At 46.1% G+C, this 88,342-nt stretch carries 77 protein-coding genes, 1 tRNA gene and 1 pseudogene (1 of these 79 running past the window's edge); 40 read left to right on the forward strand and 39 right to left on the reverse strand.

What is annotated here, in order from left to right:
- The 3 genes and pseudogenes from QT979_RS08215 to QT979_RS08225 form a co-directional block, all read left to right on the forward strand.
- Positions 1 to 131, forward strand: the 3' portion of a protein-coding gene (locus QT979_RS08215) for a HepT-like ribonuclease domain-containing protein (RefSeq protein ID WP_333210672.1). 226 nt of this gene lie to the left of the window's left edge; the window shows 131 of its 357 coding nt (coding positions 227–357); the start codon falls outside the window, past its left edge; its stop codon occupies positions 129 to 131.
- 159 nt (positions 132 to 290) lie between these two features.
- Positions 291 to 1,657, forward strand: a pseudogene (locus QT979_RS28995) (IS4 family transposase).
- Positions 1,658 to 1,979: 322 nt separating this feature from the next.
- Positions 1,980 to 2,426 (forward strand): hypothetical protein, encoded by a 447-nt coding sequence (locus QT979_RS08225; RefSeq protein ID WP_333080986.1) that lies wholly within the window; start codon positions 1,980 to 1,982, stop codon positions 2,424 to 2,426.
- A 228-nt stretch (positions 2,427 to 2,654) separates the two neighbouring features.
- Here QT979_RS08225 and QT979_RS08230 read toward each other — a convergent pair whose 3' ends face one another.
- Both QT979_RS08230 and QT979_RS08235 read right to left on the reverse strand, forming a co-directional pair.
- On the reverse strand, positions 2,655 to 3,209 hold the full coding sequence (locus tag QT979_RS08230; protein WP_333210668.1) for a cyclic nucleotide-binding domain-containing protein: 555 nt from the start codon (positions 3,207 to 3,209) through the stop codon (positions 2,655 to 2,657).
- A gap of 334 nt (positions 3,210 to 3,543) precedes the next feature.
- Positions 3,544 to 4,527: a DUF1517 domain-containing protein gene (locus QT979_RS08235; protein ID WP_333229451.1), complete on the reverse strand. Its 984-nt coding sequence runs from the start codon at positions 4,525 to 4,527 to the stop codon at positions 3,544 to 3,546.
- A gap of 300 nt (positions 4,528 to 4,827) precedes the next feature.
- On the opposite strand from QT979_RS08235, the gene hemB reads away from it, so the two are divergent.
- Entirely contained in the window at positions 4,828 to 5,811 is a 984-nt protein-coding gene (gene hemB, locus QT979_RS08240; RefSeq protein WP_333309158.1) for a porphobilinogen synthase, read from the forward strand.
- A 634-nt stretch (positions 5,812 to 6,445) separates the two neighbouring features.
- A complete protein-coding gene (locus tag QT979_RS08245; RefSeq protein WP_333053288.1) occupies positions 6,446 to 6,934 on the forward strand; it encodes a GNAT family N-acetyltransferase in 489 nt (162 codons plus the stop codon).
- Positions 6,935 to 7,127: 193 nt separating this feature from the next.
- Here the strand turns inward: QT979_RS08245 and QT979_RS08250 are convergent, their stop codons facing one another.
- The 6 genes from QT979_RS08250 to QT979_RS08275 form a co-directional block, all read right to left on the reverse strand.
- The gene (locus QT979_RS08250; RefSeq protein WP_333309159.1) at positions 7,128 to 8,063 is read right to left on the reverse strand and encodes a HAMP domain-containing sensor histidine kinase; all 936 of its coding nucleotides are present in this window, start codon (positions 8,061 to 8,063) and stop codon (positions 7,128 to 7,130) included.
- A 25-nt stretch (positions 8,064 to 8,088) separates the two neighbouring features.
- The gene (locus tag QT979_RS08255) at positions 8,089 to 8,682 is read right to left on the reverse strand and encodes an L-threonylcarbamoyladenylate synthase (RefSeq protein WP_333210661.1); all 594 of its coding nucleotides are present in this window, start codon (positions 8,680 to 8,682) and stop codon (positions 8,089 to 8,091) included.
- Positions 8,683 to 8,735: 53 nt separating this feature from the next.
- Positions 8,736 to 9,716, reverse strand: a complete 981-nt coding sequence (locus QT979_RS08260) for a HemK/PrmC family methyltransferase (RefSeq protein WP_333210659.1) — start codon at positions 9,714 to 9,716, stop codon at positions 8,736 to 8,738.
- 140 nt (positions 9,717 to 9,856) lie between these two features.
- On the reverse strand, positions 9,857 to 10,690 hold the full coding sequence (locus tag QT979_RS08265) for a Tic22 family protein (RefSeq protein WP_333309161.1): 834 nt from the start codon (positions 10,688 to 10,690) through the stop codon (positions 9,857 to 9,859).
- Positions 10,691 to 10,842: 152 nt separating this feature from the next.
- A tRNA-Pro gene (locus QT979_RS08270) sits at positions 10,843 to 10,916 on the reverse strand.
- A 326-nt stretch (positions 10,917 to 11,242) separates the two neighbouring features.
- Positions 11,243 to 11,794, reverse strand: coding sequence for a GNAT family N-acetyltransferase (locus QT979_RS08275; RefSeq protein ID WP_172187348.1), 552 nt, complete (start codon positions 11,792 to 11,794; stop codon positions 11,243 to 11,245).
- A gap of 243 nt (positions 11,795 to 12,037) precedes the next feature.
- Between QT979_RS08275 and QT979_RS08280 the strand changes: the two genes are divergently transcribed.
- The 11 genes from QT979_RS08280 to QT979_RS08330 all read left to right on the forward strand — a co-directional run bounded on the left by QT979_RS08280 (position 12,038) and on the right by QT979_RS08330 (position 26,247).
- Complete coding sequence (locus tag QT979_RS08280; RefSeq protein WP_333309163.1) at positions 12,038 to 12,217, forward strand: hypothetical protein; 180 nt, start codon at positions 12,038 to 12,040, stop codon at positions 12,215 to 12,217.
- A gap of 85 nt (positions 12,218 to 12,302) precedes the next feature.
- Positions 12,303 to 13,028 carry a hypothetical protein gene (locus tag QT979_RS08285; RefSeq protein ID WP_006631881.1) on the forward strand — a complete coding sequence of 242 codons (726 nt, stop codon included), beginning with the start codon at positions 12,303 to 12,305 and terminating at the stop codon, positions 13,026 to 13,028.
- A gap of 128 nt (positions 13,029 to 13,156) precedes the next feature.
- Positions 13,157 to 14,026 carry an alpha/beta hydrolase gene (locus QT979_RS08290; RefSeq protein ID WP_333309165.1) on the forward strand — a complete coding sequence of 290 codons (870 nt, stop codon included), beginning with the start codon at positions 13,157 to 13,159 and terminating at the stop codon, positions 14,024 to 14,026.
- A gap of 196 nt (positions 14,027 to 14,222) precedes the next feature.
- Positions 14,223 to 15,365, forward strand: a complete 1,143-nt coding sequence (gene hrcA, locus QT979_RS08295; protein ID WP_445304765.1) for a heat-inducible transcriptional repressor HrcA — start codon at positions 14,223 to 14,225, stop codon at positions 15,363 to 15,365.
- 420 nt (positions 15,366 to 15,785) lie between these two features.
- Positions 15,786 to 15,920, forward strand: a complete 135-nt coding sequence (locus QT979_RS08300) for a hypothetical protein (protein ID WP_333210650.1) — start codon at positions 15,786 to 15,788, stop codon at positions 15,918 to 15,920.
- A 280-nt stretch (positions 15,921 to 16,200) separates the two neighbouring features.
- The gene (metG, locus tag QT979_RS08305; RefSeq protein ID WP_333210648.1) at positions 16,201 to 17,793 is read left to right on the forward strand and encodes a methionine--tRNA ligase; all 1,593 of its coding nucleotides are present in this window, start codon (positions 16,201 to 16,203) and stop codon (positions 17,791 to 17,793) included.
- 105 nt (positions 17,794 to 17,898) lie between these two features.
- Entirely contained in the window at positions 17,899 to 18,504 is a 606-nt protein-coding gene (locus tag QT979_RS08310; RefSeq protein ID WP_006631885.1) for a LabA-like NYN domain-containing protein, read from the forward strand.
- A gap of 176 nt (positions 18,505 to 18,680) precedes the next feature.
- The gene (gene lptC / locus QT979_RS08315) at positions 18,681 to 19,877 is read left to right on the forward strand and encodes an LPS export ABC transporter periplasmic protein LptC (protein WP_333210646.1); all 1,197 of its coding nucleotides are present in this window, start codon (positions 18,681 to 18,683) and stop codon (positions 19,875 to 19,877) included.
- Positions 19,878 to 19,962: 85 nt separating this feature from the next.
- Positions 19,963 to 20,547: a Uma2 family endonuclease gene (locus QT979_RS08320; protein WP_333309167.1), complete on the forward strand. Its 585-nt coding sequence runs from the start codon at positions 19,963 to 19,965 to the stop codon at positions 20,545 to 20,547.
- 1,007 nt (positions 20,548 to 21,554) lie between these two features.
- Complete coding sequence (locus QT979_RS08325; protein ID WP_333309169.1) at positions 21,555 to 24,350, forward strand: ATP-binding protein; 2,796 nt, start codon at positions 21,555 to 21,557, stop codon at positions 24,348 to 24,350.
- A 4-nt stretch (positions 24,351 to 24,354) separates the two neighbouring features.
- Positions 24,355 to 26,247: an EAL domain-containing protein gene (locus QT979_RS08330; protein ID WP_333309171.1), complete on the forward strand. Its 1,893-nt coding sequence runs from the start codon at positions 24,355 to 24,357 to the stop codon at positions 26,245 to 26,247.
- Positions 26,248 to 26,317: 70 nt separating this feature from the next.
- Here QT979_RS08330 and QT979_RS08335 read toward each other — a convergent pair whose 3' ends face one another.
- Entirely contained in the window at positions 26,318 to 26,452 is a 135-nt protein-coding gene (locus QT979_RS08335; RefSeq protein ID WP_333210638.1) for a hypothetical protein, read from the reverse strand.
- A gap of 168 nt (positions 26,453 to 26,620) precedes the next feature.
- Positions 26,621 to 28,069, reverse strand: a complete 1,449-nt coding sequence (ffh, locus tag QT979_RS08340; RefSeq protein ID WP_333309173.1) for a signal recognition particle protein — start codon at positions 28,067 to 28,069, stop codon at positions 26,621 to 26,623.
- Positions 28,070 to 28,385: 316 nt separating this feature from the next.
- On the opposite strand from ffh, the gene QT979_RS08345 reads away from it, so the two are divergent.
- Together QT979_RS08345 and QT979_RS08350 are read left to right on the forward strand one after the other, a co-directional pair.
- Complete coding sequence (locus QT979_RS08345) at positions 28,386 to 28,520, forward strand: hypothetical protein (RefSeq protein WP_333309175.1); 135 nt, start codon at positions 28,386 to 28,388, stop codon at positions 28,518 to 28,520.
- Positions 28,517 to 28,744, forward strand: coding sequence for a type II toxin-antitoxin system HicB family antitoxin (locus tag QT979_RS08350; RefSeq protein WP_333309177.1), 228 nt, complete (start codon positions 28,517 to 28,519; stop codon positions 28,742 to 28,744). Before QT979_RS08345 ends, QT979_RS08350 begins: the two co-directional genes overlap by 4 nt.
- 522 nt (positions 28,745 to 29,266) lie before the next feature.
- Here QT979_RS08350 and QT979_RS08355 read toward each other — a convergent pair.
- Positions 29,267 to 30,049: a calcium-binding protein gene (locus QT979_RS08355; RefSeq protein WP_333309179.1), complete on the reverse strand. Its 783-nt coding sequence runs from the start codon at positions 30,047 to 30,049 to the stop codon at positions 29,267 to 29,269.
- A gap of 538 nt (positions 30,050 to 30,587) precedes the next feature.
- Between QT979_RS08355 and QT979_RS08360 the strand changes: the two genes are divergently transcribed.
- From QT979_RS08360 to QT979_RS08370, 3 genes are all read left to right on the forward strand, one after another.
- On the forward strand, positions 30,588 to 32,972 hold the full coding sequence (locus QT979_RS08360; protein ID WP_333309181.1) for a GAF domain-containing protein: 2,385 nt from the start codon (positions 30,588 to 30,590) through the stop codon (positions 32,970 to 32,972).
- A 302-nt stretch (positions 32,973 to 33,274) separates the two neighbouring features.
- Positions 33,275 to 38,734 (forward strand): AAA family ATPase, encoded by a 5,460-nt coding sequence (locus QT979_RS08365; protein WP_333309182.1) that lies wholly within the window; start codon positions 33,275 to 33,277, stop codon positions 38,732 to 38,734.
- Positions 38,735 to 39,000: 266 nt separating this feature from the next.
- Positions 39,001 to 39,417 (forward strand): hypothetical protein, encoded by a 417-nt coding sequence (locus tag QT979_RS08370; protein ID WP_333210628.1) that lies wholly within the window; start codon positions 39,001 to 39,003, stop codon positions 39,415 to 39,417.
- Positions 39,418 to 39,467: 50 nt separating this feature from the next.
- On the opposite strand, the gene QT979_RS08375 is transcribed toward QT979_RS08370, so the two are convergent.
- Together QT979_RS08375 and QT979_RS08380 are read right to left on the reverse strand one after the other, a co-directional pair.
- The gene (locus QT979_RS08375; protein WP_333210626.1) at positions 39,468 to 39,893 is read right to left on the reverse strand and encodes a DCC1-like thiol-disulfide oxidoreductase family protein; all 426 of its coding nucleotides are present in this window, start codon (positions 39,891 to 39,893) and stop codon (positions 39,468 to 39,470) included.
- Between the two features lie 70 nt (positions 39,894 to 39,963).
- On the reverse strand, positions 39,964 to 43,035 hold the full coding sequence (locus QT979_RS08380) for a PAS domain S-box protein (RefSeq protein WP_333210625.1): 3,072 nt from the start codon (positions 43,033 to 43,035) through the stop codon (positions 39,964 to 39,966).
- Between the two features lie 540 nt (positions 43,036 to 43,575).
- Between QT979_RS08380 and QT979_RS08385 the strand changes: the two genes are divergently transcribed.
- The 7 genes from QT979_RS08385 (at position 43,576) to QT979_RS08415 (ending at position 53,292) form a co-directional block, all read left to right on the forward strand.
- Positions 43,576 to 44,769: an NAD(P)/FAD-dependent oxidoreductase gene (locus QT979_RS08385; protein ID WP_333309185.1), complete on the forward strand. Its 1,194-nt coding sequence runs from the start codon at positions 43,576 to 43,578 to the stop codon at positions 44,767 to 44,769.
- A 178-nt stretch (positions 44,770 to 44,947) separates the two neighbouring features.
- On the forward strand, positions 44,948 to 46,861 hold the full coding sequence (locus QT979_RS08390; RefSeq protein ID WP_333309186.1) for a S9 family peptidase: 1,914 nt from the start codon (positions 44,948 to 44,950) through the stop codon (positions 46,859 to 46,861).
- A gap of 163 nt (positions 46,862 to 47,024) precedes the next feature.
- Positions 47,025 to 47,744: an HAD-IA family hydrolase gene (locus QT979_RS08395; RefSeq protein ID WP_333210620.1), complete on the forward strand. Its 720-nt coding sequence runs from the start codon at positions 47,025 to 47,027 to the stop codon at positions 47,742 to 47,744.
- A 275-nt stretch (positions 47,745 to 48,019) separates the two neighbouring features.
- On the forward strand, positions 48,020 to 48,640 hold the full coding sequence (locus tag QT979_RS08400; RefSeq protein WP_333309189.1) for a DUF3859 domain-containing protein: 621 nt from the start codon (positions 48,020 to 48,022) through the stop codon (positions 48,638 to 48,640).
- Entirely contained in the window at positions 48,641 to 50,407 is a 1,767-nt protein-coding gene (locus QT979_RS08405; protein ID WP_333309191.1) for an asparagine synthetase B family protein, read from the forward strand. It begins immediately after the preceding gene.
- A gap of 109 nt (positions 50,408 to 50,516) precedes the next feature.
- Entirely contained in the window at positions 50,517 to 51,737 is a 1,221-nt protein-coding gene (locus tag QT979_RS08410; protein WP_333210615.1) for a decarboxylase, read from the forward strand.
- 241 nt (positions 51,738 to 51,978) lie between these two features.
- Positions 51,979 to 53,292 carry a hypothetical protein gene (locus QT979_RS08415; protein ID WP_333309193.1) on the forward strand — a complete coding sequence of 438 codons (1,314 nt, stop codon included), beginning with the start codon at positions 51,979 to 51,981 and terminating at the stop codon, positions 53,290 to 53,292.
- A gap of 318 nt (positions 53,293 to 53,610) precedes the next feature.
- Here QT979_RS08415 and argJ read toward each other — a convergent pair whose 3' ends face one another.
- The 3 genes from argJ to QT979_RS08430 all read right to left on the reverse strand — a co-directional run bounded on the left by argJ (position 53,611) and on the right by QT979_RS08430 (position 55,576).
- Positions 53,611 to 54,852 (reverse strand): bifunctional ornithine acetyltransferase/N-acetylglutamate synthase, encoded by a 1,242-nt coding sequence (argJ, locus tag QT979_RS08420; protein ID WP_333309258.1) that lies wholly within the window; start codon positions 54,850 to 54,852, stop codon positions 53,611 to 53,613.
- A gap of 327 nt (positions 54,853 to 55,179) precedes the next feature.
- Positions 55,180 to 55,320 carry a hypothetical protein gene (locus QT979_RS08425; protein ID WP_015176121.1) on the reverse strand — a complete coding sequence of 47 codons (141 nt, stop codon included), beginning with the start codon at positions 55,318 to 55,320 and terminating at the stop codon, positions 55,180 to 55,182.
- 61 nt (positions 55,321 to 55,381) lie between these two features.
- The gene (locus QT979_RS08430) at positions 55,382 to 55,576 is read right to left on the reverse strand and encodes a hypothetical protein (protein ID WP_006631905.1); all 195 of its coding nucleotides are present in this window, start codon (positions 55,574 to 55,576) and stop codon (positions 55,382 to 55,384) included.
- A 101-nt stretch (positions 55,577 to 55,677) separates the two neighbouring features.
- Between QT979_RS08430 and QT979_RS08435 the strand changes: the two genes are divergently transcribed.
- Positions 55,678 to 55,800 (forward strand): hypothetical protein, encoded by a 123-nt coding sequence (locus QT979_RS08435; RefSeq protein ID WP_333309194.1) that lies wholly within the window; start codon positions 55,678 to 55,680, stop codon positions 55,798 to 55,800.
- A gap of 601 nt (positions 55,801 to 56,401) precedes the next feature.
- Here QT979_RS08435 and rpsF read toward each other — a convergent pair.
- Complete coding sequence (rpsF, locus tag QT979_RS08440; protein WP_015176119.1) at positions 56,402 to 56,737, reverse strand: 30S ribosomal protein S6; 336 nt, start codon at positions 56,735 to 56,737, stop codon at positions 56,402 to 56,404.
- 15 nt (positions 56,738 to 56,752) lie between these two features.
- Between rpsF and QT979_RS08445 the strand changes: the two genes are divergently transcribed.
- Positions 56,753 to 57,670, forward strand: coding sequence for a carbohydrate ABC transporter permease (locus QT979_RS08445; RefSeq protein ID WP_333309197.1), 918 nt, complete (start codon positions 56,753 to 56,755; stop codon positions 57,668 to 57,670).
- A 118-nt stretch (positions 57,671 to 57,788) separates the two neighbouring features.
- Positions 57,789 to 57,941: a hypothetical protein gene (locus QT979_RS08450; protein WP_333210606.1), complete on the forward strand. Its 153-nt coding sequence runs from the start codon at positions 57,789 to 57,791 to the stop codon at positions 57,939 to 57,941.
- Between the two features lie 129 nt (positions 57,942 to 58,070).
- Here the strand turns inward: QT979_RS08450 and QT979_RS08455 are convergent, their stop codons facing one another.
- From QT979_RS08455 to glyA, 7 genes are all read right to left on the reverse strand, one after another.
- Positions 58,071 to 60,626, reverse strand: a complete 2,556-nt coding sequence (locus QT979_RS08455; protein ID WP_333309199.1) for an HDIG domain-containing metalloprotein — start codon at positions 60,624 to 60,626, stop codon at positions 58,071 to 58,073.
- A 432-nt stretch (positions 60,627 to 61,058) separates the two neighbouring features.
- Positions 61,059 to 62,207, reverse strand: coding sequence for an ADP-ribosylglycohydrolase family protein (locus QT979_RS08460; protein WP_333210602.1), 1,149 nt, complete (start codon positions 62,205 to 62,207; stop codon positions 61,059 to 61,061).
- A 174-nt stretch (positions 62,208 to 62,381) separates the two neighbouring features.
- Positions 62,382 to 62,822, reverse strand: a complete 441-nt coding sequence (aroQ, locus tag QT979_RS08465) for a type II 3-dehydroquinate dehydratase (protein WP_138920973.1) — start codon at positions 62,820 to 62,822, stop codon at positions 62,382 to 62,384.
- Positions 62,823 to 62,934: 112 nt separating this feature from the next.
- The gene (locus tag QT979_RS08470; RefSeq protein ID WP_333081027.1) at positions 62,935 to 63,072 is read right to left on the reverse strand and encodes a hypothetical protein; all 138 of its coding nucleotides are present in this window, start codon (positions 63,070 to 63,072) and stop codon (positions 62,935 to 62,937) included.
- A gap of 299 nt (positions 63,073 to 63,371) precedes the next feature.
- Complete coding sequence (locus QT979_RS08475; protein WP_333309201.1) at positions 63,372 to 64,628, reverse strand: competence/damage-inducible protein A; 1,257 nt, start codon at positions 64,626 to 64,628, stop codon at positions 63,372 to 63,374.
- A gap of 221 nt (positions 64,629 to 64,849) precedes the next feature.
- Entirely contained in the window at positions 64,850 to 65,905 is a 1,056-nt protein-coding gene (locus QT979_RS08480; protein ID WP_333210598.1) for an MraY family glycosyltransferase, read from the reverse strand.
- Between the two features lie 454 nt (positions 65,906 to 66,359).
- Positions 66,360 to 67,643 carry a serine hydroxymethyltransferase gene (gene glyA, locus QT979_RS08485; RefSeq protein ID WP_333081031.1) on the reverse strand — a complete coding sequence of 428 codons (1,284 nt, stop codon included), beginning with the start codon at positions 67,641 to 67,643 and terminating at the stop codon, positions 66,360 to 66,362.
- Between the two features lie 168 nt (positions 67,644 to 67,811).
- Between glyA and QT979_RS08490 the strand changes: the two genes are divergently transcribed.
- Both QT979_RS08490 and QT979_RS08495 read left to right on the forward strand, forming a co-directional pair.
- Positions 67,812 to 68,009: a hypothetical protein gene (locus QT979_RS08490; RefSeq protein WP_006631916.1), complete on the forward strand. Its 198-nt coding sequence runs from the start codon at positions 67,812 to 67,814 to the stop codon at positions 68,007 to 68,009.
- A gap of 142 nt (positions 68,010 to 68,151) precedes the next feature.
- Positions 68,152 to 68,625: a Tic20 family protein gene (locus QT979_RS08495; protein ID WP_333077581.1), complete on the forward strand. Its 474-nt coding sequence runs from the start codon at positions 68,152 to 68,154 to the stop codon at positions 68,623 to 68,625.
- A gap of 52 nt (positions 68,626 to 68,677) precedes the next feature.
- On the opposite strand, the gene QT979_RS08500 is transcribed toward QT979_RS08495, so the two are convergent.
- From QT979_RS08500 to QT979_RS08510, 3 genes are all read right to left on the reverse strand, one after another.
- The gene (locus tag QT979_RS08500) at positions 68,678 to 69,457 is read right to left on the reverse strand and encodes a fumarylacetoacetate hydrolase family protein (RefSeq protein ID WP_333309204.1); all 780 of its coding nucleotides are present in this window, start codon (positions 69,455 to 69,457) and stop codon (positions 68,678 to 68,680) included.
- A gap of 101 nt (positions 69,458 to 69,558) precedes the next feature.
- Positions 69,559 to 70,158: a 5-formyltetrahydrofolate cyclo-ligase gene (locus tag QT979_RS08505; RefSeq protein ID WP_333210594.1), complete on the reverse strand. Its 600-nt coding sequence runs from the start codon at positions 70,156 to 70,158 to the stop codon at positions 69,559 to 69,561.
- 60 nt (positions 70,159 to 70,218) lie between these two features.
- Entirely contained in the window at positions 70,219 to 71,646 is a 1,428-nt protein-coding gene (locus tag QT979_RS08510; RefSeq protein WP_333309206.1) for an NB-ARC domain-containing protein, read from the reverse strand.
- Between the two features lie 202 nt (positions 71,647 to 71,848).
- Between QT979_RS08510 and QT979_RS08515 the strand changes: the two genes are divergently transcribed.
- The gene (locus tag QT979_RS08515) at positions 71,849 to 74,098 is read left to right on the forward strand and encodes a dynamin family protein (protein WP_333309207.1); all 2,250 of its coding nucleotides are present in this window, start codon (positions 71,849 to 71,851) and stop codon (positions 74,096 to 74,098) included.
- Between the two features lie 142 nt (positions 74,099 to 74,240).
- Here the strand turns inward: QT979_RS08515 and QT979_RS08520 are convergent, their stop codons facing one another.
- From QT979_RS08520 to QT979_RS08570, 11 genes are all read right to left on the reverse strand, one after another.
- Positions 74,241 to 74,852: a Uma2 family endonuclease gene (locus tag QT979_RS08520; protein WP_333309209.1), complete on the reverse strand. Its 612-nt coding sequence runs from the start codon at positions 74,850 to 74,852 to the stop codon at positions 74,241 to 74,243.
- Between the two features lie 284 nt (positions 74,853 to 75,136).
- Positions 75,137 to 76,081 (reverse strand): GDP-L-fucose synthase, encoded by a 945-nt coding sequence (locus tag QT979_RS08525; protein ID WP_333213174.1) that lies wholly within the window; start codon positions 76,079 to 76,081, stop codon positions 75,137 to 75,139.
- Between the two features lie 399 nt (positions 76,082 to 76,480).
- On the reverse strand, positions 76,481 to 77,512 hold the full coding sequence (gene gmd, locus QT979_RS08530; RefSeq protein WP_333309211.1) for a GDP-mannose 4,6-dehydratase: 1,032 nt from the start codon (positions 77,510 to 77,512) through the stop codon (positions 76,481 to 76,483).
- Between the two features lie 441 nt (positions 77,513 to 77,953).
- Positions 77,954 to 78,685 (reverse strand): sugar transferase, encoded by a 732-nt coding sequence (locus QT979_RS08535; protein ID WP_333213176.1) that lies wholly within the window; start codon positions 78,683 to 78,685, stop codon positions 77,954 to 77,956.
- A 243-nt stretch (positions 78,686 to 78,928) separates the two neighbouring features.
- A complete protein-coding gene (locus QT979_RS08540; RefSeq protein ID WP_333213177.1) occupies positions 78,929 to 80,095 on the reverse strand; it encodes a glycosyltransferase in 1,167 nt (388 codons plus the stop codon).
- Positions 80,096 to 80,276: 181 nt separating this feature from the next.
- The gene (locus QT979_RS08545) at positions 80,277 to 81,515 is read right to left on the reverse strand and encodes an IS110 family transposase (protein WP_333309213.1); all 1,239 of its coding nucleotides are present in this window, start codon (positions 81,513 to 81,515) and stop codon (positions 80,277 to 80,279) included.
- 242 nt (positions 81,516 to 81,757) lie between these two features.
- The gene (locus QT979_RS08550) at positions 81,758 to 82,057 is read right to left on the reverse strand and encodes a hypothetical protein (protein WP_333309215.1); all 300 of its coding nucleotides are present in this window, start codon (positions 82,055 to 82,057) and stop codon (positions 81,758 to 81,760) included.
- An 84-nt stretch (positions 82,058 to 82,141) separates the two neighbouring features.
- Complete coding sequence (locus QT979_RS08555; RefSeq protein ID WP_333309217.1) at positions 82,142 to 82,645, reverse strand: hypothetical protein; 504 nt, start codon at positions 82,643 to 82,645, stop codon at positions 82,142 to 82,144.
- A 12-nt stretch (positions 82,646 to 82,657) separates the two neighbouring features.
- Positions 82,658 to 83,461 carry a hypothetical protein gene (locus QT979_RS08560; RefSeq protein ID WP_333309218.1) on the reverse strand — a complete coding sequence of 268 codons (804 nt, stop codon included), beginning with the start codon at positions 83,459 to 83,461 and terminating at the stop codon, positions 82,658 to 82,660.
- 2 nt (positions 83,462 to 83,463) lie between these two features.
- Positions 83,464 to 83,865: a hypothetical protein gene (locus QT979_RS08565; RefSeq protein ID WP_333309220.1), complete on the reverse strand. Its 402-nt coding sequence runs from the start codon at positions 83,863 to 83,865 to the stop codon at positions 83,464 to 83,466.
- Positions 83,866 to 83,978: 113 nt separating this feature from the next.
- On the reverse strand, positions 83,979 to 85,361 hold the full coding sequence (locus tag QT979_RS08570; protein ID WP_333309222.1) for a hypothetical protein: 1,383 nt from the start codon (positions 85,359 to 85,361) through the stop codon (positions 83,979 to 83,981).
- A gap of 160 nt (positions 85,362 to 85,521) precedes the next feature.
- On the opposite strand from QT979_RS08570, the gene QT979_RS29000 reads away from it, so the two are divergent.
- The 6 genes from QT979_RS29000 to QT979_RS08595 all read left to right on the forward strand — a co-directional run bounded on the left by QT979_RS29000 (position 85,522) and on the right by QT979_RS08595 (position 87,826).
- The gene (locus QT979_RS29000) at positions 85,522 to 85,719 is read left to right on the forward strand and encodes a ribbon-helix-helix protein, CopG family (RefSeq protein WP_445304763.1); all 198 of its coding nucleotides are present in this window, start codon (positions 85,522 to 85,524) and stop codon (positions 85,717 to 85,719) included.
- Positions 85,713 to 85,886: a hypothetical protein gene (locus QT979_RS29005; protein WP_445304764.1), complete on the forward strand. Its 174-nt coding sequence runs from the start codon at positions 85,713 to 85,715 to the stop codon at positions 85,884 to 85,886. The genes QT979_RS29000 and QT979_RS29005 overlap by 7 nt, the downstream gene beginning before the upstream one ends.
- A gap of 92 nt (positions 85,887 to 85,978) precedes the next feature.
- Positions 85,979 to 86,260 carry an HU family DNA-binding protein gene (locus QT979_RS08580; protein WP_333309226.1) on the forward strand — a complete coding sequence of 94 codons (282 nt, stop codon included), beginning with the start codon at positions 85,979 to 85,981 and terminating at the stop codon, positions 86,258 to 86,260.
- Between the two features lie 72 nt (positions 86,261 to 86,332).
- The gene (locus QT979_RS08585; protein WP_333309227.1) at positions 86,333 to 86,812 is read left to right on the forward strand and encodes a hypothetical protein; all 480 of its coding nucleotides are present in this window, start codon (positions 86,333 to 86,335) and stop codon (positions 86,810 to 86,812) included.
- Positions 86,813 to 86,883: 71 nt separating this feature from the next.
- Positions 86,884 to 87,246 carry a hypothetical protein gene (locus tag QT979_RS08590; RefSeq protein ID WP_333309229.1) on the forward strand — a complete coding sequence of 121 codons (363 nt, stop codon included), beginning with the start codon at positions 86,884 to 86,886 and terminating at the stop codon, positions 87,244 to 87,246.
- The gene (locus tag QT979_RS08595; protein WP_333309230.1) at positions 87,239 to 87,826 is read left to right on the forward strand and encodes a hypothetical protein; all 588 of its coding nucleotides are present in this window, start codon (positions 87,239 to 87,241) and stop codon (positions 87,824 to 87,826) included. The genes QT979_RS08590 and QT979_RS08595 overlap by 8 nt, the downstream gene beginning before the upstream one ends.
- Here the strand turns inward: QT979_RS08595 and QT979_RS08600 are convergent.
- On the reverse strand, positions 87,816 to 88,342 hold a 527-nt coding region (locus QT979_RS08600; RefSeq protein WP_333309232.1), incomplete at its 5' end, for a hypothetical protein. The genes QT979_RS08595 and QT979_RS08600 overlap by 11 nt on opposite strands.

An 88,342-nucleotide genomic window follows, 5' to 3' on the forward strand; every position in this document is an offset into this window, starting at 1 on the left:
TACGCAATATTTTAGTTCACCGTTATGACCAAGCGAGACCAGAAGTTATTTGGAATCTTGTTACAAGTGTTTTGCCTGGTTTACTGGTGCAATTAGAGGCATTACTGCCACCGTTACCTGATGATACTTGATATCATGCCCGGTCAAATTCCTCCGCTTAGCGCTTGAGGACGATCGATCCGGTTCGTAGTGAGGACTTTAGCCCAATGGCACTGAAAAAGTGAACCCCAAAAAATCTGTAAGGCAATATCTACATAATTGCCCGACCAACCAAAATATCTCTCTCCATTATGCCAAATCGTGCGTGCATTCTTAAACAACAATTTTTGCCGAGCGTTGCCTCACCTTGGGAGAAGCTGCTGCCAGATTCGTTAGTCCAAGAGCTTCTAGCGAATGAGAAAATCACCTACGACCAAAGCATCTACACACCGATAGTCACATTGTGGGCGATGATATCCCAGGTACTCGCTCCCGACAAAAGTTTGAGTGGGGCCGTGAAGCGGATGAGTACGTGGCTCAGTGCCGCCGGAGTCCAGCCTCCTTCTTCTGATACCGGGGCATACAGTAAAGCTCGTCAGCGACTACCAGATCAACTCGTTCAACAGTTAGTACCCATAGTCGCAGAGGAAGAGAGAAAAGCAAGTTCCCATAGAACAACAATGGTGTGGACGACGGGTGCGGGTACTAGATGGGACAACAGTGTTGATGAATCATACTGCTGCTAATCAAGCCGAGTATCCGCAACACAGCAATCAAAAAGCTGGGTGTGGATGAACCATCGCTAAAATAGTGGTACTCTTTTGATTGCTCACGCTTGGCTGTGGTATCCGCTGGCATAGCTAACGCAGGCGAGCAGTGAGATTGTGCTCAGCCTTTTAATTTATGCAAATTTAGTCCCCGACGATGTGATATTGCCATAGCAAGCTTATGATAATTATGTCGATTTATTTGTGGTGAAACAGCCAGGAGCAGATGCTGTTTTCCGTAAAAATCATTTCCGTAAAACTGACTTAAGGGCGGGGAAAAAAGTTGGGAATTGGCGCTCAAAAAGTCGTCGGGAATCAGCCCCAACATTGTCCCAACCCACATGACTTTGGAGGAACTCGAGGCATGGCCGTCTAGTTTCATCGTCCGGAAAGTATGGCGAATTAAGCGCCGTGGCTTTAGAGCTGAGCGTATCATTGTAGTGACAATATTGGTGGATACAAAACGGTACACTGTTAAAAAGTTGACTTGTTTATATGGGTTTCGTTGGTCGGCAGCAGTTAATTGACGCTATCTCAAAACCACGTTAAAAATGGAGATATTAACAGCTAAAACTCCGGTGATGGTGAGAAAAGAAATCTGGACATACTGATTAGCTTACACTTGATTACGTACCATTATGTGGCAGGCTGTATCTTTGTCAGAAAATACAGTTTTTCAACTCTCATTCCAATCAACCAGGCAGCAGTTGAATCTGTTATTGATGCTGTTGGCAACTACAGGAAAATGCCAACAGCGACAATGGCGTCAATTACTTTTGGAACAGGTGGCAACTAATTTACTTACGATTCGACCTGAGCGTTCTGAATCTAGTGTTTGGAAACCCAGGCAGAAACCGTATGCTCGAATGCAGGAACCTCGCTCTGTCTTGAAAGCTAAACGGAGGGAGTGATTAAGCCTTTTTCTGTGCCATTGGACTTTAGTCATGATAAAAATCTGAAGACCAAAGTCCTCACTACAAACCCCTTGATTAGAGGTAATTGACCTGAAAGGATATTATCTGTCTTTAGATAGATGTCAAAGAGTATAAAAATGTGAAAATTTTAATAAAAATAAAAATTTATCAGTCTTGAGGAAGACTCACTAAATGTATGGGAGATTGCAGCAATTTCTCGCAAACTATAACCAAAGATAGTTTGTTAATGAGTTAGCTTACACTTATTATTTAAACATAAGCCAAAGACCTTTTTGAAAAGATAACTCAGGAATAAATCATGACTAATCGCCAACCAATACCCCCCAAAAAAGAAGTTAGCAAATCAACACCGGCCGACGAACAAATCGAAGCCAATATGGAAGCCCCCCACTATGACAGGGGCATTACTCCTGCTGAGACAGCAGCGCGGCAAGAACGGGAAGGGGCTAACTTCATGCACACAACCACCGAAGGCAAGCAGAAAAGTGCAAAAACCGATGACCAAACCGATGACGAAAGCATTCACACTACAGATGGTTATACAGTAGACAAAGAAGGTCTGGTTAACAATTACGCGGTCGAACCGGAAATGTACATCAACGAACCGGGCGATTTGAGAGCAAAAGAAGAAGCCGAAGCTGCAGAACGCGCTCGAATTCTCGCAGAAATCAAAGATAAAAAAGGCGAAGAAGGAAAACTGACAATGGATGCAGACACCCGCGGCAAAGGGCCGGGCATTATCTAGATTGTCTAGTTGGTAGTTGCATTTGGGCGCGCGAGGTTGCAACGGCAAAGCACAGGGGCGGGTTTTTATAGTTTCGGCAATTATAGATGATCGATATTTCCGGTACGACCCGCCCCTATTTCGTTCTGCACATCTGTTTTTTGAGTTGAGAAGTTACATCGTACATCTCTCAATGACCGTATCAATCGGCAAGTTTTCAGACCCAGCTTAAAAACGCCTTAAAATTCCTTAAGGTTTAAGATTTTCCCTCAGCCAATTAAACTTAGCCTCAGCTAGCGCCAAATTTTCCAGGACGTTAGGATTGATATCCTCTCGTTCAAATTCTGGTTGATCTAATTCAATATTGCGACCGTATTCTATATGTCGGATCGTACCGCGCATTCTGTCTGCCAGACACAGTGAAATTCCATAATAAAACCGGGATGCAAAGCCCATATCGTTTTGAAGTTTGATGACTAACTGCCGCCTAGGAATTGCTAGCAAGTGAGTTTCTTCGATCGCCTTTACCGTTGCCAAAGGAGGGCGAGCATCAATGAAAGATACTTCTCCCACCAGTTCTCCGCTGGCTATTTTAGCGAGTTCTCTAGTCCGCTCAGCCTCGATTAAAACGCTCAAACTCCCATTCAAAACAATGTAGAGCGCATCTATCTGTCTCCCTTCATAGATCAAAATCCCGCCCGGATCTAGAACTTCCTTTTTACCTTTTTGGACGATCCAGTTGATATCGTCATTATTTAACTGGCTCAAAATAAAAAGTGCTTTTTTTCTGCTGCTGTCGGCCATAAGTTTTAGCTCTCGATCGCTGCTTGCTTATTTATATAAAATTTAGATGACGCGCGATCGCAACTTCTTCCGAAGCAGCCCTCGCTTAATACATTTTTTTTTATCCTGCCTAACTTCTTCGCAAAACCCATATCGGGCAGGCTTAGCCCATAGCAGATGAATCACGCTGAAACATAATCTCTCAATACTAGCATTTGTTAAACAATCTTTTTTAACTCGATCGACCTCCCCAACCTCCCGCGAAATTCCTGTCTCAAAAGCAATGGGGCTCACCCGCCCAGCTTGGCTGCAGGATGGGGCGCGGCAGATAATGCTCCGCGCCCAGTCTTGCTCACTAAATCGAGCGCAAATCAGGATAGCCCGCCAACATATCGTCAGCAGTCAGAGTGTCCCCGTTCGCTTGAGGAGTCCACAGCACCTCAACCGCCAGCAACTGCTCGCTCGATACTCCCCCAATCTGACGCAAAGCTTGGCGCAAATCTTCAGAGTTTTTCACTGCTGGCAATTGCAATTTGCCTTGAGTACCGACAATCACCGTCACCACAATAAATTCCCCAGGATCTGAATTCAAATCAGAAGCAACCAGCGCCCCATTTTCCTGCAAACCTGGCAGGATATTGCTGCTCCCTGCTTGCCGGAGCTGATTGTTATAATTGGAAAGCGTTTCTTCAGTAAATTTGCTGCGTTCTGCCAAAGAAAGTTGATTAAACTTAGCTTCGGCTGCCTCCAAGCGAGTTTGCACAGATTCAGCGCCCGCGTAAACCCAGTATTCAGGATGTCGCAGCAGCGCCAGAGTAGATTCTTGCAGCACTTGAGCACGACCTGCCGCTGTATCGGTATCCGCTTTTTGCGCTAAGGAGTCGAGTTCGGCTTGCAAACCGCGGGCCTCTGCTAGCAAACCAACTTGTAAGCGGGCGACAGATACGGTGGTAGTGGCGGCGCTGTTGCCGAGTTCGTCAGTTCCGCCCCCGGCGCGGCGGAAGCTTTGGACGAGGAAATTAGCGATCGAAATAAAAATCAAAATCGAGAACAGGCCACCAAACCCGCCCCCAAAGCCAAAAAACGGCAGCAAGAACGGGAAACCAAAGCCACCTCCGAAGCCGCCGCCCGGATAGTAGCCTCCTCCCGACGGTGCGTAAGTGCGACTAGGAGACGAGTAACTGCGCGCCGGAGCTCTAAAAGATCCGCCCCCGATGCGTCCTCCGCTGCGGGCAGCCAGAGCTCCATCAGCGTTACCGAGGGCTAGCGTCAGTACCAGACCGATCGCAAATAGTGATTTCAAAAGCGGTTTGATCTTTGAAATTAGTTGCTTGTACATAAGACCGTTACTATTCGATACATTTATAATTTACAGTCTATCCTCGCTTCTGGGCAGCCTGGTTATAGGTATGAAGCCAGCGAGATATCCGTACCAACCGATCCAACCACAGTTAGGCCTGAGTCTGCAAACGAGAAAAGCTAGAAAGGACTTGCATTCCTGACTACGAACAATGGACACCGCGGGTTTTACAGAAGTTTACTTATCTAAAGGGCGATCGGCCAACAATAAGCTCTAGACTTTTAAAGAAACGCCGCGAGTCCTCAAAAACAGGGCTTTATCTACCGTAAAAAAAACATTATGTTTCCAACTCACCGCCCCCGCCGCCTCCGCAACCATCCCCAACTCCGCCGGATGGTACGCGAAAATATCTTGACAACCAGCGATTTAATTTACCCCCTATTTGCTGTACCGGGGGAAGCTTTTGCTAAAGAAGTCACATCGATGCCGGGAGTTTACCAGCTATCGATAGACAAAATAGTAGAAGAAGCAAAAGAAGTCTACGACCTCGGCATTCCCGCGATTATTTTATTCGGCATTCCCGCAGATAAAGATACAGACGCAACAGGTGCTTGGCACGATTGTGGCATCGTCCAAAAAGCGACGGAAGCAGTTAAAAAAGCCGTACCAGATTTAATCGTCATGGTCGATACTTGTCTGTGCGAATATACCAGTCACGGTCACTGCGGCTATTTGGAAGTCGGAGATTTAAGCGGCCGCGTCTTGAACGATCCCACACTAGAATTGCTGAAGAAAACCGCCGTTGCTCAAGCTAAAGCCGGTGCAGATATTATCGCCCCTTCGGGAATGATGGACGGTTTTGTCGGAGCAATTCGCGAAGGATTGGACTCTGCTGGATTTGAAGATATTCCCATCATGTCTTACGCGGCCAAATACGCCTCAGCTTATTATGGCCCATTCCGGGATGCTGCCGATTCTGCTCCGCAATTTGGCGATCGGCGCACCTATCAAATGGACCCCGGAAACGGCCGCGAAGCTCTGAAAGAAATTGCTCTCGACATTGCCGAAGGCGCAGATATGCTCATGGTTAAACCCGCTTTAGCTTACATGGACATCATCTGGCGCGTGAAGGAAGCAACTAACCTGCCAGTTGCTGCTTACAACGTTTCTGGGGAATATGCGATGGTGAAAGCCGCCGCCCTTAACGGTTGGATAGATGAAGAAAGAGTAGTGATGGAAACTTTGACAGGATTCAAGCGTGCTGGTTGTGATTTGATTTTGACTTATCACGCCAAAGACGCCGCCCGCTGGCTGCAAAACTGATTCACTCGATTTTAGATTAGAGATTTGACTCCACAGCACCATCTTCGGGTGTTCTTGTGGAGTCAACACCTCTCTCGATAGATGATTTTTGAACAATTAGGCAAGACACTAGCTATAGCTTACGCTTACCGATAAACGACGCCTCGAAACCAGGTTTTTACAGTTTCGGTGGGCTGTAACTGATATATTGCACCATTCTCAAGAACAGGTTTTTCGGCCTGTTCCACAAAGAGTGAATTTTCTTGTGGAACAGGCCGAAAAGCCTGTTCACAAAAAGCTTATTGAGAATGGTGCAACATTTCCGTTGTAACGAAGTATTGCTATAAAAAAACCAGGTTTCTCTGTAGACAAACTCCAAACCCTAAAAAATTAGTCATTCCCCATCTAAAATCTGAAATCTAAAATCTCAAATGGTATGAGTTATAAGTTGGGAATTTTGACTCAAAGACTTTTTTACAAAATTTACCCCAAAAAGTATTAATAATCACCGAAATTAGTTAAAAAATATGTATGAATAAAAATAGTTGTGTAAATGGGAATTCAACCATTGATCGTTCCCAAGCAAAATCAACTTTCACTCCTGTAAAACAGTAAAAGTAACACAGTTTAGATACAACTTGAAGGCAGATTGAGCATGACATCAACGACTAGGGATTCCAGTCACATTCAATTTTGTATAGGTCGCGATCGCGCAGACATCGTACAGATCCAAGAACTATTTAAAGCCGCCGCCTTTTGGGCGAGGGAACGCAAGATAGAAGATTGGGAAATTGCTATTGCCAACAGCGAACCAGTTGTTACAGTTTGGGACGGCTCACGGGCGATCGGCTTTGCCAGAGCCACCTCAGATGGCATCTATCGAGCCACCATCTGGGATGTCGCCATTCACCCGGATTACCAAGGTGCAGGACTCGGCCGTAAATTAGTGCAAACCGTCTTGAGTCACCCTCGGATGTGCCGAGTAGAGCGAGTTTACCTGATGACAACTTACAAACAAAGCTTCTACGAGCGCATCGGTTTTCAGCAAAACGCTAGCACCACCATGGTACTTGAAAATCAGCTTCTAGAAGAGAATCTCGAATTAGAAATTAGCAACGGCGAATTGCTAACTGCTAATTGTTAAATAATCACAAGATTGGCACCAAAATCTATAATTATGTAGGGTGCGTCAGGGCGCACCTTACTCCCTATAAATAATTTCCTTGTTTCATCTTCCCTTTTCCATCTTCCCGCCCTCCCTTAAATCTGTTAATTTTTTTGCCATCTTCCCCACCTCCGTTAGATCCCGTACATTGCGCGTGACCGAACTTCCTTCATCACAAAGTTGCCAAAGGAATAGAACACTGAGTCCGGTTAAAATTGCACTCTTCGGACTCAGAAGGCACAGCCAGAACCTCCAACTTTCCGCTCATCAAACTTAAAAGAGTCTGATTCATCAATAACCTCATTCCAGAAGACACCTGAGAATTATCGCTGCTCTTAGTAACATCACACTCCAAATCGTGCTTCAGCAAGTCCCAAGACTCGCTCCAAGCACTCACGGAACGCTGATCATCCACCCAAATGTGAACGTATCCAGATTCCGGCGAAGCATGGGCAGACACAGAAATACTCCCCTCCTCCATCTGAGCCACAGCAGTATCTACCAAATGGACTAAAACTTGCCTAAACCTCGGCAAATCTGCCAAGACATAAATCTCCGGATCAGGCGGCAATATCTCCAAACGAATGCCGCGATTAGCAGCTTGCAAGTAAGTTAAATCATCAACCTCGTCAAAAACCTTAGCTAACTGAATCGGCTCAATATCCATCCTGTCAGTGCCGTGTTCAGTTTTAGCAACAGAGATAATTTCATCTATCAATTTTACCAGCTTGAGTGCCGCGACGTGAGCTTGCTCGACAAACTCTCGTTCCTCAGCAGGATCGTCGCACAAATCCGAGAGAATTAATTGCAGCGTACCAATCATAGTGCTCAGGGGCGATCGCAACTCGTGAGAAGTCCGAGCCAAAAAACCCGCCTTAAATTGGCTCATCTCCGATGCCATTTGATAAGCCAATTGAGTTTGCTTAAGTTGGTCGGAAAGAGCATCAAACTTCTCTAACTGAATTTCTTGAGGAGGTGGCGGCACTTTGGGTGCAGGTTCGGGCTGTTGCGAGCTTTTTTGCCGCCGGCGCCAAATCAAACTGCTTCCCAAACCCAGCCCCAGTCCCATACCTAAATATATAAAGTTGCTCCAGCCGATCGGCGCCATATTGCTTTGCCTTGGAGTTTAGCTTTTAGCATTCTAACTCGATCGCGCCTTGTCGCAATATTTCCCACTCACTGCCCGTCCATTTAGCCACAGTCGAAGGCAAACTCGAAGCTGTTGTCGCTGTTGCTAATTCCGAAGGAACTAATGTCAAGACTTCAGGAAACTGAGCCTCAATTTCTGCCACCGATTCCAAAGGTGGCTGGCCGGATAAATTAGCGCTGGTAGTAGCCAAAGGGCCTGTCTGCTCTAGAATCTTGAGGGCAAGGGGAAAGTCAGGCACTCGTACTCCGATTGTAGTTCGATCAATGGGATTGAGAGCCGCCGGGACTTTGGCTGAAGCCGGCAGCACCAAAGTTAACGCCCCCGGCCAATAGGATTCGGCTACTTGCTGCCACAAGTTTAACTCTGCTGGACTTCCCTGCACGTAAGGCCACAAAGCCCTCGCCGATGCTGCCATCAAAATCAGCGGTTTGTCTTGACTGCGACGTTTAGCTGCAAAAATCAACTCCGAGCGATCGGGACGCGCAGCCAAAGCGGGTACAGTATCTGTAGGAAAACTGACGATATGATTGCCAGAAATTGCCCCCTGAACTAGGGCATCGATCGAAACTTGTGTCATGCCATTTTAGATTTTAGATTTTAGATTTTTGAAGTACGACATATTCTTGAAACCTAACGTCGATACGCTAAGGCAAACCGATCGATTCCTGCTAAATCCGAAAATATCTGAACTTCACCGTAACTCCCGTGACTTTGCAGCATATCAGCTACCGCCTCAGCCTGTCCCGACATCATCTCCACCAACCAAACTCCCCCGGATTCTAAATAATCGGGAGCCGTTTCTACCAAATGCCGGATGCAATCTAACCCGTCCAAACCGCCGTCTAAGGCCAGATGAGGTTCGTGCCTCAAAACTTCCGGTTGTAGAGTCAGAACCGTGCTGCTGGGGATGTAAGGCGGGTTAGAAACCATGCCGCTAACGCGACCTTTGAGAAATTCTAGCGGTTCCCACCACGAACCTTGATAAAAATTAACTCGCGATTCAAAGCCCAAATTCTCAGCATTCAGTCGAGCAACTGCCAAAGCTTCCGAACTGCAATCTACCGCATAAACCCTAGCATTTGTCAACGCAGAAGCCAAGCCGATCGCGATCGCCCCGCTGCCCGTCCCCAAATCCACCCAATGCGATTTGGCAAATTCTCCCCCCCGAAGCTGGGAGAAGTTTAAATCTTCTCCCCCCCTTACTAAGGGGGGGTTGGGGGGGGTAGATTTTTGATTGATATTTTCTGCTTCTAAACGGCTTTTCACAGCTTCCACAGCCAAATCGATCAGCAATTCCGTTTCAGGACGCGGAATTAGCACCGCCGGCGTTACTTTGAGCGAAAAATGTCGCCAATGTGCAACTCCCGTTAAATACTGCACCGGCACCCGTTCCTGTAAGCGCCGCTGCCACAATTGAGCAAGTTCAGATAAAGACAACTTTAATTCAATTTTTGGCAAATCTTTAAACGACTCCAAACGCAGAGCCAACCTATCCAAACCAGCCAGCTCTTGCAGCAGCCAGTCGATTTCTGCTAGGGGAATGTCATGGGCGATCGCCTCTGTTTTAGCTTGATTCACCCACTGCCAAAGCTCTAAACCAGAAACAAACATAATACTTTTTTGGAAGGGGTAATTGTTAATTGCTAACTGGTAATTAGTAATTAGTAAATAGTAGGTTGAGTCGAGAAACCCAACCTACTATTTCATGAGTAATAACTGATGACTGATGACTAATGACTGCTGACTAACTATTAGCGAGCCGGTCGAGCTGGAGCCGGGGCTGGAGCCGGCCGAGCTGGAGCCGGAGCCACCTGTGGATTTTGGCCCGCACCAGCAGGTTGGAGCGATCGCACAAATTCCAGCGACTCCCGCGACGGAATCAAAATCATTTGGGTCAAAAACGGGTCGTTCTCAGTACGCAAAGCTTCCAAAACGCTCTCCAAGTTCACCACCTCAATCTTAATTGTGGCAGTCACGTTCGGCTGCTGCTGCTTAAAACGATCGACCATGCCCTGTAAATCCTCCTTGTTAAAAAACAAGGGAATCACCTCTTGCTGGCCTCGCTGAATCGTCAAATAACCATTTTCTGCGCCACCTCTAGCCAAAAACAGAGGTACACCGTTGAACTCATTAACTTGTTGACCAGTCTGCTGAAGTACAGTTTTAGCCGACTGCACCTGCTGCGGAGCCGGAACGAAAGCAAATTGTACTTCCTCCGGCTTGCCTTTATTTGCTTGAGTGATCTGATAAATTTCCCCCAGCGACACCGGCATCACGCGCACCGTGGCCGCCAACTGAGGATTTCTGGTTTTCAGTTGATCGACAAAAGCTTGAGCATCTTTCTGGCTGATGAAAATTCCCGCCACGGAAGCATTACCAGTTTGACCCTGACCCTGCTTGGGAACAGAAGCGACGAGGGGCGCACCCTGAGCGTCTGTAATCGTAAATACCGGCACTGATCGCAATTTTTCCAAAATTTGCGGCTCCGGCAGTGCCAGTGCAGACATCTTGCCAATTGGGGAGGGGCCCAGCAGAGTGCAGCCGACAATTCCCAATATTGCGCCCAAACGAACTAATGATTTCATGTTTTTTCCATCAGGAGCGATCCTGAAACACATTAACGCAAAGACTGGCGACTTAACACGATCGGCAAAAACTGCCTCAATTTGTTTTCATTTTGACGAAATGTAAACATCAGAGACAGTTCTGCTTCAATCTATTATTTAACATTGTGCGATCGGGATGACAGGATTTGAACCTGCGACATCCTGCTCCCAAAGCAGGCGCGCTACCAAGCTGCGCTACATCCCGGTGTTATAGTTAGCTAACCTCTAACAATTAACGCACAAAACCGCTTGCTTGTCAAGCTTTATTAAATATTTAGTTCTCGATGCAGCTAAGGCGAAGTTTTTTTTAGGTTGTGCGGTTTGCTCCCACCCAAAAACCCATACCACCCCCTAGCTCCTATCGTGCTCTGCTCAAATCGACTGACAATACTTGCACAGCTTCATAACGGCCCTGATGCCGAGATACATCCACGTCTCACTGACCGCACCGCACAGGTGCATTCGGTGTTGGCAGCGTCAATATTGTATTGTATATCCTCAACAAATCAACGCCGACCTGCACCTTGCTTGCTAATCTGGATACCAAAACATACCTTTAATCCCCTCTGGATCGGACATAAAGCCCAAATTGCGGTAAAAATCCACCACTTGAGGGTCAGCAAATAAGGTAATGTTGCTGATATCTTCACTGCGGAGTTTTTTAATGATGTATTTCATCAGCGCCTTGCCCATGCCTTTGCCCTGGTAGTCAGGATGAACTACCACATCCCAAAGCGTGGCATTAAAAGCATGGTCTGAAGTCGCTCTGGCGAAACCCACCAGCCGTCGCTGGCTGCCCCGCATCTCCCACATAGAGACGACTAGGAAGCTGTGCTGAATAGCTTTTTTGACTTTACGCAGGGGACGGCGGGACCAACCCACTGCATTACAAAGTTCTTCGAGTTCGTAGAGGTCAATGTCCCGATCGCAACTGAAAAAGATGCGAGCGTTGCCGCTGGCGGGTTTGCGAAACGTTGGGGAAAGCGGATCGCCTAACCCAACAGCCACATCTTCCTCAAAATCCGCTGTTTGGGGTACAGAGGCAGACTCAGAACTACTAAATAAGTTTTTCCAAAAACCCATGCAGGCGCGGTTAAGGTAGTAGAAGTTGGACGACGAGAAAGAGAACCAGACAGATAAACCCACTCCAATCGGCGTAGGATCAATTGCCGGTAGCCTCTTGAGGAACAGTTTACGGTACACTCATCTTACGCCGAAAACAGGGATTTGTCGTCCAACATTGAGTCTGCGCTTTTTTGATTCTGTCAAGTTTGGTAGAACTGTTCTGCTAGCCAGTGCCCGGACAACCCGCTTTTAAGGTAAAATTTGTTGCCGAACCAGGACAGAGGCATTTTGGGAAATGCTTCTTTTGAGTGCCGCCGATCGCGCCGGAACTTATACCCTTGGTGGGAAATACCACTGGAATGGCGCAACGGTGACATTCTCGTGATAAGTTCTCTGACAGATTTGACTTTTGCTTTTAGTGAGGAGACGGGCACAATTTAAGTCGAATCGTCGAATCGAAAATCCCATTGCCATAAGGCATGGAAGAGTCCATACCTATTATATTTCCCGCACCTTCTCCTCAATTATGGCTTCGGGTTTAAAACCATCTACACTAGAACTTCTCAAGCGCTTTAACCGAGCGTTTCCGCAGTTTTATGAGCAATTTGTCAGCAGTGAAATCCAACTGCAAAACCTCAAATTAGCTTACCAACTTTACAAAACTCGGCAAGCAGTCATCGAAATCCGAGCCGAAGGTAATAAAAGTGCGCTGCATTTTGCTTACCGGAACCAGTCTTTTCTACTGAGCGATATTTTTGGAGTGCTCGCGGCCTACGGACTGACAATTCACAGTCTGAGTTTGTACGGTCAAATTTACCCGCCCATGCTGGTATTTATCAAATTGGTAGTATCTCGCGGTGGCAAGGTACTGGCAGATAAAACAGCAGAAAATGTCTGTAGAGCCGTTCGAGAGGCATTGGCGGGACATTTTGAGGTTGAAGAGATGTTGGCGGTGGAATTTAATTTAGACGCGGGTTTGGAAGATGTGGCAACTGAATTCTACGTCGATCCGGTTTTCCACTTGCCAGCTTTGCTGATTGAAGCAGATAATCAACCTGGACTTTTTTACAAAGTTATGTATGCCATATGGCAAGAGGATTTGTTGGTAGTAAATGCTAATTTGTTGGTTTGGCGGGGGCGAACTCGCCTGATTCTCTACTTGTTGGGACCCAATGAAAGTTTAATTCCTGAGTATCTGGGGCAGAAAATCGCTGAGGGGGTGCGACAAAGATTGCTAGGCGAGCGATTTTAGGGATACCACTGACTAGGCGTGAACACCTGGTTTTTGGTCAAAACCTTAGTGTGGAGAAAGTTAAACCAAGCCGATCGCCCGATCGAACTACTGATACCTCTGTGTTGATTTCGGGATAGGATAAAATTATGGCAACCATCGACATCCTAGGGGTTCGGCACGCTTACGATTTGACGGCTCCGACTGCAACTTCCCCGGTTCTGGTATTTGTCCACGGCTGGCTGTTAAGCCGTCGCTACTGGCAACCTTTGACCGATCGCTTGGCACCAAACTATCAGTGCCTTACCTACGATTTGCGGGGGTTTGGCGACTCTCAATCGGACTCCGGCGACGCTCGCCCATGTTCCGAACCGCTAAATTCCTGCTACACTCCCGTAGCTTACGCTCGCGATTTGGAAATTTTACTCGAAAAACTCGATATATCTTCTGCTTGGCTGGTGGGACACTCTCTGGGCGGTACGATCGCTCTATGGGGAGCCAGCAAATTCTCCGAGCGCGTTAAAGGCGTTGTCTGCATCAATGCAGGGGGCGGCATCTATCTTAAGGAAGAATTCGAGCGGTTTCGAGCGGTCGGCAAGCAGCTAGTGACAATGCGTCCCGGCTGGCTACCTCGCTTGCCCTTAGCAGATTACGTATTTGCCCGCGATTCTGTAGCCCGCTCGATCGGCAGATCCTGGGGACGGCAGCGCTTAATAGATTTCGTGGCAGCTCATCCAGAGGCAGCTTTGGGGGCTTTGTTGGATTCCACCACAGAAGCGGAGATTCACCTATTGCCACAAATTGTCTCCCAACTCAAACAACCTGTTTATTTTATTGCCGGTACTAAAGACAAAATTATGGAACCAAAATACGTGCTGCATTTGGCTAGCTTTCACTGGATGTTCCAAGGTTGTGGCGAGAATGTCCTTCAGCTTGCAGATTGTGGCCATTTGGCAATGGTGGAACAGCCGGATGCAGTGGCTAGTTATCTGCAAAATATTCTGAAAGAACATGATTAGATGGCATGGGGCATGGGGCATGGGGCATTAAAACTTACAAATAACCAATAACCAATAACCAATAACCAATAACAACTGACTTCTTCCTTAATCTAAAATCTGTTATGTTAAATAGATAAGTCTGCCCGATCGCCCTCTTCGGACAGACGTTTCAATTAAATAGTGGCTTTCAACTCTAAATTCTAATTCTGCTTAAATATCTGTGCGCGTTAACCTCACCGATCGGCAACAATACATCCTTTGGGCAACGGTTCGCCACTACATAGCTACAGCGGAACCCGTTGGCTCAAAAGCTTTGGCTGACGAATTCAACCTCAGCGTCAGCCCAGCTACCATTCGCAATGCGATGGGGACTCTTGAAAAAGCTGGACTGCTTTATCAGCCCCACACTTCGGCAGGACGAGTCCCCTCTGACTCCGGCTACCGAATTTACGTAGACCAGTTGATTCAGCCGTCTGATACGCTGGCCCGCAAGGTGGAACAGGTACTAGACCAACTCAATTGGTCGGATGGTCGCATGGACGCGGCACTCCGTGGCGCTGCTCAAATCCTGGCAACTATCAGCGGTTACATAGCAATGATCACCATACCGCAAACCAATATGGCTTGCTTGCGCCACTTGCAACTGGTGCAGCTAGAGCCGGGAAAGGTGATGCTGATCGTGGTGACGGATGCCTACGAAACTCAGTCGGTTTTGGTGCAGTTGCCGAGGGACGCAGAAGGTAACACGCCTGATGTCGAAATCGTCGATCGCGAATTGCAGATTTTGTCAAATTTTTTGAACACCAAGTTGCGGGGACGATCGCTCTCGGAACTCTCGGCTGTAGACTGGAGCGAGTTAGACCGGGAATTTGAGCTGTACGCTGAGTGGATGGGAACCATGCTGACTGCTTTGAGCAGCCGCCAAAGCCATCCAACCTACACGCGGATTCTGATCGGCGGTCTGGCAGAAGCGCTGCGCTTGCCTGAGTTTTCGCAGTTGCAGCAAGTTCAAACCCTGGTGCAATTGCTCGAACAAGAGCAGGAACTGCTGTGGCCTTTGATTTTTGAATCGCCGGAGTTGGACACGCCAGGGAAGCGGGTAACGGTGCGTATTGGCTCGGAAAATTCCTTGGAACCAATTCGTGGCTGTACTCTGATTTCTTCGACTTACCGCCGGGGATCAGTGCCGGTGGGTAGTGTTGGGGTTTTGGGGCCGACGCGGATGGTTTACGAAAATGCGATCGCGGTGGTGGAAGCTGCGGCCGATTATTTGTCCGAAGCTATTGGCGGAAATCGAGTTAGTTTTCCTGATGGCGATCGAGGGCGCTCGGATCATCCCTTGTTAGATGCACCCTAATTTGATAGCCCTAAGCTTAACTGGCTTGGGGTTTTATTGTCTGTAAATGTACTCACAACCTTTAAAAACAGGGTTTGGTGACAAAAAACCTAGGCTTTTATCCTACATTCCACACCCTGGGGTCTTATAAGCATAATTACGCAGAAAACTATATCTTCAGAGTAACAAATTATGCCTTTAAAAAGTGATTTATCCGTCAATATACGGTATTATAGTATGATTTATAGTTTTATTGGTGGATCAAAATAAGTAAAAACCGATAGTGACAGTTGAGGGTGCAGAATGTAGGTTTGATACTCTTTTTGGGGTAAGAAACTAAAGCTTCGCGCTTGACAAGAGAGTTTCGTAAACAACCCTGTTTCTCCGTCCATGAGCCGCTAGGAAAGTGGCAGAAGTTAGGGGGAAGCGACTTTCCGGCGATTGGGAGAAAAAGATTGCGATGGCGAGCGATCGCGCATTTACAGAAAGTGGTCGCGGAGTGTTAGTCAAATGGCAGGTTTAGCAGCCGAACTGATGAGTTATGTTGCAATCCTGGTGGGCGATCGCTCGCTCTAGGGATAGCGGCTGCGACAAATAAATTGAGGAGGCGCGAACCTCGCGCTCGTCGCTTCCCAAGGTAGCAGAATGTCAAAATATTAAGACATTTTAGAGAGTTTGTCAAAAACAACTAAAAAAGATTAGTGTGGAGATGAAAGCAATATTTCTTTGGGGAATAGCCCGGGTTAGACAACTGCACATAACTTGCAGTAAGTTTGGCTTAATTGCCACTCCATAAAAAATTTAACCGCTGAGTTAAGATCGAAACGAAATTTAGGGAATTTTCTTTTAACATTCAATGAAATCGACTGATAAAACTAAGAATACCTTTGCGATAACAACGCCTCTGTATTATGTAAACGATTTACCTCACGTTGGCAGCGCTTATACGACTATGGCTGCGGATGCCCTAGCCCGATTTGAGCGGCTGCGGGGCAAATCTGTTTTGCTGGTGACGGGGACGGACGAACACGGACAGAAAATTCAGCGCACAGCCGAGAGTTTGGGACGATCGCCCCAAGCTCACTGCGATTCAGTGGTTCCGGCGTTTGAGGCGCTGTGGGAGCAACTCGACATCCAGTACGATCGCTTCATCCGTACAACTTCGCGGCGTCACGAGTACATTGTCAAAGAATTTTTCCAGCGCGTCTGGAACTCCGGCGACATCTACTTGAACCAGCAACAAGGGTGGTACTGCGTCTCCTGTGAAGAATTCAAGGATGAACGGGAATTGTTGCCGGGAAATCGGTGCTCCGTCCACACCAGCAAGGAAGTTGAGTGGCGCGACGAGGAAAATTACTTTTTCCGTCTGTCCCGGTATCAAGACCAACTGCTGGCCTTGTACGCAGAACGTCCCGACTTCATCGCGCCGGAAAGCCGACGCAACGAAGTGCTCAGTTTCGTCAACTCTGGACTGCAAGACTTTTCGATTTCTAGAGTGAATCTCGAATGGGGTCTGCCAATGCCAGTTGACCCCAGTCACAGCATCTACGTCTGGTTTGACGCTTTGCTGGGATACGTCACCGCCTTGCTAGATCCGGACAGCGACCCGATTTTGGAGAATGCTTTATCTAAATGGTGGCCGATTGACTTGCACTTGATCGGCAAAGATATTCTTCGCTTCCATGCAGTTTACTGGCCGGCAATGCTGATGTCAGCAAATCTGCCGATGCCGGGTCGCGTCTTCGCACACGGGTTTTTGACCAAAGACGGCAAAAAAATGGGGAAAACAGAGGGTAATACTTTAAACCCTGTCGAATTGGTCAACAAATACGGCGCTGATGCAGTGCGTTACTATTTTCTCAAAGAAATTGAGTTCGGAGAGGACGGCGATTTTAACGAAACTCGGTTTATCAATATATTGAATGCTGAGCTAGCAAATGATTTGGGAAATTTGCTTAATCGTACCCTAAACATGGCTCGCAAATATTGCGGTGGCTCCGTACCGAAGGTGTTGGCAGAAAATATTGACGGCGACAACCTTCTCAAGGCTATGAGCCTGGATTTGGGCGAGCAAGTAGCGAGTTTTTACGAAGAGTTAGCTTTTAGCAAGGCTTCCGAAGCCGTGCTTGCATTAGTTCGAGCCGGGAACAAGTTTATTGACGTGCAAGCACCTTGGAGTTTGTACAAGCAGGGACAGATCGAAAGTGTCGAACAAGTGCTATATTCTGTTCTGGAATCTGTTAGACTAGCATCTTACCTTTTATCGCCGATTATTCCGAATATCAGCAACGCTATCTATCAGCAGCTAGGTTTTTCAATTGACTTTAACGATCGAGTTACAGTTAACAGTTTAGCGAATTTTGCAGCTCATGCTGCCTGGGGCGCTTTGCCTGCAAACCAAACTCTGGGGGAACCCCAACCTGTTTTTAAGCGGCTCGAACTGCTGTAAACAGTACCTTCATAGTTGGCAGCCAGCGCTCTGGGTGTTATGACAGACTACGAATTAGCAGTTATTTCCTTACCAATCTTTCATAAAAATTGAGGCATAACAATCATGTTGAATAGAATAGAAAGCAACGACCTTTTTACGCCGGAACAGGTTCTAGAAAATCGCGGTCGAGTAGCAATTTTTATTGACGGTTCTAACCTTTTTTACGCGGCTTTGCAGTTAGGAATTGAGATTGATTACACTAAGCTGCTGTGCCGTTTAACTGCGGGTTCACGGCTGCTGCGCTCTTTCTTCTACACGGGTGTCGATCGCACTAACGAGAAACAGCAGGGGTTTTTGCTGTGGATGCGCCGCAACGGCTACCGCGTGATTTCTAAGGATTTGGTACAGTTGCCAGATGGTTCTAAGAAGGCGAATTTGGATGTAGAAATCGCTGTGGATATGATGGCTTTAGTGGGGTCTTACGACACGGCGGTTCTGGTCAGCGGTGACGGCGATTTGGCTTATGCTGTAGACGCTGTGAGCTATCGCGGCGTGCGGGTTGAAGTGGTGAGTTTGCGATCGATGACGAGTGACAGTTTGATTAATGTAGCCGATCGCTATATCGATTTGGAAATGATTAAGGACGACATCCAAAAAACATCGCGCCCTAATTATGCTTACCGCCCTTTATCGGGTCTGAGCTTGATGGAGGAACACGACGACAGATAGGGATTTGGTAAGGGGTAATTGGTAAGGGTTAATAGGTGATGGTTAATGGGTTGAATTCTGGAGAATTAGAAGTTAAAAATTTAGAGAAAGCATAAGACATTTTTAATTTTTGATTAAGTGTTTTTCACTACCAAATTATCAATTACAAATTAACGATTACCAATTCCCAATTCCCAATGATTAATCTCACATCCCCAAATCCCAATCTCAAATCCCCAAAATTGAGGCTGCTATTTTTAGTCGCACTGATTTTGGGGATTAACGCTTGTGCGGTTCCGCAAGAGACTCAAAAGAATAAATTAGCTGAGGATCTCCAAACTGCTCAAGAGTCAAACAGCACTTTAACTTTAAACAAAGTAACTCTAGAACAAGCAAACGAAAAGGGCGAGACGTTCTGGAAAGTAAACTCGCAAAATGCCGTTTACAGCAAAGACAAAAAGATAGTTAACGTTCAGAAACCTGTGGGCAAATTGTTTCAGGACGGCAAAGAAATTTACGACATTCAGGGAGAGACCGGACAGGTATTTCAGGAAGGAAATCAGGTGTTTCTCAAAGGTAACATAGTCGCTACAGACCTAAAAAATGGAGTGGTTTTGCGCGGAAATGAGTTGGAGTGGCGGCCGAAAGAAGATGTTCTAGTTGTCCGCAACAATTTGACTGGAGAGAACAAACAGGTAACTGCTTCAGCGAAGGAAGCGCGGGTTTTCAGTAGGGCTAAGAGGATGGAGTTATTCGGATCTGTAGTGGCGAAGGTTAAAGATCCGGTTTTGCAATTGCGAACCGAGCACTTAGTGTGGTTTGTGGAGCAACAAAAGGTAAACAGCGACCAACCGACTCAAATTGACAGATACAAAGATAAAATAGTAACAGACAGCGGTTTTGCCGACCAAGTAGATGTAGACTTAAAAACCAAGATTGCGACGCTGACAAAAAACGCTCAATTGATGCCATCAGACCCGCCGCTGCAAATAGAAAGCAGTTTGATGAGTTGGAATTTTCCCGCGCAATCTGTGGTATCGCCTGGGCCTGTGAAGGTTTTTCACCGCGTGGAAAAGGTGACGATGACTGGGGATACGGGGCGGGGAGATTTAGAGAAAAAAATCTTTTATTTGACTGGGAATGTGGTAGGAATTGGGGAAAAACGTCAAGCTCAATTAAATACCGATCGCGTAACGTGGTATTTAACTAATCAGACTTTTGACGCCGAAGGAAATGTGGTTTACAAGCAACTAAATCCGGTGTTTAATTTGACTGGGCCGAGGGCGGCGGGAGAGTTGAAAAATCAAACTGTGATTGTCAAAGGCGACGGTGGCGGCGGCCAAGTGGTTACGGAATTTGTACCGGACGAGTACAAGGGAACTTTGGGACAGTAGATGGGATTGCAACCGCTGATGTAGGCAGATGAGCGCTGATGAACGCAGATATAATGAAGATTAGATTGAGTAAGGAGGGGTAGGGATGACGACAACTTTAGAAACAACTTTAGAAAGGGTAGATGAACCTATCTTAATTGACGGATTAAGTTGGAGAGAGTTTAAGGCTGTTGAACAGTTGCTCTCGCGCCCAGGGGTGAGGCTGTCATTTTTAGATGGGGTGTTGGAGATTAGACGTATGCCTGGAAGAAAACACGAAACTGCAAAACAGCGGATTTCAACGCTGGTGGATATGTATTTGGAATACGCAGGGATTGATTTTACGCCAACTGGCTCAGTGACGCTCGAAAGTGAAACTGGAATGGTGAAGCGAGAAGCGGATTTGTCTTACGAATTGGCTTCTAACCGAGAACGTCCCGATTTGGCGGTGGAAGTGGTGGTGACTAGCGGCGGTATTAACAAGTTGGAAGCTTACAAACGCCTCGAAATTCCTGAAGTTTGGTTTTGGGAAAATGGTAGGCTGCGTTTGTATTCGTTGGGGGATGATGGATATGCAGAGGTCGATCGCTCTCAAGTTCTGCCAGACTTAGATATTGTATTATTGGCGCGGTGTATCAATATTGAAAATCACCTTCAGGCAATGCGGGAATTCAGGCAAGCTATTCAATAGAATTTGATTGTGCAATTAAGTTTGTAATAATGATTTCTGTCTTTTCTTAAAGTTGTTAGTTACTAAGGACTAAAGTTCCTGAATACAACACATCCCAACGGGCAGCATACACTGGAAGAGCGCAGCGAAGTCGATCGTCCGAGACAGTAGTAAGTAAAAATACTTGGCGGGGTGACAACGCCTGTGAAACCTTGATGGTAAAAGCATTAAAGCCCCTGAACCTCAAAAAAGATAGGGGATTATTGACAGGCTTATTGACTCATAAGATCCTCCAAGCTCGCCTTGAACCTGATTCAAGGGAGCTCGCCACTCTCTTTTATTAACTCACGCCTGCGAATATCTTTTCGCTTGGTCAATCAACTCAAAACCTTGACGCAGCTTTGCTTTAGGCACTATGCAGGATAAACTATTAAGTTATTGTGCATCTAGGTTCCCATTTCCTCTATTTGAGAATCCTTGTGGGACGGGTCAGAGAACTCGTTGAAAAAAGAAGCGCAATTTAGCTGGCGTAAGCTTAGGACTTACGCATAGAACTCCGAAACCCTTTTTCCAAGAGGGCTTTCAAGTGCCCCGTTTTTTGAAGCGGTCCCCCCCTTTTTAAGGGCAGCACGGGCAAGCTGGTTTTCTGACCCTATATTTCGTAAGTCCTGACTATAGTTGTATGCTTAGATCAATTAGTATTGAGGTCAAGACCTACAAGTGAATGAAGGTGTACTCAATATCGATGAAATATGCAGGTAGGCTTACACTGCAAGCCCAAGCAGAATATAGCATTTGACATTTATGGAGATTTCGTCTCAAATGGGGATCTGTTTTTTTTCATAAATTTGCCAACTGTATCAGTATTAGCCACTCCTTTCAGCCAGGTTATTCAACAATAAGATATCATTAAACCAATTGGCGTTCAAGAGAGACGAAATCAATAATTTCCCTATAGCTGACTTTAAATGACCAAGGGTGAGCAACTGTTGTTATTGAAATAATCCCAATACTAAAATGACTCCGCCATGACACTAATCGCAAGTAAGAATGAACTTGCAAAAAGCCCTCAAAAAATCCCGCTGCGCCTCGTCTTAGTCGTACCATTCGTGCTGCAAATCTTTCTCGCTGTAGGACTGACAGGTTGGCTCTCGCTACGCAACGGCAAAACTGCCGTCAACAACGTTACTAGCCAATTACGAACGGAGGTAGTCGCCCGCATCAATCAACAATTAAACACTTACTTGGAAACGCCCCATTTGATCAATGCAATCAGCGTCGATGCCATTCGCCGCTTTGGATTATGGAATCCAGACAATATGAGTTCTATGAGAAGCTACTTCTACTGGCAGCTCAAGCAATTTCCCAGTGTTAGTTACATCAGTTTTGGAGGGGAAAAAAAAGAATACGCGGGTGCTGGATATAAGGATGATGGCAGTGTGGTTATTGAAATAACCGATCGCTCTACTAATTTTCTCAATACGATCGTCAAGGTAGATAGAGAGGGCAATCCGACTCAGTTTAAGGAAACCCACCCACACTACGATCCCCGCATTCGACCCTGGTATCAAGCTGCAAAAGTTGTCGGCAAACCCCAATGGAATAAAATTTATCAATATTATATTCAACCTAGCCTAGGAATCTCCGCTAGCCAACCTGTTTACGATAAAAATGGCATTTTTAGAGGAGTTGTAAGTACCGATCTATTTCTATCAAAAATTAGCGACTTTCTCCAAAGTTTAAAAATTGGTAGATCGGGAAAGACTTTCATCATCGAACGATCGGGCTTGCTAGTGGCTTCTTCCACCGCCGAGAAGCCATTTATCAAGAGCAAAAATCGCCAAAAAACGCAACGATTAAAAGCGATTGAAAGCAGCATACCTTTAATCAAGGGTACAGCGCAACATTTAATAGAACGCTTTGGTAACTTTACCGAAATTGACAGCAACCAGCAACTAGACTTCATGCTAGATGGTCAGCGGGAATTCGTGCAAGTATCCTCATTCCAAGATGGTCGAGGTCTTGATTGGCTGATTGTTGTTGTCGTTCCAGAAGCCGACTTTATGGAGGAAATCAATGCCAATACCCGTAGCACTATCCTACTCTGCGTTTTAGCGTTAGTGCTAGCGACGTTGTTAGGAATCCTCGCTTCCCGCTGGATTACCCATCCTATTTTTCTTTTGAGTAAAGCGAGTAGAGCGATCGCTAGCGGTCAATTAAACCAAAAAGTAGACGTAAATGGCATAGATGAACTGGGAATTCTCGCTCAATCTTTTAACCAAATGGCGCAGCAATTGCGCGAGTCTTTTGCTGCTTTAGAAAAGACCAACTCCGAGCTAGAAAATCGAGTAGAAGAACGAACAAGTGAGCTAAAAGAGGCAAAAATTGCCGCTGATACTGCTAACCATGCCAAGAGCGAATTCCTCGCCAACATGAGCCATGAACTTCGCACACCCCTGAACGGAATTCTAGGATACTCTCAAATTATGGAGCGCGATAAAACTACCACTCTTAAACAAAAAGATGCTATCCACATTATTCACCAGTGTGGTTCCCACTTACTCACGCTGATTAACGATATTTTAGATCTTTCTAAAATTGAAGCCCGTAAAATGGAACTTTACAGTTCAAATTTTAATTTTTCTTCTTTTTTGATCGGGGTTGTGGAAATGTGCTGCATCCGAGCTGAACAAAAAGAAATTACATTTAGTTATCAAGTATTAAATCAACTTCCTAACGCTGTAAGTGCTGATGAAAAACGACTGCGCCAAGTTTTACTTAACCTTTTGGGCAATGCTATTAAATTTACCGAAAAAGGAGGTGTTATTTTTAAGGTAGGCGTAATAGGTACGGGGGAAGAATCTGACCAATCACAACTTACTAAAATTCGTTTCCATATCCAAGATACGGGGATTGGAATGGCACCAGAACAGTTAGAAAAAATATTCTTACCGTTTGAACAAGTCGGAAATAGCCAGCAGAAGGCAGAAGGCACTGGGTTGGGATTAGCGATCGCACAGAAAATTGTTCAAATGATGGGAGGCGAAATACACGTCGAAAGTATACTCGGTCAAGGTAGCATTTTTTACTTTGATTTAGAGTTGACTCAATCATCTGAATTTATTGAGCAACCTTCGCTAAATACTTCTATTAATTTAACAGGTTTTAAAGGCGATAAAAATAGAATTTTGTTAGTAGACGATCGATTTGAAAATCGAGGTTTTATTAGAAGTTTTTTAGAACCACTAGGTTTTAATATTATGGAAGCTTGTAATGGACAAGAGGCTTTAAATAAAGCCATTAATTTTCAACCGGATCTGATTATCACAGACTTAGTGATGCCAGTAATGGATGGATTTGAAATGTCGCGGCGCTTCCGAAAATCATCAGAGTTTAAAGATGTAATATTGATAGCATCCAGCGCCAGCGTGTTTGAATTCGATCGGAAAAATAGCCACGAAGCAGGTTGTAACGAGTTCTTAGCAAAGCCTATTCAAGTAGAAGAATTGCTAGAAGTCTTAAAAAATTACTTACAAATAGAATGGATATACGACCCCCCTGCGGATTTGGCTAACACACCGCAGGCAGATTTCACGGATTTATTAAACGTTCAGAGTGGTGAGCTTGTGATACCACCATCAGCAGAGCTGGTAGCGCTGTTTAATGCAGCTCGGATCGGCGATATTGAAGTGGTTGAGCAGGAAGCCAATAGACTCAAGCAGATAGACGGCAACTATCTACCCTTTGCTAATAAAATCTTGCAATTTGCCAAAAAATTTGAAGAAAAAGAACTACTAGCTTTTGTCAAACAACATTTGGGCTAATAAAATGCTTAACCAAAAAGACAATGTAATTTTAATTGTTGACGATAACCCGAATAACCTTAAACTTCTGTTCGATTTTTTGAAGGAGTCAGGCTTCAAGGTTTTAGTAGCTAAGGATGGGGAAAGTGCTATTGAGAAGTTACAAGAAGTTTCGCCAAATATCATATTGTTAGATGTGATGATGCCGGGGATGGATGGCTTTGAGACCTGCTACCGCTTAAAAGCATCGGTGGCAACGAAAGATATCCCTGTGATTTTTATGACAGCTCTTACGGAACGCGTGGATAAGGTTAAAGGTTTGTCAATGGGGGCAGTAGATTATATCACCAAACCCTTTCAGCAAGAGGAAGTCCTAGCCCGCGTGCAACTACACCTGAGACTGCGAAATTTGACCAAGACGCTGGAAGAGCAAAATGTGCTTCTTAAACAGGAAATTGAAGCGCGAAAAGAGGCGGAAATGGCTTTGCAGAAACTCACTTCTGAGTTAGAGGAACGGGTGGCTTCTCAAACGGCTGAACTTAGACAAGCCTGCAACGAGCTTCAACAGGCTCAAGTTCAGTTGTTGGAAAGAGAACAAAAATTAGGACATTATGCTTTTCACGACGCGCTAACGGAGTTGCCTAACCGCGCTTGGTTTATGAATCGGCTGCAACAGGCGATCGACTTGTCGTACAGACATGAAGATTATCTATATGCAGTGCTATTTATTGACCTAGATCGCTTTAAAGTAGTGAATGATAGCCTCGGACATTTAGTTGGGGATCAATTACTAAAAAGCGTTGCTCGTCAATTGCAACTTTGTTTACGGCATACAGATGCAGTTGCGCGGTTTGGAGGAGATGAATTTGTGATATTGCTGGAAGATATTAAAGATATAGATGAACCAAATAGGGTGGCTGAACGCATCCAAAATCAATTAAGGCAGCCGTTTAATTTGAATGAATATGAAGTATTTACCGAGATCAGCATTGGAATTATCGTTAGCACAATGGGTTACGAGCGCCCAGAAGACGTACTCAGAGATGCGGATATTGCTATGTATTATGCTAAAGCTCAAGGTAGAGGGCGTTACGAAATTTTCGATCCAGCTATGCAAACTGTGGCGATGACGCGCTTGCAGTTGGAGAACGACTTGAGAAGGGCAATGGCGCTACAAGAATTTTGCGTTCACTACCAGCCAATTGTCTCCCTTTCTACGGGGCAACTGAGTGGCTTTGAAGCTTTGGTGCGATGGCATCACCCATCTGGCATCATCTACCCGCCTGCTGAGTTTATTCCTGTGGCTGAAGAAACTGGTTTGATCAATGAATTGGGGTGGTTTGTTTTGCAGGAAGCTTGTCACCAGATTAGTATTTGGCAGCAACAGTTTCCCCAAACACCTCCCTTGGCGATTAATGTCAATCTTTCCCCCGTGCAGCTCAAGCAAGCAAACCTACTCAATCGAATTGAGGAGATTTTGCAGCAGACTGGCTTTCCCAGCTACCGTCTCAAACTAGAGATTACTGAAAGTTGCATTTTGGAAACAGTATCCAGAGAAGAAAAGATGTTGAAGCAGCTAAAGGCTCTAGGCATTCTGTTGTGTATCGATGACTTTGGCACGGGGTACTCTTCTTTAAGTCGCTTACATGAGTTTCCCATTGATACCTTAAAGATTGACCGGTCTTTTGTGAGCCGCATTGGCTCAGACAACAGTGGCGTAGAAATTATCCAGACAATTGTGACGCTGGCTCGCAGCCGAGGTATGGATATTGTGGCAGAAGGCATAGAAACGCCAACACAGCTACAGAAACTGCGAGAGTTGGGGTGTGAGTTGGGGCAAGGATATTTATTTTCTAAGCCTGTAGACAGCGAAAAGGCAACCGAACTATTAGGCATAAAAGTAGGGGTAGTAAGCTAGCCAGTCATCTAGTTTAGCCCCAATAAATTTTATGAATCTCTTCTAGGAAAGCCGCAAAAGCCTACTCTCCTTATACATTTCTCTCTAATCTCAAACCGGGATTGGCCAATGCTAGGGCCTCGAATTGCTGGCTACTGACAAGAAGTCCGATCGCGTTTGGCAATTCTATAGATATGATTTCTGATTGAGTAATTGTTTGTACCATATTTAATTACAGGCTTTTTTAGATTGAAATCGGTAACAAGAAAAGAGCTAAATAAGAACTATCGCGGGGGGGTGGGGCGGGTTTACGAGATTATCGGTTTTAGGCAATTATTTTTGGTGAACCCGCCCCTACAAATTTTTGACAATCGTGTAATAAGTTTGATGCTTTTTACAACTGTCCGAAACCTTTTTTTGGCTTATCTTTTTTCTTTTTCTTCTTCTGCTGGGCTCCCATATAGCCACGGGAACCGGGCTGCATTCCGGGGCCACCCATTCCCGGCATTCCCGGCATTCCCGGCAATCCTCCCATTCCTGTAAAGTTGCCTTGACTCATTTGCTGCATCATTGTACGCATTTTCTGAAAATCGCTGACCAGCTTAGTTACGTCGTTTTCAGCATAGCCTGCGCCTTTGCCGATGCGGCGGCGGCGGGATGGAGAACTTGCTAAAAGTTCGGGATTGCGGCGTTCTTCAACTGTCATGGAATTAATCATGGCTTCGGTGCGTTTTAGCTGCACTTCTCCCTGCCGCATTTGTTCGTCTGAAAGTTTGTTCATCCCCGGAATCATTTTCATGATGCCGCCGAGGGAACCCATGTTTTTTAACAGTCTGGTTTGCTTGAGAAAGTCGGTAAAGTCAAACTTTGCCGTAAGCATTTTCTCTTGCATTTTCTCGGCATCGGCGATGTCAAATTCTTCTTGCGCTCTTTCTACTAGCGTCAAGACATCGCCCATGCCGAGTATTCTAGATGCCATGCGATCGGGATAAAATGGTTGCAATGCTTCCACTTTTTCGCCGACTCCGACAAATTTAATCGGCGCGCCGGATATTTGCCGCACGGATAAGGCTGCACCGCCGCGGCTGTCGCCGTCTAATTTGGTTAAGATTGCGCCGGTAATGCCGATTTGTTCGTGAAAGGTGCGGGTTAAATTGGCTGCTTCTTGGCCGGTCATGGCATCAACAACTAACAGCGTTTCGTGGGGTTGTACTGTTTGTTTGATGCGGCCCAATTCGGCCATCATGTCTTGGTCGATTTGCAGGCGACCTGCGGTATCGACGATGATGGTATCGATGCCGATTTGTTTGCCGTGTTCGATGCCTTGGCGGGCAATTTCTACGGGGTCAATGTCTTTGCCTAATTCAAATACGGGTACGTCGATTTGTTTGCCGAGGGTTAGCAATTGGTCGATCGCGGCTGGTCGATAAATGTCGGTTGCGACTAGCAGTGCGGTACGATTTTGTTTGCGGAGGTGCAGCGCTAGTTTGGCGGTAGCTGTGGTTTTCCCGGTTCCTTGCAAACCTGCCATCAGGATCACTGTGGGCCCGGATTCGGCGGTGGCGAGGGGTACGTTGGTTTCCCCCATGACACGCACGAGTTCGTCGTGAACGATTTTGATGAATTGTTGGTCGGGACGAACGCCTGAAACGACTTCTGCGCCTTGTGCTTTTGCCGCTACCTCTCCGATGAAGTTTTTGACGACTTGGAGGTTGACATCGGCTTCCAGGAGGGCGCGGCGGACTTCTTTGAGCGCGTCTTGGATGTTGGACTCGGAGATTTTATTTTGTCCGCGCAGTTTTTTCCAGGTGGATTCGAGTCGATCGGCAAGGGCTTCAAACATAGGGCAATTTAGGCTAGTCAGTATTTTTAATTTTAGGCTAAATGGGAGTTTTTGGATTGGGGTTTTGCTGAAAGTTGAATGTTTTTATTTTCTAACCGCTGAGGAACGCGGATTGATGCTGAAACTAATTCAAATTCATGTAGTAGGGTACGTTTGGACAAACCCTACTTTCGGGAATATGATTAAAGTATTTCCGTCACCTTGCGACAATTTTTATGTCTGCTTATGCCCCAAAAGATTCGAGAACTCAAAAGCCTGCTACTAAAAGCTGGGTTTACTTATCGTTCGGCAAAAGGCAGCCATACAAGATGGGTTCATGCTTGACTACTATCATGAACCAATTACCATTGCTGGAAATGATGGCGATGATGCGAAACTGTATTTAGAGAGAGAAGTTAATCGAAAAATTGGAATATTGAAAGCAATTGAAGAAGATGAACATGAATCATGAAATTACCTTATATAATTGTTATTCAATGGTCGGAGGAAGATAATTGCTACCTAGTTCACTTACCTGATTTTCCATCTCAGCAGTTCCACACTCATGGAGATACCTACGAAGAAGCTTTGCAGAATGCAGTAGAGGTATTAGAGCTTTTAGGTGAAGAATATCAGGTAGATGGTAAATCTCTCCCAGAACCTAAAACTCTAGTAGAAAACTTGCTGTTTGCTTGATTATAGATTTGAAGCGATCGCCCTTCCCCAAAAAACAGGCGATCGCTCTTTTCTGTAGAAGGGCGATTGTTTTTATAGTTGGATGTTTTGAAGTTATTTTATGTGGGTTTTGATGTATCCGCTCAATAATCCGGGGTAAATCGCTCAACGATGCACGTCAAATGACGCAAAATCGTTCCTTAGTGGGTAGTCCGCCCCGAATTATTGAGCGGATACAATATATAAGTAACCACACAAAATTAATTACAGAAAGACTCCTTGCTAGGCAAGGGTTTCAGTAGAAATATTGTGTAATTAATTCGGAACTACTACTTACTTTCCCCGATTTTTAATTTCTACTTTTAGATTAGCCTAAAAAATATTTAAAGGAAGAACTGTTTTAATATCAATTTTCCCAAGTACGGTTGCGTATAGATTAATTGCCCGCTATCTGTAGGGACACGGCAGTGCCGTGTCCTACGCCCAACTGCCGTGTCTCGTACCCGGAACTAACTTTATAGCCCGTCTAATTCCTACAAATAACTAAGCTAAAAACTGGAATTGAGAACCATTAACTGCCAATGCAAACGGACTCGCTTGTTCAAATGCACCCGTAAGTTCAAAGCTGTTGGTATTTAAAACTACCCCCACAATTTGTCCATTAATTATGTTTTCAATCACCATGTCATTGATAATTCCGTCGTTATCGTAAGCAATCAAATTGTCGTCTTCAAAGAAAAGGTCTAGTTCTGTTAAACCGTCGGTAAGGCCAATACGATCGCCCTCGTCGAAGTTAAAATCGGTAATGACATCGGCTCCATTTATACCAAATGCTTCATCGTTGCTTCTGAGCACAAATATATCAGCACCGAGGCCTCCCGTGAGCACGTCAACTCCCCGATCGCCCACCAAGAAATCGTTGCCCTCATTGCCATCTAAATCGTCGTCTCCTTGCCCTCCCCGCAGGATATCGTTCCCGAACCCTCCGAAGATAAGGTCATTTCCGGCGTCGCCCCTAACTACGTCGTTGCCATCATTTCCATCCAGGAGATCGTCCTCTTTCCCGCCGTAAATTATGTCATTTCCGCCACCACCACCGATAATATCATTGCCGTTATTTCCTAACAGACGTTCGTTGGAATCGGATGAACCTCCTATAGTATCGTTGCCGTCCAGTCCCCAAACTCCCCAGGGAAAAGACGACAAATTTCCATTCCCTACGTTAATCTCATCGGGTGTAGCGAAGCCCAAAAGACGTGGACCGCCCCCAGCAAATACAGGAAATCCCGTCACATCGGCAATGAGATTGTTAACCGTTAAAGCCATAAGTATGTCCTTTCAAAAATCCTGTTAGCTGTATTATACATTTTAATTATTTCCTTGCCAAATAGCAAGTATGTTTGGATTTTGGCTGCAACTTTTATTTCCTCAATTAATGACAAGCAACCTGCTAGTCTATCGTCAATTAGAATTACCAATACTTCGGCTAGGCGATCGTATAAGTTACCAATTCCCAATTCCCAATTACCAATTACCAGGGCTGTGCTTCATTCAACCCAAACCTGCTATAGATCTCGCCTTTGAGTCAAATAGCATTAGTTGCTGACACTATCCGCTACAGTCTACCGCTTATAATGGGTGTTACCCCCCAGGCAGTAAACACGTTAATATCACCTATAACGTCGAGACTGAGAGGTTGTTTGTGAATAAAAGTAAAAGTCCCTGGGCCCATCCTCCGAGAAAAAACCCAGTTTCCGATACCCATACACAAACTTTACAAACAGGATATAAGCTCTTTACAAAGTCATAATCGCCGATCGCTGATATTCTTTGGCAAAATCCACTGCTTTCAGGTGTTTTACTCATGTCTACTCCTAAATCGTCTTCCCATCAAAACAACAACTCCGTAAAATCACTGCCAGCGACAGATATCGTCCCAACAAAGCAAGACAGTAACAATCTGCCCAGCGAACCAAGTATAGAACAGCTACTGGAAGCTTTGGCGGGCAAAGTACCCAGTCAATCTTCAGAAATTGAACCCTTGAAAACGTGGAAACAAGATTTACAGCGATTGTTTCAATTTCTTGGCGACCGCCGCGTTTTAATCGCAGTAGTGGAACCGGGAACTTTTGCCCTGCGTTATGCTAACGCGGCATTGTGTCGCTTGGCGGGTTGGGAGGAAATGTCTTTGGGAACTCAATCTACCAACGGTTGGTTTGCAGACACCCACCTCACTCTGCTGGAACTGTTCGAGGATTGGGGGGGCAAAACAGCAGAACAATTGTACCGTCGCCACCTTTTGCACTGGGTATTTAAGCAATATTATCAAATTGACACCGACGGTTTACGGGTGCTAGACGAACCTGTCACGGCGAGTGTAAAAAACCCCAAACATCGAGAATCCAGATTTATAGAATTTTGGCTGGGTTCGGAACAGTTAAAAATTACTCGAATTAACTCAAAAATAGATGAATTTGCGGATATTTCTTTAAGATTAATGCCTGTTGCGGAACGGGAAGCTTGGCTGATGCAGCCGAATCAACTGGAGAATTTAGCCGCTCGATTGCAGTTGGATAATTATCGCGTAGAAGGCTTGCTGCTGCTAGAAGGTTTTGATGTCACCGTGCAGGAGCAAATTCGGCGGCTGACTCAGTTATTAATCGATCAAGATTCGATGCTGCGGCCAGACAAATTTGAGAAAATTGATCGGTGTTTGCGATCGCTCTTCAATGCTGACGGCACTTTGCTGCTGCGCCCCGACGGCGAACAAGTACAGCTATTAGTTGCAAAAGACGGCCAACATTTGCAGCCGATTCTTTATTCAATGCACTCCCTAGAAGCTTCTCACTTTTTGAAGGCCACAGCAGCAAATCAAGTTTGGAACGTGCCAGACTTGCGTAGGGAGTGCGAAACCGAGTGCGATCGAACTTTGCGGAGAATGGGAACTCGATCGATGCTGCTGGTGCCCCTGGTAGTCAAATCCGTCACCCGTGAGGGGTGCGGGGTGCGGATTTTGGGTGTTGTGGGGCTGTTGTGCGATCGGCCAAACCACTTCAACGGCATTGACGCTCAACACGCCCAAGAACTCATTCCCGCCTTCATTGCAGCCCTGCGGCAAGCCATCCAGGAGCGGTTTACCCACATTCACAACATCCACCCCGCAGTCGAGTGGCGGTTCGCCCAAGAAGCAGAAAGGCGAAGTTGGGGACTACCTCCAGAAACAATCGTATTTGCTGACGTTCATCCACTGTACGGAATTTCGGACATTCGCGGTTCTAGCGACGAAAGAAACCGAGCCATTCAAACTGATTTGCTCGAGCAATTCCGCTTAGGTTTAGCCATAGCTGATGCCGTTTGCCAAACACAAACTACCCACCTCGGCGCGCAATTGCGGCTCGACTTGCTCGACTACATCGAGCATTTAAAACAAAAAGTAACAGTCGATATGGAGGTGCGAGCCGCCGAGTATTTAAACGAGCATTTAGAAGTATATTTTGACTATTTTGTGCAGTGCGGGCCCAAGGTTCAGGCAGCAGTTGAAGCTTACCAAGCAGCCTGTGAAAACGAACACAACTGCGTTTATAGCGATCGCAACCGCTACGACCAAATGTTGAACCTAATCAGCACCAAACTCCAAGAAACCTGGGCCCGCTGGCAAGAAAAAATGCAGCAAATTTTGCCCCACTACTGCGACATCGAATGCACCGACGGCATCGATCACATGATTTATGCAGGAAAATCGATCGACCCCACATTCAGCCAGTTTCACCTACACAGTTTGCGGTACGAACAACTGCGAGCAATTTGCGACTGCGGCCGCACAGTTTTTCGCCTGCAAGCCGAGTCTCAAATTAACATGGAACTCGCACATTTAGTATTAGTGCAGAATACGACGATCGACATTTTTCACAACGAAAACACTGAAAAAATGTTTGATGTCAAAGGCACTCGCGACATCCGCTATGAACTCGTCAAAAAGCGGATCGAAAAAGCCGTTGACAAAGACGCACAAGAGCGAATTACCCAGCCAGGAATGTTAACGGTAGTTTATTCAACCGAAGACGAATGGGAAGAGTACCAACAATACTTGCGCTACTTGTCTCGCGAAGGTTGGGTAGAGCCAAAAGTTCAGACCGGCATGGTAGAATCACTGCAAGGAGTCAGCGGTTTAAAATTCGCCCGCGTGCGTATTTTACCTGAACCGGAATCTATTGCTACTATCTGTGAAGTTACAGTAGTCAGCGATTGAGAACCCGTTGAATTGCCTGTTTTAGGCCCAGTGCGATCGCTCCCATCTCCTGCTGTTTGACGCAGAGTGCGATCGCTCCTATCCCCATGAACAACGCTGCAGCGAAAGCATTCGGGACTCACACACAAGACCGAGATTACATTTAAGATGCTTGTTGACACCAACGACCAAGCCCACATTTTCACTTAGTGTATATTCCGTGTGATTGGGAATCGCCCAATACACGATCGGAATCACACAAGATTAAGATTAAGTAGTGTTAAGCTGATGAGAATTAGCTCCTGTAATTTATAACTTAAGTGATGTTAACCTTATCCAAATACCAAATAAATTCTACTCTGCACGAAGGCGTCGAAACAATAATCTATCGCGGACAAACACCGGCAGACGCGCCCCCAGCAATTCTCAAAGTCCTCAAAGCCGAATATCCCACCCTCGAAGCCATTACCAGGCTCAAACACGAATATCAAATCCGCCAAAATTTAGACAGCGAACAAATCGTCAAAGCCATCAGTATCGAAACATTTGACCACCGATTAGGAATCGTTTTAGAAGACTTTGGCGGCGAATCCCTCGCCCAACTGCTGGAAAGAGAAACCTTGAGCGTGCAAGCAAATTTAAACATCGCCATCCAAATAGTCAAAGCCTTACAATACCTGCATTTACAGCACATTATTCACAAAGACATTAAACCCAGCAACATCATAATTAACTCGCAAACAACACAAGTAAAACTCACCGACTTCGGCATTGCTACAAAACTCAACAAAGAAAATCCCCAATTTAACAATCCCAACTCAGTCGAAGGCACATTAGCCTATATGTCACCCGAACAAACCGGGAGAATGAACCGCACCCTCGACTACCGCACAGACTTTTATTCCCTTGGGATCACATTATATGAAATGCTGACAGGAAAATTGCCTTTCTGCAGCAACGACCCCTTAGAAATAGTTTATAGCCACATCGCCGTTCAACCAATATATCCCCATCAAATCAATTCAGAAATACCTGTCGCTATCTCAGAGATAGTGATGAAATTGATAGCCAAGAATGCCGAAGATAGATATCAAAGTGCGTCCGGATTGTTAGCCGACTTAGAAATTTCTTTGCATCAGTTAGAAATCAACGGACAAATTGCCGACTTCATCCCCGGACGCTTAGATATTCTCAGCCAGTTGTTGATACCCCAAAAATTGTACGGTAGGGAAAATCAGGTTAATGAATTGCTAGCAGCGTTTGAACGTGTAAGAGGGGGCTTGGCTAACAATTTGTCAGAAGAAAAAATAGCTAGCTTTGAACAAAAATTGCCCCCATCAGGAAGCAGCGAATTAATGCTAGTATCAGGCTACTCAGGCATCGGTAAATCAGCCGTAGTCAACGAAATCAGTAAACCTATTACCAGGTCAAAAGGTTACTTCATCAGCGGCAAATTTGACCAGTTAAAACGCAACATTCCTTATGCCTCATTAATCCAAGCATTTAACTCATTGCTGCGGCAATTGCTAACAGAAAGTGCACTTTCATTAGAAATATGGCGCACTAAAATTTTAACAGCAGTGGGAACAGACGGTCAAGTAATTGCCGACGTAATTCCAAAAGTTGAATTAATCATCGGCAAACAGCCAGAAGTCCCAGAACTAGCCCCTGTAGAATCCCAAAATCGATTCAATCGAGTATTCAAAGAATTTATTCGCGTTTTCGCCCAAAAAGAACACCCCCTAGTTATCTTTTTAGACGATTTGCAGTGGGCAGATTCAGCAACATTAAAGTTGATGCAAATACTGATAACTGACCCTGACCAGGAATATTTGTTGCTAATCGGTGCCTATCGAGACAATGAAGTTAGTCCGACCCACCCCTTGATTCAGACTGTAGAAGAAATTGAAAAAACTGGTACAAGAGTCAACAATATCGTGTTGCAACCTCTGGATTTAGCAAAGGTGACAGAATTAGTCACTGAAACACTGAACACTTGCACAAAAAAAGTAACCAATTTCGCGGATTTAATCTGGAATAAAACGTGCGGAAATCCTTTTTTCTTGACTCAATTACTCCAAGCACTTTATCAAGACTCTCTTTTGAAATTTAAATTTAATCACCTTACAAATGAAGAAAATCAAAGTGGTTGGTATTGGAGTATCGATGAAATCCAAGCCATTGGAATCACAGATAAAAGTGTGGTAGAACTGGTAGCTTCTCGCATTGAAAAGCTGCCCGCAGCCACGCAAGAAGTTTTGAAGCTAGCAGCTTGCGTGGGAGATAAATTTGCTCTAGATGTGCTGTCACTTGTTAGCAAAAAGTCAGCTAATACGACAGCAACTGAACTTTATTCAGCTTTGCAAGCCGGGTTAATTCTGCCATTGAGCGATGCTTATCGCATTCCTTTAGTTTTCGATCGAGCCGAATCAATCAATCTTAAGTTAGACACTTCGCGGGTTAGTTATAGATTTTTGCACGATCGCGTTCAGCAAGCGGCTTATTCGCTAATTCCCCAAGACCAAAAGCAATCCACCCATTTAAAAATCGGTCAATTACTGTTACAGAATACTCCCTCCGACAAGCTAGAGGAAAACATCTTTGATATCGTCAATCAATTGAATGTCGGAATTGAAACGATTAGCCAACAGTCAGAAAAAACTCAGTTGGCACAATTAAATTTAACTGCTGGACACAAGGCCAAAGCGGCTGCTGCCTATGAAGCTGCTGTTAGGTATTTGCGGGTTGCCATGGAATTATTGCCTGCGGATTCTTGGCAAAGTCACTATGAATTAACGTTAGCAATTTACGAGTCAACAGCCGAAGCTGAATATTTAAATATTAATTATGAAGCTTCAAAAAAGATGGTTGACATTGTACTTCAAAACTCTAAAAACTTACTGGAAAAAGTGAATGTTTACGAACTTCAAATCCAGTCTTATAACGCTCAAAATAGAGTGATAGAAGCACTCAATACAGGACTAGAAGTGCTGAAACTGTTAGGCATTTCTTTTCCTCAAAATCCCCACGCGCTACATATTATGGCGGGACTGAGTAATACAAAACTGAGCTTGGGATTGAAACGAATTGAGGATTTAGCTAACTTGCCAGAAATGATTGATCCCGAAAAAAAAGCAGCCATGCGGATTTTATCAGGGATTCTCAGCAGTGCTATTCAGGCAAAACCTCCACTGATACCGCTGCTGGCATTTAGGATGGTCAAGCTGTGTATTAAATACGGTAATTCGCCTTATGCAAGTATTGCCTACGTTTATTATGGCGTAGTTATGTGCAAGCTAGGGAACATTAGTTTGGCATACCAATTCGGTCAACTGGCAATTAGGCTGTTAGACAAATTTCCTTCCCGTTCAATCAAAAGTAGAGTTTATGCAACATTTGGTTCTTTTATTCACCACTGGAAAGCTGCTCTCAAGTCAGGATTAGGCGATCTCAAAGAAGGTTTTAAAACTGGGATGGAAACTGGAGAGTTGGAATTTGCTGGTTATGCTATAGGTGCATATTGCTTAAACAAACTGTCGATAGGAGAGCCTCTTGATTTGGTGGATCAGGAGACTGGTAAATATATGAAACTAATGCAGCAATCTCAACTTGAAATGGCTGTACAGTATATAAGTATAGCTAGGCAGACAGGCCTCAATTTGCGCGGTCAAACTGTCGAACCATGTCATTTAGTCGGTGAGAGATTCAATGAAGTTAAAACGCTCCCCATTTTAATAGAATGTAAAAACTTTTTTTTAGTTGGGTTGGTTTATAATGCCAAAACTCAGCTTAATTTTCTCTTCAGAAACTACGCGCAAGCATTAGAAAATTCAAGATTATTTGAGAAACATGAGGAGTCTGTAGCCGGATTTGATGTGGTTGCTCTGAATAATTTTTACTCCTCTCTCAGTATCATAGCTTTGTATCCAGCAACTGGCAAAAGGGAACAAAAGCAATATTTGGAAAAAGTGCTGCAAAACCAAAAGAAGATGAAAAAATGGGCAGTTAATGCTCCGATGAATTATCAACACAAATACGACTTAGTAGCAGCGGAAACAGCGCGAGTGTTGGGGCAAAATACCCAAGCAATGGAATTGTACGATCGCGCAATTGAGGGAGCAGCCAAAAACGGTTACATTCAAGAGGAAGCATTAGCGTATGAATTAGCAGGAGATTTTTATCAAGCTTTGGGTAAAGAGATAGTTTCGCAAGCATACCTGACTAAAGCCTATTATGGATATATCCATTGGGGAGCCATAGCTAAAGTTAAACATTTAGAATCAACACATCCTTTCTTAGCAGCACAGACGCGCACACTTCCAACCCCAACTCTCGATGTCACCCGCACTGCCACGGGAAATACTACCAGTAGTAGTTTAGGCGATTTATTAGACTTAGCTACTTTTATTAAGTCGGCGGAAGCCATTAACGGTGAAATTGTTCTAGAAAAATTGTTGACCAAATTAATCAAAATTATTTTAGAAAATGCGGCGGCTCAAAAAGTAGTGCTACTGCTGCTGAAAAACGATATCCTCTGCATAGAAGCTACTGGCACTCATGCGGAGGATACCGTCACACTTTTACCCTCTATTCCCCTAGAAAATAGTGAAGATGTACCCCTGTCTGTGATTAATTACGTACAGCGCAGCCAAAAGCATCTAGTTTTAGACAATGCGACTGTCGCCGAACCTTTTAATGTAGATACCTACATTCAGAAATATCAACCCAAATCAATTCTCTGTTTGCCGATTATTTATCAATCTCAGGGGCGCGGAATAATTTATTTAGAAAATGCTTTGACAGTAGGAGCTTTTACAGCAGAGAGAGTAGAAGTATTCAAAGTGTTAATTTCTCAAGTTGCTATTGCTGTAGCAAATGCTGGTTTGTACGCGCGCGAGAAAGAAAAATCTCAACAGTTAGAAAAATCTTTCAATGAATTGCAACAAACGCAACTGCAACTGATTCAAAGCGAAAAAATGTCGGCTCTCGGCAACTTGATTGCAGGGGTGGCTCACGAAATTAACAATCCGCTTGGTTTTATTGCGGGCAATCTTGATGCTGCTGCTGAGGCGAGCTTAGATTTGATTGATTGCTTACAACTTTACCAAGAAAAATTTCCTAATCCTGGAGATGAATTACAGGATAAAGCATCGGAGATTGATTTAGAATATTTGATTGAAGATTTGCCGAAAATGCTTTTATCTATGAAATCAGGTACAGAGCGAATCCGCAATATTAGCAAGTCTTTGCGAACTTTTTCCCGCGCTGACAGTGCGAATAAAGTGTCAGCAAATATTCATGAGGGCATCGATAGCACTTTGATGATTTTACAGTATCGTCTGAAAGCTAAAGATACTCGCCCCGCGATTAAAATTATCAAAGAATACGGAGATATCCCGCCAGTTAAATGTTATTTTGGGCAACTGAATCAGGTATTTATGAATTTGCTGGCAAATGCGATCGAGTGTTTTGACGAATTCAATGAAGGTCGCACTTACGCTGAAATTGAAGCTTTACCGAATACGATCGCCATTATCACTCAAGTCTCGGAGGATAGCAACAGCGTGGTGATTAAAATCAAAGATAACGGTCAAGGGATGTCATCGGAGCTCAAGTCGAAAATATTTGACCATTTATTTACTACCAAAGGAGTAGGAAAAGGTACGGGTTTGGGGTTGTCTATCAGCAGGCAAATTGTGGAAGAAACCCACGGCGGTAAACTAACTTGCGAATCGGTGCTGGGAGAAGGTTCGGAATTTGCGATCGCCCTTCCCCTGAATTAAAATTATGGAACTATGGCGTGTTTTAAAACCCGCAGATCCCCCCTAACCTCCTTTAATAAGGGTGGGACAAGAGCCTGCTCAAAGTCCCCTTTTTAAGGGGGATTTAGGGGGAGCGAGACTCGGATAAAAACAGCACAACACATATATGAAAATTTGTCAATGCCTAATTATTTCTGAAAAAGTCCGCTGTTCACAGTCTACATTCGGCAGTATGCAGTTACATTATTAGCTAAATGTAATAACTATATTTGATAGGAGTTTTTCGAGTGAACGCTGCCGAACAAGCCAAAAATATAGAAGTTGCCAGCAAAATTGCTGCGGTTGTTAATTTATTCAAGTCCGGATTCCCGGATGCAAAAGTCGATTTGAAACCTTGGATGAATGACCAGGATACCAGAGAACTTGTAGATCCAGATTCGATCGACATTGGCTTCCATTTTCCCGGTAGAAGCCGCTTGCTGCAAAGCCGCAGCATTTTGATTCAAATCCGATTTTACCAAGATCCGGTGGAAGGATATCGGCGGGCGATCGGAGTTGAGGCAGCCGGTTACGATCATAGCGGTCAACAGTGGCACTTTTCTACTGTGGAGAATTGGAATTTTCTCGGCCCAACCGAACCTGCGGTGGAGTCGGCCCAAAAACTCAAAGACTTTTGCCAGCAGATATTCGATTTGTTTAATTAATCTTTTTGAGGAGTTCAGTTTTCACTGCGAACCTGTTTGTACTAAGGACTTTAGTCCTTGCTATTATCGCAATTGTCGATCGACCTACAGCCAACCGGATAAACAGATTTGTAAGTAGTCGATCGCTTGCCAAACAAAGTATAGCGGTTATCGCGGACTTGTTCGTACACGCGATCGCCCATCCACTTCATCCCCGGCATTGCCCGATAAGCAGCCACAAACACCTCGCCAGCAGGCAATATCCGTCCGATTTCCTCCGCCGCATTGCTGCCTTGCCAGCGACGTTCTGGGGTGTTGCCATCTATCAAAATCATCCCCATTTCGCAGTCTCCAGACGTAATCCCAAAGCGATTTAATTGCTCTAAATCTTGCATGGGAATATACTCAAAATTCTGGCCTTGGTCTAAGGTTTCTAGTAACTGTACCAAGGTAACGCAGAGATTGCAATTGCCGTCATAAATTACGTTATATTTCATTAGTTGACTGTTGACTGTTGACTGTTGACTGTTGACTAATGACTAATGACTACTGACTAATGACTACTGACTACTGACTACTGACTACAGGAATCTCGATCGCAAATTCCGTCCCTTGACCCGGTGCAGAATCGCACTTAAGCAGCCCGCCGTGTTTTTCCACCACAATTTGATAGCTGATAGACAGCCCTAAACCAGTACCTTTACCAGGTTCTTTCGTAGTAAAAAACGGATCGAACAGCCTTTTGTGAACATCTATCGGAATCCCCGGCCCGTTGTCAGCAATCCGAATCACAATATGAGAAGGATGCCGCATTGAATCATCAGAAACAGCAGAATCTGCTTGCATCAAAGCATCCTGTTCATATTTTACATCCGTACAAATCCGCAGCGTCGGCGAAGGACAATAAGGAATAGGCGCCAGTTGTCCCTCTGCCCACTGTCCAGTCTCCATGGCCTCTTCCAAAGCATCAATTGCATTGCCAATAATATTCATGAAAACCTGATTCAACTGTCCTGCATAACACTGTACGCGGGGCAAATTGCCGAACTCTTTGAGCAGCACAATTTTAGGACGCCCTGCCGTTTCTTTCAACCTGTGCTGCAAAATCAACAAAGTGCTTTCAATCCCTTCGTGAATATCCACCTGTTTTTGTTCGGATTCATCTAATCGCGAAAAATTCTTCAGTGACAGCACAATTTGGCGAATTCGCTCGGCTCCCATTTTCATCGAATTTAATAGCTTCGGCAAATCTCTGAGCAGGAAATTCAAATCGATATCATTTATTTCTTGTTTAATTGCCGGTGTTGGGTGTGGGTATTCCTGCTGGTAAAGTTGCAGCATTTTTAGCAAGTCTTTAAAGTAATCGTCAGCGTGCATGACGTTGCCATAAATAAAGCTAACTGGATTGTTGATTTCGTGAGCAACGCCAGCGACTAATTGCCCCAAACTTACCATTTTTTCATTCTGAACCATCATGCTTTGAGTTTTATGCACGTCCCGCAGGGCTTTTGCCAATTCTTGATTTTTAGTCCTCAATTGACTTTCGGAAAGCTGCACTGCTTCTTCTGCGTGTTTGCGATCGGTAATATCTTTACGAATTGCTACATATTGATGGGGTTCGCCGTTCGTATTTAAGAAAGGTACAATCGTAGTATCCAACCAAAATAATGTACCGTCTTTAGCTTGATTTTTCATTTCTCCTCGCCAAACTTTTCCCTGGCGGATGGTTGACCAAAGCTGCTTGAAAAAGTCGGCTGAATGATAGCCAGAATTGACAAGTCTGTGGGTTTTGCCGATCAGTTCTTCTCGGGAATATTTAAATTGTTCGCAAAATTGATCGTTGACATAGGTAATGGCTCCGAATTCGTCGGTATTCGAGACAATTGCCGATTGATCCAAAGCAAATTTTTCAAATTCCAACTCTTTGAGAGTTTGGCGCAATTCGGCTTCTGCTTGTTTGCGATCGCTAATATCGGTAATCATCCGCAACACGCCTGAAAATTTGCCCTCAGCGTCGAACATCGGTGTCGCCGACACGATCGCCCACAAGTGAGATCCGTCTTTTCGAGTAAACTTAAAATCGTGGCGTTCGCGAATGCCTTCTCGCCTGCGCTTGACATAAGTTTCTGCTATTTCCCTGGATTCTCCGTCAATAAACTCAAATAGCGATCGCCCCAGCATTTCCTCCACAGTATACCCCAGCATTTCGGCCATCCGAGAGTTAGCAAAAGTCGTGATACTTTCGCTGTCAAACATCCAAACACCCTCCGAAGCCGTCTCGACAATGCAGCGGTAATAACTCTCGCTTTCCCTGACTGTTGCCTCTGCTTGCTTGCGATCGGTAATATCAGTTTGCACCGCAATAAAACCTTCGAGTTCCCCATTTTCTTGAAAAATTGGAGCGATGGAAAGCGCCACCCAATAACCCTTTCCATCCTTGCTGTAATTGTAAATTTCCTGATTAAACAACTGTCCCGTTGCCAAAGCCGATCGCAGTTGAGCAATAGTTAGGGGGTCTGTTTGAGGGCCTTGCAGCACATCACCCGGTTTTTTTCCCTGCATTTCTGCCAGCACGTAACCGCTAATCCGAGTAAATCCTTCATTCACCCATTCAATGCAGCCTTGAGCATCAGTAATAATCACACCATTTTGCGTTTTTTGAGCCACAATAGCCAAGCGCGACAATTCTGTTTCTGTTTTTTTGCTTTCCGTAATATCTTGAGCAATACCCAGAATATACTTAGGCGCACCAGAATCGTCAAACAAAGGAACTTTTTTAGTGTGCAAAATTCGCTTTCCTCGGCGCGGAAGTTGGATGATTTCTTCTGGCAAATCGACGCCTTTGTGTCTTGCGAATAATTCTAAATCTTGTGCTTGCAAGTAATTAGCCTGCTCTGGCTCCAACAATTCAGCAGCATTGTTTCCCAGCACTTCATCCCTCGAATAGCCAAACAATTCTTCGCTAGCTTTATTCCAATAAATAAATCTTTGTTCCACAGCATCTTTAATAAAGACGCTAACTGGCAGATTTTGCAGTACCGCATTCAGAAAATCTTGAGTGTTTCGCAGGTCTTCTTCAGTGCGCTTTCGCTCACTAATATCCAAAATCACTCCGTCGAGATAGACAACCCGATACAGAGAATTTGCGATCTGGGATACCGGCGAAACCACAGCCGACAAAAAGCCCTCAATTTCCCCTTGTCCTTCTTGTTTTCCTCTATCCTCCTCCGCCTCGCAGCAAATAGCTTTGCCTTTTTCGTAAACCCAGCTAATTCCGCCGTCCGCCCGGACAATCCGGTATTCAAGGATGTACGAAGTTCTGGTTGCTACGCTTTTTTTCACAGTAGCATCCACCTTTTTCCGGTCTTGAGGATGGATAATGCTTGCCAAGGAACGGACGCGATCGTTGATAAAATCAGAAGAGGGATAGCCTGATATTTCTTGAACAGCCTCGCTCAAAAACGCCATTGTCCGTGTTAATTCCCCGTCGTCCGTATACTCGCAGGTACAGCGGTAGACAGCACCGGGAATATTAGCTACTAAATTTTTATATCGTTCTTCGCTTTTTAACAAAGATGAGCCGTCTTCGTTATTGTGATCGCCGTTCTTAAATTTAGAAGAATTGGAAGAAGTTTGCATGGTTTTTTTTTCACTTGTGAGTGCGGGGGCAAGTGGTAGAGTAGATGACCCTATAAAAAGTGAATTTAATGTGCGAAATAATTCGATATAAACTAATATAGTACAAAATTAGTTCTGCGAACCTTCAGAAAATTTGAGGGCGGGTAATAGGTAAAGCTAATCAAGGCTATAGATATAGAAAATAGTTCGGAAAGGCATTGTGTAACGGATTTAATGGATTTAACTCACGCCCCGATCACCATTCTCGCTTAACAGGCCTTTCGGGCCTGTTCCACAACAAGTGCATTTTCTTATGGGGAGTAGGGGTTGGGCCGAAGAGTCCGCCCATAAAAAGCTTATTGAGAATGATGCTCTAGGTGTGAGTTTAACGGGTTTAACAGATGGATGTTGATGTTCAAAGGAAAGAGGGAAGATTTTCCCAGTCTCCCAGTCTCCCAGTCTCCCAGTCTCCCAGTCTCCCAGTCTCCCTTACCCACTCCCTCACTCTCGTTAGAATAAGATAAGTTTCCTTGCTACCGTGAGCCCCTCAAACAAAACACCATGACTCAACAACAACCCCGGATTTGTATTCTCGGCGGAGGCTTCGGCGGACTCTACACAGCCCTGCGCTTGAGTCAGTTACCCTTCTCCAAAACCCAAAAACCAGAAATTGTCCTAGTTGACCGCCGCGATCGATTTTTGTTCGTTCCCCTGCTCTACGAACTCGTGACCGGCGAACTCCAAACCTGGGAAATTGCTCCACCATTTGCCGAACTATTGGAAACCACAGGCGTGCGCTTTTGTCAAGGTACTGTCTCCGGCATTGATGTGGAGCAAAAGCGAGTGCAGTTGCACGACGGGCCAGAAATTCCGTGCGATCGCCTGGTTTTAGCTTTAGGCGGCGAAACCCCCCTAGATCTGGTCAAAGGTGCCGTTGAATACGCTTACTCATTTCGCACTCTCGACGACGCCTACCGCTTAGAAGAAAGACTGCGGTTTTTAGAAGCCAGCAACAACGACAAAATTCGGGTTGCGATCGTCGGCGCCGGTTATTCAGGAGTAGAATTAGCTTGTAAATTAGCCGATCGACTCGGAGACAAAGGTCGCGTCCGGTTAGTTGAGCAAAGCGACATGATTCTGCGGACATCGCCGGAGTTTAACCGCGAAGCCGCCAGCAAAGCTTTAGAAAAACGGCAAGTGTGGATCGACTTAGAAACAGCAGTAGAGGCGATCGGATCGGACACAATATCTTTACTTTACAAAGGACAATTAGATGTTCTTCCCGTAGACATAGTTCTGTGGACAGTAGGAACTCAAGTTAGTCAAGCAGTGCGATCGCTACCCCTCAAACAAAACCGCCGCGGTCAATTAATAGTCAATTCGCAAATGCAAATTATCGACCATCCAGATATATTTGCCTTGGGAGACTTAGCTGAATGCCACGATGCAACTAATCAAAAAGTCCCCGGAACAGCCCAAACAGCCTTCCAGCAAGCTGACTACACCGCATGGAACATTTGGGCCTCCCTCACCGATCGCCCATTACTTCCTTTCCGCTATCAGCCGCTAGGAGAAATGATGACATTAGGAAATGACAACGCCACCCTCGCCGGTTTAGGAATTAAACTCGACGGACAACTAGCCCACATTGCTCGCCGCCTAGCCTATCTCTATCGAATGCCAACATTTGACCATCAGCTAAAAGTTGGTTTCAATTGGATTAGTAAACCGATTCAGGATTTGCTTAAAAGTTAGTTGATTGTAGACTGTTAACTGTTGACAGTTGACGGTTTATTATTGATTGTAGGACTTATGAGGGCGGTTCCGAAACCGGGTTTTTCACAAAAATACTTCACTACTACGCGCATATTTGGTAAAAACCTGGTTTTTTCTATCGGAGTGTAGATTCAGAGAATATTAGGCAGGAGAAAAAATGCAAAATTCCACATTTCAACAGCCAAAAACTGAAATTCCACCGTTGATAGAGCGGGAGATTCTGTTCGGAAATCCTGAAAAAAACCGCCCCCAACTTTCACCCGACGGCAAGTATCTCGCCTACATTGCACCCGATGAACACAACGTTTTGCAAGTGCAATTGCGTACCGTCGGTCAAGCAGGCGATCGCCAACTGACAGCCGATAAAAAACGAGGCATTCGCATCTTTTACTGGACGTACAGCGGCGAAGATCTCATTTATCAGCAAGATATTGATGGTGATGAAAACTGGCATTTATTCTCAGTCAATATTCAGTCAAATCTGGTTCGCGACTTGACACCATTTCAAGGTGTTCGAGCTCATCTGATTGCCCTTGACCGCAACTTCCCCAATGAAATATTAGTGGGAATGAACATCCGCGATCGGCGCAAACACGATGTTTACCGCATCAACCTGCAAAACGGTGCCGTTGAACTCGACACCGACAACCCAGGTAGCATCGTCGGTTGGGCTGCTGACGCCCAATTCCAAGTGCGGGCGGCCACAGCCACAACTGCCGATGGCGGCTCAGAATTGGTGTTTCGGGAAACTGCGGACAAGTCTTGGGAAAGCCTGCGAAGCTGGGGCCCCGACGACGAAGGCGGTGCCGTCATGTTCTCAGAAAACGGCAAAATTCTTTACATCATCGGCAATCATGATGCTAACGCCAAACGTTTAATCGCATTAGACTTAGAAACCAAACAAGAAACCGATCTCGCCTCTGACCCAGAATACGATGTCGGCAACATTGTCGTACACCCCACCAAACGAGAGATTCAGGCGGTTTCGTTCTACAAAGACAAGCAAGAGTGGCAGATTTTAGACCAAAGCATAGCAGAGGATTTTGAGGAACTCGGCAAATTTCGCCCCGGCGAATTCTCCATTACCAGCCGGAACCTCGCCGATACCACTTGGCTAATCGCTTACAGGACAGACGACGGCCCAGTTTACTACTATGTGTACGATCGCACTTCCAAAACTTTCACATTTCTGTTCAGCAATCAACCCAAACTCGAAGGGCTACCACTATCATCAATGGAACCCATTTCTTACACCGCAAGAGATGGTTTAACCATTCACGGCTACCTGACAAAACCGGTTGGTGTCGCCACACCCGTACCGACAGTCTTGCTTGTTCACGGCGGCCCCTGGGCACGCGATACCTGGGGTTACAACCCACAAGCCCAATGGCTGGCAAACCGAGGTTACGCCGTTTTGCAAATCAATTTTCGCGGTTCCACCGGCTACGGCAAAGCCTTTCTCAATGCCGGCAATCGCGAATGGGCCGCTAAGATGCACGACGACTTGCTAGATGGGGTTAATTGGCTGGTAGAAACAGGAATTTCCCAACCAGATAAAATTGCGATTATGGGCGGTTCTTACGGTGGTTATGCCGCCTTAGCGGGATTGACTTTTAGTCCCGATGTTTTTGCCTGCGCCGTCGATATTGTCGGGCCAAGCAATTTGATTACACTGCTGCAAACGATTCCCCCTTACTGGGAACCGAGAAAAGCAAGTCTGTATCACCGCGTCGGCAATTTAGAAACAGAACCAGAGTTTCTGAAATCGATCTCCCCCTTATCTTTTGTCGATCGCATCCAGAAACCTTTGCTAATCGCCCAAGGTGCTAACGACCCGCGAGTGAAAGTAGCAGAAAGCGAGCAAATTGTCAATGCCATGAAGCAAGCCGGCAAACCTGTAGAATACGTGCTTTATACAGACGAAGGACACGGATTTGCGCGCCCCGAAAATCGCCTGCACTTTTATGCGATCGCCGAAGAATTCCTAGCCAAATATTTAGGAGGCAGATTTGAACCTGGGGACAACATTGCCAATCATTCTGGTGTGGTGAATCCGCAAACAACTAATTAGAAGGAAAAAAGAAAAAGGAAGAAGAAAGAAGGAATCATTCAAATCTCTTTTCTCTTCTCTTCTCTTCTTTTCCTCCGTGTTCTCTGTGTCCTCTGTGGTTAAATCATTCCGATGCAACCGGATGTGCGATAAGTCCTCTTTCCTCTTCCCTTTTTCTTCTCAAATGACCAAAATTATTTTTCTCGATGCCGCCGGTACACTATTTGATGTTCGCGGTAGCGTCGGCGAGGTATACGGACAAATAGCCCACAGGTTTGGAGTAACAGTTAAGAGTGAAGAGTTAAATGCAGCATTTTCCCAAAGCTTCGCCTCAGCAAGTCCAATGGCATTTCCAGGGATAGAAGCGGCAAAAATTCCCCAATTAGAATTTGAGTGGTGGCAAACAGTTTCCGCAAAAGCATTCCAAATAGCAGGCATTTTCCACGAGTTTTCAGACTTTCCCAAATTTTTTGTCGAACTATACGCTCATTTTGCCACCGCCGAACCTTGGTTCGTCTATCCCGACGTATTTCCAGCCTTAAATAAGTGGCAGCAACAAGGAATTGAATTAGCAGTAGTATCGAATTTCGATTCCAGAATTTATGCAGTATTAAAAGCACTAAATTTAGCAGAATATTTCACATCAGTGACAATTTCTACCGAAGTTGGTGCAGCAAAACCAGACTCTCAAATTTTTACCGCAGCTTTGCAAAAGCACAACTGCATTGCGGAAAACGTTTTGCATATCGGCGACAGCTTCAAAGCAGATTATTGTGGTGCTAAAAAGGCGGGATTAAATGCAATTTGGTTGAATCGCCAACAGGAAAAACTAGATTTAGCCAAATGGCCCTTTTTAATCGAGTCTCAAAAAGTTGAGGAATTTGCAAGTCTGGATTTTATATAAGTCAGGATTTATTCACTCGGACAAAGAAACTTGGTTTTTTACCTAATATGCAGGTTGCAAAGAAGTGTTTTTGTAAAAAGCCCCGGTTTCTGGGCACCCATGCTAAGTCCTATAAATATGATTTTTATGAGGTCAAGGTTATGATTTTTATGAATTGACTTTGAGAGCTATTTATTGAATAATATGGATAATTTAACCACAGAGAGCGCAGAGGGCGCAGAGGAAGAGAAGAGAGGGGTGATTTATATATCTAACTTTTAACTGGAAAGAACTTTATGGAACATCGACTCACTCAAACTCAATTAGCACAGGTGATCGCTGAGATCGACAAGTTATCGCAGCAGCGCGAGTTAGAATTGGAACCCGATCAGGTAAGAGAAATTTTACGGGAGTTGAATCTTCCTGATGAGCTTTTAGAAGATGCGATCGCCCAAATGCGCCGCCGCGAAGCCCTAGAACAACAGCAGCGACGCAACCGTTGGATCGCGATCGCCTCGACAGTTGTTGTTATTTCTGCGATCGGGATAGGCGTGCTTTTCGGGCAAAATCAGCAACAAACTGCTCAAGTTGTCGCAGGAGAAGATCGAATTGCCCTATCTCAAAAGGGCGGTGACAGCCTTATTCAAGTCAACCGTCAAATTAGTCCCCGCATCTACTACCAGGTGACGTTGAAAAATGCTCCGATCGCCAATCAGTTGTCTCTGCAATGCGATTGGATTAACCCCAGCGGTGACATTGTTCATCAGGGCAGGTATCAAACTCGCACGATCGATACTGCGGTTTGGAATACCCACTGCTTTTACGATCTCGGATCGGCTGCAGCCCCCGGCAAATGGGAAGTTCGGATGTCCCTGGATGGGCGCGTGATTAGCAGTGAACCTTTCACGGTGAAATAGATGGGTGCGATCGACAAACCTTCACATTTTATCGGCTATTGGGGACTGGACGATTGCACAAAAACACTCAGCCGTTTAGTCCCAGATTACTGCATTCGCCAGGGCAAATTATCAGAATGGGCGATCGCCTCTGCATCTGTACTCACGGCTGACACAGTGACGCTGAATTCTTGCGGGCGATTTGGGCCAACCTATTTACCGGGAGATGCTTGGGCGGCGGTAGAAGCGAAACAGCTACGGCTGGGGCGCGATCCGTTTGGGCGAGTGCCGCTTTACTGGATGCAGTTGGGAGAAACGATTTGGTTTTCGACGCGGATGCAATTGCTGCTACCGCTGATTGCTTCCCCTCAAATTAGCCCGATCGCCCTACATAGTTATGCTTGCTTTTCCTACGTGCCCACGCCGTTAACGCCGATCGAGCAAATTGCATCCGTAGCAGCCGGAAGCGAGATGATTTGGGAAATCGCCGATGTTAACGATGTGCCGAAAGTACGCGCGGCGAAGCTATCCCGTAGGGAATCGCTGCCATCGGCTTGGCAAGAAGCACCCCAACTACTGCGCCGTGAGGATGAGGCGATCGCACAATTGCAAGCGCTTTTGCAACAGGCGATCGATCGACAAGTGGCCGATTTGCCGATCGACGAACCCGTGGGCGTTTTACTCTCCGGTGGCATCGATTCTTCCCTGGTGACGGCGCTGCTAGTGAAAGCAGGCTTGCAAGTGCGCGCCTATGCCCTCGATTTTGGTGTCGAAGCCTATTCCGAACTGCCCTACGCCCAACAGGTGGCGGACTTTTTCCAGATTCCGCTGATCCGAGTGGCGGCGACGGGCGATGCAGTGTTGCGCGCGATCGGGCCAACCGCCAAAGCCCTCGATTTACCCTATGGAGATGGCACAACAGCCCCGCTGTTTTTGCTCAAACAGGCGGCGGCACAAGACGTGCGAGTTGTATTCAATGGCGAGAATGGCGATCAGCTATTTGCTGGATGGACGAACAAACCTTTGATTGCCAACGGAGTTTACAGTGCAGAACATCCAGCCGGAACAGAAACCTTTGAACAGCAGTATTTGCGGACGTTTCAGCGATTTTATGGTTATGAAAAACAGATTTTTTCGCCAGAAATGCTCGATCGCATCCAGTCTCACGATTTGAGCGTTTACCTGCAAGACGCGATCGATCTCGAAACCTGTCCTTCCCTGCTAGCGAGGCTACGGCGCGCTTCGCTGATGCTCAAAGGTGCCCAAAATATTCAGCCGAGGGCAACGGCATTGGGGTTTGCTTGCGGTTTGTGGGTGCGATCGCCCTTCTGCGACCCCGACCTCACAGCATGGACGTTTCAACTGCCAGGTGAGCTGCTACTGCAAGGTGCGTGCGAAAAATACATCCTCAAGAAAGCTGCCGAACGCTGGTTGCCGCCGGAAATTATCTGGCGGGAAAAGCGCGGGATGGGTGTGCCGTTGAAGGTTTGGTATTACCGCGAGTTTTGGGCTGCGATCGGCGATCGACTGAATCCGAATCTGTTGCGATCGCAAAATTGCTGGCAACCTTATTTGGCTGACTCGATGTTATCGGGACAACTCGGAGTTGCCATGCGCGATCGCTATATTGGCAATAATCTCTGGTTGCTGCTGATGTGGCAGGCATGGCGAACCGAGGTTTTAGGCGAAATTCCGGTTAAGCGATCGCTGGATCATGTGTTTTGGTTGCCACCGGCGATCGGGCAACGCATTTGGAAATATCGAAGGCAGTTGACAGTTGACAGTTGACAGTTGACAGTTAATTTTACAATCTTCCCTGTTCCGAACATCCGTTAAATAATTCGTTGCCGAACATCCGTTACATCCGTTACAAAATCCGTTGCCGAACTTCTTCTATATGATTGAATCTTTGCTAGAGAATGAAACCAAAATACATTCGCCGCCGTTCTCGGAAGCAATGGCTAAGCGACTTTTGTCAACTTATGGTTCGCCCTTATATGTGTATCAGGCCGATATCCTCCATCAAACCCTTGAGCACATTACGCGATCGATCGACTATCCCCGCGTTCAGTTTCATTTTGCTACTGTCACCAATGGCAATATTGCTCTGTTGCAACTGATTCAGCAAGCTGGTTGGGGGCTGCACGCGAATACACCGGGCGATGTTTTTTTGGGGCTGAAAGCGGGTTTTACGGGCGATCATATTGTCTACACCGGCAGTAACCTCAACAGGGCGGATATTCAGCAATTGATTGAGTGGAAGATTGATCGATTTAATTTCGATAGTCTGTCGCAACTCCAGGATTTCTGCGAATATTTCAGGAGTCAACCGCGATCGCGCCGTCCCGAAATCGGACTGCGGCTCAACTCACCGGAATTGACGGGAGACAGTCGAATCGGAGTGCGTCCCGCTGAATTTGAAAAAGCGAACGAAATCGCGCAGCAGCAAGGGTTTAGCATCACTGGACTGCATTTTTATCGGGGGACGGGAACGAACGCCACGAGTGCTTTTACGCAGGCGATCGATCGCCTAATTGCGATCGCCCAACAGTTGCCAGATTGGCGAACCCTCGATTTTGGCGGTGGTTTTGGCTATCCCTATCGAGGCGGTGCAGTGTTTGACTGGCGGGAGTTTGGTGCGGCGATTACTGAACGATTGAGTGCGCTATCTCGCCCGATCGAGTTGGTGATTGAACCGGGACGATCGGCGATCGCAGGTTGTGGCGTTTTGCTTGCGAAAGTTGTGTCGGTGAAGTGGTTGGCAGATCGGCAAATTGTCGGTGTGGATACGACTGTATCAAATCTATCGGTGCCTGCGGTGCACGGAGGCTATCGGGCGATCGCAACTTGGGAAACCGACGATGTATCGCGACACGAAACGGATATTTGTGGCAACACCACTTATTCGCGGGATTATTTGGGGCGCAACTGTTGGCTACCGAAACTCAAAATTGGAGATGCGATCGCGATTTTGGATAGCGGCGCTTACGGCTATGCGATGTCGTCACATTTTCTGCACCGCCCCCGCCCTGCTGAAGTGTTGATTGATGCTAAGGGCGATCGATTAATTCGACAGCGAGAAGACTATTCTATCTTGTTAAACGGGCAAATATTTTAATAGGGCATTGGGCATTGGGCATTGGGCATAGTTTCTTCCTTCTTGCGACTTCCATCGGACTGACATCCGTTACATCCGTTACATCCGTGGAGCGAATCCGTTGCCGAACTTCCTTCTTCCTTCTACTTATTATCTCTCTTCTCTTCCTCTGCGTCCTCTGCGCCCTCTGCGGTTAAATCATTCCAAAACAACCGCCAACGATATAAATCCATTAAATCAATCAGGAGTAACCGAAATGGGAATGAAATGCGTCCAGTGTAATACCGACAACATTTTGAGCGATCGTACAAGCAACTCAGGTCGCTGTAAGCGGTGCAACCATCCGTTTGTTTTTGAACCGACTAGCGTCACTGATAAAAAGTTAGCATTCACCGATCCGTTTTTCAAAAAGGCGATCGAAAATATTTCCAGCCAAAATATGTTGTTTTTTACGCACAAACAGTTTTTGTATTTTATTGATCAAAAGCTTAAATCTCGCACGCCCGGAATCAGTGGGATTTTTCTCTACTTCTTTTTTAGCTTCGTATTGGGAGGAATCGGCAGTAGCTTCGGTCTTCCTATTTTTTCATCACAATTCGCACTTAGTATTCCCTTCGCTCTCTACAATTTGATTTGGATATGGCTATTTTTCGATGACAGCAAGTCTCCTGCTCAAGGTATTCGCGGCAGAAGAAATAATGCTAAAAATCTACAAACTTTAGGGTTGATTATTCTAGTGACTGCCATTCCCATCAGCTTGCTAGCTGCTTCTTTGACAAGGTACATAGCAGCGACTTTGCTAGGGCTATTTTCCTACTGGCTCGGCATTTCACAAAAAAATCGCCTACACGAAATTAGTGAAGTATTTATTGTTAATTCAGCGCAGAGCGATAAATGGCTGCGAGACTGGCAAAGGGTGAACGGCGCATTAGAAAAACTGCTCCCTGCTGCTCGTCAAGAGGCTTTGCCCGCAACCATCGCTCCGGAAGTTAGCGCCTACAGCTTCGATCGCGCAATTATCTGTGACAGTGACGAAATAGCTCAATTCCTCATTGCCAACAACGTTCATTTTGAAAACAACTGCGCCATTCTTAGTATTAGTGGCTATCCCCAAAGCATCTTCAACACCGTAATCGAAATGCTGCGGCGCAATACCGATTTAAAAGTATATGCACTGCACAATGCGAGTCCTCCTGGAGTTGGCTTAGTACATCAACTGCGAACCAGTCCAGAGTGGTTTGCGAGTCAAGCGGTGACGATTTTTGATTTGGGAATTTCTCCCCGTCAAATCTTAGCAACCCGTGATATGTTTGTGCAGAAATCTCAAACAATGGCACAAACAGCCCGTCAATTACCCGACGCTGTAAGGCAAAGTTTAACAGCCGAAGAACTAGCATGGCTGGATGCAGGCAATTTTGTGGAATTAGAATCGTTTACGCCGCAGCGGTTGTTGCGCGTGGTGAATTATGGACTTGCTCAGAGTGGCGATCCGCAGACCAACGACGGCTTAATATTAGTGGATAATGCTGTCGGGTATGGTGGTGGCTATGTGTTTGTCTCCGATAGTTTCGGCTAGGGCGTGTTTTCAAGACTTTTTTAAACTTATTAATAATAACCTTAAAAAGTCTTGAAATTTAGTCTGAATAAGATTTTTAGCGCTCTTTTGTTAAAATCATAAAAAGCTGATATTTGTAAGGGCTTCCGCGATTTAAAAAGGAGGAGCAAAAAAGCTGAGATTAACTCGGTGAGTAAAGGTTTCATATTTTTTAATTTCCCCCCACCGGGGGAAGTTTAGTTTAAATTGTGTGAAATTTGCCTTTAACCCGCCGTCATCTGGTTTTGTTTGTGTAGGCGCGGTTTCTAACCGCCCGGACTTGTAACCTCGTGAACTTTTTTAAGTCGTATACTCCGCATTAATCTTCACGTAGTCGTAACTCAAATCGCATCCCCAAGCTTTCGCAAAACCGCTGCCATTCCCGACACTAACCTGAATTACAACCGTATCAGCCTTCAAATATTCCCCCTCCGCAGCCGCTTTCATATAATTACTTGCAGCAGCGCGATCGAACTCTTTAGGTTGCCCGTTTTCCATCATCAAAAAATCCCCCAATTGAATCCGCAAATTCTCTTGATCGAAAGCGACACCAGCGCGCCCAGCCGCCGCCGCAATTCTGCCCCAATTCGGATCGCGTCCGAAAATAGCAGCTTTCACCAAAGAAGAACCCACAATTGTTTTGGCAATTTTACTCGCAGAAATTTCATCCAGGGCGCCACTAACTTGCACTTCCACCAAACAAGTTGCACCTTCGCCGTCACGGGCGATCGCCTTTGCTAAATGCACGCAAACTTCTGTCAGCATCGCCTCTAATTTTTCAGCATCTGCCCCCATTTCCGTAATTGCCGGTGTGCGGGATTGACCGTTTGCCAAAGCAATTAGCGAATCGTTGGTACTGGTATCGCCGTCAACAGTAATTTGATTGAAACTTCTGTTAGCCGCCCGACTCACCATTTCTTGCCACAAATGCGATGACACTGCTGCATCGCAAGTTACAAATGCCAGCATTGTTGCCATATTCGGGTGAATCATTCCCGAACCTTTGCAAATGCCGCCGATGCGGACGGGTCGATCGCCAAACATGGTTTCCAGGGCGATCGTTTTCGGCACTAAATCAGTCGTACAAATAGCCTTAGCCGCCGCATCGGAACCAGTTTCCGATGCCTCAGCAACTAATCGGGGAATTCCAGCCCTCAGCGGCTCCATTTTTATCCGCTGTCCGATGACGCCAGTGGAGGCCAAAAGAATTGATTCTGGAGGAATATTCAGCGCTTCTCCCAACAATTTGGCACTTTCGAGGGCATCTGCCAAACCTTGTTCGCCAGTAGCAGCATTCGCTTGTCCCGCATTGCACAAAATTGCTTTGGCGCTGGGTTTAGCTTGCAAACGCTGGCGGCAGTAGTCCACACAAGCGGCCCGGACAGTGGAGGTTGTGAAGACTCCGGCGGCGATTGCGTCTACCTCTGACAAAATTAAACTTAAATCCGGCAAGCCTGAAGGCTTCAAGCCCGCTGTAATTCCCGAGGCTCGATACCCTCTGGGTGCTGTAACTCCGCCGTCAATTTCTTTCCAGTCCGACATCATGACCTCCCTAGTAGCCTTCAATCTGCTGAAAGGGGATTATACCATTTTAGATTTTAGATTTTAGATTTTAGATTTTAGACTTCGGCGTGAGCGCTCAGTCAAACGATTTTAGATTTTAGATTTTAGATTTTAGATTGTTTTGAACCCAATTTCCCATTCCCAATTCCCAATTCCCAATTCCCAATTCCCCATAAAACTAATCGCGGCTTCCAATCTAGAGTTAGAACTCAAGAAGAAGTCGCGACGGTTTTGTAATTGACATTATTAATTTTTAGGTGGCAAACAACAAACTCTATTCAACTATCTCGCCGTTGAAAAAAGGAGTTATTTGCGATCGATACTCGCTGGAGAACCAGCATCTAAACCAACTTCAGCAGCCACACGGCTCAACATGGATTCCTGACGGTTTTTGACGACGTGTTGATGGCGCATCATCAGGTTGCGGGCTTGTTCTTGAGTTGACATAACTGATTTCTCCAAATTCTAGGTAATAACTTCGTAGACAATTGTCGAAATTGAGCTTGCCCTAGCTCATAGTGGCGTTGCTGCGATCGTAACTGGCTTGAAAGCTGGGCTGCGGTTTGCCTTGAATGTGACCCCAGTAGTGCGTATCTTCCATCCCGACTTCGGTGGCGGTGCGGTTGAGCATGGATTGCTGGCGGTTCTTCACCAGTTGGTGGTGGCGCATCATCAGAGAGCGAGCTTGATTTTCAGTAGACATATGCGGTTCCTCCGTATTCTTTAGATTAATGTTGGGCTTGTTTTTTCTTCTCTTCTATCACTATAACAGACAATTCTGTATCTAAAGCTACCAAATGCAAATTGTCACAAAACTTTACAATTTGGGCTATGGGGCGAGAAGCTCGATCGAGGTTGCAGGAAGTGCGATCGGGCTTTGGCTCGTGGATTCAGGCCCAACCCCAAGCAGCAGTTGGCAAAATTTGACAATATTCGTCTTCTAAGAGCCACATTTTGGCGGCTACGTAATTGCCAAGGGCAAAAATAACTTTATAGTTGGGTTCAGAGTTATAGATGCAGAATTTTGCCTCTCAAGAGAGTCAAATTTGCCTTAGCTAACAGTAAATTTAATAAGTAGCTAATCACAATTAGATTTACAATGATTAAGCAGCTATGCTCAAGCATAGTCAAGTTTTTTGTAGTCAACTAGATAATAGATTTGGGCTAAGTGAATCGCCCTCGCCATCCTCAAAAAGCGAGCTTTCTTTGTTGATAAAAATAGATTAAGCCCCAGCAGCCTCGCCAAAAAAAATAGCGATCGTCCTCCCCTAGAAAAACAATCGCCCATTCACCTATAATTTCAATTAACATCAAGTCCCGCCCTTCAGAAACTATCCTGTACCCACAATCCCAGATATCCCCCTAGCCTCTTTTTCAGGAGGATGCCAGGGGGAGCGAAAGGCTCTGACGTTAGTTTTTCAAGTTGTGTATACAGCGTAGCCCTTAAGAAAGGCGTGCCGGGGAATAAGCGGCCCTAATCGTCAAACAGTAGACTGCTACTACATAAAACGTTAAGTTGACACGAATGCTACTCGGCGACTTCAGCTTCCGCTTCAGCTTCCGGTGCATCTGGCACATCTTGCTTGATCGTCAAATAGCGAATCACTTCTTCGCTCAGACGCATCGCGCGCTCCAGGGTAAAAATTGCAGCGCCCGGAGCTGTATAGTTCATTTGAACGTATACTCCGTCCCGGTGCTTGCCGATTTCGTAAGCCAAACGGCGCTTGCCGCGGTGCTGAGTTTCGATGTTTTCAGCACCTTGATCGCGCAAAATAGTTTGATATTTAGCGATCGCCTGGTCTGTCATTTCTTCGCCCAAATCAGGGCGCAGAATGTACATAGTTTCGTAAATAAACGGTTTCATGGCAATAATCCCCTTATGGACAACAAGGCTTCTCACGAAGCAAGGACTTATTATCATATCCCAACCATGAACAATCTCAAAACTAAAAAACCAAAATCCCCAAACAACACTCCCTCGCCGTGGAGCACCCTGTGGACGTACAGCATCATGAGCGCGATCGGACTTTTGATGCTGTTTCCCTTGCTGTGGCTGCTCAGTACCTCCCTCAAATCCCCCAACGAAAACATCTTTCAATTTCCCCCGCAACTGTGGCCACAACAGCCAACCCTCGAAAACTTCATCAAAGTTTGGCAAACCAACCCCTTCGGCCGCTACCTGTTCAACAGCACCCTAATTGCCGGCCTCACAGTTAGCATCAACGTTTTCTTTTGCGCCCTCGCCGCTTACCCCTTAGCCCGACTCAAATTTCGCGGCCGCGAAGCCATCTTAATCACGATCGTTTCCACAATCATGATTCCCTTCCAAATAGTCATGATTCCCCTATACATATTGACAGTACAACTCGGACTAAAAAATAGTTATTTAGGCGTAATCTTTCCCGGACTAGCCTCAGCCTTCGGCATATTTTTATTACGACAAGCATTTCTAGCAGTTCCCAAAGAACTAGAAGAAGCCGCCCGCATCGACGGCTGCAGCGAATTAGGCATTTGGTGGCACGTCATGATTCCGGCAATTAAGCCAGCTTTAGTCACCCTAGGAATTTTCGTATTTATCGGTTCTTGGAGCGACTTTCTGTGGCCACTGCTAGTTTTAGACAGGCCGGAATATTACACTTTACCTTTAGGGGTAGCTAATTTAGCCGGGACATTTTCCTTAGATTGGCGTTTAGTTGCGGCGGGTTCTATTATTTCTATTGTTCCAGTTTTAGGACTATTTTTGCTCTTGCAAAAATACATTGTGCCAACAGAAACTGCTGCCGGAGTCAAAGGATAGAATGAGGGCATGGGGCATGGGGCATGGGGCATGGGGCATGGGGCATGGGGCATGGGGATTGGAAGTCCAAAATTAGTATTTATTCCTTCTGCGATACAACTCACAAAATTTATTTGCTATGTACGAACTACCGGACATCCGCTGGATTGTTCACTGCGCTGGGGTTGTAGATATTATCATCGCTTTTGCAAATGCGATCGATGCCCCAGACTGGCAAAAATTGCGATCGCACCTAGCCGGCGAAAGAGATATCTACTCTTCGGAAGTTTGAGGAATCAAACAAACTGTGGTAATTGTCAGTAACAATCCTGAAGTGCATGGCTATTTGCGGGGCAAATCGCAATAAAATCTCATTCACAACTGAAATGCGAACAGATTTTTCATAACTAAAAATTCACTCCTACCTGGGAGTAAAAACTGCACTGGGGTAAGCAATCCGCTTGTGATTGAACTGTTCCCAAACTCGCACAAAAATCTCCGCAATTAGAGACATATCCTCCCGCGTCAAATCCGAATCAATCAACTGATTATCCTGCCAGCGAGCCCTCAAAATCCGATTAACCATATTCAAAGCCTCTTCATGAGTAGCATCCTTGAGCGATCGCAAAGCAGCCTCGCAAGAATCCGCCAGCATCAAAATCCCGGTTTCCCGCGACTGCGGAATCGGCCCATCGTAGCGAAAATCCTCCTCCCTCACTTGGCGACTTGCGATTGTTAACTTTGAATTATCCGCATCTGGCAAAGTAATCTTTAAATCTTCTATTTCTTTGGCAGCAATTTGCTGCGCTTGGTGGTAGAAGTAAGCAATTAACATTGTACCTTGGTGTTCGGGAATAAACGCCTGAATTGCCTTCGGCAATCGATGCTTTCGCGCCATTACCAAACCTTCGGTAACGTGCTTTTTAATAATCTCCGCGCTCCCCCAAGGGTCATTAATTTCATCGTGTTTGTTGCCCCCACCCATTTGATTTTCACAAAATCCGAGCGGATCGTGCATTTTTCCAATATCATGGTATAATGTTCCAGCTCTGACCAGCTCAACATTGCAGCCGAGTTCCCGGGCCGCAGCCTCCGCCAAACTCGCGACAAACAGCGTGTGCTGAAAAGTCCCCGGAGCCTCGGCAGCCAACTTCTTCAACAGCGGGCGGTTGGGATTGGCAAGTTCCGCCAGCCGGATCGGCGTAATCAAGTCAAAAACGTGTTCCAAATAAGGGCTGATGCCGATCGCCACAACGCTCCAAGCCAAACCGGCCAAACTTTGCGCGCCCACAGTACCGAGCACAACGTACCAAATCGCACCGACAGCGGCGCTGGCAATCAAAGTCCCCACCAGATAAACCGTGCCCTGAGTCAACCCAAGAGCCAAGCCCAAAAGAGCCAATTCCTCGCGCGATCGCAGCCGCCCGGCCATAAAAGCGCCCAGCAATCCCCCCGCCCCGCTAGCCACCAAATGAATCAAGTCCACATTTAAGCCAACGGGCAGCAGCGCCGATAGCAGCCCCACCACAGTCACTCCCACTGCCGAACCGTAGAAGCCGCCCGCTAAAATCCCGATCGCCGGCAAACTCGTCCAAGGCAGCCCCAAACTCACTAGCACCGGCGCGCTCAAAGTCAGCAGCAGCAATAGCAAATGATCTCTGCGGCGCAAGCGGTAGTGCCTTTCCACCAGCAGTACGATCGCAATTGCCCCCCCGACTAAACAAACAAAACCCGTCAGCCCCAGCCAATTCACCCCCCGCCGACTTAAACCAAAATAGTCCAGCAACACGAAATCTTGCTGCGAGATCTCTTGTCCTTGGGCAACAATTATCTCGCCCTGATCTACTGCGATCATCACCGGTTTCACCTTTTGCGCCGCTAATTCAGCTAGCTGTTTGGTTTCCTCGCGATCTCTCACCAGATTTGGCTGCAAAATCGCTGTTAAACCCTCCACCGCCAAAGCTTGGGACTCTAACGGCACTTCATCAGCCACTTGCAGCTTCACGGCTTCTTGCAAAATCTCTTTGGGCAACCCCTGCGGGATACCTTGAGCCACCATCCTTTTTGCCGCCCGACTCATACCGGTTTGGGTTTTCTGCCAAGCTACATCCGACCAATCAAACAGCGAAGTATCGTAAATCTGTGGCAGCCCCAAAACCGAAGGTTTTTCCAGCGCCTCCACAGCATTGAGATAGCGCTGGCGAGCAGAGGAAATACTGTCTGTCAGGCTTTGAAAGTCTGCCGCCCGGACCGATCGGCTGTAAGCTTGCAGTTGAGCTATAGCATCTTGCTGAGACTTGTTATCTGTTGCCCCAGCAATTGCCGGGGAATCCAAACTCAATCGCTCGGAAGTTGCCCTTTTGTCACCCGCTTGCGCCAAAATAGAGCGCCACTCCCACTCGGGACAGCCCCGCAAGTAAACCTGAACCGCAAGTGAGAGCGCCGAGGTACTCGCAAACGGAAACGGGCCTACCGCCTCCCGTAGCTCGCTTCCCTGCTGCAAAAATTGTTGCAATTCTTGATGAATTTGTCGATCGACCGCCGAATCCAGCATTAATATCGCTACAGCCCCGGTGCGCGCTGCTTTCCGCTGTTCTTCAGTAGTTTTGTAATCGGGGACGCTAGCAGTAGCAGGAGCCTTAATCGTCTGAGGAGCTTTCGTGCCCACATCCAGTTTCGGCTGGTTGTAGAAGCGGTGGCCCAGAGCGCTGCTTAGGGAAACTACCGCTACCAGCGCCAACATAGGGGAACGAGCTTGATTTTTGAGGCTTGATTTGGAGGTTTTACTTGTAAATTTAGTAGTAAAAGTCTCGGGAAGAAGCCATTTCTGGCGCGACAAACGGCTCAGGAGAGGCCCGCTAGCGCGCTCGGTATCTGCTTTGCTGTAGCCATTTTGCACTTTAGCAATGTGTTGGCGCAGTGAGCGCGCAGCCCCTAGCTGCTCAATCTGCCGCATCAATGAGGAGAGCGTATTCATTTGTGTCGAAGATATATCACTGTTATCCAGCAGCTTTGTCAGAATTTCTGACTATGCATCTTGATTGATTTTATCCGAACTACCCTGGCTGAATATTCAACCCCCCAGACTACTTTGCCTGACTATCGCCATCAGTTGACTTTCCTAACGGTGGCCAACAACGCAAGCAGCTTATTTGCTTCCCTTGTCCATATTGAACGGAACTCGCGCGCGAGGGCTAAAAACCTTGTTTCTCCGTAGATTGTTCGTTTTCCAACCCCATATTCTCGTTTAAACCTGGCTTGTTGGGGCAAGCGCGTCCCATTTAATTTTTCACATTTAATTTTTCACTTTTTAATCTTTAATTGTGGCTCTCCTTCAACTTTCGCTTTTGACTTGTTAATGGCTAATTGCTAATTTCTGGTTTCCCCTTACCGTTAAAAGCTCCAAACTTTATATTTTACGAGGTCTAATGACATAAGGTGCAGCCACCGAGCGGGCTAGCGCTGCGGAATCGAGTCCGGCATCGGGCTTGTAAACTCCGGTCCAAACAGCAAACAGGTTATTTGCTAACTCTACAATTTTTGCATCGCTTCCAGTTCCCCAGAGCGAGGGTTCTCGGCCCTCGGCTAGCTGCAGCGAATTAACTTCAGCCGAAGATACCTGTCGCCATTCTACAGGAATCGCACCAACGCCGTTATAGGCTCCAGACAAAGCTCCTGTCAAAGCGCAGGTTATTTGTCCAGCTATGCCACAGCGGGCAGCGCGCACCACTGACAAGCGAAAGTCTTCTGGGGTGTTCAAAAAGCAGTAGAAAGCTAAGGCAATGGGAATGAAATTTCCAGGGTTGACAATTGACTCGGTTTGTATTTTTTTTTCACCTTCGCCCTGTCTGTCTCGCAAAGCTGTGGCGCTTTTGCACAGATGAGTGGCGGCTGTTTCTAAATCGGCTCCTTTTTCTAGTAGTATTTGCACTTGCAGCAGCAGCTCTGTTAAGGCATTATCTGTTTTCAGGTAGGCAAGTGTTTGCTGGATCGCTGTCGCGGGGTCAAGTCTTTCTTTGAGAGATCGGGCGATCGTATATGCTACTGCTAAAATTGCTGTTTCCCATTCTGGCTGGTTTTCGTTGTGCCAAACCTCTATCGCCAGCATGATTTTTTCTCGCAGCTTGGCTTTATTTTCGTGAAAAAACATCGCGGATGGCAGCGCAGCAACAGCAGCTTCACCAGGGTTAAGCAGGGTTTGAAACTCACTGTTGCCGGGATGGTAGATTTCCGACTTGGCAAATGCTTCCCAAGTATCGCGCCAATCCTTTAAATCTAAACCCCTACACTGAATTAAACTTTGAACACACGCTACCGCAAGTCTCCCGGATGCGGATGAGTCTCTGCGAGTTGGGATTTTACTGTTGACAGAATTCAACGCTAATGTTGCGCCACTTACGGTCAATTGTTGGTGTTTCGTCAGTTGTAAAATCGGCTGCAAGTCTTCTGTTTGGGGGGGAATACCCACGAGTTGCCTCTGGTATTGCAGGCCTATAGAGTCTCCTAAAACTGCCCCTAGGATGGTTCCTTGAAACTTGCTCAACAGGGAATGCCGCATTTGAATTTAACTCAAGTTGTTAGTAATTGGTAATTGGTAATTGGTAATTTAGAATTATTCGTGGTTTCCTTCTTTGCGTAACTTTTGTGATTAATTTGAATTCAACCCAAACATATAAGGGCTGGTTTTCCATCTAAAACCTGCCCTTATCCGATCGCTACAATCGGTAAATTTCTAATTTTTAATCAGGTAACTAACTAGAGCTTGCAGCCCCAGCCGATAACTTTCTGAGCCAAAACCGCTGATTTGCCCGATCGCCACCGCTGCGATAAACGAGTGATGCCGAAAAGCTTCCCGTCGATAAATATTGCTCAGATGAACTTCTACCGCAGGGATATTCACTGCGGCGATCGCGTCTCTAATTGCCACACTCGTATGAGTATAAGCTCCAGCATTAATCAATAAGCCTTGGTGCTGCCCTAACATCGAGTGAATTGCATCCACCAATACCCCTTCATGATTTGACTGCTGAATTGAGACTTGCACCTGGAGGGCTTGCGCTTCTCGTTCTAGCAACTTGTTGATATCATTTAAAGTCGCAGAACCATAAACTCCAGGTTCTCGCTGACCCAATAGATTCAGATTCGGGCCGTGAAGTACCAGGATATTTAACAATTTTAAAATTTCCAGCGCAACAAAAATTATGAGAGTTTTGACATGGGATTTAGAACCAGCCTGCCACCTCAAACGTCAAACCTTAAACCTCAATCTTCTAATTCAGTCCCGACTACCTGCGATTCCTTGGTTGGTTGACAGGAATACGAATCGGTTCAAGTTCCGGTTCAGGATCGGGACTCAGCAGTCCTTCTATCAGCTTGCGAACCCATTCTTTAATTTCTTCCAGCACCTTTTCAATGTCTTCCATTGAACGGATAGCTCCTTTTTTTATAGTCTAGATTGCTAAACCGACGGCTAAATATCTAAAAATAAGCAAGCACGACTTTGAAACCAAAGGTCAAACTTGCTTTCTCGCTTGCTGGTTATTTTGAGCAATGGAGAGATTCAGTATATTGGCCAATCAGTCCTATCTTATTATCATAACGAATCTTTACAGATAATCAAGAGGCAAAAGGAAAATTGCCGAATTATATCAGAGTATAGAGTCTTAAATAAAGCTTAAGCTTACGGTTGACTGTTGACAATTGACCAATCGTAGGATTTTTTCTACGCTTTTGCCAACAATAATTTACGCCGGAGCCGATCGAGCGCCGTACAGCTACTCAGATTCCGAATCCAATCGCGGCCTCTGGCATCGCCAAAACGGTATTCAAAACTTTCTGTGTCGCCGTCGGGGCCCGCTAAACCGACATAAACCAGTCCGACAGGTTTAGCATCTGTGCCGCCTCCAGGCCCGGCGATGCCTGTAATGCTCAATCCCCAATCGGTATTGAGGCTGGCGCGAACTCCCGCAGCCATTTGTTTTGCTACTTGGTGGCTGACAGCCCCAAACTCGGCTAAATCTTGCGGATCAACACCTAATAATCCTTCCTTAACCCGATTGTCGTAAGAAATAATCCCGCCTAAAAAGTAGCTCGAACTGCCGGGAACACCAGTCAGCATCGCCCCCAATCCACCTCCCGTGCAGGATTCAGCCACGCTAAGAGTTTGCCCCGCATCAAGCAACAATTGGCCGACAGTGGAAGCGAGGGTATCGCTATCAGCACCGTAACAGTCTAAGTCGGCAATTTGTCGCAATTGTTGTTCGATCGGCTCAATCAAGTTTTTCGCAGCCACGGACGAATCCGCGCGGGCCGAAATCCGCAGTTTGACTTCGCCGTGATTGGCGTAGGGAGCCACAGTAGGATTAGTTAAATTGAGAAAACTATCTACTTTTTCCGCCAATGCCGACTCAGCAATCCCCCAAAATTTTAATGTGCGGCTGTAAATAGTGGCGCTACACCAGCCGCCATTTTTCAGGTAAGGAACGGCGGTTTCTCGCCACATTAAGTGCATTTCCGCCGGTACGCCGGGAAATGTCATTACTGTCACGTCAGAAACCGGCTGCCAAATAATGCCCGGTGCAGAACCGCTGCGGTTCGGCAGAATATCCGCAGTTTCTGGAATTAAAGCTTGTTTGCGATTGCTGGGACTCATGGTGCGTCCCCGCTGAGCATATTTGTATTCGATATCTGCAATAATTTCCGGCTTTTCGATGAGGGGAACCCCAAAAAAATCGGCGATCGTTTCGACTGTCAGATCGTCTGGTGTGGGGCCCAGGCCTCCGGTGAAGAGCAAAAGCTGCGATCGACTGACAGCAATTTCTAACACTTGTTTGATGCGTTCTGGATTGTCCCCCACCACTGTTTGATAGTAGTGAGGGATTCCCAGACTCGCTAATTCTTTGGCTAAAAACTGGGCATTGCTATTAAGAATATCGCCTAACAGCAATTCAGTGCCAACACAAATAATTTCAGCAACCATTATTCGATTTTAGATTTTAGATTTTGGATTTTAGATTGGGGATTGGGGAATTGGGGATTGGGCATTGGGCATTGGGCATTGGTCATTAGTGATTAGTTATTGGTGATTGGTGATTGGTGATTCTTACTAACAACTAACAACTGTCAACTGACAACTGTCAACTGTCAACTGTCAACTGTCAACTGTCAACTGTCAACTGTCAACTGTCAACTGTCAACTGACTATCGAGCGTGTCTCCAAACTTTCCAGCTAGCATATCCCAGTAAACTGGTTGCACCCATAGCGTAAATTACGCCACTGGGAACCGAAAAAGCTAGGGCTAAACTTCCAACCCACAGTGTCAGCGAGTAAATAAATAAAACCGCAAATCGATGGGATAGTCCGGCTTGTAGAAGTCGGTGGTGAAGGTGGCGCTTATCAGCAATAAACGGTGACTTGCCGTTGCGAAGTCGATCGAGAATCACCGCCGACATATCTAAAATCGGTACAGCTAAAATTAAATAGGGCAGCAACACAGAAGTAACAGCCGTAGTTTTAACTAACCCAATTACTCCCACTCCAGCAAGAGTAAACCCGATAAAATAAGCCCCGCCATCCCCCATAAAGATTTGAGCCGGATTGAAGTTGTAGCGCAGAAATCCCAAGGCCCCGCCAGCTAAAGCCGCTGCAATCAGGGCCGCCGCCGGTTGGTGCATCGCCAGACTGACAATCAGCATTACAACTGCTGCAATCCCTGAAACTCCGGCAGCTAAACCGTCCAAACCGTCAATCCAGTTGATGGCATTCGCCATGCCGACGAGCCAAATCACGGTAATTGGCAAGCTCAGCCAGCCAATATTAGTCAGTCCCAAGGAGGGAACTGTGAGAAACTCAATTTGTACGCCCGCGTACCAAACGATGCTGGATACGCCAATTTGCATGAGCAAGCGTTTTAAGGCCGAGAGCGAAAATAGGTCGTCTGCTAAACCGATGAGGAAGAATCCGATGCCGCCGAGGGTGACTCCCCAAATTTCGTATTCGTCTTTGGGATTGAGAACTTGTCCGTTAGCATCGATGAAGCCTCCTGAGAGCCAGACAAATAAGAGGGCAATGATAGTGCCGAGAAAGATGGAAACTCCTCCCAAACGGACCATCGGGCGCTTGTGGACTTTTCGCTCGCCTGGCCGATCGACTCGCCCGCTTTTGAGACCAATTTTTTTGACTATTGGCGTACTCCAGAGGACGATGATCGCAGAAACCAGAAAAGCGAGTATGTGGTACAGATACTGGTACGGCATCTGAAATCAATTTTAAATAGTGCGGGGCAATTAGTCTGTCAGGCAGAGTCTACTACATTTCAGATGGCTTATCACAAGGAAACATCTTGAAGAGCGACTGGGGGTTTGGGAGTCGGAGATTTGCCGCAATGGCAGTTGCCCTGGGGCGAATTGTCAGGTTGTTCATTCATAACTCTCGAATTAACGATTTGAAATATAGACTTTTTCGCGAGCCAAAAAGTCTATATTTGGCGAGCGGGCCCAGTTGATCGGTATCTTTCGCAACCGACAAATACCGTTAGTCAAACCAGCCCCGCCCGACAAATATCTGTACTAAAAACCGTATTGGCGATCGATATTTTTGGTGAAAACCGCTTGTCAATATCGCTACCGGCAACTCTCAATCTTTTCCTGCTCTTTTACCCTTTTACCCGTACACTTCCAACTACCAATTTCCCATTGCCGATCAGGAAAATTAAGCTAATGCCGGCACTTTCAAGTACAAGTGGGGATATAAGGGGAAGCGATCACACAGTGCTGCTACTCGACGCAGGCAGTCGGCTGCGACGCTTTCATCATCTGGATTTAGCAGGCGATCGGCAATAATATTGCCAATCTCGGTAAATTCTGCTGTTCCCATTCCCCTCGTGGTCATCGCCGGCGAACCGAGTCTCAAACCGCTGGTTACAAAGGGCGATGCCGGATCAAAAGGCACGGTATTTTTATTAGCAGTAATATTCACACCGCTGACTAATTGGTCCGCTCGCTTGCCTGTCATATTTGCTGATCGCAAATCAACTAGCATTAAGTGATTGTCCGTGCCGCCGGAAACGAGTTTTAAACCCCGCTGCTGCAACTGTGCCGCTAAAGCCCGTGCATTTTCAATTACTTGACCGGAATAAGTTTTAAATTCAGGCTTTAATGCTTCGCCGAAAGCTACTGCTTTGCCCGCAATGACGTGTTCTAAGGGCCCACCTTGAGTACCGGGGAAAACTGCTTTGTCAAACTTTTTACCTAATTCCGGGTCATTGGTCATAATCAAGCCACCACGGGGGCCCCGCAGGGTTTTGTGAGTGGTGGTGGTGACTGCGTGACAGTGGGGGAGGGGGTTGGGGTGATGCCCTGTGGCGACTAACCCGGCGATGTGCGCGATGTCGGCGAGCAGGTAGGCTCCGATTTCGTCGGCGATCGCTCTAAACTTCTCAAAGTCGATAATTCGTGAATATGCTGAATAGCCACAAATGAGCAATTTCGGGCGGTTTTCTTTGGCAAGTGCCAAAATTTCGTCGTAGTCGAGCTGTTCTGTTTCTTGGCTGACGCCGTAGTGAAAAGCTTTGAACCATTTGCCGGATACGTTGACTGGTGAACCGTGGGTCAAGTGGCCGCCGTGGGACAAATCCATGCCCATAATTCCGTCTCCGGGTTCCAGCAAGCTCAAAAATACTGCAAAGTTGGCTTGAGCGCCGGAGTGGGGCTGGACGTTGGCGTGAGCAGCTCCAAATAGCTGTTTGGCGCGGTCGATCGCGATTTGCTCGATGCCGTCAATAAATTCGCAGCCGCCGTAGTACCGTTTCGCTGGCAGTCCTTCGGCGTATTTATTGGTCAGCACTGAGCCTTGAGCTGCCATTACCGCTGCGGAGGTAAAGTTTTCGCTGGCGATGAGTTCTAGGTGGTCTCGCTGCCGCTGGAGCTCTTGCCCGATTAAATCGGCAATTAGCGGATCGGTTTTGGAAAGGAATTCTAAGTTAGTGTCCGTCACAATAATCAACCTCTTGACAGTTTTGGGATTGGGAATTGGGGATCTTATACCGTACTACGGATTTCGCACCATTGACATAAATATTACGTTGTGTTCAGGTTAAGCGGTTTGTCCCCAACTCCTGACATACAATGAAATTACTGGTGTGAAACCTGCCGGAGGTATCAAATGTTAGTCATTTTAATGGAAAATCAGATGCTTGCCCCTCAGTGTGTTTGCCAAAGTTGTTTGCTGGCAGATCGCACTGGGCAACCGCGCTGGAGTGGTGGAGAGCTTCGCTGTGGACATCCAGTTGCTAAACCTACGGAAAATTTGCCCGATCGGTACGAGTGTCAAATGGGCTTCGTCATTGCCAATATTAAATAAGAAAGCCTGCCATTGGTAGTTGAGGCTGCTCCCCGCTGAGTAAAAAGCCAATTCCGGGCGAGTCGGAACACAAACCCTGCTGCTGCGTTATCCTGAGTTTAATGGAATTCATAGTTAATTGATCGACTCAGGAGAGTTCATTATGACTTGGCGCGGATCTACAACTGTTCCAGACCGGATTTTTGCTTCTTTGCCTTATTTGCTTCCGTTGGTTGACGGGCTTGCCTTTGGCAGGTTTCTGTTTACACAGTTTCCTGTCCTGCAACTGTTGTTGATACCGCTAGCTCCATTGATGCAAATTTATAGTTTGCCCTTTGCTAGCTTGATTATCTTCTTTGCTCTGTATTTAGGAGTAGTTAGAAACGAAAACATCAGTCACTTCATTCGTTTTAATGCGATGCAGGCGATTCTTTTAGACATTGTTTTGATGCTGTGTGGTCTGGTTTTGCCGATTTTTTCTAACGGCGTTCAAGTCGCATTTATTGCGGAAACTCTGTATAACATGGTGTTTTTGGGCGCTTTTGCTGCATTTGTCTATGCAGTCGTGCAGTCGCTTTTGGGACGCTATGCAGAGATTCCTCCGCTTTCGGATGCTGTTTATATGCAGGTTCGTTAGTCAGTTGGCAGTTGGCAGTTGTTAGTTGTTAGTTGTTGGCGGTAATTACCAATTAGCCATTACTAATAACTACTGTATTTTCAAGACTGCCGATGCCTTCAATTTCGATGCGGACTCGATCGCCTATTTGTAGCGGCCCTACTCCTTGCGGCGTTCCCGTCAGTATCACATCACCGGGAATTAGGGTCATTACTTGACTGATGTAGGAGACGAGAAAGTCTGGCGAAAATACCATGCGATCGATCTGGGATGACTGTACCGGTCGCTCGCTCTCATTGACAAAAGTCTGCAATTGTGCAGCAGGACTCAGTTCGCGGACAATCCAAGGCCCCAAGGGACAAAAAGTATCGAACCCTTTGGCCCTGGCCCACTGGTTGTCCCGCTTTTGCAAATCTCTGGCTGTTACGTCGTTGGCGATCGTATATCCCCAAATTTTGCTGTGTGCTTGTTCGGGAGTGCAGTTGGTACAATGTTCGCCAATTACCAGGGCTAATTCTCCCTCGTAGTCTACCCTTTCCGACTGCTGCGGATAACGAATCTCTGCACCTGCTGGGATGACGGCACTCGGAGGCTTGAAAAACAGCAGGGGTTCTTCCGGTACTGGGGTTCCCATCTCGGCGGCGTGATCGACATAATTTTTGCCTACGGCTACAATTTTTGAGGGAGAGCACGGGGCGAGAATTTGGTAAGTATCTGGTGAAAGTTCCAAATCGGTTGGTTGTCCTTTTAACCAGGGCGGTGCATCAAATACTTGAACGCTGTGGCCCAGTTGCAGTAAACCGTAGTGGATGTGTCCTTGTGTTGTTTTGACTCGAACGTAGCGCTGGGCCATACTATTTTAGATTTTAGATTTTAGATTCTAGATTCAAAAAGACTTGTGCAAGTCCTAAATGAATATATATAAACATGGATCTAGGGATAATTTCGGAAAATTTATTGCTCGATCAACCTTCTTGATTTTTGCTGTACGATTGTCAAATCGCTTTCCGTGCAAATTCCGTGCAGCGGTAGATCCCATGAGTCAACTGGTAGTTGGGCCAGCAAGGCAAATTCAAAGATAATGCCGATCGTAACTTTTGATTCCCACTCAGCTAAACTGAGCATTCTGTCGTAATAGCCACCGCCGTAGCCCAAGCGATAGCCGCCAACATCGCAGCCTACTGAGGGTACGAGCATTAAATCTACTTCTGAGTAATCTATTTTAGGAGCATCCGGCAGGGGTTCGAGTATGCCATAAGCTCCAGTATGTAAAGCATCTCCGGGCTGCCAGATGTGCCAGGATAGCTCTTTGCCGACACAGCGGGGAAATCCCCATTTGCGGGGAGTTACAAATAGGGGACTTAAATCTGGTTCTTGGCGACAACTGAAGTAGGCGAGGATTGTTTTTGCTTGGGTGAATAGGGGCGAGTTTTGCAGGCGGTTGCAGAGGCGATCGCTCTTTTGTCTCCATTCTTGTGCTGATAGGGATTTGCGGGTGTTGAGGAGCGATTTTCTTAATTCTGTTTTAGTTAATGAAGGTTGAGGAGTATTCATATTTCATATTAAATCATCGCTGCAGGACACGGCATTGCCGTGTCCCTACAGATATTGTGGCTAATTAACGGGATTTGATATTAAATATTGTCTCACCACAGAACAAACGCTGAATAGCGTTTCATTCTCCTGTTCTTCTATTTCAACTAACGATCGCCTCCCCAAAGATTGCAGCCCGTTGAATAACTCAGAGGGCGATAAATCGGCATCTTGTAGCAATTGCTCTATTGAAACTGAATTTGCTTCGCTGCTGAGGCGGCAGATTAGTTTTTTTTCTAATTCTGACAAACGATTTATCTGCGGGTGCAATGTTGCTGCCAATTCTTCCCCTAAGAATAGCATATCATATTTCAAAAATTCTGCAACCCTACCTCGGAATATTTCTTGAATAGTGGTGGCGACTATTTTCAACCACAATGGATTGCCTCGGTAGGTGTTAATTAGGTTTTCCCATGTTTCGGGATTGAGTAAACTTTTTTGTCGGCAAATTTCGGCTGCTGCTGCACCTATGCCTTTGAGTTGTAAGCTGCGAACTGGTGAATTTTCACCTTTTAAGGCGGTAATTTCTCTGGGTGGTTCCCAACTGTTGAGGATTAAGCAACTGTTGTGGGTTGTTTCTCCGATTTGTCTGAATAGGATGCTGTAATTTTCGCATTCGGGGCGGTAATTTCCTGCTAGTTGTCCGCTGCTGAGAATGGTTTGCACGTCGTCAAGGATAATAAGACAGCGGTTTTTTCGCAGATATTCCATTAACAGGGAAAGTCGATCGGGAATGCTGGTAGGGAGTTCGATTTCGGGTTTATTTAAGAGAAATCCTAGGAGATTTTTTAGGGTTGTTTCTAAGGGTGGGGAGTGGCGGAGACTTCGCCAGATGACGTATTCAAAGTTATGCTGAATTTTTTGGATGAGGTGGAGGGAAAGTGCGGTTTTGCCGATGCCGCTGAGTCCTGATATTGCTGCGAGGTTGCACTTTTCTTGGACGATCCATTTTTCCAGGGTGGCGAGTTCGGATGTGCGTGAAGCGAAGCTATCGCCATCAGGCGAATCGCACAATGATGAAATATGAGGTGCGTCTGCTAAGTCTAGTCGGGTTTGGGGTTGGGAGGGGTCTGAGGTGGGGGTGGAGGGCGATCGATCTTTTGGAATTTCTGGAGGTTGCAAAGTGTCTCCACAAACGTTGATGTTATTAATTGATCCAAAGTCTTTCGCGAAATTTGATGAAACAATGGAGAATCGACATCTTTCTAATGTTGTTTTAAAATGGGATTTATTCAGTTCTTCACCTAAGACATCAGAGAGAACTTGCCATAATTCAGATGCCACATTTCTGACATGACCTTCAGTGCAGTGAGATTCTTCTGCTATTTTAGAATATCTTTGACCTTTCCATGCACCCCGCAAGATAGCTTCTTGCAGATCGTCTAAGTGTTCTCCTGTTTTGGCGAAAACCAGATTTTCGGCAAATCTCAAGACTTCTTTAACGTCCATTGGTCGAGTGGTGTAGGGGTTTTTCTTATTTTATCAGACTTTTTATGACATTTTCTGATATTTCTGACGAATTCTGACATATCGCTCCTCTCAATTGCTGATAAAATATGACATTTTATTACTTCGATAAATTGATAATTAGAAGATAATTATAAAAACCAAATAACTTCTTGTTGGTTAAACTAGCGGGTAGCAGGATGCTATGAACATTAATTTTCGACGCTATCGGGAACAGAAAGGTATCAGTCAAGAATCAGTTGCCAGCGGGATCGGCATTTCTGTAGATCAGGTTAAAAATTATGAGCATTTCCCTGCAAAAGTTCCGATGGGAATGGCAGTAAAATGGCTGCAAATATTAGGGGTTGACATTGCAACTGCCATGTCAGACGAAATACCTCCCCTCCCAGGAATTGAACCCGGCAGTCCCTACGCTGAACTTTATCGCGGGCTAAATTTACTTAATCAGTATATCGATGAAAATTCTTTTTTACCTTGGCTAGAATTGCCAACGGAACTACGTAGACCTAACGATCTGCAAGAACAAATTAACCAGTATTACAAAAAACCAAATGTTGTCTTGACAGGAGCATTTGACTCTGGTAAATCCTATCTTGCTAATACTCTTTTAGGCCAAAAAGTATTGCCAACAGGCTATCAGCCTGCAACAAGAGTCATTACCATTGTTTGTCATGTGGAAAGTCACCCCGAATGGTTTGATGGAAACGTGGGAATTATTGATGAGAAATTTTGGCAAGATGAAAACGGCAAGCTAAATTTTGACTTCCTATATTTAGAGGATCGGGAGCGCTGTCAGAAGCATTTTTTGCAATTCGGCTCCTTTGACCTGCTAGAAAAATATGGCGTACACCAATATGATGACTCTGACGACAGCAATGACGGCGGACATACAGCTATAGTTTATGTTGATGCTCCTTTGTTAAAAGCGTGTAACCTGATTGACCTTCCCGGTTACTCTGATAAACAAGATGAAGTATCAAAGGATGTTGAGAAAGCTAATAGTGCCACCAAGATTGCTAATGTCTTGCTTTATGCTTCTCCTGCCAAGGGTCACATCAATGGTCAAGATATGGTGCGACTTCGGAATTTGCTGCGTTTGTTGCCGGTTCCAGAGAATGAGTGCAACGACTTTCCGACGCTAGGCAATTTCTTTATTGTGGCGACACACGCAGATCCGAGTATCCCTGACGATGAGCTTCCCAAAATTCTCAATAAAGCTTCAGCCAGACTGTATAAAGAACTTGATGAAACTGCTATAGAGTTTCGTCGGAAGCTAACAAAGCGGGATATTACCAAGGAAGATGTGCAAAAGCGTTTCTTCACTTTCTGGTTAGAAAGGCCGGATCGCTGTCAGCGTCTCTTTGATGATTTAACTCAACTCCTCTGCGAGACTCTTCCTAAACCAGTGATCTCTCGTATCGACCGCGAAATTAATGCGGTCAAAAATGACAAAAAACAAGAATACGCTAACTCGATTGAGCAATATCAAACAACTGTTGCAAAAATAGAGGAGTATCGAAAGGAGCTTGACAAAGCAGAGAAAAATGAACCTGAACGTCAGCGAGAAATGCAGCAAAAACGCAGTCAAGTGAGCAAACAAATTAAGGAATTAGAGAAAGATACCCGCAAATCATTTCAGACCTATGCGGCAAAAAAGATCGATGTAGAGTTTATAGAACAAATGATTCGCCAGAGATACGACAAACAGAAAGAGGCTCAAGAATACGCTCCCGGTTATTTAGTCGATCTGCTGCAAAGTCATTTAGAAAATCGGATTAGTGTCAATTCTGAAAAACTCAAGGCTGAGATTGACGCTTTTCTGGAAAAATACCCAGTGCCTAAACTTCCCAACAAAGATGGAATAGTAGTATCTATTCCCTTCGATACAAAAGGAGCTTTTCTTGGTGGGATAGCAGGTTTAGGTACTTATGGTGCCTTAGCCGCTTGGGCAGCAGGCCTTGGCAATCTTGGCAGCTATATCTTAGTAGCGAAATTAGTCAGTCTTTTGTCAGCACTTGGTATTAGTATCGGTGGTGGCACGGCAGCAGTAATTTCTTTCGTAGCTGCAATTGGTGGCCCAATAGTTCTAGGGATCGGTTTAGCTGCTGGAGTGGCTTCTTTTGTGTGGAGTTTAGTTGCGGAAGCTTGGCAAAAGCGGTTAGCAAAAGAAATTCACCAACAATTCAAAAAACAGGGTGTTGTTGATAAATTCTTAGGAGGAATCGACCAGTATTGGCAAGAGACAGCCACAGCCTTTGATAAAGGTGCCGACGCAGTTGAACCAAAATGCAAACAGTATCTCAAGCATCTGCACGAAATTACTTCAACTGATACCCAGTCAAAAGAACGAATTGAACAGATTATCATAAATCTGGAGAAACTCAGGGTTTTTTTCGCCAACATTCCTTGGGATACCCAGGGAGAATGTTTGTAAAAAAAACCAGCGGTTCTCGTGGCAAACCACCCAAACCCAATAACACGACGTATTGAGTTTTAACTAGGCGATCGCCCTTTCTTTTCCCTCATCCTCAAGTGCGATCGCCCTTCCTTAACTGAGGTACGATCGCACTTTCCATTTATCCCCTCGATCGCACTTCGTGAATTTCTGCTTCTGAATCTTCCTTCGTAAAAATTACATCCTCATAAATAGCATCAATACCTGTGCGAAAATCTACGCTAGCCAAGTGAATTTCGCTTCCTTGATTATAGGAATACAAAACCCACAACCCTTCAGCATTACGGCGAAAACACTCTACCCGCTCACGTTTTTGGCTAATTAATACATACTCTTGAAGCGTTTCTAATTCTTGATAGTCAGCAAACTTATCGCCCCGATCGAATCCTTCAGTACCATTTGACAAAACCTCGACAATTAAACAAGGATATCTTTTAAAAGATTGAAATGCCTTGTCCCGTTCATCGCACGTTACCATCACGTCAGGATAGTAGTAAATATTCTTCGATTCAATCCTAGCTTTCATGTCAGACATATAAACACGACAGCCACTACCCCGAACATGATTTCTCAAAAGTGTACATAAGTTGCCCGCCACCGTCACATGAGCATCATTTGCATCAGCCCTTCCATAGACTTCGCCCTGAATATACTCGTGTTTGAGCGGACTGAGTTCTTCTAACTTCAGATACTCTTCCGGCGAGATATAATTGTGGGTGCGAGCGGCAATCATGGGCTTTCTGTGAATTTCAGTTTTCGATGATTTCAGTAGAGGTATTTATATTATAGCAGTTTTCACTTGGATGAAATACAGGACACAGCAGTAGGGACACGGCACTGCTGCCGAGTATTGTCAGTGAATTATCACCCAAATTTGTATAATTTCTTAGTGCCAGAAGACGGACTCGTTTGTGTAGGATAGGTGGCAACCGGCGACTATTGTAAATGAGGTTTCTAACCCATTTAGTATTATTCCTAAAAAAACCCGGTTTATTCAAGAAACCGGGTTTTTCACACTCAAACTGCGTGTTGTCGATACCACTCAATCGTATTTTTCAACCCTTCCTTAAACTTCACCTCCGCAACAAAACCAAACTTTTCCTTAGCCCTTTGCGTATCCAAACAGCGGCGTGGCTGACCGTTCGGTTTGTCTGTTTCCCAAACAATTTCTCCCTCAAATCCCATCAATTCGCAAATCGTTTCCACTAAATCGCGAATTTTAACTTCGCTATTCGTTCCCAAATTAACCGGGTCAGATTCACTGTAAGATTGAGCCGCCATCACAATTCCCCGCGCGGCATCTGTGGAATACAAAAACTCGCGGCTAGGGCTGCCGTCGCCCCAAACTGGCAGTGTTTTGTCTCCCCTTTCTTGCGCTTCGTGGACTTTGCGAATTAATGCGGGGATGACGTGGGAACTTTTCGGATCAAAGTTATCTTCCGGGCCGTACAGATTTACTGGTAGCAAGTAGATACCGTTGAATCCGTACTGCTGGCGGTAGGATTGCAGTTGCACTAATAAGGCTTTTTTCGCTACTCCGTAAGGTGCGTTAGTTACCTCTGGATAGCCGTTCCACAGGTCATCTTCTTTGAAAGGAACTGGGGTGAAGTTGGGATAAGCGCAAATCGTGCCGACGCAGACAAATTTTTCGACTCCTGCTTCGTAGGCGGCGTGGATTAGTTGCACGCCCATCATCAAATTGTCATAAAATAATTCAGCGGGTTTGAGTTGGTTTAAGCCGATGCCGCCGACGTGGGCGGCGAGGTGAACGATCATATCTTGTTGGTCGGCGGCGCGCTTGCAGTTTTCCATGACGCGGAGGTCGCAGTCGCGCGATCGAGTTACCGAAATTTTATCAGCATCGGCCCCTGCTTTCACTAGCTGGTCGATTACCTGACGGCCCAAGAAACCGGCGCCGCCCGTGACTAGAATGCGTTTGTTGCTTAAATCCAAGCTGGTCATAATTTTAGCCTCGGGATTTTGAATAAAGGTCGATCGACAATTTCAATTCTAAAATTGTTGCTTTAGCAAAAGAAGCCTCCAGCTACAGGACGCGGTTGCCCACAAATCTGTTTTAGCTGCTGCTGATAGGGACTGGTCCGTGCACACCCGAAAGTTAGATTTATTAGTAGCGAGTCCTCAACTATCATTTTAATGTTTTTATTAGCCCGCACAGCCTAAAATTTTGCGAGCAATTAAGGGGGTTCTTTGAATGCCGATCTCGCTAATAGCTGTAACCATCCTCTGATCAGTTGTGAAGTGTGTGCAGGGGCTATCCCTCGGTGCGCGCCTTTCGCCAAAGGGGTAGACACGGGGCCCTACCCCTACAAATTGTTCGCACTGACGGCTTGGTTTCGCGAGTTAATCAAATCCGTTGCCCGAACCTCGACCTTGCTCGTCTAAAGCTTTCATGTCAGCATCTACCATTAAATGCACTAACTCCTGAAAAGTTACAGAAGGTTCCCACTTTAATTGCTGGCGCGCCTTAGTCGAATCGCCTATCAACAGTTCGACTTCTGCCGGCCGCAAGTAGCGTTCGTCAAACTCCACATATTTTTGCCAATCTAAATTGACGTAAGTAAAAGCCAAATCGAGAAATTCCTTAATAGAATGAGTCTCGTTGGTAGCAATGACATAATCGTCAGGTTTGTCTTGTTGCAGCATCAGCCACATCGCCCGCACGTAGTCTTTAGCATAGCCCCAGTCCCGCTTAGAATCGAGATTGCCCAAGTAAATCTTTTTCTGCTTGCCGGCGACTATTCTGGCCACGGCGCGAGTAATTTTGCGAGTTACAAAAGTTTCGCCACGGCGGGGAGATTCGTGATTGAACAGAATGCCGTTGCAGGCAAAAAGTCCGTAAGATTCGCGATAATTTATTGTTTGCCAGTGCCCGTAAACTTTGGCGCAGGCGTAAGGACTTCTGGGATAAAAAGGAGTTGTTTCCTTTTGCGGAACTTCCTGTACCAAACCAAACATTTCCGAAGAACCTGCTTGATAGAACCGCACTTCTATGCCGGTGCGGTGCTGATAGTCCCGAATTGCTTCTAGCAGCCGCAATACTCCCATCCCTACTGTGTCAACCGTATATTCCGGCGAGTCAAAACTGACTCGAACGTGAGATTGAGCGCCTAAGTTATAAATTTCTACCGGCTGAACTTCTTCCAATATCCGGCGGAGAGTAGTGCCATCCGTCAAGTCGCCGTAGTGTAGAAACAGGCGCGCACCCTCGCTGTGAGGATCGACATAAATGTGGTCAATTCGATCGGTATTGAAACTAGAACTGCGCCGGATAATGCCGTGAACTTCATATCCTTTTTCTAACAGTAATTCGCTCAAGTAGGAGCCGTCTTGACCTGTAATACCTGTTATTAGCGCTCGCTTACGTTGCGTCATCTGATTTTCCTTTGACAGGCTGTGTTAATTCACAATAAATTTTTTGGCAGAGGCTGTTGCTCTCTGCCGTATTCTCAAACTGCTTTATCAAACTTACTCAAACTTCACTTTAGTTACCTAAAGCCAGTTGAAGTTTACTTCCTACGCTGTTGGGTAGTGGGCTATCCCAAGATAAGTAGGCTATCCCCCTTAAGCCAAAGGTTATAGAGTTAAGTTTAACACCTAAACCTAAAGTAGTCTATCTAGAAGAACTGATCTTTCTAGATGAATAAGAGGTAGGTTTATTTAAGTATTTGCCCCTGTAGTTAAGCTCACAATTCTTCGATCGGCATCCCGGAACTGTTTAGTTTTGACAAAGAGTTTGTCGCTGATTGTCAGTAGTCAGCATCAGTGGTCAGTAACAAATAAAACTAACTACCGATTGCTGACTGCGGACAAAAATTAGTATGCGCCGTTATTTTTGGGAAAAATCACAACTCCAATTGTTTTGAAAACAATCCACATATCCATCCAAAGGTTTTTGTCATTTGCGTAATAGAGGTCGATTTGGACTCGGCGGGGATAGGGAATATCGTTGCGACCAGACACTTGCCACAAGCCTGTAATTCCAGGTCTTATGGTGAGAATTTTGTTGATGTGACTGCCGTATCTCGGCAGTTCTTCTTCAACTAAAGGTCTCGGTCCGACGACACTCATATCTCCTTTTAAAACATTCCAAAACTGGGGAAACTCGTCTAAACTGGTCATTCGTAAAAATCTTCCAATCCAGGTAATTCGAGGGTCTTGTTTCAGCTTGAAATTGTCCTCAAACTCTTGACGCAAATGCGGAGAATTTTCCATGATTTCTAGCAATATATCGTCCGCATTTTCCACCATCGTTCTGAATTTAAGACAATAAAACCTTTTACGGTTTTTGCCTACTCGTTCCTGTACGTAAAAAATAGGACCGGGCGAGCTTAAGGCGATTAAGAAAGCCAAAAGCAGGTAAACCGGAGCAAACAGGATCAGAACCGATAAGGAAAACAGGATGTCAAATAACCGCTTGAAAAGTTCTCCGTCGAAGCTCTGTAGAGAACGGCTTATGCGTCTATCTCCTTGCAGGACAGACCCAAAACCGCGTCTTGCGATCGCTCGAATTACCTTGCCGGAGATTAGTTGGCTGTCGGCAGTCATCTTACTCCTTCACTTCACACCACACACAGTCCTGATCATAAAGCCTCAAGACGCTTTGTTCTCTCAATTATGTTTCCAATACTCAATTTTCTGCCTTCAGAAGGCTTCAAAAGGCAGAAGGAAGAAGGAAGAGGGCTTCTGGCGGCCGAAGGAAAAAGGCACAAGGCACTGATGCAGAGGTCTTCTCAAGGCACTTATACAAAGGCAGAAGGAAGATTGTCACGCTATCGGGTTCTGGCACTCTCAAGCCCCAGACTCGGTAAAATCACGGGAGTGAAATTCCTGATAGCAGCGTTCCACAAAAGCTAGATAGCGCTGCCCAAAAACTTTGGGGGCAAACTGTTCAGCGCGCAACCTGCAGATTTCTGGGCGAAATTTGCCTTGCAACTGCTCAAATTCCTTGACAGCTTCGACTAATGCTGATGCGGTTTGGGAGGAAAAAAATAAACCAGTTCCTGTCTCTGGGTGTTGGCGAATGTCGAGCACTGTCTCCAAAGCGCCCCCTGCTGCATAGGAAATTACTGGTGTTCCGCAAGCTTGAGCCTCTACCAAAGCTATGCCAAAATCTTCGCAAGCTGCATAGACAAAGGCTTTCGCCTCTGCCATATACTTTTCAACTATGGAGGCGGGTTGCCAGCCGAGCACTTGCACGTTGGGTTTGGCGATTTGCCGAATCATTTCTAATTCTGGCCCGGTGCCGATGACAATTAGAGTATGCCCGAGTTGATTGAATGCTTGGACGATCGCACTTACGTTTTTGTAACTTACCAACCGACAAACGGTGACGTAAAAGTCTTGTTTTTGCCGCATCAAGGAAAATCGCTCGATATTTACCGGCGGATAAATCACCTGGGCCCGCCGCCGATAGCACCGCCAAATTCGGCGCGCAGTGTGTTGAGAGTTAGCGATGAAATAATCAACGCGATTGGCGGAAATTACGTCCCACTGCCGGAGTCGATGCAACAAATATCGCGTCAGCAGACCCTGGATGCCCCGTCCGGCTTTGCTGCTACGCAAATAGTCAAAAGTTAAGTCCCAAGCGTAGCGCATGGGCGTATGGCAGTAGCAGACGTGCATTTGCTGGGGACTGCTGAGGATGCCTTTGGCAACGGCATGGGATGAGGAGAGGATGATGTCGTATTCTCGCAGATCTAGTTGTTCGATCGCGATCGGCAGAAAGGGCAGATATTTTTGGACACCGCTGCGGGCCTTGGGAAAGTGCTGTAAAAATGTTGTGCCAATCTGTCGGCCGAAAAGATAGCTTTCGGGATTGGCCGATTCAAAGTCGATGAGGGCATAGACATCTGCCTCGTCTACGTGTTTGAGGATTTCCTGTACTACGAGTTCTGAACCGCCAGTAGCTAAGGGCGTCAACCATTCGTGAACTAGGGCGTATTTGAGTTTTTTCACTTGTATTTGTAGCCGATCAAACGATTTGTTAGCGCCAGTGCTGTCAATATTAGTCTTAGTGAGGGATCACTTACGCAATATCGGGCCATCAACCAGGTTTCACTGTAACGAATTTTTGAGGAATTAAGAGACCCACAGGCAGATTACTCCCGTGGGTTTTTTAGATTTTAGATTTTAGATTTTAGATTTTGGAGATGCTGCACAATTCCTTGAAGAGCTCGCGGATGCACCGGGCGATTACTCGCTGACGCGCGAGCTTGACAGGGGTGCCGCCTTTCTTTCGGCGCTTGAGATTTTCGGCGGGTGACATTTTCTCGGCGTCCTTGCCTTGCCCATAAGTAAATTGCAGCGGCGGATTGTTGCGAGCAACTTCTAAGCGTGTGAAACACCATTGCCACAACGCCTTTCTACAGAGTGCGCTGCCGGATTGTTTACCCTTCTTTTTCTGGCCGCTATCTTCCCGAACGACTCCCATGCCGACTGCTCGCATGAAGCGGCGCTCTGAAAGTTTGAGCTTAGACTCCTTCCCGGTCTGGCGGTTTTTGCGAAGCTTGACTTCTGCCTGACCGTCTTTTAGAAAATCTTCAATCGGGTAAATAGCTCCCAGTAAGTAGCCTTGAAGCTGATAGCCAAAACCGAACTTTGTAAAAATTCGGCGATACTCTGTGAATTGTGGACTATCGATTAACTCAACTAACTGCTTTTTGAGTTTGAAGACTTCCTCTTCTATGTCGCAGTATTGCTTAGCTGCCCACCGAGTTTGCGGTTCGATACCAGAGCCGATCGTCTCCTCCAAAATGCGATCATACTTTTTGGATTTCCGAAGACCGGCCAGCCAACCCCACAGCACTGGTGGCAATTCCTCTTGCAGTTTTGCTGATCTAATTAGTGCAATTTCGGGACACTGCCAAGCTAGCTCTTGTCTCATTCGATTGATAATCGGGCCTTGCACTCGGTTGAGGTGCTCCAATCGCAAGCAAACGTGTTTGACTTGACTGACTAGGGGGTCGCGGATTTTGAGGTAGCTGTCGGGCCCTTTGTCAAAGTACCAGCAGGCGATCGCGAAAGCGTCAATATCATCAGTTTTTGCCCCACTCTTACCTTCTTTTCCCATCAGCTCTGCCCTGTAGTTGGGGAGTTTGCTATTAGAAATCATTCGGACTTCGCAGCCCCAGTCAGCAAGCTTGTTCATCCACAATTGGGCATAGTTCATCCCGGTGGGTTCACAAATGGCAATAATTTTGTCAGCTTTAAAGCTTTCAATTTTTATCCTTAACCTATTCAAATTTTCAATGTTCGCTTGATATACTTCGATATCGGCATCAAAGTAGTTATCACGGGGGGTGCTGGGCTTTTCCAGCAGAAAACACGCGGAAATTGACGACCGAGAAACGTCAATGCCTACGATTAAATATTTCATCTAGTTTAGGGAGAGAGGGATTTGAAAAGGACAAGAGAGCCTACGAATCTCCCAAAAGCAATTAAGCTTACTTCACTGATTAAGGCTCGTTTATTTGTCCGGTTTTTGTGCAGGCTGGCGCTTACGAAACCTGAATAGCAATTAAGCTAATTTCTATGTTAAAGCGCCACTTGTCCGAGGACTCGTCCCGCGACTCCCCCTTATTAAGGGGAGTTTCGGCCGCTGAGTCGAGGCGGTACTCATCAGGCGGCAACTGTGATCGAATTGGTGCTAACTAACGCTACATACACGTATATGTAGTCAAGGTTTCGATTCAACGCGGCTGTGAATTCATCCGTTGCATAGCTTCTTAATAAGTGGTTGGCAGCGTTGACATACTCGCTTAAGCATCGATCGGGCGGCTGTTTACGTAGCAGTCCCCGCGCTTTTGCTTCTTTTATGGTGATGAAAACTTCCTGTGTTTCTGCGTCGCTAAAGTTGTCAAAGCGCTCTTTGGCAGATTTGATTAATTCGGTAACGTGCTTATTTTTGGTTTGGGGCATGATAGATTGGTAGGTGCGAATAGAGGACAGTTAGCCAAGACAGCTCCTTAAAACGGTCAAGATTGCAACTTGACCGTTTTTTATTTAATTCAGTTCTTTAAAGACGTAATGACACTTGGGTTGTTTTTTGCCTTTTGCTTTTTCAGCTAGAGGCATCATTACGTTCTCGATGAATTGTTCGATTTTCTCTTCCTCGACTGGTTGTTGATGAATTGACGCTTGCACGGCTATGTCGTGAGCTAATTTATCGGGAGGTTGCCCCGTAATTTCGCCAAGCAAATTTAGCAAAATTGAGTTGGTATTTGAGCAGGAATAAATAAGTTGTTTTTGCTCAATTGGCAAGTCACGCATAGTGACAGTTGCGGGTTGTTCGCTATCATCGGCGATTATTCGGATTGAATTGAGATTTAGTTCGCAACCGTTTAACGCATCGCCTAGCACTTCGGCGAGTTCTTCTAATTCCCGATAATTGCCTTGACTTTTTAAAATCAAATCGGCAATTTGCACGTCGAGGCCGACAATTTGCGCTTTGATTTCAGGGCGAAGCGCGGGCAACTCGGAATGCTTGTAGGTGAAAGTATTGTTCATGGTTTTAAAAAACTAGGATGAATCGGACTTGTCGCCCGAACTAATCGGTCTGATGGCTTTTTGATAGCTTTTTGATAGCTTCTGCTTGCCAAAACCTGCTAAAGGCTTAGCTTTAGCGAAGGCTTCGGCCCGATCGCAAATTTCCTCTTTTTCAGCCGTCAGTTCCGTCTCTTCATCATCATCGGGCGGTTCTTCGTCGGGCGGTTCACCCCCGCCGATGAGCATTTCGAGGTAGGCGGAAACTGCCATGCCCGCTGCTACTGCTTTCTGTTGCAGGAGTTGGTAAGCTTTGCCGCCGATGCGGACTTGCTTGGCTCTGTCCTCTGGGTTTTCATCCAGGGCTTCCGAAATCTTGGCCGCTGTTATCAGTTCCGGGGGCAAATCGTTAATAACGGTTTGCCATTTCTCAGAAAGGTGAGATTCACCGTACTCGTCAACTTTTGCAAACTTTAGCAGCGGCAGTGCTTGAGCTACCGAAGTGGGGAGGATTTTGAATTTCGCTTTGATGAGCCGCAGGCAGATTTGAGCGGCTTGGATAATCTTTTTGCAGTAGAAGTGCGATCGCCCTAGTGCTCGATTGCAGTATTCGGCAAAATCTTTGTACTGCCGTTTATATAAGCGGTAGCGGCGGACGGCTTCGAGCATGATTCCTTGCCGCACGTAGTCGAGAAAACTGCGCTTGATTCTCTGGGTGAGGACGGCAATGTCGTTGTGGGGCACTTCGTGGGAAATTTCGGATTCAAAATCCAAGAGTGGTTGAAATTCTGTCTCTGGCGGTTCCCAGTAAATGTCGTTGAAATCGGCGGTAATTTCCATGATTAAAACTCGGATTGGCTAATAACTTTAACCTCGGAAATAGAAGCCTCTTGTGGCAAAAATCGCTTGTCAAATGTCAGCCTAGGCGAAATTGGATCGACGCCCAGATTCTGTAAAAAGAATTTCAGGCTTTCATAATGTTCTGTGGCTTTCTCGATATCTTTGAGAATTCCTTTGAGCTTCCAAGCTTTGTTCTCTATTTCAAGTTCTAATTCGTGTACCTCTTTCGCTAAACGGTTCTCGGCGTTTACTTCTGAGAGAAGTTTGTCGATTTCAAGTTTCAAAGATTGATAACCCTCTGAAAGATTATCTACATCGCTGCTAACTTCGATCCTGCCGTCCTTCTCAAGATTCTCCCAGTTGTTTTTTTTGTAAACGGGAACGGAGATTTTTAGAAAAGTCATTGATTTTATCCTGTTTGGTGATGGTTGGAGGAAGCGATCGCCCTAACGTCCAAGACGATCGCGGGTACAGAAGGGAGAAAAAATGTTCAAACGCCTTACGCAAGCAAATGCTTTTACATAACATCACCCCCTGGAGGCGATCGCCCTAGCCGACTGCTACCAGCAGCAGCTATGTGACCGGTATGTGATTCAGGTGTGATTGAGATGTGATTGACCTGCGCTTGGTCTGCGTTTGGGATGCGCTTGGTATGTGATTGCCCGATCGCCATTGGTGGAAATTTGGGCGGTTTGGGCCCCGGCAACCGAGTAAAACTCCCTGTGTCGGGCGGTTTGTCGCTGTCGGTTTGTCGGTTTGCGCGATCGCACCAAGCGTCAAAAGTCGGAATTGAAAAGTTGCAAGTGCTGGAACTTTCCGCAGATGGTGCCAATTCATTCATGGAGGAAGCTTTTAAGGGCAAAATTTCCGCTTCTGGTTCGTACCAGTCCGCCGGACACGGTGCCCACTCGCACATCGAATCCATAGACGCTGCAAGCGGTTCGGGGTTTTCGGCGTCCCAGCGAGCGAGTGCCTCGTTAAAAGCATCGATGCTGGCAAAATCGTCGGGGTCTGGCGGCTCGCTGTCTGTTTCCGGTTCGAGCAAGTTCAGTTGCCCGGTGGCTTCTGCCTTGTAGTGAATCTCGCCGAAGTAGGGCGGGTAGGTTGCGAGAAAGCGAGGGGAGAAAGTCAGGGGGGAAGCACAAAAGTCGATCGCACTTTGGCTCACTTTTGGCTCAATCCGGCCCTTGCCATCGCCACGGTTTGGCGGTCGTTCGTCGTTGAATGTGGCCGCTAGTTCATCTGTCGTCGGCAACCAACCCTCCGGCCAGTCGGGATAGTCGGGTTCTCCGAAAGTCTTCATATCAACGGCTTCCTGCATCACAGGCTCAATAACCCGGAAGCGCTTGGAGCCAATAAAGACAAACCGATCGGTAGTTTCGACTTTGACACCGGGGGAAGTTTCGGCCGCTAATTCATCTGACCGATCGAGTAAAGCTCGCCCTTTATTTCCTTCACTATTCCTTGCCAGCGCCAATACTCGATCGCCCGTTTGACTTCCCAGTGATGCAGCTTCATTGCTGCTGCTATCTCCATCTGATTCGGCGGCCGGAGTGAGTGAGTGATGAAAATCAGCACTTGCAGGTCTAGATTCGACATCGCTGATAGTTTCAATTGCGGTTTGTGCGATCGGCTTAATGGACGCCTTGGGATAAACGATGCGGCCAAACTTGGACTCGATCGGCTCCTGGCGTTGAATTTCGATCGGCTCCTGAACCGATTCGACTTCCACCACTGGGGAATCTTCCAGCAGTTGCAGCAGCGGGGGATTTTTACCGACTAGGGCATCAATCCAGTTTTGGCGGCAGCGTCTGTCGCCGTCGGGGAGGATGTTCAGTTCCCAGCCAATTTCCTTCAATTCCTTTAAATTCTTCTGTTGCAGGTTTTCCGGAGTGTACATAGGTTAGGGAAAGGGCGGGTGTGCAGTCCCGCCTGACTTTTTTTGGGGTAAGCTCTGCCTTTGCACGTGCAGAGTCATATTGTTATCATTGCACGTGCTAAAATGTCTGTCAATAGCCGCACGTGCAATAATTAGGAGAGTCTTAATATGGCTAGAAGCTATGGTAAATCAGGGAAAGAAGACGACGGTGAACGCAACGGTTCGTCTGGAGCCGGAGGACTGGGAAGCGCTGGAAGAGAAAGCCAAAGCGATGGGAATGGATTCGAGGACAGAATTGATCCGCCAGATTGCCCGGGGATATATAGAAACCAGGAAAGCCCTAACAACGGAGGAAAAGCAAGTTTTGGGAAAATGCTAAGCCAGTTGAGAGAATTGCAGCAATCTCATCTGGCTTACGTTGAGTCTCACGAAGAAAGGCTTCGAGTGAGACTAGAGGCAGCACAACAACATCATCAGGACGTGATGGAGAAAATGAAAAAAATAGAACAGGAGATACTTTGCCTCTTAGGAGAAACAGTTTCATAGTTTCAGCGACCAGTACCCATGTCGGGTGCTGGTTTTGCGTTATTTTGCGTTACTAATGACTAATAACTAATAACTAAAGAGCGATCGCACTTATGAACAAAGGCGAATTGATTGACGCAATCGCAGAAAAGGCTAGCGTGACAAAAAAGCAGGCAGATGCTGTTTTCACTGCCGCCCTCGAAGCAATCATGGAGGCTGTCTCCGGTGGTGACAAAGTAACACTGGTAGGTTTCGGCTCCTTTGAATCCAGGGAGCGGAAAGAGCGCGAGGGCCGCAATCCTAAAACCGGAGACAAGATGAACATCCCGGCAACTGTGGTTCCTGCATTTTCAGCAGGCAAGCAGTTCAAGGATGCCGTGAGCAGCGGTCAGTAAGACAGTAAGACAATTTGCCGATCGTCGTGAAGTGCGATCGGCTACCACTAGACAAACACTAGACAAGTAATCATGAAGCACCCCGACTTGAAAAAATACGCCGATGAAGTGAATGAAATGCAAGACTTGCCGCCAGCAACTGTAGAACTTCCACCGCTGGCAGCCATTGCCATCATCAGTCACATTCAACTGGCAACCCGTCATCCCAGCATAGGACAGGATACCTTTACCAAGATTGCGATCGACACAGCGCGACAATTGCAAAACCTGTTTAATCCAGATTCCGAAACTTACAAAGTGCTGGAACTCGGCTGGAATCCAGATGCCGACATCCTAGTGCCGGAAGGAACCGAGGAAGAACCTTGGCAACAGTGCGAGAAACCCTGCGAGAAATTTCTGCAAAACCTCGGCTGCCGCTGCACTGGCTACAAGAGGGCGGAAGTTGTGGCGGGCGATGAATATATTGACCCCAAAACTTTGGCCGCCGGTGCTGCGATGATGTATCAGCTTCGGCGGAATCTGGAGAGAGAAGGGTTTGAACTCGATATGTAGGAAGCGGCCGATTTGTCGTGAAGGGCGATCGGCTGCTAGACAACCACTAGACAACTAATTTACAGGAATCAATGTTGACCAAGGAAGAAGCAGTATCCCTACTCGGAGGCTCTAGGCAGGAACTCCCCGACTCTCCCCAGACCCCCGATGAAATATTGGAGGCAATGAAGGCAGCAGCAAACAATTACTACCGCGAGGCGATCGCCACCAACTGCCACGCATTTATTGAATTCACCGGCCTAATGAACGAGTACATCAAAATTTGCGAGAGGAATCTCAAGCAGCGGGGAGTCGATTTTACTAAGACCAGCGTTCACTGTCCCGGTGAACCGAGACTGCAAACAGAGGACTGGGAACTCGACTACATAAACGCCAAGCTCCGCTGCATCTTTCCAAATTTGAAGCTCATTGAAGTAGAGAAGACCAATGGTTAGCGCTCAACTTTCACTCTTTGACGCAACAGCTTCCGAAACGGGAAGTTTTTACAAACCTGGCGATTGGGTGAAAATAAAGAAAATACCGGCGATCGCAAAACACGTCAGGTGCGGCCACCTTTACAAAATCCACGCTGTCGATCCGACAGACGGGCGGCTGCAATTCTGGAATCCTTTCTCGGCTCAGTGGGATTTCCTTCTTCCTGCTGAAGTCAAACTTGCGATCGCCCCCACCGATAAAATTGATTCGATAACACCCGTAGAGGTTGTTGTTATCGAATCAAATCTGCCACACTGTGAAACCGATACAATCACTGGCGTTGATGCTGTTATCGAATCAAATCCCCCGCTCGAAAATGATTCGATAACAGATCCCATCTCCATTTACAAACCCGGTGGAACGGCTCGCAGCGGGGAATATTACCGGCTGTCTTACAGGGCTGACGGGCGCGTAAGACATCAGCACATTCGCGGGGGTAACACCGATTCGCCGATCGCTCAGGCAAAAGTGCAAGAAGTGCGATCGCTCTTAGCGGCCGGAGTATCACCTAAAGAGGTCGCCGCTATGCTTAAAAATTGAAAACTAAAACCCTAATTTGAAAACTGCCTAAATCGAGAGGGCCAGAAAAGTCATTCCTTAAATAAACTCCGATATTATTTACCGATTCAACTACTCCGGCGAGAGTGAAGGGCCATAGAGCAAAGGTAAACATATTCACGCTAATGGGGACAACTAGGCAAGCATCGCCTAAGTCAGCTCCTGCAAAGCTAACAAAAATTTTATGTAATTCGCCAGCCGGTATTGACGGCGGATCGAGCGTGTAAGTTTGCGATCGACCGCGAAAGTACCGTGCATCCCCTTCGGTTTGTGTCAAGTATGCAGGGTGCGGGTCTGCTGCACTTGTGTGTGCGGTAATTGCTGCTGTTACTTCGCTGTCGCGGGCGATCGCCGCTGGGATATCGGAATCGGTGAGAGCTACCGAGCTTTGCCTGTACCGTGCATCCCCTTCGGTTTGTGTCAAGTATGCAGGGTGCGGGTCTGCTGCACTTGTGTGTGCGGTAATTGCTGCTGTTACTTCGCTGTCGCGGGCGATCG

It is taken from the genome of Microcoleus sp. w2-18bC1 (assembly GCF_036700365.1).
Classification (GTDB): domain Bacteria; phylum Cyanobacteriota; class Cyanobacteriia; order Cyanobacteriales; family Microcoleaceae; genus Microcoleus.

Coding starts and splice junctions, on each gene's coding strand:
- QT979_RS08225 (WP_333080986.1), top strand. CDS start 1,980: ATGACTAATCGCCAACCAATACCCCCCAAAAAAGAAGTTAGCAAATCA.
- QT979_RS08230 (WP_333210668.1), bottom strand. CDS start 3,209: ATGGCCGACAGCAGCAGAAAAAAAGCACTTTTTATTTTGAGCCAGTTA.
- QT979_RS08235 (WP_333229451.1), bottom strand. CDS start 4,527: ATGTACAAGCAACTAATTTCAAAGATCAAACCGCTTTTGAAATCACTA.
- hemB (WP_333309158.1), top strand. CDS start 4,828: ATGTTTCCAACTCACCGCCCCCGCCGCCTCCGCAACCATCCCCAACTC.
- QT979_RS08245 (WP_333053288.1), top strand. CDS start 6,446: ATGACATCAACGACTAGGGATTCCAGTCACATTCAATTTTGTATAGGT.
- QT979_RS08250 (WP_333309159.1), bottom strand. CDS start 8,063: ATGGCGCCGATCGGCTGGAGCAACTTTATATATTTAGGTATGGGACTG.
- QT979_RS08255 (WP_333210661.1), bottom strand. CDS start 8,682: ATGACACAAGTTTCGATCGATGCCCTAGTTCAGGGGGCAATTTCTGGC.
- QT979_RS08260 (WP_333210659.1), bottom strand. CDS start 9,716: ATGTTTGTTTCTGGTTTAGAGCTTTGGCAGTGGGTGAATCAAGCTAAA.
- QT979_RS08265 (WP_333309161.1), bottom strand. CDS start 10,690: ATGAAATCATTAGTTCGTTTGGGCGCAATATTGGGAATTGTCGGCTGC.
- QT979_RS08275 (WP_172187348.1), bottom strand. CDS start 11,794: ATGGGTTTTTGGAAAAACTTATTTAGTAGTTCTGAGTCTGCCTCTGTA.
- QT979_RS08285 (WP_006631881.1), top strand. CDS start 12,303: ATGGCTTCGGGTTTAAAACCATCTACACTAGAACTTCTCAAGCGCTTT.
- QT979_RS08290 (WP_333309165.1), top strand. CDS start 13,157: ATGGCAACCATCGACATCCTAGGGGTTCGGCACGCTTACGATTTGACG.
- metG (WP_333210648.1), top strand. CDS start 16,201: ATGAAATCGACTGATAAAACTAAGAATACCTTTGCGATAACAACGCCT.
- QT979_RS08310 (WP_006631885.1), top strand. CDS start 17,899: ATGTTGAATAGAATAGAAAGCAACGACCTTTTTACGCCGGAACAGGTT.
- lptC (WP_333210646.1), top strand. CDS start 18,681: ATGATTAATCTCACATCCCCAAATCCCAATCTCAAATCCCCAAAATTG.
- QT979_RS08320 (WP_333309167.1), top strand. CDS start 19,963: ATGACGACAACTTTAGAAACAACTTTAGAAAGGGTAGATGAACCTATC.
- QT979_RS08325 (WP_333309169.1), top strand. CDS start 21,555: ATGACACTAATCGCAAGTAAGAATGAACTTGCAAAAAGCCCTCAAAAA.
- QT979_RS08330 (WP_333309171.1), top strand. CDS start 24,355: ATGCTTAACCAAAAAGACAATGTAATTTTAATTGTTGACGATAACCCG.
- QT979_RS08335 (WP_333210638.1), bottom strand. CDS start 26,452: ATGGTACAAACAATTACTCAATCAGAAATCATATCTATAGAATTGCCA.
- ffh (WP_333309173.1), bottom strand. CDS start 28,069: ATGTTTGAAGCCCTTGCCGATCGACTCGAATCCACCTGGAAAAAACTG.
- QT979_RS08345 (WP_333309175.1), top strand. CDS start 28,386: ATGCTTGACTACTATCATGAACCAATTACCATTGCTGGAAATGATGGC.
- QT979_RS08350 (WP_333309177.1), top strand. CDS start 28,517: ATGAAATTACCTTATATAATTGTTATTCAATGGTCGGAGGAAGATAAT.
- QT979_RS08355 (WP_333309179.1), bottom strand. CDS start 30,049: ATGGCTTTAACGGTTAACAATCTCATTGCCGATGTGACGGGATTTCCT.
- QT979_RS08360 (WP_333309181.1), top strand. CDS start 30,588: ATGTCTACTCCTAAATCGTCTTCCCATCAAAACAACAACTCCGTAAAA.
- QT979_RS08365 (WP_333309182.1), top strand. CDS start 33,275: ATGTTAACCTTATCCAAATACCAAATAAATTCTACTCTGCACGAAGGC.
- QT979_RS08375 (WP_333210626.1), bottom strand. CDS start 39,893: ATGAAATATAACGTAATTTATGACGGCAATTGCAATCTCTGCGTTACC.
- QT979_RS08380 (WP_333210625.1), bottom strand. CDS start 43,035: ATGCAAACTTCTTCCAATTCTTCTAAATTTAAGAACGGCGATCACAAT.
- QT979_RS08385 (WP_333309185.1), top strand. CDS start 43,576: ATGACTCAACAACAACCCCGGATTTGTATTCTCGGCGGAGGCTTCGGC.
- QT979_RS08390 (WP_333309186.1), top strand. CDS start 44,948: ATGCAAAATTCCACATTTCAACAGCCAAAAACTGAAATTCCACCGTTG.
- QT979_RS08395 (WP_333210620.1), top strand. CDS start 47,025: ATGACCAAAATTATTTTTCTCGATGCCGCCGGTACACTATTTGATGTT.
- QT979_RS08400 (WP_333309189.1), top strand. CDS start 48,020: ATGGAACATCGACTCACTCAAACTCAATTAGCACAGGTGATCGCTGAG.
- QT979_RS08405 (WP_333309191.1), top strand. CDS start 48,641: ATGGGTGCGATCGACAAACCTTCACATTTTATCGGCTATTGGGGACTG.
- QT979_RS08410 (WP_333210615.1), top strand. CDS start 50,517: ATGATTGAATCTTTGCTAGAGAATGAAACCAAAATACATTCGCCGCCG.
- QT979_RS08415 (WP_333309193.1), top strand. CDS start 51,979: ATGAAATGCGTCCAGTGTAATACCGACAACATTTTGAGCGATCGTACA.
- argJ (WP_333309258.1), bottom strand. CDS start 54,852: ATGTCGGACTGGAAAGAAATTGACGGCGGAGTTACAGCACCCAGAGGG.
- QT979_RS08425 (WP_015176121.1), bottom strand. CDS start 55,320: ATGTCAACTCAAGAACAAGCCCGCAACCTGATGATGCGCCATCAACAC.
- QT979_RS08430 (WP_006631905.1), bottom strand. CDS start 55,576: ATGTCTACTGAAAATCAAGCTCGCTCTCTGATGATGCGCCACCACCAA.
- rpsF (WP_015176119.1), bottom strand. CDS start 56,737: ATGAAACCGTTTATTTACGAAACTATGTACATTCTGCGCCCTGATTTG.
- QT979_RS08445 (WP_333309197.1), top strand. CDS start 56,753: ATGGACAACAAGGCTTCTCACGAAGCAAGGACTTATTATCATATCCCA.
- QT979_RS08450 (WP_333210606.1), top strand. CDS start 57,789: ATGTACGAACTACCGGACATCCGCTGGATTGTTCACTGCGCTGGGGTT.
- QT979_RS08455 (WP_333309199.1), bottom strand. CDS start 60,626: ATGAATACGCTCTCCTCATTGATGCGGCAGATTGAGCAGCTAGGGGCT.
- QT979_RS08460 (WP_333210602.1), bottom strand. CDS start 62,207: ATGCGGCATTCCCTGTTGAGCAAGTTTCAAGGAACCATCCTAGGGGCA.
- QT979_RS08470 (WP_333081027.1), bottom strand. CDS start 63,072: ATGGAAGACATTGAAAAGGTGCTGGAAGAAATTAAAGAATGGGTTCGC.
- QT979_RS08475 (WP_333309201.1), bottom strand. CDS start 64,628: ATGGTTGCTGAAATTATTTGTGTTGGCACTGAATTGCTGTTAGGCGAT.
- QT979_RS08480 (WP_333210598.1), bottom strand. CDS start 65,905: ATGCCGTACCAGTATCTGTACCACATACTCGCTTTTCTGGTTTCTGCG.
- QT979_RS08490 (WP_006631916.1), top strand. CDS start 67,812: ATGTTAGTCATTTTAATGGAAAATCAGATGCTTGCCCCTCAGTGTGTT.
- QT979_RS08495 (WP_333077581.1), top strand. CDS start 68,152: ATGACTTGGCGCGGATCTACAACTGTTCCAGACCGGATTTTTGCTTCT.
- QT979_RS08500 (WP_333309204.1), bottom strand. CDS start 69,457: ATGGCCCAGCGCTACGTTCGAGTCAAAACAACACAAGGACACATCCAC.
- QT979_RS08505 (WP_333210594.1), bottom strand. CDS start 70,158: ATGAATACTCCTCAACCTTCATTAACTAAAACAGAATTAAGAAAATCG.
- QT979_RS08510 (WP_333309206.1), bottom strand. CDS start 71,646: ATGGACGTTAAAGAAGTCTTGAGATTTGCCGAAAATCTGGTTTTCGCC.
- QT979_RS08515 (WP_333309207.1), top strand. CDS start 71,849: ATGAACATTAATTTTCGACGCTATCGGGAACAGAAAGGTATCAGTCAA.
- QT979_RS08520 (WP_333309209.1), bottom strand. CDS start 74,852: ATGATTGCCGCTCGCACCCACAATTATATCTCGCCGGAAGAGTATCTG.
- QT979_RS08525 (WP_333213174.1), bottom strand. CDS start 76,081: ATGACCAGCTTGGATTTAAGCAACAAACGCATTCTAGTCACGGGCGGC.
- gmd (WP_333309211.1), bottom strand. CDS start 77,512: ATGACGCAACGTAAGCGAGCGCTAATAACAGGTATTACAGGTCAAGAC.
- QT979_RS08535 (WP_333213176.1), bottom strand. CDS start 78,685: ATGACTGCCGACAGCCAACTAATCTCCGGCAAGGTAATTCGAGCGATC.
- QT979_RS08545 (WP_333309213.1), bottom strand. CDS start 81,515: ATGAAATATTTAATCGTAGGCATTGACGTTTCTCGGTCGTCAATTTCC.
- QT979_RS08550 (WP_333309215.1), bottom strand. CDS start 82,057: ATGCCCCAAACCAAAAATAAGCACGTTACCGAATTAATCAAATCTGCC.
- QT979_RS08555 (WP_333309217.1), bottom strand. CDS start 82,645: ATGAACAATACTTTCACCTACAAGCATTCCGAGTTGCCCGCGCTTCGC.
- QT979_RS08560 (WP_333309218.1), bottom strand. CDS start 83,461: ATGGAAATTACCGCCGATTTCAACGACATTTACTGGGAACCGCCAGAG.
- QT979_RS08565 (WP_333309220.1), bottom strand. CDS start 83,865: ATGACTTTTCTAAAAATCTCCGTTCCCGTTTACAAAAAAAACAACTGG.
- QT979_RS08570 (WP_333309222.1), bottom strand. CDS start 85,361: ATGTACACTCCGGAAAACCTGCAACAGAAGAATTTAAAGGAATTGAAG.
- QT979_RS29000 (WP_445304763.1), top strand. CDS start 85,522: ATGGTAAATCAGGGAAAGAAGACGACGGTGAACGCAACGGTTCGTCTG.
- QT979_RS29005 (WP_445304764.1), top strand. CDS start 85,713: ATGCTAAGCCAGTTGAGAGAATTGCAGCAATCTCATCTGGCTTACGTT.
- QT979_RS08580 (WP_333309226.1), top strand. CDS start 85,979: ATGAACAAAGGCGAATTGATTGACGCAATCGCAGAAAAGGCTAGCGTG.
- QT979_RS08585 (WP_333309227.1), top strand. CDS start 86,333: ATGAAGCACCCCGACTTGAAAAAATACGCCGATGAAGTGAATGAAATG.
- QT979_RS08590 (WP_333309229.1), top strand. CDS start 86,884: ATGTTGACCAAGGAAGAAGCAGTATCCCTACTCGGAGGCTCTAGGCAG.
- QT979_RS08595 (WP_333309230.1), top strand. CDS start 87,239: ATGGTTAGCGCTCAACTTTCACTCTTTGACGCAACAGCTTCCGAAACG.